General features: G+C 69.6%; 73 protein-coding genes and 1 other RNA gene. 25 read left to right on the forward strand and 49 right to left on the reverse strand.

Features of this window, described 5'->3' with window-relative positions; translation table 11 throughout:
* Positions 1 to 256 precede the first annotated feature (256 nt).
* The 9 genes from QSK35_RS39845 to QSK35_RS39885 all read right to left on the reverse strand — a co-directional run bounded on the left by QSK35_RS39845 (position 257) and on the right by QSK35_RS39885 (position 9613).
* A complete protein-coding gene (locus QSK35_RS39845; protein ID WP_502881780.1) occupies positions 257 to 1669 on the reverse strand; it encodes an RNB domain-containing ribonuclease in 1413 nt (470 codons plus the stop codon).
* 9 nt (positions 1670 to 1678) lie between these two features.
* The gene (locus tag QSK35_RS39850; RefSeq protein ID WP_285753207.1) at positions 1679 to 1870 is read right to left on the reverse strand and encodes a hypothetical protein; all 192 of its coding nucleotides are present in this window, start codon (positions 1868 to 1870) and stop codon (positions 1679 to 1681) included.
* 186 nt (positions 1871 to 2056) lie between these two features.
* Entirely contained in the window at positions 2057 to 2413 is a 357-nt protein-coding gene (locus tag QSK35_RS39855) for a hypothetical protein (RefSeq protein ID WP_285753208.1), read from the reverse strand.
* A 131-nt stretch (positions 2414 to 2544) separates the two neighbouring features.
* Complete coding sequence (locus QSK35_RS39860; protein WP_285753209.1) at positions 2545 to 3543, reverse strand: C40 family peptidase; 999 nt, start codon at positions 3541 to 3543, stop codon at positions 2545 to 2547.
* A gap of 3 nt (positions 3544 to 3546) precedes the next feature.
* On the reverse strand, positions 3547 to 4146 hold the full coding sequence (locus QSK35_RS39865; RefSeq protein WP_285753211.1) for a hypothetical protein: 600 nt from the start codon (positions 4144 to 4146) through the stop codon (positions 3547 to 3549).
* A gap of 13 nt (positions 4147 to 4159) precedes the next feature.
* Positions 4160 to 6025: a hypothetical protein gene (locus QSK35_RS39870; protein WP_285753212.1), complete on the reverse strand. Its 1866-nt coding sequence runs from the start codon at positions 6023 to 6025 to the stop codon at positions 4160 to 4162.
* Positions 6022 to 8877 (reverse strand): ATP-binding protein, encoded by a 2856-nt coding sequence (locus QSK35_RS39875; RefSeq protein WP_502881781.1) that lies wholly within the window; start codon positions 8875 to 8877, stop codon positions 6022 to 6024. The genes QSK35_RS39870 and QSK35_RS39875 overlap by 4 nt, the downstream gene beginning before the upstream one ends.
* Positions 8852 to 9331, reverse strand: coding sequence for a hypothetical protein (locus tag QSK35_RS39880; RefSeq protein WP_285753213.1), 480 nt, complete (start codon positions 9329 to 9331; stop codon positions 8852 to 8854). Before QSK35_RS39880 ends, QSK35_RS39875 begins: the two co-directional genes overlap by 26 nt.
* Positions 9332 to 9334: 3 nt before the next feature.
* Positions 9335 to 9613 (reverse strand): hypothetical protein, encoded by a 279-nt coding sequence (locus tag QSK35_RS39885; protein WP_285753215.1) that lies wholly within the window; start codon positions 9611 to 9613, stop codon positions 9335 to 9337.
* Positions 9614 to 10039: 426 nt separating this feature from the next.
* Here QSK35_RS39885 and QSK35_RS39890 point away from each other — a divergent pair, with 426 nt between their 5' ends.
* Entirely contained in the window at positions 10040 to 10315 is a 276-nt protein-coding gene (locus tag QSK35_RS39890; protein ID WP_285753216.1) for a ParB family protein, read from the forward strand.
* A 104-nt stretch (positions 10316 to 10419) separates the two neighbouring features.
* Here the strand turns inward: QSK35_RS39890 and QSK35_RS39895 are convergent, their stop codons facing one another.
* The 5 genes from QSK35_RS39895 to rnpB form a co-directional block, all read right to left on the reverse strand.
* Entirely contained in the window at positions 10420 to 11991 is a 1572-nt protein-coding gene (locus tag QSK35_RS39895) for a DUF6345 domain-containing protein (protein WP_285753218.1), read from the reverse strand.
* A gap of 153 nt (positions 11992 to 12144) precedes the next feature.
* Positions 12145 to 12612 carry a hypothetical protein gene (locus QSK35_RS39900; RefSeq protein WP_285753220.1) on the reverse strand — a complete coding sequence of 156 codons (468 nt, stop codon included), beginning with the start codon at positions 12610 to 12612 and terminating at the stop codon, positions 12145 to 12147.
* A gap of 9 nt (positions 12613 to 12621) precedes the next feature.
* Positions 12622 to 14790: a hypothetical protein gene (locus tag QSK35_RS39905; protein ID WP_285753222.1), complete on the reverse strand. Its 2169-nt coding sequence runs from the start codon at positions 14788 to 14790 to the stop codon at positions 12622 to 12624.
* A gap of 152 nt (positions 14791 to 14942) precedes the next feature.
* Positions 14943 to 16070, reverse strand: coding sequence for a threonine synthase (locus tag QSK35_RS39910; RefSeq protein ID WP_285753224.1), 1128 nt, complete (start codon positions 16068 to 16070; stop codon positions 14943 to 14945).
* Positions 16071 to 16086: 16 nt separating this feature from the next.
* Positions 16087 to 16465, reverse strand: an RNA gene (rnpB, locus tag QSK35_RS39915) — RNase P RNA component class A.
* A 74-nt stretch (positions 16466 to 16539) separates the two neighbouring features.
* Here rnpB and QSK35_RS39920 point away from each other — a divergent pair.
* Positions 16540 to 17076, forward strand: a complete 537-nt coding sequence (locus QSK35_RS39920; RefSeq protein WP_285753225.1) for an NAD(P)H-dependent oxidoreductase — start codon at positions 16540 to 16542, stop codon at positions 17074 to 17076.
* Here QSK35_RS39920 and QSK35_RS39925 read toward each other — a convergent pair.
* The 8 genes from QSK35_RS39925 to QSK35_RS39960 form a co-directional block, all read right to left on the reverse strand.
* Positions 16990 to 17565: a hypothetical protein gene (locus QSK35_RS39925; protein WP_285753226.1), complete on the reverse strand. Its 576-nt coding sequence runs from the start codon at positions 17563 to 17565 to the stop codon at positions 16990 to 16992. The two genes, QSK35_RS39920 and QSK35_RS39925, sit on opposite strands and share 87 nt — an antisense overlap.
* A complete protein-coding gene (locus tag QSK35_RS39930) occupies positions 17566 to 18489 on the reverse strand; it encodes an aldo/keto reductase (protein WP_285753228.1) in 924 nt (307 codons plus the stop codon).
* Positions 18482 to 19537: a bifunctional RNase H/acid phosphatase gene (locus tag QSK35_RS39935; RefSeq protein ID WP_285753230.1), complete on the reverse strand. Its 1056-nt coding sequence runs from the start codon at positions 19535 to 19537 to the stop codon at positions 18482 to 18484. Before QSK35_RS39935 ends, QSK35_RS39930 begins: the two co-directional genes overlap by 8 nt.
* Positions 19534 to 20271: a zinc ribbon domain-containing protein gene (locus QSK35_RS39940; RefSeq protein WP_285753232.1), complete on the reverse strand. Its 738-nt coding sequence runs from the start codon at positions 20269 to 20271 to the stop codon at positions 19534 to 19536. Before QSK35_RS39940 ends, QSK35_RS39935 begins: the two co-directional genes overlap by 4 nt.
* Entirely contained in the window at positions 20268 to 21401 is a 1134-nt protein-coding gene (locus QSK35_RS39945) for a Nif3-like dinuclear metal center hexameric protein (protein ID WP_502881783.1), read from the reverse strand. The genes QSK35_RS39940 and QSK35_RS39945 overlap by 4 nt, the downstream gene beginning before the upstream one ends.
* Positions 21402 to 21409: 8 nt before the next feature.
* Positions 21410 to 22405 carry an Rv2231c family histidinol phosphate aminotransferase CobC gene (gene cobC, locus QSK35_RS39950; protein WP_285753236.1) on the reverse strand — a complete coding sequence of 332 codons (996 nt, stop codon included), beginning with the start codon at positions 22403 to 22405 and terminating at the stop codon, positions 21410 to 21412.
* Positions 22406 to 22415: 10 nt separating this feature from the next.
* Positions 22416 to 23255 (reverse strand): polyprenyl synthetase family protein, encoded by an 840-nt coding sequence (locus QSK35_RS39955; protein WP_285753238.1) that lies wholly within the window; start codon positions 23253 to 23255, stop codon positions 22416 to 22418.
* 61 nt (positions 23256 to 23316) lie between these two features.
* Positions 23317 to 23553, reverse strand: a complete 237-nt coding sequence (locus tag QSK35_RS39960) for a hypothetical protein (RefSeq protein ID WP_285753240.1) — start codon at positions 23551 to 23553, stop codon at positions 23317 to 23319.
* A 33-nt stretch (positions 23554 to 23586) separates the two neighbouring features.
* Here QSK35_RS39960 and QSK35_RS39965 point away from each other — a divergent pair, with 33 nt between their 5' ends.
* Positions 23587 to 24039, forward strand: coding sequence for a low molecular weight protein-tyrosine-phosphatase (locus QSK35_RS39965; protein WP_285753242.1), 453 nt, complete (start codon positions 23587 to 23589; stop codon positions 24037 to 24039).
* A 4-nt stretch (positions 24040 to 24043) separates the two neighbouring features.
* Here the strand turns inward: QSK35_RS39965 and QSK35_RS39970 are convergent, their stop codons facing one another.
* Positions 24044 to 25309 (reverse strand): helix-turn-helix domain-containing protein, encoded by a 1266-nt coding sequence (locus QSK35_RS39970; protein ID WP_285753244.1) that lies wholly within the window; start codon positions 25307 to 25309, stop codon positions 24044 to 24046.
* Positions 25310 to 25419: 110 nt separating this feature from the next.
* Here QSK35_RS39970 and QSK35_RS39975 point away from each other — a divergent pair, with 110 nt between their 5' ends.
* From QSK35_RS39975 to QSK35_RS39990, 4 genes are read left to right on the forward strand one after another with little or no spacing between them, the layout of a single operon-like run.
* Positions 25420 to 25962, forward strand: coding sequence for a DUF1349 domain-containing protein (locus QSK35_RS39975; protein ID WP_285753246.1), 543 nt, complete (start codon positions 25420 to 25422; stop codon positions 25960 to 25962).
* A gap of 53 nt (positions 25963 to 26015) precedes the next feature.
* Positions 26016 to 26474 (forward strand): helix-turn-helix domain-containing protein, encoded by a 459-nt coding sequence (locus QSK35_RS39980; RefSeq protein ID WP_285753248.1) that lies wholly within the window; start codon positions 26016 to 26018, stop codon positions 26472 to 26474.
* A 1-nt stretch (position 26475) separates the two neighbouring features.
* Positions 26476 to 27030 carry a PIN domain-containing protein gene (locus tag QSK35_RS39985; protein WP_285753250.1) on the forward strand — a complete coding sequence of 185 codons (555 nt, stop codon included), beginning with the start codon at positions 26476 to 26478 and terminating at the stop codon, positions 27028 to 27030.
* Between the two features lie 45 nt (positions 27031 to 27075).
* Positions 27076 to 27897 carry an SURF1 family cytochrome oxidase biogenesis protein gene (locus tag QSK35_RS39990; RefSeq protein WP_285753252.1) on the forward strand — a complete coding sequence of 274 codons (822 nt, stop codon included), beginning with the start codon at positions 27076 to 27078 and terminating at the stop codon, positions 27895 to 27897.
* On the opposite strand, the gene QSK35_RS39995 is transcribed toward QSK35_RS39990, so the two are convergent.
* The gene (locus tag QSK35_RS39995) at positions 27805 to 28737 is read right to left on the reverse strand and encodes a cobalamin biosynthesis protein (RefSeq protein ID WP_285753254.1); all 933 of its coding nucleotides are present in this window, start codon (positions 28735 to 28737) and stop codon (positions 27805 to 27807) included. The genes QSK35_RS39990 and QSK35_RS39995 overlap by 93 nt on opposite strands.
* Positions 28738 to 28809: 72 nt before the next feature.
* On the opposite strand from QSK35_RS39995, the gene QSK35_RS40000 reads away from it, so the two are divergent.
* Genes QSK35_RS40000 through QSK35_RS40015 form a run of 4 tightly spaced genes read left to right on the forward strand, consistent with a single transcriptional unit; the run spans position 28810 to position 36561 of the window.
* The gene (locus QSK35_RS40000) at positions 28810 to 30282 is read left to right on the forward strand and encodes a DUF2397 domain-containing protein (RefSeq protein ID WP_285753256.1); all 1473 of its coding nucleotides are present in this window, start codon (positions 28810 to 28812) and stop codon (positions 30280 to 30282) included.
* Positions 30279 to 31469 carry a TIGR02678 family protein gene (locus QSK35_RS40005; RefSeq protein WP_285753258.1) on the forward strand — a complete coding sequence of 397 codons (1191 nt, stop codon included), beginning with the start codon at positions 30279 to 30281 and terminating at the stop codon, positions 31467 to 31469. Before QSK35_RS40000 ends, QSK35_RS40005 begins: the two co-directional genes overlap by 4 nt.
* Positions 31466 to 35497, forward strand: coding sequence for a TIGR02680 family protein (locus QSK35_RS40010; RefSeq protein WP_285753260.1), 4032 nt, complete (start codon positions 31466 to 31468; stop codon positions 35495 to 35497). Before QSK35_RS40005 ends, QSK35_RS40010 begins: the two co-directional genes overlap by 4 nt.
* A complete protein-coding gene (locus tag QSK35_RS40015) occupies positions 35494 to 36561 on the forward strand; it encodes a TIGR02679 domain-containing protein (protein ID WP_285753262.1) in 1068 nt (355 codons plus the stop codon). The genes QSK35_RS40010 and QSK35_RS40015 overlap by 4 nt, the downstream gene beginning before the upstream one ends.
* A gap of 3 nt (positions 36562 to 36564) precedes the next feature.
* Here the strand turns inward: QSK35_RS40015 and QSK35_RS40020 are convergent, their stop codons facing one another.
* Positions 36565 to 37029, reverse strand: a complete 465-nt coding sequence (locus QSK35_RS40020) for a MarR family winged helix-turn-helix transcriptional regulator (RefSeq protein ID WP_285753264.1) — start codon at positions 37027 to 37029, stop codon at positions 36565 to 36567.
* 58 nt (positions 37030 to 37087) lie between these two features.
* On the opposite strand from QSK35_RS40020, the gene QSK35_RS40025 reads away from it, so the two are divergent.
* Entirely contained in the window at positions 37088 to 37864 is a 777-nt protein-coding gene (locus tag QSK35_RS40025) for an NmrA family NAD(P)-binding protein (RefSeq protein WP_502881782.1), read from the forward strand.
* Here the strand turns inward: QSK35_RS40025 and QSK35_RS40030 are convergent.
* On the reverse strand, positions 37824 to 38411 hold the full coding sequence (locus QSK35_RS40030) for a TetR/AcrR family transcriptional regulator (RefSeq protein WP_285753268.1): 588 nt from the start codon (positions 38409 to 38411) through the stop codon (positions 37824 to 37826). The two genes, QSK35_RS40025 and QSK35_RS40030, sit on opposite strands and share 41 nt — an antisense overlap.
* A gap of 80 nt (positions 38412 to 38491) precedes the next feature.
* Between QSK35_RS40030 and QSK35_RS40035 the strand changes: the two genes are divergently transcribed.
* Positions 38492 to 39913 (forward strand): FAD-dependent monooxygenase, encoded by a 1422-nt coding sequence (locus QSK35_RS40035; RefSeq protein ID WP_285753270.1) that lies wholly within the window; start codon positions 38492 to 38494, stop codon positions 39911 to 39913.
* Here the strand turns inward: QSK35_RS40035 and QSK35_RS40040 are convergent.
* Complete coding sequence (locus tag QSK35_RS40040; RefSeq protein WP_285753273.1) at positions 39891 to 40619, reverse strand: helix-turn-helix transcriptional regulator; 729 nt, start codon at positions 40617 to 40619, stop codon at positions 39891 to 39893. The genes QSK35_RS40035 and QSK35_RS40040 overlap by 23 nt on opposite strands.
* Before the next feature lie 104 nt (positions 40620 to 40723).
* Here QSK35_RS40040 and QSK35_RS40045 point away from each other — a divergent pair, with 104 nt between their 5' ends.
* Positions 40724 to 41551 carry a phytanoyl-CoA dioxygenase family protein gene (locus QSK35_RS40045; RefSeq protein ID WP_285753275.1) on the forward strand — a complete coding sequence of 276 codons (828 nt, stop codon included), beginning with the start codon at positions 40724 to 40726 and terminating at the stop codon, positions 41549 to 41551.
* On the opposite strand, the gene nudC is transcribed toward QSK35_RS40045, so the two are convergent.
* From nudC to QSK35_RS40065, 4 genes are all read right to left on the reverse strand, one after another.
* Complete coding sequence (gene nudC / locus QSK35_RS40050) at positions 41548 to 42495, reverse strand: NAD(+) diphosphatase (RefSeq protein ID WP_285753277.1); 948 nt, start codon at positions 42493 to 42495, stop codon at positions 41548 to 41550. The two genes, QSK35_RS40045 and nudC, sit on opposite strands and share 4 nt — an antisense overlap.
* Positions 42492 to 43880: a M16 family metallopeptidase gene (locus QSK35_RS40055; RefSeq protein ID WP_285753279.1), complete on the reverse strand. Its 1389-nt coding sequence runs from the start codon at positions 43878 to 43880 to the stop codon at positions 42492 to 42494. Before QSK35_RS40055 ends, nudC begins: the two co-directional genes overlap by 4 nt.
* A 231-nt stretch (positions 43881 to 44111) precedes the next feature.
* Positions 44112 to 45398, reverse strand: a complete 1287-nt coding sequence (locus QSK35_RS40060; RefSeq protein WP_285753281.1) for a M16 family metallopeptidase — start codon at positions 45396 to 45398, stop codon at positions 44112 to 44114.
* 10 nt (positions 45399 to 45408) lie between these two features.
* The gene (locus QSK35_RS40065) at positions 45409 to 47031 is read right to left on the reverse strand and encodes a DUF2207 domain-containing protein (RefSeq protein WP_285753283.1); all 1623 of its coding nucleotides are present in this window, start codon (positions 47029 to 47031) and stop codon (positions 45409 to 45411) included.
* Between the two features lie 340 nt (positions 47032 to 47371).
* Between QSK35_RS40065 and QSK35_RS40070 the strand changes: the two genes are divergently transcribed.
* The gene (locus tag QSK35_RS40070; protein ID WP_285753285.1) at positions 47372 to 48433 is read left to right on the forward strand and encodes a neutral zinc metallopeptidase; all 1062 of its coding nucleotides are present in this window, start codon (positions 47372 to 47374) and stop codon (positions 48431 to 48433) included.
* 12 nt (positions 48434 to 48445) lie between these two features.
* Entirely contained in the window at positions 48446 to 49336 is an 891-nt protein-coding gene (locus QSK35_RS40075) for a neutral zinc metallopeptidase (protein ID WP_285753286.1), read from the forward strand.
* Between the two features lie 81 nt (positions 49337 to 49417).
* Here QSK35_RS40075 and QSK35_RS40080 read toward each other — a convergent pair whose 3' ends face one another.
* Together QSK35_RS40080 and QSK35_RS40085 are read right to left on the reverse strand one after the other, a co-directional pair.
* A complete protein-coding gene (locus tag QSK35_RS40080) occupies positions 49418 to 49828 on the reverse strand; it encodes a hypothetical protein (protein ID WP_285753288.1) in 411 nt (136 codons plus the stop codon).
* Positions 49829 to 49883: 55 nt separating this feature from the next.
* Positions 49884 to 50459 (reverse strand): single stranded DNA-binding domain-containing protein, encoded by a 576-nt coding sequence (locus QSK35_RS40085; RefSeq protein WP_285753290.1) that lies wholly within the window; start codon positions 50457 to 50459, stop codon positions 49884 to 49886.
* 94 nt (positions 50460 to 50553) lie between these two features.
* On the opposite strand from QSK35_RS40085, the gene QSK35_RS40090 reads away from it, so the two are divergent.
* Positions 50554 to 51234 (forward strand): response regulator transcription factor, encoded by a 681-nt coding sequence (locus QSK35_RS40090; RefSeq protein ID WP_285753292.1) that lies wholly within the window; start codon positions 50554 to 50556, stop codon positions 51232 to 51234.
* On the forward strand, positions 51231 to 52484 hold the full coding sequence (locus QSK35_RS40095; protein ID WP_285753294.1) for a sensor histidine kinase: 1254 nt from the start codon (positions 51231 to 51233) through the stop codon (positions 52482 to 52484). Before QSK35_RS40090 ends, QSK35_RS40095 begins: the two co-directional genes overlap by 4 nt.
* Here the strand turns inward: QSK35_RS40095 and QSK35_RS40100 are convergent.
* Positions 52471 to 53622: an amidohydrolase family protein gene (locus QSK35_RS40100; protein ID WP_285753296.1), complete on the reverse strand. Its 1152-nt coding sequence runs from the start codon at positions 53620 to 53622 to the stop codon at positions 52471 to 52473. The two genes, QSK35_RS40095 and QSK35_RS40100, sit on opposite strands and share 14 nt — an antisense overlap.
* A 59-nt stretch (positions 53623 to 53681) precedes the next feature.
* On the opposite strand from QSK35_RS40100, the gene QSK35_RS40105 reads away from it, so the two are divergent.
* Entirely contained in the window at positions 53682 to 54170 is a 489-nt protein-coding gene (locus QSK35_RS40105) for a MarR family winged helix-turn-helix transcriptional regulator (RefSeq protein WP_285753298.1), read from the forward strand.
* On the opposite strand, the gene QSK35_RS40110 is transcribed toward QSK35_RS40105, so the two are convergent.
* Genes QSK35_RS40110 through QSK35_RS40120 form a run of 3 tightly spaced genes read right to left on the reverse strand, consistent with a single transcriptional unit; the run spans position 54167 to position 57007 of the window.
* Entirely contained in the window at positions 54167 to 54541 is a 375-nt protein-coding gene (locus tag QSK35_RS40110; RefSeq protein WP_285753300.1) for a hypothetical protein, read from the reverse strand. The two genes, QSK35_RS40105 and QSK35_RS40110, sit on opposite strands and share 4 nt — an antisense overlap.
* Positions 54542 to 54556: 15 nt before the next feature.
* A complete protein-coding gene (locus QSK35_RS40115; protein ID WP_285753302.1) occupies positions 54557 to 55600 on the reverse strand; it encodes a potassium channel family protein in 1044 nt (347 codons plus the stop codon).
* Positions 55601 to 57007, reverse strand: a complete 1407-nt coding sequence (locus QSK35_RS40120) for a M20/M25/M40 family metallo-hydrolase (RefSeq protein WP_285753304.1) — start codon at positions 57005 to 57007, stop codon at positions 55601 to 55603.
* 62 nt (positions 57008 to 57069) lie between these two features.
* On the opposite strand from QSK35_RS40120, the gene QSK35_RS40125 reads away from it, so the two are divergent.
* Positions 57070 to 57447 (forward strand): DoxX family protein, encoded by a 378-nt coding sequence (locus QSK35_RS40125; RefSeq protein ID WP_285753306.1) that lies wholly within the window; start codon positions 57070 to 57072, stop codon positions 57445 to 57447.
* A 45-nt stretch (positions 57448 to 57492) separates the two neighbouring features.
* Positions 57493 to 58020, forward strand: coding sequence for a hypothetical protein (locus tag QSK35_RS40130; RefSeq protein WP_285753308.1), 528 nt, complete (start codon positions 57493 to 57495; stop codon positions 58018 to 58020).
* Here the strand turns inward: QSK35_RS40130 and QSK35_RS40135 are convergent.
* Together QSK35_RS40135 and QSK35_RS40140 are read right to left on the reverse strand one after the other, a co-directional pair.
* Positions 58010 to 61279: an ATP-dependent helicase gene (locus QSK35_RS40135; protein WP_285753310.1), complete on the reverse strand. Its 3270-nt coding sequence runs from the start codon at positions 61277 to 61279 to the stop codon at positions 58010 to 58012. The two genes, QSK35_RS40130 and QSK35_RS40135, sit on opposite strands and share 11 nt — an antisense overlap.
* Before the next feature lie 370 nt (positions 61280 to 61649).
* The gene (locus tag QSK35_RS40140) at positions 61650 to 64790 is read right to left on the reverse strand and encodes an ATP-dependent helicase (protein WP_285753311.1); all 3141 of its coding nucleotides are present in this window, start codon (positions 64788 to 64790) and stop codon (positions 61650 to 61652) included.
* A 318-nt stretch (positions 64791 to 65108) separates the two neighbouring features.
* Between QSK35_RS40140 and QSK35_RS40145 the strand changes: the two genes are divergently transcribed.
* Positions 65109 to 66065, forward strand: a complete 957-nt coding sequence (locus QSK35_RS40145; protein WP_285753313.1) for a chitinase — start codon at positions 65109 to 65111, stop codon at positions 66063 to 66065.
* Between the two features lie 42 nt (positions 66066 to 66107).
* Here QSK35_RS40145 and QSK35_RS40150 read toward each other — a convergent pair whose 3' ends face one another.
* Both QSK35_RS40150 and QSK35_RS40155 read right to left on the reverse strand, forming a co-directional pair.
* Positions 66108 to 68144, reverse strand: a complete 2037-nt coding sequence (locus QSK35_RS40150; protein WP_285753315.1) for a putative bifunctional diguanylate cyclase/phosphodiesterase — start codon at positions 68142 to 68144, stop codon at positions 66108 to 66110.
* 168 nt (positions 68145 to 68312) lie between these two features.
* Positions 68313 to 69128, reverse strand: a complete 816-nt coding sequence (locus QSK35_RS40155; RefSeq protein WP_285753318.1) for an SAM-dependent methyltransferase — start codon at positions 69126 to 69128, stop codon at positions 68313 to 68315.
* Positions 69129 to 69292: 164 nt separating this feature from the next.
* On the opposite strand from QSK35_RS40155, the gene QSK35_RS40160 reads away from it, so the two are divergent.
* Genes QSK35_RS40160 through QSK35_RS40170 form a run of 3 tightly spaced genes read left to right on the forward strand, consistent with a single transcriptional unit; the run spans position 69293 to position 71942 of the window.
* Positions 69293 to 70606 carry a cytochrome P450 gene (locus tag QSK35_RS40160; RefSeq protein WP_285753320.1) on the forward strand — a complete coding sequence of 438 codons (1314 nt, stop codon included), beginning with the start codon at positions 69293 to 69295 and terminating at the stop codon, positions 70604 to 70606.
* Positions 70607 to 70623: 17 nt separating this feature from the next.
* Positions 70624 to 71625 (forward strand): alpha/beta hydrolase, encoded by a 1002-nt coding sequence (locus QSK35_RS40165; RefSeq protein WP_285753322.1) that lies wholly within the window; start codon positions 70624 to 70626, stop codon positions 71623 to 71625.
* Complete coding sequence (locus QSK35_RS40170; RefSeq protein ID WP_285753323.1) at positions 71625 to 71942, forward strand: MGMT family protein; 318 nt, start codon at positions 71625 to 71627, stop codon at positions 71940 to 71942. The genes QSK35_RS40165 and QSK35_RS40170 overlap by 1 nt, the downstream gene beginning before the upstream one ends.
* A gap of 120 nt (positions 71943 to 72062) precedes the next feature.
* Here QSK35_RS40170 and QSK35_RS40175 read toward each other — a convergent pair whose 3' ends face one another.
* The 8 genes from QSK35_RS40175 to QSK35_RS40210 all read right to left on the reverse strand — a co-directional run bounded on the left by QSK35_RS40175 (position 72063) and on the right by QSK35_RS40210 (position 82410).
* Positions 72063 to 72713: a sirohydrochlorin chelatase gene (locus QSK35_RS40175; protein WP_285753325.1), complete on the reverse strand. Its 651-nt coding sequence runs from the start codon at positions 72711 to 72713 to the stop codon at positions 72063 to 72065.
* Positions 72710 to 73813 carry a uroporphyrinogen-III synthase gene (locus QSK35_RS40180; RefSeq protein ID WP_285753327.1) on the reverse strand — a complete coding sequence of 368 codons (1104 nt, stop codon included), beginning with the start codon at positions 73811 to 73813 and terminating at the stop codon, positions 72710 to 72712. The genes QSK35_RS40175 and QSK35_RS40180 overlap by 4 nt, the downstream gene beginning before the upstream one ends.
* On the reverse strand, positions 73810 to 74124 hold the full coding sequence (gene nirD / locus QSK35_RS40185) for a nitrite reductase small subunit NirD (RefSeq protein WP_285753329.1): 315 nt from the start codon (positions 74122 to 74124) through the stop codon (positions 73810 to 73812). The genes QSK35_RS40180 and nirD overlap by 4 nt, the downstream gene beginning before the upstream one ends.
* On the reverse strand, positions 74121 to 76595 hold the full coding sequence (nirB, locus tag QSK35_RS40190) for a nitrite reductase large subunit NirB (protein WP_285753331.1): 2475 nt from the start codon (positions 76593 to 76595) through the stop codon (positions 74121 to 74123). The genes nirD and nirB overlap by 4 nt, the downstream gene beginning before the upstream one ends.
* Before the next feature lie 112 nt (positions 76596 to 76707).
* On the reverse strand, positions 76708 to 78054 hold the full coding sequence (locus QSK35_RS40195; protein WP_285753333.1) for an MFS transporter: 1347 nt from the start codon (positions 78052 to 78054) through the stop codon (positions 76708 to 76710).
* A 97-nt stretch (positions 78055 to 78151) separates the two neighbouring features.
* Positions 78152 to 79582, reverse strand: a complete 1431-nt coding sequence (locus QSK35_RS40200) for an FAD-dependent oxidoreductase (RefSeq protein ID WP_285753335.1) — start codon at positions 79580 to 79582, stop codon at positions 78152 to 78154.
* Complete coding sequence (locus QSK35_RS40205) at positions 79579 to 81507, reverse strand: molybdopterin oxidoreductase family protein (protein WP_285753337.1); 1929 nt, start codon at positions 81505 to 81507, stop codon at positions 79579 to 79581. The genes QSK35_RS40200 and QSK35_RS40205 overlap by 4 nt, the downstream gene beginning before the upstream one ends.
* Positions 81508 to 81612: 105 nt before the next feature.
* Positions 81613 to 82410, reverse strand: coding sequence for a TIGR02569 family protein (locus tag QSK35_RS40210; protein WP_285753339.1), 798 nt, complete (start codon positions 82408 to 82410; stop codon positions 81613 to 81615).
* Between the last annotated feature and the right edge of the window lie 376 nt (positions 82411 to 82786).

An 82786-nucleotide genomic window follows, 5' to 3' on the forward strand; every position in this document is an offset into this window, starting at 1 on the left:
GGCTGCCTCAGGTGCGATGCGACGGGAGGGGCACACCACCCCAACGCAACCCACTACGAAACGACACCACGGCCGGGCCCCTCTTTGAGCTGAGCCGGGGTCCGGGGCGGAGCCCCGAGCAGGAAAACGCGACCATGCACGAAACCGACAGCCAAGGCGCAACCACGCACCCAACCGGCAGCCAAGGAAAGTCAGCGCGTCAACACAAACCCGACCACCCACGAAAGCCGCCGCGTCATCACAAACCGGCAGCCGCTCAACCAACCCGCTCGAACGCCACCCGCCGATTCTCCGGATCCGCCTCCACGAGCCGTGCCCGAATCCGCCCACCCTCAGGCAACCCAGCCCCAAGACACTTCCCCATCACAGGCGGCGAAGCCACGAAAACGTCAGCATCGTTCTCCCCAGCCCGCAACACGACAGCGTCAAACTCCTGCCCCACCCGATCAGCCAGCACCCAAGCCTCAACCTGATCCAGACAAGCCCGCTCCACCTTCGACGCCAACGTGTCCGAAGTCCCCATCAACGAGGGCAACTGCGGCAACGCCGCAGTCAACCAAGCAGGCACCGCCTCCCCAGCCGAAACCGCCAGGCACACCTCGGTGGCGAACCGATCAACCAACCGACGCAGCGGCGCGGTCACGTGCGCATAGGGCGCAGCCACGCCCGCGTGCGTGGTGACCTCAGGCAACGAGCCGGAGAACGCCGTATACCCGGCTCCCCGCAACAACCGAGTCGCATCCACAAACAGAGCCAACGACTCAGGCCGCGAGGGATCAAGACCAGCGAGCATCCGCCCAGGCGAGGCACCTTCAGGCCACGAAACCCCGAGCGACTGAGCAGACCGCCGCAACGCCGCCACGGCCTCACCGTCAGCGTCCGGCAGGGTGCGCAGGATGCCGACCTTCGCGTCGAGCATGATCTTGGCCGCGGCCATGCCTGTCATCAGGGAGATCTCGGCGTTCCACTGTTCAACAGCCACACGGGGCCGAATCAGCAGCTTCCACTGCCCGTCTCCGTTAGGAGCAATCTCCTGCTCAGGCAACTGCAGCTCAACAGCACCACGCTCGGCCGCCCGATCCCGACGCAACTGACCAAACACCGGCAAAGCGGCCAGAGACGGATGCGGCGTACCAGCATCGAACGAAGCCTGCACAGACTCGTAATCGAACTGAGCCTCAGACCGCACGAGGGCCCGTCGCACGTGGACAGACGTGGGTTCACTATCGGGACCGCACTCGAAAGTCCACAGCACAGCCGGCCGCACCACGCCCGGCAGCAGGGAAGCCGCGCCCTCCGACAGCACGGTCGGGTGCAGCGGCACGTTGCCATCCGGCAGATAGAGAGTCTGCCCGCGACGCCGAACCTCGGCATCCAGCGCACCACCCGGAACAACGAAGGTACCGAGGTCGGCGATCGCGTAGTGCACGCGGAAGCCGTCCCCGACCCGTTCGATGCACTGGGCCTGGTCGAGGTCCTTCGCGCCCGGCGGGTCGATCGTGACCAGCGCTATCGCGGTCGCGTCCTCGCGATCTCCGGCCGGAGCGGAGACCGCCTGCTCTGCCTCGGCCAGCGCGGCGGCGGGAAACTCCGAAGGCAGTGCGAACTCCGTGCGGATGCCCTGGAAGTCCAGCTCAGCGCGGCCCGTCCTGATCACCAAGGAGGCCACGCCGCCACCTTAGTCGTCGTCGTCGCCACGCCACTTGCGGTCGGCCTCGTCGGCGGCCTTCGTCTTCTCTCGGGCGAGCTCCAGAGCGCGCTCGGCCGACTCGCGGTCCGGGTACGGACCCAGGCGGTCGGCGCCCCGGCAGCGCCGGGTGTTCTCGACCGTGTTGTGCGTCAGGCAGTACCACCAGCCGTCTTCACCCATGCGTACAAGGCTATATCGATTGCCGCGCCTCCGGCGCGGCGGCGAGGTCGCCGGAGTCGGTGTCTTCCCTCGTGATTTCGCGCGGCGCGGCGCCTGGGGGCGCCGGGCCGCGCGAAATGACTCAGTCCAGACACCGACGCGACCTCGCGAAGGTTGATCAGACCTCAAGGCCGCTCACGGCACGACTCAAGCGTTCAGCGTCGGCTGCGGGAACCCTCGCGGCGGCGTCGACTGGTTGGCGTTCGCGTAGGACTGCGGGATCGGGTCCAGACAGGACACGAGCACGGTGCGGTCCTCGGCGTTCTCGATCAGCTTGCCGGTGCGCTCCCGGTAGACGAGCTCACCGTCCGAGTCGATCTCCATGATCACGCCGACCTCGGCCAGCTGGTCCTCGTCGAGATCCACCAGGCGTTCGTGCCGCGACGGCACCACGCGGTACGCGGGCCACGACAAGTGGCCGTAGGCGCGGTGGAACTCGGCCAGCAGGTGGGTCATCTGCTGTTGCCACGGCAGCGGCATTGTCTCGGCCAGTGATCGCGGCACCACGACATAGGACGGATCAACGCCTGGCCGCCCACCCGCGCAGTAATCGCGGATCGGTGTGCTGGACGCCGGCGGTCCGGAGGGCCTTGGGATGGGGTCGGGTGTGAACATGGAGCGCCTCCCACGCGGTTCTACACGCCCGGCCGGACGGCCTGTGGCATCAACTCTGCATAGTCCCAGTTGATCTTCGAAATCTTTACCACGTCACCCGTTTGCGGGGCGTGGATGTACTCGTTGTTGCCGAGGTACATGCCCACGTGGTGCACCGTCTCCGGGTTGCTCCGGTCGTACGCCCAGAACAGCAGGTCGCCGGGCTGGGCGTCGCGCACGGGCAGGAACGCCCCGCCGTGGCGGTACTGGTCGTTCGCGACGCGCGGCAGCTTCACGCCGGCCGCGGCGAACGCCTTCACGAGGATGCCCGAGCAGTCCCAGGCGTCCGGGCCGTTGCCGCCCCACAGGTAGGGCTCGCCGAGCTGCTGCCTGGTGAACTCGATCGCGGTGCCCGCGGCCGTGGAGGCCACCAGGAAGTTGCCCGCGCCCGAGCCACAGCCGGCCGGGTCCGCGACCTGGCCCAGTTCCGACAACAGGAACGCCGCCATGGCCTCCCAGTTGTGGTACCGGTCGGGGAACGCCGAGCGCTCCACGGCCTGCGCCGAGTCACCGGGCCGGCGGTTCTCCCAGTCCGGGACGGCCTGCAGCACGTCGTAGAACTTGTTGATCGCGTACGTCGGGTCCGTCACCTGCGCGGGCGAGCCCCAGCCCATCGACGGGCGCATCTGGAAGATGCCGAGCGAGTCGCGGTCGCCGTAGTTCAACGGGCGCAGGCCGGACTCGGTCATGCCCGCCTGGATCGCGACCTGCCACGCCAGCGGCGGCAGCTTGCGCTCCTGGCCGATCGAGATGATGCGGGCGACGATGTTGCGCTGTTCCTCGTTCAACCGCGACGCGTCGTGACGGCCCTTGTCCGCACCGCCGCTCTCCCACGGGCCGATCGCGGCGTTGCAGCTGACCCGCTGGATGGAGTTGTGGAGCGCCTCGTTGGTGCTGTTGTTGACCACCGTCGCGACACCCGATGTCACGACGACCGCGATGACGGCGACCAGCGCCCCGGCCAGCAGAAGAAGACGCATGGCTCAGTCCGCCTTCGTGTAGCTGTTGACCCGCCACTTCCCGTCGGGTTGGACCTTGATCAACGTGATGCGGACCTTGCCGATGTTCGTGCCGACCTCGAAGTCGATCGAGCTGGTCGTGGACTTCACCGGCTTGACCTTCTCGGTGATCTTGTTCGGAACGTTCCTGGGGTCGATCGTCGCCATCTGCGCGAGGAACTCGTCCGTGGTGTACGGCTTGAGCTGCTCGAGCCACTTGTTGACGTCGTTGTTCGCGGGCGGCTTGATCCACGTCTCGGCCCACAGCTCGGCGACGAGCTGCGCGTCGGTCTCCGGCGGCGCGGCCGACGCCGAGTTCGCCGGGCTGGGCAGCTTCGTCGGCAGGTTCGACTGGCCGCTCGACGGCAGCACGCCGACCTGGTTGGGCTGCGTGGAAGTCGTCGCGGCGACGCCGGTCTGCGCGGCCGGCCTCGGGTCCAGCACGCGCGGCACGATCACGCCGATCGTGACGACGAGCGCGAAGAACCCGACGATCGTGACCACCAGGTGCGTGGGCGAACGCATCGGCCAGCCCCACAGCGATCGGTACACCGCGGCGCGGCCGCGGTTGGTTCGGATCGGCATCTGCGTCCCCCTTTCAGTTGTCCCGGACTTCGAGTCCGCGCGACGGCCGGTAGACCACGTGAACCTGGCGCCCCGCAACGGTTTCCGTCTCCGCGCGGCGCGGTTCCGACGGCGGCAGCGCGTACCCGTTCGTCCGTGACGGGATCAGCACCGCGTCGTCGACGCGGTCCCAGCGCTGTTCCGCGACCGGCACCGTGTCGACCGCGCGCGACCGTCCCGATGTCAGCGCGGCGGGACCGTTCAGGCCGCGGCCGGGCAGCGCGTACACGCCCGAACCGTCCGGGCCGCCGTAGATCTGCGAGGGATCGCCGCGGTCGAGCCGTTCCGCGGTCGCCATGACCGGGGCGGCCGCCTCGGGCCGCAGCCTCCGCCTGCCGCGCTGTGGCACGTCGTCACCGTCCACATCGGAGTCGCGCACGGTTTCCCAGAACTCGTCCTGCGGCGTCGGGCCCTCGCCCTTGCGGCCGCGCAGCCGCGACCACAGGCCACCGCGCATCGGCAGCATGTTGCTCGCGGAGCCGACCGATACCTCGACCATCTGCCACATGCGGCGCAACGGTTTGCCGACCGCGAAGCACAACAGCGTCAGCATCAGCGCCAGCAAGGTCCTGGCCAGCAAGGACAATCCGGTCGCGTTGAAGATCGCCTGCAGCAGCAGGGCGTGCACACCGGCGAGCACGGCCAGGATCAGCACGTTGAAGACCGTCACGGCGACCGCACGGCCGACCTTGCGCAGCAGGTCGTGGTGGATCAGCGCGACGAGACCGATCAACGGACCCGCCAGCGTCAGCACCCGCAACAGCAGCTGCGCCAGCAACACGGCGGCCTTGGCGAACAGCTGGAACAACGAGAACGCGACAGCCTGCAACAGCGCGAGGAAGCCGGCACCGGTGCGGCTGCCGTCGGTGCCGACGAACGTGCCGCGCGTCGGGCCGAGCTTGCCGCCGTCGACGATGGCCTTCCACTCGTTCTTCTTCGCCTCCAGCGCGGCCTGGTCACCGTCCTTGTGGTCGATGATCTCGCCGGTCGTCCACGCCTGGGCCTTCAGGATCTGGGGGCCGAACTCCTGGGCCTGCGGGGCGTCCGGCGACCCGAAGGCGCCGCGCAACCAGCTCTGGTACACGACCGCGTCGTGCAGCTTGCTCGGCAGCACGTGCAACGTGCCCTGGTCCTGTGGCGCCTCGACGAACCCCGCCTGGATCTCCGATGTCTTGGACACCAGGGTGTTGTCGAGGAGGTTGTAGAACTGCGGCAACGCCAACGTCGATGTGGCCAGCCACATCGCGGCCAGCGCCCAGAGCCCGCGTTTGCTGATCGACGCGAGGTCGCCGCTCCAGATCTGCCGGAACATCAGCACGGCGAGCACCAACGCCACCAGGCCGAACCAGCGCAGGTAGACGTTGTCGTAGACCTTCTGCACGCCCTTCTTCACCGCGTCGTCCAGCGGGACGAGCAGGCCGCGGCCCATCACGGTGTAGTGCAGGGCGTTCGTGGCGCCGACGATGTTCTTGCCGACGTTGAACAGCTCGTTGCCCGCCCACGTGTCGATGACCGCGTTCGCGTCGGGCAGCTTCAGGCAGTTCGTCTGGTAGGTGTGCCAGACCATGCCCGCGTACCCGTAGTCGCGGTAGGGCGTGCCCGGCAGACCGTTGCCGATGGGCGGGTCGATCGCGCCGACCATGCCCGCGCCGGGACGCTCCGGGTTGGGGGCGTCCCCGCACTCGGCGGCATGCGCCATCGGAGCACCGATGACGACCTGGAGGCCCAGCACGGCGATGACCGCCAGCATCGCGCGCCTGCGCGGCGACGGCCGTCGTTTGAACCGCCGCCGCGCGTGCAGCGCGGCGGCGATCGCCAGAACCACCAGGAGGGTCGTCATGCGATCCCTTCCCGTCCGTGCCGTGGACCGCTCCCGTCGCCATGGCCGACCAGCTGTTCCTCTTCGGTCATCCCCAGCTCGAGGTCGGCCGCGAGCTCGTCGTCGATCTCGTCCGGCACGTACTTCTGCGCCGGGGGCAGCTGCGGTGCGGAGATCTCCTCGTCCGGCCCGTCGGCGCGGTCTCGCAGCGCGTCCGGGGTGGTGTCGAGGCCCGCGCGCAGGTGCTCCAGGTGGGGACCGCTGAAGTCGATGCGGATGCGTTCCACACCGCCCGCGCCGTCGCCGAAGATGAACTGGCGGGGCGCACGGTCGCGCTCGGTCTGCCGCTCACCGCCGGGCCGGCGGCCCAGCGACGCGACGACCTGCTCGTAGCCCGCGCCCACCGGAACCTTCAGCAGCCGCAGCGCGTCCGCCTGCGCCTGGTCGTCGTCCAGCCGCCCGACGAAGACCGAGTCGAGCAGGGCCACGAAGCCCTGGATCTTCAGGAAGTCGGCCGGGATCTGGGACGACAGCAGCACGCGGACGTTCCACTTGCGCGAGTCACGCGCGAAGCGGTTCATCAGCACGCGGCCGGTCGGCACCTCGGACAGGAAGAACGCCTCGTCGATCCAGACGCCCTTGCGCAGATCCTTCGGCCGGTCGTAGATCGAACGCTGGGTGAGCCACGCGGCGAGGTTGAGCATCTCGACGCCGAGCGCCTCCGCGTCGGTCCAGTGCTCGCGGCCAACGCCGTCCTTCGGCAGGTTCAGGCCCGCCATGGTCAGCACGGTCAGCCGGTCGTCGCGCTGCTCGTCGTACGGGTCCGCGTCGCGTTCCGGGATGAGCAGCGACATGCGTTCGCGCATCTCGTCGAGGAAGTCCGCGACGACGACGGCGTGCTCGTGGTGTTCCGACGCGTCCCGGCGCAGGGCCTCGAAGACCATGCCGGGGTGGGCGTCGAACCGGCCACCGACCGTGCGCACGGCGCGCAGCAGCACGATGCGCGTCTGCGGCAGGCGGGCGACCTCGAACGGCAGCAGACCGGACAGCACGTCCAGCACGAGGCGGCGGCGGGTCGCGGCGGCGAGCGCCTTCTCCCGGCGCCAGGCCCGCTCGGGGTCCTCCTCGTCGTAGAAGTGCTCGAGCAGCGGCTCGGCGACCACCCGGTACGGGTTGAGGATGCCGGGCTGGGCGTTGAGCAGGTTGATCGGCCGCGCGTACGGCCTCAGCTCGGGCAGGTCGCACAGGGCGGCCAGCGGGCCGGACGGGTCGAGCAGCGTCCAGTGCGCGCCGGAGCGCAGCGTCTTGTAGACGATGCCGCCGCCGAGGAACGACTTACCGGCACCCAGGCCCGCGACCATCGCGGTCAGACCGGACGCGTCGCGCAGCTCCTGCGCCATCCACGGGTCCCAGGCCACCGGGCGGCGGGTCGCGGTGCAGGTCTCGCCGAGCAGGATCCCGCGGCGGTCACCGACCTCGGCGGTCGCCGTCGGAACCGCCGAGGCGGCCCACAACACCGAGCCGCGGCGCAGGTACGCGGCCGACGACAGCGGCTCGCCCGGAATGAACTCACGGGCCAGCGCGTACTGCGCCTCGGGGTGCTCGATCGCGACCTTCGGCTTGTACAGGTCCAGCAGCGACTGGGCCAGGCGCAACGCGTCCCGCTCGGTCGGGCCGGACACGGCGAGGCGCCACCAGCTGCGCACCCGGGTGCCCAGCGCGGTGAAGCCCGACGTCATCTCGTCGTCGATCTCCAGCACGCGCCCGGCCTGGCGGGCCAGCGACTGCGGCGGTTCCAGCTCGTGCTCGTCGGTGTAGTGGCGGACCTGCGAGCGGACCTTGTTCATCTGCCGCTGCAGCTCGCCGGACACCTCCTCGGGCCGGCGCACGTAGATCCGGGCCGACCACTCGACGGCCGCGGGCAGCCGGTCCGCGCGCTGCACCCACGGGTCGTCGACCTCGGGGATCTGCAGGCCATGCATCAGGCCGACGGTCAGTACCGCAACGTGTCGCTTGATTCCCGCGTTCGAGCCGGTGCGACCGCGCACGGTGACCGTCGGCGAGTACGGCTCCTGGTGGAAGTCCGCGGCGTCGGTGAAGCTGGCGAGGTCCTCCGGCTCCCACGCGGCGCCCGGCACGGCGGGCAGGTTGCGCGGCGCGGGCAGGCCCAGCGAGCACGACCGGTGCATCAGCCAGGACATCTCCTCGGCCGTCGCCGGGCGTCCGTCCAGACCGGCGGAGCCGATGACCTGGTCGAGGTGCTCGACCTCGGAGTCCAGCGCGACGAGCTCAGCGTCCACTGCGTCCGGGAAGACCTTGCGCAGCACGGGTGCGGCGCGCTCGACGGCGCGGTCCATCATGTTGCGGGTCTGCACCTGGACGCCGAGGTAGACCTCCTTCTCCGCCATGGAGCGGCCCATCAGCTGCTGCTGCTCGCCGACCATGTAGTCGTCGAACGTGAGCGTGCCGGGCGTGTCCGGAAGGCGCTTCACCGCGTTGTGCACGTGCGCCTCGGCCCACATGCGGATCGGGTACGGGCGCGTGGTGACCCGCAGGTGCATCCAGCGGCCCTGCAGCTCGGCGTACTGGCCCGCGATCGCGGCGATCAGGTCCTGGCGCTGCGAGTCGCTGCGGAACGACCAGCGCTGCGGCGCGAGCTTGTACCAGGCGTAGACCTCCTGGCCGGTGCGCAGCAGGTGCCCGTCGATGCTCCGCGCGGAGATCGACGGGGTGTAGCTGGGCACCGCCGACTCGCCGGGGAGCCTGCGGCCGCGCTTGCTGTAGACCTGCTTGTTGCGGGGGTCCGCGGCAGCAGCGTGCTGAGCGATGTGCTGCGCGGATCGACGGTCACGGTCTCGCCGGCGTCCGAACACCGCGAACCTCCTTCTTACGGCTGGTAGTCCGGCGGTGCTGGGCCTGGACCCGGTTCTTGGCCTGTGTTCTCGCTCGTTTCGTGTTCTGAGGGCGAGGCCGCTGGGGGTTGACCCGGATGCGGGCGGCGCTGGCCGCTCCGCCGGTGCTTGCCGTCCGTTCCCGAGGTGCGGTGAGCTCGCGGACCCACATGGCGACCACGGCGGTGAGTGGCCGCTCGTGGCTGATCCGCGCGGTGATGAAGCGGGTGAGGACGATCGTGATCACGAACGCCCATGCGGTGGTGAAGAAGCCGAAACCGAAACCCATCCGGCGCTCGACGGTGAGTACGACGAGGAACACGACGATCCCGACGCCCCACGCCACGTAGCGCGCGCGCCAAGGGAAGGTCGCCTTGGGCGGGCCGAGCCAGACGGCGTCGACCCGATAGACCTCGTCGTCAGTGCGGACCCGCACGTGTCAGCCTCCGACGAACAGGCCGGCGAGCCACTTACCGATCGTCGCGCCCGCGTCCGTCGTGACCGCGAGCCCGATGATGGCCAGCGCGACGATGACGCCGCCGAGACGGCGCATGACGCCCGCGTTGTCGCCCTTGCCGCCGCCCAGCCAGAGGAGCAGGAGAGCGACCGTCAGCAGGAGCAGCGGGACGATGTTGCCCAGGATCCATTCACGGACGTTGCCTGTGCCCGGCGCCTGCGGCTGCTGCTGCGCGAGTGTTACCAGGTCCATGGCGGTCATTTCGTTCTCCAGGGTGCACGGTCCCGTCGGGGGGCTAGCGCTATCGAGTAGAACACGAGTTCGTCACGAGGTGTGAAGGCAGTTGAGCGGGCTGTAGATCATTAGGACGTTCCCTCGGCGCCGAATTACGTCTAATCTGGCTCGCACATCATGGATGAGGAGACGCCAGTGGGGAACATCCGGTTCAAGATTCTCTCCGTCGCTGGCATAGTTCACCCGACTGCGAACACCCTGGTCACCCACCGTGTGCGCAGGTCAGAAGGCCAGGATCGACCGACTCGCTGATTGCCCCGTTCGGCCGGTTCGCGGGCCCATCGGCGCTGCGGCCCGGAGTCACGACTCCGAGGAGATTCGAGGATGCTCGAACCAGACCCCGTGCCGGACGGAAGTGTGGACGGAATCACAGCCTCCCCTACTGCTCCAGGCGTGACCAAGGGTATCGAAGACGACCCTCCGGCCCGGCGGCGGGTGCAGCGGACGATCAACTTCGACAACACCGTCCTCGAGCGCGCACGTGCGGCCGCGACCTGGCTCGCGGAGGCCGAGCCGTCCGCCGGAATCAGGTCTTTGGTCGACATCGTCAACCCGGCCGTGGACGCCTACGTGACCGAGCTCGAACGCAAGTACAACGACGGCAAACCGTTCCCGACCGTGCTCCGGATGCCCTCCGGACGGCCTTCCCGACGCCCTGACATGCGCTGAGGCCGGCCACCCGTGTGGGTGACCGGCCTCAGCTTCTGGGGGTTCGCCAGTTGGTCTAGTTGACGGAGTCGGACGAGCTCGTCCTGATACGTGGATATTCGGCGTTATGAGACGCCGGAGATGCGCCAATACCAGCCGCCGGACAGCACGTCACCGCTGACCGGGCCGCGCCCGTGGAAGTAGTCGTCGAAGTTGGCCAGCGCGCCGTTGGACGACACCGGTCCCATCGACGCCCAGATCACGTCGGAGCCCTGCGTGTCGATGGACGCCTGCGCCCACGCCACCCGGACCTTCATCGGGTTGCTGCGCAGCAGGTAGTGCGCGTACTTCCCGCCGTGCGAGGCGCTGTTGGTCGAGACGGTCGTGAAGCTGTTGATCTGGTGCAGACCGCGGAACGCCTGCGCCCAGCGCTGTGCCCATGTCTTGCCGCCGTTGGTGTCCTCGAGGATCAGGCAGGTGAACAGCGACATCCACTCGGCGTCCAGGTTGCCCCAGCGGGCGTCGGTGTTCGCGAGCTTCGTGTCGTTGTGGTTGCTGCAGCCGCTGAAGTAGAAGCCGGTGCCGGAGCCATGGCCCTGCCAGTAGGTGAGGTCGACGTCGTCGGCGTAGTGGCTGTCGTCGCCGCCGGCGAACATCGGGTCCTTGAAGTCGCTCTCCCAGGCGTTGGCGTCCTTCCAGCTGAACTGGACCGGCACGCCGTGGTCGCCCGCCTCGCCGTTGAACGAGTCGATGTTGGCCGAGGTGTTGGGCAGACCCGCGCAGTTGCCGGTGCCCTCGCTGCCGACCTCGCCGGACTCGGTGAGCGCCTGGACGCCCCCGGACTGGCGCGGCGGCTGAGCCGGGCCGGGCACGGGCAGGGTCGACCCGACCGCGGCGGGCACGGTGATCGCCTGGGCCGGCGATCCGTCCTGGGTGAAGCCCTCGCAGCGGAAGCTCGGCAGCAGCTTCTCGACCCTGGCGTCGAGCGAGGGCGACTCGTAGACGTACGACACGCGGCCGGCGCGGACGCCCTCGCCGAACGCCTTCTGGCAGCGCGCACGGCCGGCCGTCAGGTCGTACACCGCCACGCTGCCGACCTTCGCGAGCTCGCGGGTGCTGTGCGTGAGGCCGGTGACCTGGCCGTCGCCGTCGAGCGCGACGCGCAGCTTGGCGCCCTCACCCACCAGCGGGATGCCGTCGAGGCTGAACGTGTAGCTGACGGCCGTGTCGAGCGGCGCGCTCACCACCGTCTTCCCCTCGCGGTCGGACACCTCGAACGTGCTGTGGCGGGCGGTCGCCGTCGCCTGGGACGGGAGCAGGCCCACGCCGCGCAACGCCTCCGCGACGCGCTTGGCCGCCTCCTCGGTCGGCACGGCGCGCAGGTTCCTGAGGCCGTCGAAGTCGATGGCCGTCTGCACGGTCGGGCTGCCGTCCTCCTCCGGCTTGCCCTCGCCCCGGTCGATGCTCGGGACGTGCAGGTAGCGGGCGTCGTCGATGAACGAGACCGCTCCGGCCTCGGATCTCTCGACGTCTTTGAGCCCGAAGGCGCGCTGCAGGGCGACGGCCTGGTCGGCGTCGAGACCGGCGCGCTTCACGCCGTAGACCGGCAGCTCGGTCTCCTCGGCGTGCGCGACGCCGGCAAATCCCCCGGCCACCAGCGCGGACAGCGTCAGCGCCGTGGTGATCTTCCTGGTCATGCTTTTCCCTCCTCGTAGCGACAACCGGTGCGGGCCGGTTGCCTTGCCAGGAGGAGCTACGCCGGATGCCGGTGATACCGGGCGTGAGGCCTTAGGCCGTTGTGATCACTCCATCAGCGCAATTTGTGTAACACGGATGCTCGACAGGACCACTTACAGGCGGACCACCAGGTCACCTGCGACGGTCAGTCGGGGGACCTCGGCGATCAGCGGGATGACCGACGGGTCCTGGCCGAACCGTCCGAGCCAGTCCTGCGGGCTTTCGCTCTCCGTCGAGACCTCGAGCGCGTACCGGTACACGCCCGGTCCGTCCGGTCGCCACGCGAAGGTCACCAGCGGAAGAAAGCCCTCCCCGGCCGGATCGAACGACTCACCAGGCGCGAGCAGGCGGAAGTCCTGCTCGCGCAACGGTCCGACGAGCGGATCCTCGGCGGGCTCCGGGGTGGCGACGAGAACGCCGCCACAGGTGATCGACGGCCGGTAGTGCGGATACCGCAGGCCGTGCTCCGAACCGTCGACCACCCCGACGAAGCGGACGGGCGAGTCACCCGTGTTGCGGATCTCGACCTCGACCGGCCGCGCTTCCCCTCCTGCGCGCAGGACAATCGCGATCGAGGTCATGGCCCGAACCTACTGCTGTTCGCCGAGCAGCGCCTCCTTCGTCGCCGCTGCCTCGTTTCTGATGGTCTCGAGCACCTTGTCGTTCGTCACGCCGCGCTCGGCGAAGGTCTGCGGCATGCGGTCGAGCACGTCGGCCGTCCGGCCGGTGTCGCCCGTCAGCGCACACGAGCCGGCCAGCTTCCGCGTCGCGGTGTTGAGGGTGATGTTGTCGACTCGTCCAGGGCTGGCGACAACGTCGGTGAGCAGCGGAATGCTCTCGTCCGGGCTCGGCGGTCGCACCACCATCTCCCGGTTGGGTTTGACGTCCTTGAACTCGTGCCCGGCGGCGACGCCCTTGGCCAGCTTCGCGTACACCGCGAGCGGGTGGTCGCCGTAGACGTTGATCAGCTCGTCCAGCGCGTCGATGCCGTTGCCCAGGTAGCCGGACCGCGAGCCGAGCAGCGCCAGCAGCTGACCCTGCTGCTCGCCGAGCAGCAGCTCGCCCGCCAGCTGGTCGCGTTCGGTCACCGGGTTGCGCACGATGAGCCTGCACACCGGCGAGACGACGCGGGAGCCGTCGCTCGCGATGTACTGGGCGCGCACCAGGTAGATGCCCGGCTGGTCGAAGTAGAAGCCGTCCCGCCCGAAGCCGATGTACGCGCTGTCGTAGATCGCGCGGTTGTCGTCCGTCAGGTCGACGAGCCGCTCGATCTCCGGGCAGCGCTGCAGGAACGGCCGGTAGGCGATCGTGCGCCCGGACGGCTGCCGGATCGCGACGGTGACGTAGCCGTCCTTGGGGTGCAGCCGGTCGTGCGTCCGCTTGCCGCGCAGATCGGTCGTGGACAGCTTCAGTTCGACGACCACGGGTTCGCCGTACAGGAATGCCTGGTTCCTCGTGCGCAGGTCCAGCGCCAGACCGGACTCGTCGAGCACCGGTTCGTCGAAGAGCTCCGGGTCCAGGTCGGACGCGCCCTTGCCGAACTGGTTCGCGCCCATGATGACGTTCTTGTAGAACGCGTGCCGCAGGTGGATGAGTTCGTTGTCCGTGAACTGGAACGCGAAGTCGTTCCAGTACGCGCCGGTGCCGGTCGGCCCGCCACCCACGGGGATGTAGTTCTGCGGGTAGTTCATCCAGGACCGATCTCCGAACCCACTGTTGGGCCCGAGCGGCGCGGGCGGGTCGGCGAGCTGCTTCTGCCACGAGTGCAGCAGGTTGAACGCGTGGCCGAGCTCGTGCACGTAGGTCCGCAACGCGGCACGCAGTGTGATCGCGTCCGTGCCGCCGATAGCGTCGTGGAACACGGCGCAGCCCTGCCGCTGGAACGTGTCCTTGTAGTCGAACATGATCCCACGCACCCCGCCGCCTTCGTACGACGTCGCGACGAGCGTCCACACCTTCCATTGCGGCGCGTTCTTGTGCAGGCTGAAGTGGCTCACCATGGCGTTGTGCAGCTCGTCGTCGTTCCACCCGTTACCGCCCGCTCCCGCGACCGGGACGATGTTGGAAATGCCCGCCGGCTTCAGCTGGATACCGCATTCTTCGTACGCTTTGGGGATCGTCAGCTCACGAGCCGGACTACCCGCGGGCTGCGGCAGGGAACCGGTGTTGTAGGACCCGAACGCGATCGTCCCCTGAACACAGTCGAGCTCCCAGTCGACAGTGCGGAAGTACGGCGACGAGAAGGGACACACATAACTCGCGCCCGGCGTGCTGGGCGGTGACACGAATTGCACGGTCGCGGCGGCAGCGGGCACGAACGGCGGCACCCGCGGAATCGTCACCCGGACGAACGGTGCCCCGGCCGTCCACGTGAAGGTGCCCATCCCCTCGACCTTGACCTGGTGTGCCGTCGTCGTGACCGTCGGGGCGGACACGACGAACGAGCCGAAGTAGCTCGTGGTGCCACCGCTGGTCTGGAAGAAGTCGCCGGACACCCGGTTCATGGGGCGGTTGCCCCCGACGTCGACGCGCAGCTCGAGCTGGAAGCCCGTGCCCGCGCTGCGATAGCGTCCGCGCACCTGACGTTTGATCAACGGCAGGGGTGGCGCGAAACTCGGCTCAACACCATGTTCCTCGACGCCTTCGGACGCGAGTTCACGCTCGTGCAGCGCGAGAGTGCTCGCCTCGTCACTTTCGGTTTTATTACCTGCGAGTTCCGCTATGGATTCGACGGTGGTGGGATCCGGGATTGCTGTCATGACAGATCTCCGTACACGGAAAACCGCACGGGGCTCGGGGGCGGCGTCCCCTGACACACCCCGCCCAAACACTCTTCACCGTCGAAACGAATTACGGCAGAACCGTCCGTGTGAGGGCAAAGGACCCTGTCGTCCGCGCCGAAAGCCTCGCATCAAGAATGCTTATGAGTGGGATATTTGATGCCCATTCCCGTGTTCAGCACGACGACCTGTTCGCCCGGCCTGATCCACCCGTCCGCGCGCAACCGGCGCACGGCGCTGATGGTCGCGGCCCCCTCGGGACACAGGTGGACGCCCTCCCGCCGGGCCACGTCGGCCTGGTCGGCCAGGATCCGCTCGTCGTCGACGGCGACGGCCGTGCCGCCCGTGTCGTACAGCGCCTCGAGAATCAGGAAGTCGCCGAGCGGCTTCGGCACGTTGATGCCGAACGCGGCGGTCCAGGCGTTGTCCCAGAACTCCGCTGCCTTGGCCTGACGTGAGAAGGCCTTGACGATCGGCGCGCAGCCGGTGGACTGCACGGCGACCAGCCGCGGGAGCTTCCCGGAGATCCACCCCAGCTCGCGCATCTCCAGCAGCGCCTTGTGGATCCCGATCAGCCCCACGCCGCCGCCGGTCGGGTAGACGATCACGTCCGGGCACTTCCAGCCGAGCTGTTCGACGATCTCGTAGCCCATCGTCTTCTTGCCCTCGATGCGGTACGGCTCCTTCAACGTCGCTACGTCGAACAGGCCCTCGTGGAGGCGATCGGCGATCACCTTCCCGGCGTCGCTGATCACGCCGTCGACCAGGATCAGCTCGGCGCCGCTGATCTCCACCTCGTCACGTGTGATCAACGGCGCGTCCCGCGGCATCGCGATCACCGCGCGCATGCCCGCGCGGGCGGCGTACAGCGCCCACGCCGCGCCCGCGTTTCCGTTGGTGGGCATGGCGATCGCCTTGACGCCCAACTCCTTCGCCTTCGACACACCGACGGCCGCGCCGCGCGCCTTGAAGCTGCCGGTCGGGATCAGCCCCTCGTCCTTCATCAGCACGTCTTCGTGGTCCAGCCGGATGAGGGGCGTCATGCCCTCGCCGAGCGAGACGATGTTGCTCGGGTCCTTGACCGGCAGCACCTGGTGGTAGCGCCACAGCGTCGGTTCGTCGCCGGGCTTCGTCACCTTCGCCAGGTCGTAGCGGGCGAGCAGGGGTGAGCCGCACGAGCAGAGGTTCTGCTGCTCGCCGGCGTCGAACGTGCTGCCGCACTTCGGGCATTCCACATGGGACAGCTGACTGAAGGGCATGTGTCCTGCATACAGGCGGATGAGCCGGCATGTAAGCCGGATCCTGTACGTGAGAACACGTGGCGACCATCCATCTGGGCCTACCGTCGCCGGCAGGCTCTAGCGGCCTACCCGCAGGCTCGGACGGGCCGTCCTCGAACGCCTGCGCAGGAATTCCTCGCGGAATGCCCTCTTGGCCTTGCTCCGGGTGGGGTTTACCTAGCCACCCCTGTCACCAGGGGTGCTGGTGGTCTCTTACACCACCGTTTCACCCTTACCTGGATCTCTCCAGGCGGTCTGTTCTCTGTGGCACTGTCCCGAGGGTCGCCCCTGGTTGCCGTTAACAACCACCCTGCCCTTTGGAGTCCGGACTTTCCTCGACGAACCAGGTCCGCCGCGGCCGCCCTGCCGACTCATCCGCAACCAACAGGATATCCCAGCACGTGGTCGCACTTGTCGGTGACCAAGACGCGTTGGTTCACTCGGTGCCGTGGCCGAAGTCCTGATCATCTCGGGTGCGCCGTCGTCCAACGCGGCGACCGGGGTGCTGGTGAGCTTCACGCGGGGCCTGCTGGAGGAGGCGGGACACGACGTGCGGACGTTGCACGTGCGTGATCTGCCGACGATCTCGCTGCTCACCGAGGACCTGCGCGACCCGGAGATCGGGGACGCGGTGGCCTGCGTTTTGCGCGCCGACGGGATCGTCGTCGCCAGTCCCGTGTACCGCGCCGCCTACAGCGGGCTGGTGAAGTCCCTGCTCGACATGCTGCCGAAGAAGGCGCTGCGCGGGCGGGCCGTGCTGCCGCTGGCGACCGGCGGCAACCAGGGGTTCCTCGTGGCGATGGACTACGCCCTGCACCCGCTGCTCGCCTCGAAGGGGGCCGACCAGGTCGTGCGGGGTGAGTTCGTGCTCGACCAGCACGTGGCCGGCGGCGTCCTGTCAGTCCAGGCCGCGCAGGCCGTGCGAGCGGCGGCCGAGCGGTTCACCGGAACGCTCACCACCACCCGGCTCCGCCGGGCCGGTTAGTCCGGGGTCGTGCCGGGCGAGGAACGCCATGGTCTCGTCCAGCCACGACGCCAGGTGCGCCGGCTGCTCCCGCCGCGGCAGCTCCGAGAAGTACTTGGTGCTCCACACCCGCACGTAGCGGTCGAACACCTGGACCTCGACGCCGCCCGCGCCCAACGCCTGGCGCCACGCCTTGAGCCGACTGGAGCGGACCTCCTCGTAGTACGCCTCGTCCAGCGCGATTCCCGCCCCGATCGCGGGGACGCCACGCCGTTGCGAGGTCCAGTCGTCGCGGTCGGCGATGCAGAGTTCCACCCACCCGTCGAGCGGCTCGGCCCAGGTGCCCGCGTTGCTGAACAGCACCCAGTAGATGCCGTGGTCCTCGGGGTTCCAGCGCACGTCGGTCTCCGGCCGGAACGACGACCGGCGCGCCGCGTCCGCCAGCAGTGAGACCACCGCGCGGTGCGTTTCGCGCGCCGACGCCAGCGTGCCGACGTGGCTGGTGTCCATCTAAAGCTCCCAGTCCCACATGAGCTTCTCGTGGATCTCCTCCGTGACCGACCGGCCGATCTCACCCACCACGGCCAGTGTCGCCGGGTCCAGGTCGATCCGGCCGGCCGCGGCGTTCTCCGTCGCCTGGGCAGCGGTCCGGGCACCGACGACCGCGCACACGCGCGGGTGGTGGACCAGCCAGGCGAGCGCGAGCTGGGCGACGGTGATCCGGTGCTCGGCGGCGATCTCCCGCAGTTGCTTCAAAGCGGCCTCGGCGCGGGCCAGGTGCATCCCGGCGAAGAGCCGGTTGCCCGACCGGTTGTCGCCCGGCTCGAACGGCCCGGTCCGGCCCGCGAGCAGGCCCTGCGCCAGCGGCGAGTACGCCATCAGGCACACCTCTTCGGGCTCATAGGTGCGCCAGAACAGGGAGAACGGGTTCTGCAGCGAGTCGATCGGCGCCACGGACAACGCCCGCGCCAGCTGGTCGGCCGAGAAGTTGGACACCCCGATCGCCCGGATCTTGCCCTGCTCCTTCAACCGCACGAGCGCGCCGAGCGTCTCCTCCAGTGGCACGACCGGGCTGCCGAACGTTCCCGCGGGCCAATGGATCTGGTACAGGTCGATGCGGTCCGTGCCGAGGTTGCGCAAGGACTGTTCACACGCCTCGACCACCTTTCCGGCCGCCAGGTTCCGCCACGACACCTTGGTGGCGAACAGAACCTGGTCCCGCACGTCGCGCAACGACTGCCCCAGCACCCGTTCGCCGTGCCCGGCGCCGTACTCCTCGGCCGTGTCGAACATCGTGACGCCCGCGTCGAAGTAGGCGCGGAACGCGGCGGCGGACTCGGCGTCGTCGATGCCGGCCCAGTCCTCGCGGCCGGCCTGCCACCCACCGGCGACGATCGCGCCGGTGGTCAGCGAGCCGATCCGCACCTCACGCATTGAGATACGAGGTGTCGTTGACGAGCCGGACGGACGCGTGCCCGTCCGGGTAGAACTCGGCGACCGAGAGCGACGCCAGGTCCAGGTGCAGGCGGAAGAGCAACGAGGGGCCGACGTCCAGCGCCATGCGCAGCAACGTCTTGATCGGCGTCACGTGGCTCACGACGACGATCGTGCCGCCGCCGAACCGGGCGATGATCTCGTCGCGGGCCTTGCGCACGCGGCGGTGCACGACGTCGAAGCTCTCGCCATCGGGCGGGGCAACCGACGTGTCGTACAGCCACCGCCGGTGGATCTCCGGGTCGCGTTCGCTCGCCTCGGCGAACGTGAGTCCCTCCCAGGCACCGAAATCGGTCTCGATCAGCCCCTGGTGCGTGACCAGCTCGGCACCGGTCGCGTTCGCGACGGCCTGGGCGGTCTGCGTGGCGCGGGCCAGCGGTGACGTCACGACCGCCGCGATGTCGTCCACTTTGGACAACCGGGCGGCGGCCTGTTCGGCCATCTGCTGCCCGGCCTCGGTGAGCGGGTGGTCGCCGCGGCCGGAGTAGCGGCGTTCGACGCTGAGCTGTGTCTGGCCGTGCCGCAGCAGGTAGAACCGGGTGGGGTCACCGGTCGCGCCGGTCCAGCCGGGGCTCTCCCCGGGTTCCGCCTCGCCGTCCATGGCCTCGTTGGCGAGCCGGTCCGCGTGCTTGTTCTGCTCGCGCGCGACCCAGTTGTAGAGCACGGAGCCGATCTGGCCCGCGATGCCCCGCGCCTCCTGGGCGAGCGGCTGCATCGACGGGTGCTTGATCTTCCAGCGGCCCGACATCTGCTCGACGACCAGCTTGGAGTCCATCCGGACCTCGGCCTCGTCGGCGCCGAGCTCCACGGCGGCCCGCAGGCCCGCGATGAGGCCCTGGTACTCGGCGACGTTGTTGGTCGCCACGCCGATGAAGCCCTTGCGTTCGGCGAGCACCTCACCGGTGCGCGCGTCGCGGACGACGGCGCCGTACCCGGCGGGTCCCGGATTGCCCCGGGACCCGCCGTCGGCCTCGACGAGAACCTTCACAGACCTGATTCTCCGGTGCGAACCATGATCGCGCCGCACTCCTCACACCGGACGACCTCGTCCGCGGCCGCTGCCTGCACCTTTGCCACGGCGGCGCGGTCCATCTCGATCCGGCAGGCGCCGCAGCGGCGGGCGCGCAGCAGTGCGGCGCCGATGCCGCGCTGGATGCGCTGCCGGTCGTAGGCCGTCAGCAGGTCCTCGGGGAACTGCTTCGTCATCCGCTCGCGGTCCGCGGTGCGCTTGGCCTCGGTCGAGTCGAGGTCGAGCAGCGCCTCGTCGCGGCGCTTGGCCGCGTCGGTCAGCGACTGCTGCGCCTTGTCCAGCTCCACGCGGTGGTGCTGCACGTCCGCCTCGACGGCCTCACGGCGTTCCATCAGCTCCAGGAGGTCGTCCTCCAGCACGCTCTGCCTGCGCTGCAGCGTGGCGAGCTCGTGCTCGAGGTCGGTGAGCTGCTTGGCGCCGACGCTGCCGGACTCCATCAGCTTGCGGTCGCGGTCCTCACGGGCCCGGACCTGCTCGATCTCGGTCTCCTGCCGCTTGTAGTCGCGGTCGAGGTCGCCGAGCGTGGTCTCGACCGCCACGAGCGCGTCCTGCTTCGCCCGCACGAGCTGCTCCGCCTCGGCGATCTCCGCGATCTCGGGCAGCGTCTTCCGGCGGTGGGTGACACGCGCCAGTTCGGCGTCGACCTCGGCCAGGTCGAGCAGCCTGCGCTGGAGTGCGGGATCGGCTTTCACTCAGGTCCTCCTGTTCGGCTCGTCGCACCGACGGTCCACGGATCGGTCCGGCGGGTGGAGACGAGGACCTCGACCGTACCGCCGAAGGCCCTGCGCACCACCTCCGCCGCCTGTTCGCACCACGGCCACTCGCTGGCCCAGTGCGCGACGTCCACCAGCGCGGGCCCGCCGGCGGCGAGGTGCTCGCTCGCCGGGTGGTGCCGCAGGTCGGCCGTCACGTACGCGTCGACGCCGGCCCTGGTCGCGGTCTTCAGGTAGCTGTCGCCCGCGCCGCCGCACACCGCGACCCGTTTGATCAGCCGGTTCGGGTCGCCCGCGGCGCGCACACCCCACTTCGTGGGCGGCAACGCGTCCGCCACGCGTTGGGTGAACATCCACAGCGGTTCCCCGGCGGGCAGCTCGCCGACGCGGCCGATGCCCTGGTCCGACGGCAGCTCGGCGATCTCGTGCAGCCCGAACGCGACCTCTTCGTACGGATGGGTCGCGCGCAGCGCGTCGATCACCCGCTTGCGGTGGCGCCGCGGGACCGTCAGCTCGATGCGGGTCTCCTGGATCTCGGTCAGCTCACCGACCGTGCCGATCGCCGGGCGGGCGTTCGCTGTCGGCCTGAACCGGCCGTCGCCGGTCGCGGTCCACGCGACCTCGCGGTAGTCGCCGATCTCTCCGGCACCCGCGGCGTGCAGTGCTTGGAGCAGTCGTTCCGCGTCGGCGACCGGAACGAACGTGGTGAGCACGTCCCTCGGCTCCTCCGGTGCCGCGGTGAGCGGGCCCGTGACGGTGAGGCCGATCTTGTCCGCCAATGCGTCCGAGACACCCGGCAGCGCGCTGTCCGCGTTCGTGTGCGCGCAGAACAGGGCCGCGTTGTTGCGGATCAGCTTGTGGACCAGCGCGCCCTTCGGGTCGTTCGCCGGGACGCCGTTGACGCCCCTGAGCAGCAGTGGGTGGTGCGCGACGAGCAGCTGGGCTCCTGCCTCGATTGCTTCGTCCACTGTGGACTCGACCGGGTCGACGCAGATCAGGATCTTCCCGACCCGCTCGTCGGGGTCGCCGCAGACGAGCCCGACCGCGTCCCACGACTCGGCCGTGTGCGGCGGGTAGGCCTGCTCCAGTGCCGCGATGACGTCGGCCAGCTTCGGGCTCACCGCAGTTCCTCCATCACTACCCGCAGCGCGTCGGCGAACACCGCGAACTCCTCCGGCGCCCGGACCGCGACGCGCAGGTGCTCGTCGTCGAGTCCGGGGAACGTGTCGCACCGCCGTGCCGCGATGCCCTTGTGCCGCAACGCCTCGCGCGTCCCCCTCGGCACCTTGATCAGCACGAACGGCGCCCGCGGCGGGACCACGACGAGGTCGCCGAGCAGCTCGGCGGCGTGTCTCGCGTGCTCCTGGGCCTCGCGGGCGAGCCGCTCGGTCTCCTCGACGGCCCGTTCCTCACAACAGGCCTTGATCGCCTCCAGCGCAAGGCTGTTGACCGGCCACTGTGGACGGTTGTGGGCGAGTTTCGCCAGGGTGTCCGGGTCGCCCAGCGCGTATCCTGCACGGATGCCCGCCAGGCCCCAGGTCTTGGTGAGGCTGCGGAACACGAGCACGTTCTCGTCGCCGGCCAGCGACTCGGGCTCGCCGGGGACCGCGTCCATGAACGCCTCGTCGACGACGAGGTTCTTGATCTGCCGAAGCTTCTCGCGGGGGTGCAGCACCGACGTCGGGTTGGTCGGGTTGCCGATGACCACCAGGTCGGCTTCGGGGATCTCGCCGAGAGTGTACGGCGGTTCCAGGAGCACGCGCTCGACCGGAACGCCCGCGTCGCGCAGCGCGGCCTCGGGCTCGGTGAACGACGGGTGCACGACGACGGCCCGGCGGGGCCGGAGGTTGGGCAACAGTGCGAAGCCCTCGGCGGCGCCGTTGAGGAGGAGCACCTCGTCCGGGCGCCGGCCGTGGCGGCGGGCGACCTCTTCGCGGCCCGCCTGGTCCGCGCTGCGCGCCGGATAGCGGCCGAGGTCGTCGAGGGCGATCTTCAGCCGGTCGCGCAGCCACTTCGGAGGGCGCGGCACCCGCACGTTCACCGCGAAGTCGGCGAGGCCGGGTGCGGCGTCGACGTCCCCGTGGTGGCGGAGGTCCTCCTTTGGGCTGGTCACCAGCCGGATCTTAGGCGACCGAGGCGATGGCCCAATCCAGGTAGGCACCCGGCAGATCGCGCAGCAGGGCGACGGCCTCGTTGTCGTGGTCCGGCACGGCGTCGGCGGCCTGGCGGGCCAGGTCGTGACACAGCTCCAGCGTGCGGTCCGTGCCCTCGATGAACGGGTAGCTGTACACGCCTTCCCGCTGGTCCTCTTCGAGGTCGAGCACGTCGTCGACGAGCTGGAACAGCAACCCGAACGCGGTGCCGTACTCGGCCATCCGGCGCTCCTCGCCGGTTCCGGCGCAGTGGTTGGCGAGCACGCAGCCGAGCCGGAACAGCGTGGCCGTCTTCAGCTCGATGCTCTTCAGCGCCCGGTCCGCCGTGCGACCGCGGTCGTGCAGGTCGAGGACCTCCATGAACTGCCCCTCGACCAGGTCGGCGACGGCGGCGGCGATGTGCCCGGCGGCCTCGGCCGAGATGTCGCGCAGCGCGGCCTGACCGGCCTTGGCGAGCATGAGGTCACCCACCAGCAGCGCCGGCCCGACGCCCCAGTCGGCGTTGATGGTGGGCACGCCGCGCCGTTCGGTGGCGTTGTCCATGAGGTCGTCGTGGACGAGCGACCCCGCGTGCAGCACCTCGACGCACGCCGCGCTGGTGATGGCCCGCTTGTCGAGCGCACCGCCCAGCGCGAGCGTGCCGGTGAGGATCACGATGGACCGCAGCCGCTTGCCGGAGGCGGTGACCCGGCGCGACGCGTCATTGACCCGCGACAGGGTCGACGAGGTGACGAGCTCCCTGATGTTGCTTTCGACGTGCGGCAACGCCTCGGCGATCATCGGGAGGGTGGGAACCACGGTGGTGAGCACGCCACGATCATGGCCCCCGCGGACTGAGATCCCGCTGAGCTTCGCAGCTTCCTGCAGGCGGTCAGTGCATGAACCGCCGGAGCTCCGTCAGGTGGTTGATCAGGTCGTCCAGCTGGAACGAGTCGAGCTGGGCCGACTCACCGGGCGGCGTGCGGAAGCACACCCGGCCGCGGTCGTTGAGGTAGACCTCGAACGCGCGACGACGACCGAGGGCGTCGGTGCACCCGATGATCTCCCGCTGCGCGGGGGCGTCGGTACCGGTCTGCATGGCGGCCTCCAGTTCGGTTTGTCCGTACATCTGGGCTCACGGGCTTCGCGTTACCGTTGGCAGGTGCACGTAACTTTCATCTGCACCGGCAACATATGCCGATCTCCCATGGGTGCCATCGTTTTCGGCGAACATTTGCGACGTTCCGGGCTCGATCTTCAGGTTCGCGTTACCAGCGCGGGCACGGGCGGCTGGCATTCGGGTGATCCGGCGGACCCGCGCACCCTCAAAGTGTTGGCGGACCACGGGTACCCGACGTCGCACGTCGCGGCGCAGATCGGGGACGATCACCTGGACGCGGACCTGTTCGTGGCGCTGGATTCCGGGCACGCCAGGGCGTTGCGGCGGATGGTCCCGCCGGATCGGGTGCGGCTGCTGCGGTCGTTCGACCCGGATGCTTCGGGGGTTGACGTACCAGACCCGTATTACGGTGACGAGCAAGGGTTTGCCGAGGTGCTGGAGATGGTCGAGGCGGCGATGCCGGGGCTGCTGGCGTGGGTGCGCCGGCAACTCTGACCATTCAGGCTCGAAGCTCTCGTACCCGATCGACGATTTCCTGTCCACCGCAGCGCTCGGCGGCGCGCTGAAGCGGCACAAGCCGGTCGCGTGCTCGTTTGCTGTTGAGCTGTGCGACCAGTTCGAGCGCCTGCCGAGCCACTTTCATGCCCTCATTGTGGTCTCCGCCGCGGAGATGGCAGGCGGCCAGTTCGGAGAGATCGAAGGCGCGGTTCAACACCTGGTCGGCGGGCCGGCTGCGCAGGCTCCTCCGCAACGCGGCCACCGCCTTGTCGTGTTCGCCCAGGCCGGCCCAGGTGAGTCCGATCGCGGCGTACAGCTCCGACTCGTCGAAGAACCGCAGCCAAGCCGGTACTTCCGACTCGGCGTGGAAGTGCTCGATCGCCATGGCGACGGACCGCTGAGCCTCCTGCCGCATGCTCATTGCCGCGTAGCACCGCGCTTCGCGGACCTCGAGCAGCGCCCGCAACCTCGGCTGGTCTGACGACAGCGGATACCCGAGCTGGAACAGCCTCAACGCGACGTCCGGTGGTCCGTGGTACTGCTCCACCCTTCCGGCGGTGTACAGCAGACCGGCCTGCAACGCCGGGGCTCCGGACTCGTGCGCCAGCTGCAATGCGGCCAGCGCGTGGGTCCGCGCCCGCTCGAGATCACGCATGTCGAAGGCCGCGGACGCCGCCCTGCGGTGCAACAGAGCCACCGCCTCGAACAGCGTCCCTCTGACGGCGTCTCTGACCGTCGCGCCGAGCAACCCCCTCGCCCAGCGGAGCTGACCCTCGACCGCGGGAAGCACCAGCCCTCCGCCGAACTGGTTCTCGAGATCGGTCAGATCGTCCAACAGCCGGTTCAAGATCTTGACGTCGGCCGCGCCGACACGAAGCGGGATCGGCGTCGGCTCTGAACCCCGGTCCCGTTCGCCTACCTTTCCGAACACGGGTTCGCCGAGAACGGTCTCCGCGGCGTGCGCGAGGAACTGCGCACGCTTGGCCGTTTCGCCTTCGTCACGGGTCCGTGGATCTCTGCCCTCCGCATAGGCGAGCCCGAGGTAACCGTGTGGGATGCCGAGCCCGTCCGCGATGCGCTCGAGCAGGTCGTAAGCCATGACCTGGCGGCCACCGATGATGTCGGAGATCTCGGACTGGTTCTGCCTGGTCGCGGCGGCGATCTCCTGTTGTGTCACACCGCGTTCCGTCAACAACCTGAAGACCACGCCCATGTCCCTGCGCGCGAGCGCGTCCCGCATCGCGGGTTCTTCCCACCGTTCGGACACGAAAGGACGGTACTGCGGCTGCATCTCCGATGCCGAGTTCATCGGTGTAGGTGATCGGCCGGACCGATAATCGGCTGTCGGCAAGCGGTCTCACTGACAGCATGACCCGCATGGAGTGGTTCAACGAACCCCGCAACTGGTCCACCACCGACGGCACCCTGACGATGGCGGTCGAACCGGGCACCGACTTCTGGCGCGTTACCGGCAACGGCGTCATCACCGACAACGGCCACATCTACGGCCAGGTCGTCCAGGGCGACTGCACGATCACCGCCACCTTCAGCGCCTCGCTGACCGGCCGCTTCGACCAGGCCGGGGTCGCGTTGCGGATCGACGCCGACAACTGGATCAAGACGGGCGTCGAGCTGATCGAGGCCGGACCGCAGGCCAGTGCGGTCGTGACCCGCGGGTTCTCCGACTGGTCGATCACGCCCATCGGGTCGTTCTCGCGCATGTCGATCAAGGCTGAGCGACGCGGGGACGTCGTGCTCGTGCACTACGGGGTCGATGGGACACCGGAGGTGTTCCTGCGCAAGGCCTACTTTCCGCCCGGCGTGCCCGCGCTGGTGGGGTTCACCGGGGCGGCGCCCGAGGGGCCGGGGTTCACGGCGACCTTTCACGAGATGGCGCTGACGGAGCCCGGCGACGGATAGCTGTTGCGTTTGCTTCGATTACTGCGGATAATGCGTTTATTGGAGGGATACCGATGAGCGCCGCCGCAGTTCAACCCGTCCAACCGGGCCACGACGACGTGGTCACGGCCGACGCCGCGCTGCACCAGGTGAAGGCCTACCTCAACGACCATCCCGATCACAGCGACGCCGTGCGTGTGCGGGTCGAGGAGAACGACGACGAACTGGTGCTGCCCCGCGCGGCGGTCGAGTTGTTCGCGCAGATCCTCGCCTACATGGCGGCAGGTCACGGCGTCTCCGTTGTTCCGGCACATGCCGAGCTGACGACCCAGCAGGCAGCGGATCTGCTGAACGTGTCGAGGCCCTATCTGATCGGGCTGCTGGACGCGGGCGAGATCGAGTACCGGCGGGTGGGCAAGCACCGCCGGATCCAGGCCGCATCGTTGATCGAGTACATGCGCAACGACGATCAGCGGCGACGTCAGGCCGCCGACGAGCTGTCGGCGCTCACCCAAGAGATGGGCTTGGCCTGAGTTGAGCTTTGTCGTCGTCTACGACGCGAACGTTCTGTACCCGAGCACGCTGCGCGACCTGCTGTTGCGGATCGGCGCGTCCGGTCTGGTGCAGGCGAAGTGGACCAACCAGATCCTCGACGAGGTCTTCGACAACCTGCGGACGAATCGCCCCGATCTCCCGCGGGAAGCCCTGAGCCGCACCCGATCGCTCATGATGACTGCCGTCAGGGACTGTCTGGTGACAGGCTACGAACCGTTGATTCCTGTCCTGGAGCTACCGGATCCCGATGACCGCCACGTGCTCGCCGCCGCGATCAAGGCACGGGCACAGGTGATCGTGACCAACAACCGCAAGGACTTCCCCACCGACGCACTCCGGCAGTGGGACATCGACCCGAAGGACGCCGACGAGTTCGTCCTCGACCAGATCGGACTCGACGCGAAGGTCGTGTGGAGTTGCGTCCAGCAGATCGCCAACTCCTGGCGCACCCCTCCCGGCACCATCGGTGACGTGCTGGCGTCCTTGGAACGCTCGGGCCTGGTTCAGTCCGTCGCCGAGCTCCGAGCCAGGTGACTACCTGGTTACGACAGCCGACCGCATGCCGCATACGGTGGTGGGGTGCGGTTCCGGTTCCTCCTGCAACCCGGCTGGATCGCGTTGACCCTCGCCGTCTGGGTCTTCGCGACGGCCTGCTTCACCCTGCTCGCCCCCTGGCAGTTCCGCCGCGACGCCGAACGCGAGACCCAGAACAGCGCGATCACGAAGTCGATCAAAAGCGAGCCCGTACCACTGCAACAAAGCCACGACGAGTGGCAGAAGGTCGTCCTCAAGGGCACCTACCGCCCCGAGCACGAGGCACTGGCCCGCCTCCGCACGGTCCAGGGCGAGGCGGCGTTCGAGGTGCTCACGCCGTTCGAGACCACGGACGGAACGACGGTCCTCATCGACCGCGGATACGTGCGCCCGGTCAACGGCATGAAGCCGCCGACGTACCCGGAACCGCCGAAAGACCAGGTCACCGTCGTAGCGCTGCAGCGGCCGAACGAGTCCGACGCACGGCCGGCCTTCGAGCAGGACGGCAAGTGGCAGGTGTACTCGATCAACACCGAGGCCGTCGCACCGAACATGCGACCGGGCTACTTCCAGATCACCGAGGACCAGCCCGGCACGATCAACGCCCTGCCGTTGCCGCAGCTCGACGCGGGCCCCTTCTTCTCCTACGCACTGCAGTGGATCGCGTTCGGCGTGATGGCGATCGGCGGCTGGGCGTACTTCAGCTGGCGCGAGATCCAGCCCGGAGGCGCCCTCACGCAGCAGAAACAGAAGAGGAAGTCGATCGCCGAACTGCTAGCGGCGGAAGAGGGCGACGAAAGCGGACAGGAAAGCCGCACCGAAGCCGACGACCCGGGACAGCTCCACGGCTCGCGTCACGTGACCTGAGTCGGGCTGACGGCCGTGGCCGAGCACCGGTCGTTCCTCGGCTCCATGCCCATACACCGTCCGGCCGCCCAGCCGAATCTCCAGCGCACCGGCGAACGCCGCCTCCACCTGGCCCGCGTTGGGCGACGGGTGCGCGGAGCCGTCCCGCCGCCACGTCTCCAGGGCCTGGGATGCGGATCCACCGACGACCGGGGCGCCGAAGACGGTCAGCACGGCGGCGACACGAGCGGGCAGCAGGTTCGCCAGGTCGTCCAAACGCGCGGAGGCCCAGCCGAACCGCCGATAACGCGGCGACCGGTGCCCGACCATCGCGTCCAACGTGTTGGCGGCGCGGTAGCCGACCAAGCCCGGCACGCCGAACACCGAACCCCACAGCAGGGGCGCCACGACCGCGTCCGAGGTGTTCTCGGCCACGGACTCGACGGTCGCCCGCGCCAGTCCGAGCGAGTCCAGCCGGGAGGGCTCGCGGCCGCACAGGTGGGGCAGCCGGGCCCGCGCCGCGTCGACGTCACCGGAGTCGAGCTCGCGGCCCATCGCGGTGCCCTCGGCCGCCAGCGACCGGCCGCCGAGTACGGCCCAGGTGACCAGGCCGGTCGTCAGAGCCTGCAGCCACCAGCGGCGGCGCGAAGCACGTTCGACAACGACACCGGCAAGAACCGTGCCGCCGACGAGAGCCGCCGAATAGGCCGCTCCGGCGACGTGATGATCACGGTAGACGCGCTGTTCCAGGCCGGCGGCCGCTCGGCCGAATGCCGCTACCGGGTGAAATCGCTTCGGATCACCGAACACGGCGTCCGCCGCCACGCCCAGCAACAACCCGACCGCGCGCCCCGCACCCACCCTTGCCTCCCCAGAGTCCGATGAGCACGGTAGCGCCGCGACCGGCGGTGCCCCGCATTAGGGTGGCCGGTCGTGGAGCACAAGCGGCTGAAGCTGTACGCCTATCTGGACGCGCGCGATCACCAGCGCACGTACCTGGCGATCATGCGCTTGTTCACGTCGACGCTGCTGGCCGACCTGTCCGCGGGAGAGGTCGCCGGGGCGCTGGCCGGAGCAGAACGCGAGGGCCGGGTCGAACCCGGCGAGTCGCGCATCGAGAACGTGATCACGCGGCTCAAGCAGCTCGTCGAGTGGGGCAACCTCGTGCAGGGGCGCCGCGAGGTCGTCGCGGCGAGCATCGCCGAGTTCCAGCACGGCAGCGTCCGCTACCAGGTCAGCAAGCTCGCCGTCCGCGTCCAACGGGATGTGGACGAGCTCCTTCGCGCCCCCGAAGGCGCCCGCGAGGTGGCCCGCGAGTTGCTCCCGGCCATCGAGCGAGGATTGAGTGAACTGGGCGGCTCTCTGAGTGTCGCCCTGCTCAACGAAGGCGAACGCACCAAGGAGCTGCTGGCCGAACGCGTCACGACGCTGTTCCTGCAGCACGCCGAGCTGGCCGCCACGGTGCGCGACTTCTACGCCTACCTGGGCCAGGTCGTGACGCGGAACCACCTGGCGCCGGACGAGATCGCGGGCTTCCGCAACCTGCTCGTCGAGTACATCCAGCGGGTCGTCGAGGACGTGCTCAAGTACACCCCGGCGATCGCCGAGACCCTCGCGTCACTCGCCAGGGCCCGGCCCGAGCTGCTGCGACTGCTCGGCACCGAGCTGGGCGACGACGTCGAACGCGCCCGCGGCCGCAGTGAGCACGACTGGCAGGACCTCACCGACTGGTTCGCCGACCGGCCCGGCCGCCCGTCCCAGGTCACCGCGCTGAGAGAAGCCACGGCCCGCGCCATCGGCTCGTTGCTGGCCAGCGTGAAACGGGCGACCAGCGGCGGAGGTCTGCTGCCTGGAAGGAAAGCGGAGCTGTTGAAGCTCGCGCGCTGGTTCGACCAGAGCACCAGGGAGGAGGCGCACGAGCTGTACGCGGCGGCGTTCGGTCTCTACTCCGCCCGGCACCTCTCCCCCGCGCCGGAGCACGACAGCGACAACGAGCGCACGCCGTGGCGCGACGGGCCGGTGCGGGACGTCACGGTCAGCGTCCGCAGCCGCGGCGACCGGGGTGCGCGCGGCCGCACCTCGCGCATCCTCGACGACCCGATGACCGAGCAGTCGCTGCTGGCCGAGGCCCGTGAGGCGGACGAACGCCGGGCGGCACACGTCGCCGAGCTCACCAGGGCCGCCAAGGATCTGAACGGCACCACGCTCAGCCACGGCGCGCTCGAAGTACTCTGCGAGCTGCTCACGCTCGCGATGGCCCAGCGCGACACCCCGCAGGACACGGGCGAGGCGAGCGACCCCGTCCGCGGACTCAAGGTCACCGTCAGCCACGGCACGACCACCAAGATCACCTCCGCGGCCGGAACCCTGACCCTGCACGACGCGACATTGGCGCTCACCGAATGAACTTCGACGACCTCTCGGACATCGACGCGCAGAACGTGGTCCGCTGCGCGCGCACGCTGCTCCGCCGGCCGTTGCTGCGCACGGACGGCCCGGACGGCGAGCTGATGACGCTCGTCTACCGTCACCGCGCGATGCTCCAGGACCTGTTCGCCGGACTGCTGGGCTACCGGCTCGTCGTCGAACGCCGGTTCGCCCGCCTGTACAAGTCGGGGCCGGGCCGCGACGACACCCGCGGTGTGCTCGGACTGTCGCCGCGCGCCTACGTCTACCTGGCGCTGACGCTGGCCGTGCTGACCGGCACCGGCAGGCAGACCCTGCTGTCCCGTCTGGTGGCCGACATCCGTGCCGCCGCAACGGAAGCGGGCATCTACGCCCCGGACGACATCGTCGAACGGCGTGCTTTGACGGCCGCCCTGCGCCACCTCGTGTCGCTGGGTGTGATGCACGAGACCGAGGGCACGGTCGCGCAGGACACCGTGCCGCAGGAAGCGCTGATCACCATCGACACCGACCTGCTCGGCCAGCTCGTCATCGGCCCGGTCGGCGAGGCCGAGAGCCCCGAGCACCTGGTCCAGCTCGCCGCCCGGCCCGGTCCACGCGGCGTCGAACACGCCGTGCGCCGCAAGCTCGTCGAGACACCGCTCGTGCTGTACGCGGACCTGCCGGACGACCAGGCCGAGTGGCTGCGCCGCAACCAGCGCAAGGAAACCGCGCTGCTCGAACAGTTCTTCGGCCTCTACACCGAGTGCCGCGTCGAGGGCGTGCTCGCGTCGGACCCCGAGGACTTCCTCACCGACCTCTACTTCCCCGGCACGTCAACGGTCGCGCGCATCGCAATGCTCGCGCTGCCGGATCTGATCGAGCACGAAGACGAAGATCCACCGGCGCGGCATGTCGTTGCACGGCAACGGATCCGCGAGGTGTGCGAGCAGCTGGTCGAGGACTACCCGAACGCGTGGTCCAAGCAGTTCACCGACGACCTCGACCGGTTGACCGACGAGGTGACGGAACTGTTGCGCCGCATGGGTTTGGCCGTGCCGCACGAAGACGGCTGGTCGATCAGCGCGGCGGCACACCGGTGGATCCCCATGCCGGACGGCGATCCGGAACGCGAGCTGCCCCCGGCGCCCGAACCCGTGGTCGAGATCCCCGGCTGGTCCCTGTTCGATGAGGAGAACGCGTCATGAGCAGGTGGCGGCTGCACCGCGGCGGCATCGTCAACATCTGGCAGTACACCGAGCAGACGTTCGACTTCTCCGGCGGCCGCGCGATCTTCCAGGGCACCAACGGGTCCGGAAAGTCGCGCACGCTGGAGTTGTTGCTGCCCCTGTGTTTGGACGGCGACCTGCGCCAGCTCGGCTCGAAGGGCTTCGACACGGTCAGCATCCGGCGGCTCATGCTGGACGACTACGACGGCGGCCCGAACCGCATCGGGTACGCCTGGGTCGAGCTTCGACGTGGTGACGACGAATACCTGACGTGCGGCCTGGGCGTCAAGGCGTCCAAGACCTCGCAGGCGATCACGGACTCATGGCGGTTCGTCACGTCCATGCGCGTCGGTCACGACCTGCAGCTCGCCGGCCCGGACCGGGTGCCGCTCGGCCCCGCGCAGCTGCGCGACCTCGTGGGCGCGGACTGCGTGTTCGAGGACGCGGCGTTCCGCGCGAAGATCGCCGAGACGGTGTACGGCGTGCCCGCCGCGCGCTACGGCGACCTGCTGCACCTGCAGCGCACGCTGCGCAACCCGGACGTCGGCCTGAAGGTGCTGGAAGGCCAGCTGGAGCAGATCCTCTCGGACGCGCTGCCGCCGCTGGACCAGGCGATGATCGAACAGCTGGCGACGTCGTTCGACGACCTGGAGTCGATCCGCGAGAACATCACGCGACTGTCCTCCGCGGACAGTGCGCTGAGCACGTTCCTCAAGACGTACTCGGACTACGCGTTCGGCGGCCTGCGGTCGTCCGCCGAGAAGCTCGACGGCGCCGAGAAGGCCGTGACGCGGTTGCAACGCGAACAGGCGAAGCTCACCGCGCAGCTGGAGCAAACCCGCGCCGAGCGGATGGCATCCGAAGAGGCGCTGACGAACCTGGAGACCGGCGAGCAGCAGGCCGAGGAAACGATCGCGGCGCTGAAGGAACTGCCCGCGTTCCGGGACCTGCAGGACCTCAAGACGCGCGAGAACCTGGTGGCGGAGAAGCGGTCCTCCGCGATCGCCGCGCTGGAGATGGCGGCGAAGCAACGCGCGCAGGAGGACGCCGCGGTCGAGGGCGTGCTGCGGCTGTTGCGCCGCCTCGCCGAGGACCTCGGGTCCGCGGCCGAGCTGAGTGACCCACTGCGCCAGCACCTGCGCGCCGCGGGCATGGACGACTCGCTGGCGCCTTCGGTTCCGCAGGTGCCGGACGCTTCGGCCACGGTCGTCACCGCGTCGGTGCGGGCGAAGCCGGACCCCGAGGCCGAGCCGCTGCCGATCGAACGCCGCGTGCCGCCGGCCGCCGCCACTGAGGACGTGGTGAACGCGCTGGGCAAGGCGTCCGACGCGACGACTTCCATTGCTTCCCTTGCGCGCCAACGGGGTGCGCTCGCGCTGACGTTGCACCAGCAGGCGCTGGAGCTGGACGCGCAGCAGCTGAGTGTGGAGGCGTTGCGGCAGAAGGCGCGCGACTCGCAGCTGGCGGCGACCGAGGCGACCGCGTTGCGCAACCAGGAGGTCCAGGAGCTCACCGACCTGACCGCGACCTGGCTGTCCCGCGTCGAGACGTGGTGCTCCGCCGGTCCGCTGGCCGACGAACGCCCGGCACAGGACTTCGAGCTGCCGTCGGTGATCGACCCGGCGGGTGCGCGCACGTTGACCGGCATGGCCCGCGAGTGGACCGGGCCGCTGGTGCAGGCCGCACGCGACGCCGCGCACGAGTTCTCGACGCGGCGCGGTGAGCTGCGGACCCGCATCGACGAGCTGGACGCCGAGCTGGCAGGCCTCCGCTCCGGCGCCGAGCAGGCCTCCGGCGCGCAGTTCTACCGACTGGTCGACTTCCAGTCGTCCCTGACCGACGCCGAGCGCGCGGGCCTGGAGGCGTCGCTGCAGGCGAGCGGCCTGCTCAACGCCTCGATCGTCGTGGATGAGGGGAGCCTTCATCCACTTGAGGTGGATGAAGGCTCCCCTCATCCACGTAGCAGCGGTGTTTGGGCGACGGTGCGAGAAGCCGTTGAGGGGCGGTCGCTCGCGGACGTGCTGGTGCCTGCGGTCGAGGGGTCCTCGGTGCCCGAGGAGCTGGTCGCGCAGCTGCTGCGCGCGGTCGCGTTGGACGACGACAACGCCCTCGTGCAATCGGTCGACGGCACGTGGCGCGCCGGTGTGCTCACCGGTGCGGGCACCAAGCCCGCAGCCGAGTTCATCGGCGCCGGCGCACGTGAGGCTGCCCGCCAGCGCCGGATCGCCGAACTCGAAGAGGAACTGGCCCGGCTACGCGATGAACTCGGTGCGGCGGAAGAGGAACTGGCCCAGGCGCACGAGCGGGTCGGCGCGTGGGAGGCGCACCTGGCCGAGTTCCCCGGCGACGGCGAGCTGATCGCGAAGCACAGCCGCGTCCAGGCCGCCGAGGAGTCGGCCGAACGCGCGCAGCTGCGCACGCAGGAGCTGCGCACGGAGCTCGACTCGGCGTCCGCCCGGCTCGAGGCGGCGCAGAGCGAGCTGACGCGGCAGGCGGGCGACGCGGGCCTGCCCGCCGAGTCCGAGGGACTCCGCCACGCCCAGCAGGCCGCCGCCGAGGCGCAGCGCACCGCCGACCGGCTCGGTGACGCGATGCAAAGGCGTTGCCAGGGCACGATCTCCGACCTGACCGACGCCGCCCACCGCTACCACGAGGCCGTGCAGGACCGTGAGACCGCAGAGGCTGACGCGGACGCGCGGTGCGTCGACTACGCGGCGCAGGCGGGCACGCTCGCCGAGCTGACCGACGCGATCGGTGGTGAGGCCAGGGAGATCGCGGGCCAGCTGACGTCTTTGGAATCGCAGCGCAAGCAGATGCGCACCGACCTCAAGACCGTTCGCGAACAGGTCTCCGCCGCACGCGAGCAGGCCGCGAAGCTGGAAGCGTTGCTGGAGACCAACTCCGAGCAGGTCGCCGAGGCAGGCGAGGCCCAGACCCGCGCGGCCGAGCTCTTCGAGGCGACCGTCCGGGCACCGGGTGTGCTGGTCGCCGCCCTGCCGGATGTCGACGGTGACCTTTCCACTGTGCGCCAGGCGATCGCGGACGCGGGCGACCGGCGCGGCGCCGGCGAGGCCACGGTCATCAGCAAGCTGCAGGCGTTGCAGACGTCGCTCGCGGGCAGTCACGACATCGCGGCCGAGCAGCACGCGGGCCTGCTGACCGTCACGGTCACCGGCGAGGAGGGCGCTCGTCCCGTCGCGGTCGCCGCGCGTCAGGTCACGTCGAAACTGGCGGAACAGCGCGGGTTCCTGGACGAGCAGTACCAGAGCATCTTCGCCGACTACCTGATCCGCGACCTGGCCGAGTGGCTGCGCAACCAGATCACCGTCGCCGAGGACCTGACCAAACGGATGAACGAGGTGCTGTCCCAGGCGCGATCGAGCCAGGGCGTGCACGTCAAGCTGTCGTGGAAGTCCTCTTCGGCTCTGGACGACGAGACGCGACAAGCGCTTGCGCTGGTGCGCCTGCCGTTCGGCGAACGCACGCCGGAGCAGGACGCGACGCTGCGCCGCGTGTTCACCGAACGCATCGAGGCCGAGCGCGACACTTTTTCGGGCGGTTATGCGGAAATCCTGTCGCGCGCACTGGACTACCGCACGTGGCACCAGTTCACGGTGACCGTCGCGGACACCGGCCCGGACGGCAACCCGCGCGAACGCCGCCTGCGCCAGCTGTCCTCCGGCGAGACGCGCCTGATCTCCTACGTCACGCTGTTCGCGGCCGCGGCGTCGTTCTACGACGCGGTGTCGCACGAGTTCGACCCGCTGCGCCTGGTGCTGCTGGACGAGGCGTTCGAGCGGCTCGACGACCCGACCATCGCGCGCATGCTGGGTCTGCTGGTCGACCTGGACATGGACTGGGTGATCACCTGGCCGTCGGGCTGGGGCGTGTCGGACAAGATCCCGCGCATGCACATCTACGACGTGCTGCGCCCCAAGAACGGCCGCGGCGTAGCGTGCACGCAGACGACGTGGGACGGCGCCGCTCTGGACCGGATCGACCCGTGACCCCCGACCGCCCCGAGCTGGCCGAGCTGTGGCGCCTGGCCAGGGAGACGATCGAGGCGGGCGGCCGTTCGGCGTTCAGCATCCGCGTTCCCGACGCCGCCACGGCCGACGCCCTGGCCGAGGTGCTGCGCAAGCCGATCGACCATCCGGCCCGCCGCCAGATCTCGTTGGCCCGCCTGGACGAACACCTCCGCGCCGCCGGCACGACCCTGGTCGAGGTGCTGGAACGCGTGCACGGCCGCCCGATCGGGATGCAGGCCGCTGCGGAAGCGCCGACGGCCGACGCCGTGCTGCGGTACGCGCTGCGCGAGCACGGTCTCGCCTCCGCGCCTTGGGCCGCCACGTGGATCGAGCAGGTCCGCCGCTACGGCAAGATCCCCCAGCCCGTACTGCCCTTGCTGGCCGCGCAGGCCGCGTCCGTGTTGAGCCGCATGACGTTGAGCGGCATACCTCGCCGTTGGGTGTCGCGGCATGCGTTGGCCGGCAACGACTTGGACGACGGCCGCCCGCTGGCGCGCATCGTCCTGCGCGCCGCCGCGCTCGCGCACGGCGTGGACGTGCCGCGCGATCCTCGTGGTTTGTGGGAACGCTGCGGCGTGGTGCTCGATTCTTGGTCCGACCCGGTGCTCACGTCGGCGGGCTACCTGAAACTGACTGACGCTGTCGAGTTCTCAGAGATCACGGTGTGCCGGAGCGCGCGGTTGCTGGAGTCCGGTTTTCCCGGGCCGCTGCTGGTGCTCGACCGCGGCGTCACCGCTCCCGCCCGGCACCACCTCGCGCGGCTGGCCGACGCGGGCACCCGCATCCGTTGTCACGGCGACTTCACGCCCGACGGCGTGCGGCTGGTCAACGACGTGCTGGCGTGGACGGGCGGTTCGGCTTGGCGCATGACGGCGTCCGACTACCGCGACGCTGTCGCCATGTTGATCACGCAGGGCGTGGACCTGCCGACTCTCACCACGCAGCCGCCCGCAGCCTCATGGGATCCCGATCTGGCCGAGACGATGGCCACCACGGGGTTGCAGGTGACCGAGGAACACCTGCTGCCCCAACTGGTTTCGTAGCTGTCAGTCCTGCGCGAACCGCCGCGCCTCCCACCGGCCGTGCCCCTCGAGCAGCTTGCGGCCGATCCGCTTGAGGTCCGCGATGTCCCGCTCGCTCAGCAGAGCGGTGAACTCCTCCGCCAATGACTCGCGGTACACCCGCCCGGTCGTCTCCGCGACCATCGACTCACCGAGGTCGGTGAGCACGGCATAGACGAGCCGCCGGTTGTCCGGCGGCTGCTCGCGCACCACCCAGCCGCGCTTGACCAGCCGTTCCACCAGCCGCGTCACGCCGGACGGGGAGATCGCGAGCAGCTCGGCCAGCTCGAGCATGCGCAGCCGGCCCTCGTGCATCCGCAACCGGTACAACGCCGAGTGCTCCAGCAGCGAACAGCCCGCGACGGACTCCATGCGCTGGTCGAGCGCCTCGCTGACCGCCTCCACGCCCTGCTGCGCGTACAGCCACGCGTAGATCGCCTCCGAGTTCACGGACGGCAGCCTATCAACAGACTTGACACCGGTATATTTTCATCGTCAAATGTTGCTCGTGAAAATCACCGTAACCGGCGCCACCGGCGCCCAGGGCGGCGCCGTCGCCCGCGTCGCCGCCCAACACGGCCACGAAGTGAGCCGCATGACCCGCAACCCGAAGGGACCGCAGGACGTCTACGGCGACTTCGACCGACCCGAGACACTCGGGCCCGCATTCGCCCAAGCCGACGCGGTCTTCCTCGTCACGACGCCGTTCGGCGCGAACTGCGAGATCGAGACACAGCGCGGCATCGCCGCCGTCGACGCCGCGAAACACGCGCACGTCGTGTTCACCTCGGCCACCAACGCCGACCGCGGCACCGGCATCCCGCACTTCGACAGCAAGCAGAAGATCGAACGCCACCTTCAACAAACCCATCCACAGTGGACGGTTCTCGGGCCGGCCGCGTTCATGGACGACAAGCCGAGCCTGCGGCTGCCGATCCCGCCGGACCTCAAGCTGCACCTCATCGCGGTCGACGACATCGCCGCGATGGCCGTGCTGGCCATGGAGAACCCCGAGCGGTTCCACAACAAGCGCATCGACATCGCGGGCGACCTGCTCACCGGCCCCGAGATGGCCGAGATCCTCGGCACCGAGTTCCAGGAAGCCTCACTCGAAGAAGCCGAGCGCTACTCCCACGACCTCGCCGCGATGTTCCGCTACTTCACCGAGGTCGGCCTGGAGGTGGACATCGAAGCACTGAAAACCGACTATCCCGAGATCGCCTGGCACACCTACGCGGACTGGGTCAGCCGATCCCGGACTCCAGCAGGTCGCACACCTCGTTGATGTTCCGCACCTGCACCGGACAGAGCTCGTCGACGCTCATACCGCCGGCCAGCGCCCGCATCGCCGACGCGTACAGCTGGCGGATCGCCGTCGACACCGCACCGGCTACGACCGCGGCGCGAATCGGACCGTAGTCGGCGACCAGTTCGGCGGCCATGACGTCCTGCGCTTCCTCGTTCATCTCGCGGGCTCGCGCCAGCAGCGCGGGGCTGTCCCACACGACCTGCCAGAAGTGGTGCAGGCCCTCCCGCACACCGCTGTACGGGTGGCGCTCCTCGACCAGCTCCAGCAGCGTCGATCGCAACGCGGGCACGAGCGGGCGCCGCCGCGCCAGCTCGACCAGCAGCTCCTGCAGCGCCGCCTGGCGGTCGAAGAACAGGTCCTCCTTGCGGGGGAAGTAGTTGAAGACCGTCATCTTCGAGACGTTGGCCGCCGAAGCGATCTCGGCGACGGTGACGTTGTCGAAGCCGCGCTCGATGAACATCGCGGTCGCCACCCCCGAGATCAGCTCGCGCGTCGCCCGCTTCTTGTCCTCCCGCAGACCCATGCCGGGATCTTATACCGAGATGAAAGATAGACCGAGCTAAAAGATTGACTCAGTACAAGATTGTCCGGCATGGTGGAGCCATGGACTACGAAGTGGTGATCGCGGGGGCGGGTCCGGTCGGCCTTCTGCTGGCGTGTGAGCTGCGGCTGCACGGCGTGCGGGTGGTCGTCCTCGAGCGGCTCACCGCACCGAGCAACATCATCAAGGCGGGCGCGATCAGCGGCCGCACCGCCGCGTCGCTGGACCGGCGCGGGCTGACCGAGGAGATCTCCAAGGTGGCGGCCGCCGCGGCGGGCACCCTGCATGCCAACGTGAAGGCGTTGTTCAGCAACGGAAAGGTGCTCGGAGGTCACTTCGCCGGGATCTTCAAACTGACCGGCATGGGCGGGCCGGCCATGATGATCGGGCAGCCGGACCTCGAACGGATCCTTGCCGCGCGGGCCGCCGAGCTCGGCGTCGAAGTCCGGCGCGGCCACGAGGTGACCGTGCTCGAGCAGGACGACGACGGCGTCACGGTCGACGGGATCCGCGCGCGGTACCTGGTCGGCTGCGACGGTGGCCGGAGCAGCGTGCGCAAGCTCGCGGGCTTCGACTTCCCCGGCACGGGACCGACGATCACCGGCCACCAGGCGATGGTCGAACTGGCCGACCCGGAGAAGCTGAACCTCGGCTGGCACCGCACTCCGGTCGGGATGTACGCCTTCGGCCCGACACCCGGCCGGATCCTCACCGTCGAGTTCGACGGCCCGCCGGAGAACCGCGAGGTGACGCTGGAGGAGCTGCAGGCGAGCTTGCGGCACGTCAGCGGCACCGACGTGACGATCACGAAGGTGCACACCGCCACCCGCTGGACGGACAACGCGCGGCAGGTCACGACCTACCGAATCGGCCGCGTACTGCTCGCGGGCGACGCGGCGCACATCCACTCGCCGTTCGGCGGACAGGGCCTCAACACCGGCCTGCAGGACGCGATGAACCTGGGGTGGAAGCTCGCCGCCGCACTGCGCGGCCGCGACGACCTGCTCGACACCTACACCGCCGAACGGCACCCGGTCGGCGAGGTCGTCGTCGACAACACGAGGGCTCAGGTCGCACTGTTGCGGCCGGACGAGCAGACCACCGCGTTGCGTGAGCTGTTCAGCGAGTTGCTCGACATTCCGGAGGTCAACGAGCGGATCTCCGCGATGATGCAGGCCACCGACATCCGGTACGACGTCGGCTGCGACCACCCGCTCGCCGGGCGGTTCGTGCCCGACCTGAAGCTCGGCGAGCAGCGGCTGGCGGAGCTGCTGCGCGACGGCACGCCGGTGTTCCTCGACGTCACCGACGACGAGGAACTGCGCAAGGCGGCAGGGCACATCAGGGTCGTCACCGCCGAATGTCCTGAGTGGACCGAGCCGGTGCTGGTGCGGCCGGACGGTTACGCGGCCTGGGTGGGTGCCGCGGCGGAAGGCCTGCGGGACAGCGTCGAGCGCTGGTTCACGCCCACAGCAGCCGCGTGAGCCGGCGCACGCCCGCGTGATCCAGTACGGACGGGCTGCCGCCGTAGGCACTCGGCGGCAGCCCGTACAACGCGGTGAACCGGTGTGAGAAGTGGCTGACGTCGGCGAACCCGCACTGCCTCGCCACCGCCTCGACGGTGAGGTCGGTGCGGGTCAGCAACGTCTCGGCCCGCGAGCAGCGGACCCGTTCCAGTGCGGCGGCGACGCTGACCCCGAACTCCGCCTGGAAGAGCCGGTTCAGGTAGCCACGGGTGACCGAGGCCGCCGACGCCAGATCGTGCACGCTGATCCGCGGTAACGGCAGGTCCGCCCACACTGCCCGCAGGAACAAGACCACCGCGCGCAGCGTGCCCGTCACCGGTTCCTCGACGGGGTCGGCGAGCACGACGGAGACGAGGTAGCGCAGGGTCTCGTCGACGGCGAACCCGGCCAGCAGGTACGCGCACAGCCCGCCCACCGGGTTGTCGCCGGTCATCCGCATGAACCGCGGGCCGTCGACCGGGCTGCCGACGAACGATGGTCCGAAGTGGACGTACCCGTGCCGGGACGGGTGTACCGGATCCCAGTCGAAGCCGTGCTCGAACCCCGGTGGGATCAGCAGCAGCTCCCCCGGTGTCAGGAAGAACGTCTCGGCGCGCGTCACCAGCGAAGCCCGGCCACGCAGCATCCAGACGAACTCGTAGTCGTCGATGACGCGCAACGGCATGCGCGCACCCGCCGGGTAGTCCGCGACCGCTGGTGTACATCCAGACAAAGATTAGCCTCTCCAACACATGGTGCCAGCCAAGTCGAACACCTGAGTATGCACATGTGAGCAACTACGCGCAGGACGGCTTCATGGTCGTCGACAACGTGCTGTCCCCCGGCCTGCTTGCCGAGGTGCGGGCCGAGGCGACCTCGATCTGCCGTGGTGACCGCGGCGCGATCGAAGGTGTCGAGCTCGCTGGCCCGGTCCAATCCGACACAGCCGTGCTCCGCAAGTACTTGTGCGTCCACTTCCCGCACAAGATCTCGAAGCTGCTGTACGACGTCGCGGTCCTGCCGAAGATCGCGGGCGTGCTGACCGGCGTGATCGGGCCGAACGTCAAGATGATGCAGTCGATGTTGTTCATCAAGGCCGAGGGCAAGCCCGGCCAGGCGTGGCACCAGGACGAGACGCACATCCCGACGCGCGACCAGTCCCTGACCGCCGTGTGGATCGCGCTCGACGACGCGACGGTCGAGAACGGCTGCCTCTGGGTGCTGCCCGGCTCACACCGGCGGAAGTTCCTCTACCCGGACCGCGAACAGCACGATGCCCGGTTCGACTGCACCAAGGAAGCCCACGGGTTCACCGACGAGGACGCGATTCCCGTTGAGCTCGAAGCGGGATCGGCGCTCGTGTTCGACGGGCACCTGCTGCACCGGTCGTTGCCCAACACCGGCAAGCACGGCATGCGCCGCGCCTACGTCACGCACTACATGAGCGCGGACTCACTGCTGCCCTGGTTCCCGCCCGGTCCCGGCGACAGCATGGGCACCGTCGACCACCGCGACATCGTCATGGTCGCCGGCGAGGATCCGTACGCCTTCAAGGGAATCACCGACGTCATGCGCCCGCACGTCCGCCCGGCCGGTGAAGGTGGTTGCGTGCGTTAGTCGAGAGCCGCCCAGGACTGCAGCATCCGGAAGGCGATGGACGCACCGCCCGCGAGGTGCAGGCCGGGCACGCTGCCCGGTTGGTTGATCGCCTGCCGGACGAGGTCGCGCGACACCCACCGGGCCTCGGCGATCTCGCCCTCGGCGGGACGCAGCTCGGCACCGTGGTCCGCGACCGCCTCGAAGCCGATCATCAGCGACCGCGGGAACGGCCACGGCTGGCTGCCGAGGTAACGGATCGACCGGACCTCGACGCCGACCTCCTCGAGGATCTCCCGCGCGACGCAGGCCTCCAGCGACTCACCGGACTCGACGAACCCGGCGAGCACGGAGAACCGGCCCTCCGGCCATTCCACGCCACGCGCGAGCAGGACCTGGTCCGCGCCGTCGTGCACGAGGCAGATCACGGCGGCGTCCGTGCGCGGGTACTCCTCGCGTTCGCAACCGGAGCAGAACCGCACCCAGCCGGACTTCTCGACCGTCGTCGGGGCTCCGCACTTGGCGCAGAACCGCGCGATCCGATGCCACTGGAACAACGCGGCCGCCGTCGTGAACAACCCGGCGGAGGTGTCGTCCAAAGTGGCCCCGGACTGACGCAGGTCGAGCCACTGCGGTTCGTCCGTGAGCTCCGGGTACGTCCAGGCCCGGCTCTGCATCGGCTCTTCGGTCTCCTCCGCCGGAAGCGGAACAGCCCAGTACGCGACGCCGTCCTGTTCGCCGAGCAGCACCGCGTTGTGCGGCGGCTGGTCGCCGAACTCCGTGGCGGCCCGATCGACCACCCGCGTGCCGCGGTCGGACACCAGGGTCCGGCCGCGCACGTCGACCACGATCACGCGCGACTTCGGCCACAGCTGCTTCAGCTTCTCGTCGTCGCCGCGCAGCGGCTCCTGCCGGTCGATCGTGTACCGCGACAGCGCGGGGAGGCCGATCAGGTCAAAGCTCAAGGAAGGATGATCCCACCCAAGGCCTTCAGCTTCGGAGCGAGTTTCGTCGCATCTCCAACCACGACACCGGTGAAGTTGCCGGGGGCGAAGAACTCCAGCGCGACGTTCGCGACCTCCTCTGCGGTCACCTTCTGCAGCCGCTCGGGGTGCCCGACGAACCATTCGACACCGAGCCCGAGCCCGGCGAGGTTCACCAGGAACGAGGCCAGTCCCGCCTGCGAGGACGTGGTGGTGAGCAGCGAGCCGATCGCGTACCGGCGCGCGGTGTCCACTTCGGACTCCGTCGGCGGCACGAGGCCCAGCTTCGCCAGCTCGTAGCGGGTCTCCAGCAGCGCCGCCGCGGTGACGTCGCTCGCGGTGTCCGCGTCCACGCCGAGCGTCGCGCCGTGCGCCGTGAACTCCGGGTGCGACCGCGCGCTGTAGGTGTAGCCCTTGTCCTCGCGGATGTTCTCCACGAGCCGGCTGGAGAAGAAGCCGCCGAACACCAGGTTCGCCACCTGCAGCGCCGGGTAGCGCGGGTCGGTGCGCGTGATCGCCTGCGCCGACAACCGGATCTGCGACTGCACCGCGCCCGGCCGGTTCACCAGCACGAGGTCGCCACCCTGAACGGGCGGCAACGGCGCCAGCTCCTGGGCCGTACCCTCGCCCTGCCAGTCCTTGAGCGCATCCTGAATCGCGCTGACCGCCTGCTCCGGCTCGACGTCGCCGACGATCGCCAGCACCGAGCCGCGCGGCAGCAACGCCTTGGCGTGCAACGCCCGCACGTCCTCGCGGGAGACCTTGGCGACCTCGTCGGCCTCGGGCATCTCCTTGGCGTACGGGTGGTCGCCGTAGAGGTGCTTCTGCAGCGCCTCGCGCGCGATGACGTTCGGCTGCGACCGGGCGAGCATGATCCGCTCGACCAGGCGGGTGCGCTCGCGCTCGACCTCGTCGGCCGGGTAGACCGCGCCGGTCAGCACGTCGCGCAGCACGTCGAGGAGCGTGTCCAGACCGCTGGCGAGCGCGCTGCCGGAGATGCTCAGCCGCTCCGGGTCGACCACGGAGTCCAGCTCGCCGCCGACCAGCGCGAGCTCGGTGTCGATCTGCACGCGATCACGGGTGGCGGTGCCGGTCAGGACCGTGTTCGCCAGGATCTCCGCCTGGGCGGAGTGCAGGCTGTCCTTCGTGCTCTGCGCGGGGTCCGCGAACGGCACCCGGAGCCGGACCTCGACCATCGGCACGGTCGCGCGGCGCACCGCGATGACGCGCAGGCCGTTGGGCAGCACGGTGTCCACATGGGACAGATCCGCGGGCGGCTGCTGCGTGCCCAGATCGGGGAGGGGGCGCGGGCCCAGCTCCGTGCGGCCGATCTCCTCGGCGGAGCGGTGGGTTGCCGGGGCGCTCACTCGGTTCCTCCGTTGGTCGCGTGCTGGTTGTCCACAGCCGGGCAGTTGTCCACAGGCCGGCCGCTGCAGCCCTCGAACTGTCGGTGCTGCGTGGAAGAATCAAAACTGGGGGTCCCCCGGCGGCGGGGACGCCCGCGAAGCCATGCGGTGGTCACTCGACGCCCCCGGAACTGTCGGTACTGCCGGGGAGAATCAAGACCGGGGGTCCCAAGCGGCGGGGAAGCGATGCGGTCACTCGGCGCCCCCGGCGGCGGGCTCGACGATCAGGATGGCGCGGGAATCAGGGCGGAGGGCCTTCGCGGCCGCGGCGACCTCGTCCACGGTCACGGCGGCGATGCGCTCGGGCAGCTCGTAGATCAGTTCGGCCCGCCCGAACAGCAGCTCCGCCGAGCCGAGGCCCAGCGTGCGGTTCGTCAGCCGGTCGTGCTCCTTGTGCATGGTGGACGCCCACCGCGCGGTGACCTTCGCCAGCTCCTCGGCCGACGGCGGCTCCTCCGAGAGGCGCGCGAGCTCCTCGTCGATCGCGGCGATCACGCGGTCCGCGGTCACCTCGGCCGGGTGGATGGCGCTGATGGTGAACGTGTCCGGGTCGCGCGCTTCCAGCGGACCGAACAGGCCGCAGCCCGCCGAAAGATCGGTCACCAGCTGCTCGCGGTGCACCAGGCGCTGCTGCAGGCGGGAGCCGTCGCCGTCGGTCAGCACGCCGGCGAGCACCAGGTAGGCGAGGTAGCCGTCGACGTCCGTCACCGGGTCCGGCACGCGGTAGCCGATGGCCAGCGCGGGCATCGGGGCGTGCGCGTCGACGTGCGTCGTGCGCAGCTCACCGGACGGCGCGGGCTCGGCGAACGACGGGCGCACCGGCGCGGGGCGGGCGGGCACGTCGCCGAAGTGCTTCTCCACCAAGGCACGAGCCTCGGAGACATCGAACAAGCCGGCGACCGTCAGCACCGCGTTGGCCGGCGAGTAGTAGGTGTCGAAGAAGGCCGCGCAGTCCTCGACGGTCGCGTTCTCCAGGTCGACGAAGTCGCCGTAGCCGTTGTGGGCGTTGGGGAAGGTCTGGAAGAGCACCGGCGGGAGCAGGATCCACGGGAACCCGCCGTACGGCCGGTTCAGCACGTTGAGCCTGATCTCCTCCTTCACCACGTCGATCTGGTTGCGCAGGTTCTCCGCGGTGATCTTCGGGGCACGCATGCGGTCGGCCTCGAGGAACAGCGCGCGCTCCAGCGCCGCGGACGGCAGGACCTGGTAGTAGTCCGTGTAGTCCGGGTGCGTCGACCCGTTGAACGTCCCACCCGAGGACTGGACGATCCGGAAGTGCGCGAGCTTCTCCAGGCTCTCGCTCCCCTGGAACATCAGGTGCTCGAAGAGGTGCGCGAAACCGGTGCGCCCCTCCGGCTCGGAGCGGAAGCCGACGTCGTAGTGCACGCTCACCCCGACGACCGGTGCGCTGGGGTCCGGAGCGAACACCACCCGCAGGCCGTTGGGCAGCGTGAACCTGTGCAGTTCGGGTGAGGCCATACGCGCCAGCCTACGGGTTCGCGGCTCGCAGTGAACGCAGGTGGCCCGCCTGGGCCAGCACGCCGTCGAGAGCTCCGAGGAACGCGGGGAAACTGCGCGCGAACTCACCGGTCTCGCCGTACCAGTAGAGCGACGAGTGCGGCGCGAACGTCGACAGCCAGCGCTCTGTCTCGCCCAGCACCACCGCGTACGGCAGCGAACGGGAGAACACCAGCTCGCGGTCGTCCTCGGGGATGTCGTTCGGCGCGACCCCGTGCAGATAGCCGCGCAGGCCGCGGACGTGCTCCAGCAACGCGCTGCCGCGCTTGGTGCGGGCGGGCATCGAGCGCGCGCCGAAGGCCAGCGCCGCACCACCGACCGCGACGGCCAGGCCGAACAGGGCGTTGCCGATCGTCAGCGCCAGCACGACCGTGCCGGCCAGGCCCAGCACCGCGATCACGATGCCCACCCACCAGAACAGCGAGCGCTCGCTGTCCGGGCGGCGCACGAACCAGCGCTTCTCCACCACGTCGGCGTACAGCTCGTCGCGCACCTCGGCCAGGTCGACGCGGCGGGCCCGCAGCTCGGACAGCGTCACCGCGTCCACGCCGTCGGGCAGCAGCGCGCGGTAGACCGCCCGCTCGTAGCCGGACAGTGCGTCGTCGGCCGGGTTGCGGCGCACGATGCGCCAGTCGTGACCATCTACTTCGGAGATCCACAGGTAGTTGCGCACCGCGAGGTCGATGACGGTCGCCGTCACGTCCACGACGTCCACGTGCTCGTCGACGACCGTACCGACCTGGCCGGGCAGCACGCCGTCGGGCGAGGCGAACGCGACGCGGCCGCTCTGGTCGCGGACCAGGACGTTGATCGGGCCGACCTCACTGGCGAGCGCGGCGGCGTCGCGGCCGCGCAGGTACCAGAGCAGCACCACGCCGCCGAGCAGCAGGAGCAGCAGGCCGCCGAGCACGGCGGCGGAGATCGGGGTGAGCGCGAACGCGGCGGCCAGCGACGAGTTCTCGATCACCACGGCGTTCGCCGGCACGACGCCCGCGGACATGCCGATCGCGATGTCGACCCGTTCACCGGGCGAGAGCTTGATCTCCTGGGCGCGCACGCCGCGGCCGTCCGCGAGGTCGGCGCTGGTGCACGGCTGCGACGAGCCGACCGGGCCGGCGAGGCAGTTGACCGACGTCGGCGAGTCGGGGGTGGACACGGTGATCGCCACCTTGTCCAGCTCGGTGTCCCAGCCACCCGCGGCCTGCCAGCGCAGCTCCAGGGCGTCGCCGACCTTGGCGACCGCGCCCTCGACGACGTAGCTGACCGTGGACTTGCCCGCGTCGAGCGAGACCTCGAAGCGGTCGTCGGTGACGGTGGCGGAGCCCTTGCCGTCGACCTTCGCGTCGCTGATCTTGAACAACCGGTCGAGGTCGTTGCCGACCGCGAGTCGCAAGGGGACGGACCGCTTGACGGTCTTGCCGTCCGGAACGGTCACGGTCTCGGTGACGGAGAGCCGGGAGTCGCGCTCCAGCTTCATCCGCACCTCGGTGCTGACGGTTCCGGGCAACGGCTGCGCCGCTGCGACACCGCCAGTGGCACCGGCGAGCATCACCATCAGGACGGGCGCGATCGCCGCTCCCCAGTTTCTCAACACGGCCGCGGAGAATAGCGGAGTTCCCCTAGGCTCTGGTCCGCTTTCCGGTAGACGCCATCTGGGGGAATCTCAACAATGACCGGTCACCAGACCCGGATGACCAATGCGGCGGACGTGGCATGACGTTCGCACCTATGCTTCGAAATGATCCTGGGCTGATGGGGAGGGACCTCAGGCGATGACGCAACCACCGCCACCGGGAGGCTGGCCTCCGCCACGCCCGGTAGGACCACCACCCATGCCCGCACCCATGGGGCAGCCGCAGTACCGGCAGGGTCCGCCACCACCTCCGCCTCCTCCTGCGCCGCAACAGCCCTGGCCGCCCCAGCACGCCGGTCCGATGCCACCGCCGCGCCCGGTCATGCCGCCGCCGCAGCCGTCGTGGGGACCGCCGCCCGGCCAGCCACCGATGGGGTACCGGCCGTACCCGGTCATGCCGCCGAGGAAGAACAACGGCCCGATCGTGGCGTTCGTGGTCTTCGGCGTGTTGCTGCTCGCCATCGGCGGCGTCGGCCTGCTCGCGTCGAAGAACTCCAGCCGCGCCACGGACGCCGGTTACAACGGCTACGCGTCGTCCAGCCCGACGTACACCTACAGCGAGACGACGACCACGACCACCACCGAGACGACGACCACGACGCGGACCACCTCGTCCAGGCCGTCGTCGACGCCGACGACGCAGGCGGGCCCGAAGGCCGTCGTCGCGCTGGCCGACCACCCGATCCACCGCACCAACATCGGCGCGATGGACATCAACGGCTGCGGCCTGCCCGGCATGAGCTACGACCCGGCCGGCCAGGAGCGGTTCCTGCGTGCGGCGCTGGGTTGCATCGAGACGATGTGGAAGCCGGCGATGGCCCGCGCGAACCTGCCGTACCAGCCCGCCGAGCTGCAGATCGTCACGCAGGACATGCAGTACCCGTGCGGCACGGTGAAGGCCGACCAGACCGCCCGCTACTGCCAGGGCACCATCTACTGGACCGCGAACAACTACGCCAACGACTCCTCGCCCAACCATCCGGGCAAGTACATCGGCCAATTGGCGCATGAGTACGGTCATCACATTCAATGGTTGTCCGGTCTCCTCAAAGCTTCAGGTAACGCTCAGTACGACGCGGGAGGCTGGGACACGCCGAAGGGGCTCGACCTGAACCGCCGGATGGAACTGCAGGCCACGTGCTTCGGAGGCATGTCGCTCGCGCCGTTGTCGCACGGCGCGATCCCGATGGACGTGATCAACCACGCCCTTCAGGACGCGGGACAGCGCGGTGACTATCCGCAGTACCCGTACCGCGACCACGGGACGCCCGAGCGCAACTCCGCCTGGGTGAACCACGGTTACAAGAACAACAACGCGGCCGCCTGCAACACCTGGGCCGCGGGTGACGCCGACGTCGCCTGAGAGGGGAAACGCGTGACCTCACGACCCGCGAAGAACAACCCGTTCGTGTTGGCCGGGGTGTTCGCGCTGGTCGTGTTGTCGGTGCTGGGGCTCGCGGAGTCCTCCAAACCCAAGCTCGTGGAAGGCCGGGCGCTGGCGGGCGAGACGAAACCCGCCACGTCCGAACCGAGCGCCCCGCCACGACCGCGCGCGATCTACCGCCTGGCCGACCACCCGATGCTGGTCACGGGCGCCACGCTGCCGCAGGTCACCTGCCAGCTTCCCCGTTTCGGCGTCCGCGACGAGCAGCTGGCCGCGTACTACACGGCCGGCGTCGAGTGCCTCAACCAGGCGTGGGGCCCGATGCTGGAGAAGGCGAACATGCCGTTCGAGGCGCCGAAACTGGACGCCTCGCCGGACCTGAAGGACGGCCCGTGCGGCCAGGCGCCGACGTCCGAGCAGGCCGTGGCGTACTACTGCGGCCGGAACCGGACGATCTACATGCCCACGTCGCGCCTGCGCAACAACGGCGGCGGCGACGCCCCGGCCACGCACCTGGCGACGCTGGCGCACGAGTACGGCCACCACGTGCAGGCGCTGTCCGGCATCCTGCGGGCGGCCGACGTGAAGATCACCGACGCGGGTGAGAAGACGCCCGCGGGCCTGGAGATGTCGCGCCGGCTGGAGCTGCAGGCCAACTGCTTCGCGGGGATGTTCCTGATCAGCGCGTCGGGCCGCGGGTCCGTGACGCCGCAGCTGGCGCAGGAGGCCGAGCAGGACTTCCAGTACGCGCTGGAGGAAGCGCCCGAGGCCAACGCCCACGGCACGGCGGCCAACCAGGCGGAGTGGGCCTCGCTGGGGTTCAAGAACAACTCGACGACGTCGTGCAACACGTTCGCCGCCCCCGCGGGCGCGGTCGCCTAGGGCTTCGGGTCCGCAGCGGACTTGACGCTATGAGGGGACCCTTTATGGCGGTCAGCGCTTGCAAAGCTCCCCTCATGGCACTCATGAAGGCTTGGGATCCGCCAGGAGTTTGGGGAGTTTGATGGGGCCGTACCGGAACAGGTACGCGTAGACGCCCCCGGCGGAAGCGCTCAACCACAGCAGCAGCGACGCCAGCCGGTTGGCCAGCGGCTTGCCCGTGGGAGCCGAAGAAGCGGTCTGCACGAGGTCCGGTGAGCCGGCCTTCCAGATGACCTCGACCTGTTCGCCCTCGCGGTGACCGCACGCGTCGAGCTTGGCCTTGTTCGAACCGTCGACCTCGACGACGTCCATGCCCGTCGGGCAGGCACCGGTCTGCACGACCTTCGCCATGGCCCGGCGGGGCGGTTCCGACGTGCCCATCACGGACAGCGGAAACCAGATCGCGACCGCGACGCCCATGCCCACCAGTCCAGCGACCAGCAGGATGAGCACCCATCTATGGGGGATTCGCGGAACCGCCACACGCCGATGGTGGCAGACGCATGCCCTACTTCGGCAACTGCCTGACCTTCTCCACCTTGATGGTCTTGCCGTCGGACACCGTGCCCGTGACAACGACCAGGTCACCGTTCTTCGGCTTCTCCGACACCCCGGATAGGTCGAGGGCGACCTGCAGGCCGCTGCGTTCGATCAGCGTGGCCTTGTCACCGTCCACACCCGTCACGGTGCCGGACGCGTGCGCGGAAGCGACGGCGACACCGAGCGCCTTGCCGTCCTTGACCCGCACGGTCACCCGCTGGCCCTGCTTCAGGCCCGAGAGCTCACCGCCGCGGAACTTCGTCGACGAGTCCGTGGTCAGCGAGGCCTCGCCGCCGCCGTCCTTGGTGACGACCAGCTTGCCGTTCTCGACCGACTTCACGACGCCGACCACCAGGGTCACGCCCTCGGCCAACTTGCCCGGCCCCTTGGGACCCCTCGGCCCAGGGTGACCCTTCTCGAAAGCGACCCCCGGCGCACCGGTGGCCGACGCACTGTTGGCTGTCTGGGTGGCGAGGGCGACCCCGCCCGCACCCAGTCCGACGGCCGCCACGAGGACACCCGCCAGCAACGTTCCTTTGGACATGTCACCAGGCTGCGACTTTCACCTGAGCGTGGGCTGAATTGCTACCTGAGCCTTTGCTGAAGGTCAGTCGCTGTATGAGAAGGTCGTGTTCAGAATGAGGGTCGTGTCGAACGCCAGGGTGTTGGTGATCGAGGACGCCGAGGCGATCGGGGCCGCGGTGTGCTCGGCGCTGCGTGCCGTCGGGTACGAGGTGCAGCACCGGCTCGACGGGCGGCAGCTGGAGACCGACCTCAGCAAGTTCCGGCCCGACCTCGTGGTGCTCGACGTGATGCTCCCCGGCCGCGACGGGTTCCGGCTGCTCGACGTGATCCGCAAGTCCAGCGGCGCGGGCATCGTGATGCTGACCGCGCGCGACGGCGTCACCGATCGGCTGCGCGGGCTGGAGAGCGGCGCCGATGACTACGTGGGCAAGCCGTTCGTGCTGGCCGAGCTCGTGGCGCGGGTGACCGCGGTGCTGCGCAGGCTGGGCCGCACGCCGTCGACCGTGCAGATCGACGACCTCGTGGTGGACGCGGAGTCCGGGGTGGTGCTGCGCGGGCAGAGCACGATCGAGCTGACCGCGACCGAGCTGCGGCTGCTGTGCTACCTCGCCGCCCAGCGCGGCCGCGTGGTGAGCAAGACGCAGATCCTCACCGCGGTGTGGGGTTACGAGGACTACGACCCGAACCTGGTCGAGGTCCACGTCAGCGCGTTGCGCCGCAAGCTGGAGGAGCACGGGCCGCGGCTGCTGCACACCGTGCGCGGACTCGGGTACGTCCTGCGAGCCGAGGAATGAGCCTCAAGACCGTGTCGCTGCGGCGCCGGGTGGCCGTGGCGGTCCTGCTGGTGCTGGTCGTCGTCCTGATCCTGCTCGTGTTCCTCGTCGACTTCCTGTTCGCCAGCCAGTCGCGCCGCGACGCGGACGTGATGCTGCGGGAACGCGCGCAGATGGCGCAGCAGGTCATGCGGCGCAACCAGAACCCGGCCGTGATCGCCCGGCAGCTCGAACGCGGTGGCGTCCGGGTGACGCTGGTGACGCCCAGCGGTGAGTCGTTCGGCAGCGGCCCCGAGGAGTCCACGGACCGCGAGCTCAGCCGTACCTACGCGGACGGCACGAAGATCACGTTCTACGCGGGCACCACGATCACGTCCGCGGCCCAGGTCCGGTTGCGCCGCCTGCTGCTCCTGGTCGGTCTGGGCGCGATCGCGATCACCGGGTTCGTGCTGATCTTCGTGGTGCGCCGGGCTCTGGCGCCGCTGGACGCCATGACCTCGCTCGCTCAGGCGATCGCGGGCGGCCACCGCGGCGGCCGGCTCATGCCGTCGTCGCCCAAGACCGAGCTCGGCCGCGTGGCGGTCGCGTTCGACGGCATGCTCGACTCCCTGGAGGGCTCCGAGCTGCGCACCCGCCGGTTCGTCGCCGACGCGGCGCACGAGCTGCGCACCCCGATCACCGGCGTGCAGGCCGTCGCCGAGGCGCTGGTGCAGTCCTCGCCCGACTCGCCGGACCGCGACCAGATGAGCCTGCTGCTGGTCCGCGAGGCCCGCCGCGCGGGCCGGCTGGTGGACGACCTGCTCGCGCTGGCCCAGCTCGACGCGGGCCTCGAGCTGCAACGCGAACAGGTCGACATACTGGCGCTCGCCCAGTCCGAGGTCACCAGAACCCGCTTGCTGGCACCGGACTTCGACATCGAGGCGTCCGGCGAGGAGCTGACGATCACCGGCGACGGCCAGCGCCTGGCGCAGGTGATGGCGAACCTCGTCGACAACGCCCGCCAGGCCGCCGGACCGTCCGGCCGGGTGCGGATCGTCGTCGACTCCCGCGGGTTCACCGTGCTGGACAACGGTCCCGGCGTGCCCGAGTCCGAACGGGAACGGATCTTCGACCGGCTCGTGCGGCTCGACGAGGCGCGCGACCGCCGGTCCGGCGGGTCCGGCCTGGGACTCGCCATCGCCCGCGGCATCGTCCGCGCCCACGGCGGCAACCTCACCTGCGAACCGTCCTACGAGGGCGCAGTCTTCCGGGCCCAGTTCAGCTGGCCCTGACCACGTTTCCGGCGACGATCACCGTCTCGACGTTGCCCGGATGCGCCGCCGTCACCACCGCACTGATCACATCACGCGTCCCCGCGAGGTTGACGTCGTTGGCACGCAACAGAACCAGGTCAGCGAACTTCCCTGCCTCGATGGACCCGATCCGGTCCGCCATCCCCAGCGCGGCCGCACCGTCCACAGTGGCCATCCGCAGCACGTCACCGGGCGTCACATGCGTGTCCCCGAACGTCGCCGACATCAGGGTCGCCCGCATCAACGAGAACATGTCACCCGCGACGGCCGAGACCACATCCACCCCCAGCCCGGTGGTCACGCCCAACCGCTTGAGCCGCCCCACGACCGGCCCGCCGTGCCCCATCCGGGCCTCGACCGCGGGCGCGATCGACACGCCGGCACCCACGGAGCCGATCAGCGCCAGCTCGTCGTCGGACAACGAGTTGCCGTGCACGAACGTGATGTCCGGCCCGAGCAATCCGTTGTCCCGCAACAGGGAGATGGGTTCGCCAACGGTCGGACCGTTGCCCACGTGCACCGCGATCCGCATGTCGTGCGACCGGGCCAGCTGCCAGGCACGAGAAACCTCGTCCAAAGATGAGAACGACGGCCCGAGCGGCGCGAGCATCACCGACACCAGGTCGTTGCCCAGCTCCGCCGCCTTCGCCACGTCACCGGCGTCGGGAAGGTCCCCGCCCAACGGCTGCCCGTATCCGAACAACGCCCGGATTCCCGACGACTTCAAGGCGTCCAGCGACGCCGAGGCATGGTCGAACGACGGTGTGCCCGCATAGTCCTGCACGGTCGTGATCCCGGACGCGAGGCATTCCACGGCTCCGGCGAGCGTGCCCGCGTAGGTGTCCTCCGGCCGCAACCGCGGTGCCTCGTCTCGCAAAACGAGTTCGATGTACTGCCCCAGCGACACGTCGGCGGCCAGTGACCGCACGAGGGTCTGCCACATGTGCCGATGCGTGTCCACGAACCCCGGCAACACGATCAGGCCCGAAGCGTCGATCACCGGCGAACCGGACAGCCCCGGCCCGACCGCCGCGATCCTCCCGTCCTCGATCAGCACGTCCCGCACGGACGCGGTCAACCCGGCGACATCGACCACCAGGCCGTTCTTGATCAACACATTTACCTCCCCTGAAAGCTTTCTCAAAAGCTATCACGGTGTGCAATACCCTCTGACCTGTGACGGACCGAGTCGATCAGCTGCTCAACTCGTGGAAGACCGAGATGCCCGAAGCGCTCGGGCCGACGTCGGAACTGGGCAAGCGGGTGATGGTGCTGGCGGGCATGCTCGCGGAGGCCACGCGGAAGACACTGGCCGAGCAGGACCTCACCGGCGCGGAGTTCGACGTGCTCGCGGCACTGCGGCGCTCCGGCGAGCCCTACCGGCTCAAGGCCAACGAGCTGAGCAACTCACTGCTGCTGTCGACGGGTGGCACGAGCAACGTGGTGAACCGGCTCGTCACCAGGAACCTCGTGGTGCGTGAACCCGACGCGACGGACGGGCGCAGCACCCTGGTCCGCCTCACCGACACGGGCAAGGCCCACGCCGAGAAAGCGGTACTGGCCAACACGAAGGCGCACGCGGATGTGCTCGACAAGATCCCCGCAGACGCCCTCGACGCGGCGACGAAGGCGCTCCGGGACGTGTTTCCCCACCTACCGGACTAGAGGTCGGGCAACGGGTCCGGCGGCAGGAAGTCCTCCTCGGCGATCTCCGCGTCCGCCGCCCTGATCACCGAGACGTACTCGTCCCAGGTCTGGTAGTCGATCCCGGCGATGCGGAAGACCGGGTCGAACGCGGTGTCGACCGGGCCGAGCCGGATGGCCCGCCGGTACCTCGTGTGCACCGCCTTGGGCCGGTCGTGGCTGAGCCAGCTGCACTCCAGCAGGATCACGTGCTTGTCGGTGATCGCGATGATGAACGGCTTCTGCACCAACGCCCCGACGAGCGAGACGCTGGCCGGGAACAGGTAGCGGATCTCGGTTCCCGCGGGCAGCAACGCCCGGCACCGTTCCCTGACCACAGCACTCAGCGGCATACCGCCACGCTAGCCCTAGCCCTCGTCGGGAGGCGTGACTTTCTTTACATACAAAAGCCGGTCGCCGGGCTCGATGGCGTCGGCCTCGGCCGCGTCGACCCGGTAGAGCTTCCCGTCGCGCACCACGCCGAGCACGATGTCCGGGAGGTGGCGCGGCGACCCGCCGATCTCGCCCTGCTCGACGTCGCGTTCGGTGATCGCGAGGCCCTTGTCCGGCGTGAGCAGGTCCTCGACCATCTCCACGACGGACGGCGTGGCCGTCGCCATGCCGAGCAGCCGGCCGGCCGTTTCCGACGACACCACAACGGAATCCGCACCGGACTGCCGCAGCAGGTGCTCGTTCTCCCGTTCGCGCACGGACGCCACGATCTGCGCCTTGGGCGCCAGCTCGCGCGCGGTGAGCGCGACCAGCACGGCCGTGTCGTCGCGGTTCGGCGCCACGACGATCGCCCGCGCCCGAGCGGCACCCGCGACGCGCAGCACGTCGCTGCGCGTACCGGAACCATGCACGGTCACGAGTCCGATCGCGGACGCGGCGTCCAGTGCCTCCTGCACGGTGTCGACCACGACGATCGAACCGGGGTCGGCCCCGTCGCCGAGCAACGCGTGCACCGCCGAGCGGCCCTTGGTCCCGTACCCCACGACGACGACGTGGTCCCGCACGACTCTCCTCCACTTCTGAATGCGCATCGCCTGCCGGGAGCGCTCGGTGAGCACCTCGAGTGTCGTGCCGACCAGCACGATCAGGAACAGGATTCGCAGCGGTGTGATCACCAGAACGTTCACCAGCCGCGCGGACGAGCTGGCCGGGGTGATGTCGCCGTAGCCGGTCGTCGAGAGCGACACCGTGGCGTAGTAGAAGGAGTCGAGCAGCGAGACGCCGTCCCCGTTGACGTCCCGGTACCCCTCGCGGTCGAAGTAGACGATCAGCACCGCCGCCAGCAGCGCCAGCAACGCGCCGATGACCCGCTTCACGATCGCGCGGACCGGGCTCGAGACCTTGTCCGGCATCTTGATCACGCCGACGAGCGAGTGCGTCGGCTGATCGGTCAGGCTCATCTAGGACAACCTCTCGGGCAGGATCCGCCACAACACCGCCGCCGCTTCCGCGCCCTTGAGGAGCAGTGGCACCACCACGCGCTCGTTGGGCGCGTGAATCCGATCATCCGGCAACGTCGCGCCGAGGTAGACGACCGGCACGCCGAGCCACGCGTGCAGCAGCGCCGCCGGGCCCGAACCGCCGGTGCGGCTGAACCGCACCGGCTGCTCGAACGCAACCTCGTACGCTTCGTGCAGCGCCAGGTTGGCCGGATGTGTCACATCGGCCGCGTACGGCGGCGCGCCGTCGCCACGCACGTGCACCTCAGCATGCACGCCCGGTGGCGTGTGCTTGCCGACGAACTCCCGCAGCTGCTCCAGCACCACCTCGGGCCGCTGGTCGGGCACGAGCCGGAACGAGATCTTGGCCGTCGCGCTCGCGGGCACGATCGTCTTCAGGCCGGGGCCGGTGTAGCCGCTGTGCAGCCCGTTGATCTCGGCGGTCGGCCGCACCCACACGCGTTCCAGCGTCGACCAGCCGGCCTCGCCGGCCGTGGCCTGCGCGCCGCCCGCGTTGTGCGCGAGCCAGGCGGCCTCGTCGAACGGCAGCGCCGCCCAGTCCTGGCGTTCGAGGTCGGACGGCGGCACCACGTCGTCGTAGAAACCGGGCAGCTGGACGCGCCCCTCGTCGTCGTGCAACGCGGCGACCAGCCGGGCGAGCGCCGTGGCCGGGTTGGGCACGCCGCCGCCCGCGCGGCCGGAGTGCACGTCGGAGCTGCCGCCGGTGAAGACGATCTCGCCGCCGATCACGCCGCGCTGACCGGTGCAGATCGTCGGAGCGTCGCGTTCGTAGAGCGGAGTGTCGGTGAAGACGACCAGATCGCACGCGAGGTCGTCCCTGTGCGTGTCGAGCAGCTCGCGGATGTGCGGCGAGCCGGACTCCTCCTCGCCCTCGACGAAGAGCTTGATCGTGACGTTCGGGGTGGTCCGCCCGGTCGCCGCGAGGTGCGCCTTCACCGCGAGCAGGTGCATCGCGACCTGCCCCTTGTCGTCGCTCGCACCCCGTCCGAACAGCTCCTCACCCTGCACGTACGGGTCGAACGGCGGGTGGTGCCAGCGCTCGACCGGGTCGACGGGCTGCACGTCGTGGTGGCCGTAGACCAGGACGGTCGGCGCTTCCGGGTCGTCCGAGGGCCAGCAGGCGAAAACGGCGGGCAGAGCCGGGCCGGCGTCCCACACCTCGACCCGCGGCCAGCCGTCGCGCCGCAGCGTCGCGGCCAGCCAGGTGGCGGATCTGTGCACGTCAGCGTGGTGCGCGGGGTCCGCGCCGATGCTCGGGATGGCCAGCCACTCACGCAGTTCGGTCACGAAGTCATCGGCCAGCGCGGAGACGGCCTCGCGCTCGGGATGACGAGAATCACCTGCCACGGCCGAGCACAATAGGCCAGCCCTCTCTCGCCTACGCGGCGTAGGTATGACAGGGTCACGGCATGGAACCGAACCGTTCCCGTCCGCGATCAGCGCTCGCGCTGGCCGCACTGCTCGGTCTCGCCGGAGTCACCCACTTCACGCGGCCGAAGTTCTACGACCGGATCGTCCCGGCCTCGCTGCCGGGAAGTGCGCGGACGTACACCTACGTCTCCGGGGTGGCCGAACTGGCTCTCGCCGCGGCCGTCGCCGTCCCGAAGACCCGCCGCCTGGGTGGTCTGCTCTCGGCCGCTTTCTTCGTCGCGGTTTTCCCGGCCAACGTGAAGATGGCTCTGGATTTCCGGACGAAGTCACCGAAAGCGAAGGCCATCGCATACGGACGGCTACCACTGCAGATACCGCTGGTCATGTGGGCTCTGAAAGTGCGTCGCTCGGCTTGACCGAACACTTCTACTGGTCCTGTTTCGAAACATAGGATGCCCCCTGTGCAACCGCTCCTTCAGCGCGCCGCGGCGGCGCTCGACTGGCAAGGCATCGTCGTTCCCGACGTGGCCGTGCTCGGTCAGCAGGTGTCCGCGGTTGTGCGTTTGCGGTCCGATGTGCACGAATGGCGCGCCGCGAACGGCTGGCCACCACGGGCCGATCCCTCGTGGTTCCGTTCCTGGTTCGAGCCCGCGGCACACGACCGCCTGCCGGTAGCGGCCGTCGAGCTCGTGGGTGTGCTCGTCGGCGAGTCCACGGTGGACCGCGCGCTGCAGTCGTGCGGCACGCTGATGACCCTGGCCCCGTGCGCGGTGGTGCTGCCGCGCACCGAGGACGCCCAGTCGTGGTCGTTCATCGAGCTCGACTACTACGGCATCGGCGTCGTCACGGTCGACGACACGCATGCCGAGATGATGGTCCCGCCGGAGGACCGGTCCTCGGAGTTCGGGCCCTCGCTCTTCGGGCGGTGGCTGCTCGAGGTCCTGTACGACCGCGTCCTGAAGGAGTGCCGGGCGCCGGTCAAGAGCTGACGCTCCGGATCAGTTCCTTGATCCCGTTCTCGTCCAGCAGGTCGGACGGGCGCAACGTGTGGTCGTGCCGCACGTAGTGGAACGCCGCGCGAACCTTGTCCAGCGGGGTGTCCACGAGCGCCGCCCACGCGAGCCGGTATGCCGCAAGCTGGACTGACAGCGCCGGGAGTTTTTCCGGTTCCGGCACCGCACCCGTCTTCCAGTCGACGACGGTCCACCCGCCGTCGTCATCGCGGAAGACGGCGTCCATCCGCCCGCGCACCGAGATGCCGTCGAACTCGGCCTCGAACGGCACCTCGACGTCGTGCGGCGCGCGGTCCGCCCAGGCACTGCCGAGGAACGCCTCCTTGAGCTGCTCCAGGTCCGAGTCGGGGGCGGCGTCCTCGTCGCCCGCGCCGGGCAGGTCGTCGATGTCGAGCAGCCTCGTGGCGCCGAACCGGTTCTCCAGCCACGTGTGGAACGCCGTACCGCGCCTGGCCAGCGGGTTCGGCGGGAACGGCAGCGGGCGGCGGAGCCTGCGGGCCAGCAGGTCCGGGTCCTTGGCGAGCTCGACGAGCTGGCTGACGGACAGGTTCTCCGGCAGCACGACCTCTTCGCGCCGGTTCGCCGCCGCGGCCCGTTCGGCGAGCAGCACCTCGACGTCCTGTGCCCAGCCCTCCGGATCCTCTTCCTCGTCTTCTGGTGGCGGTGCCTCCTCCTCGTCGAACAGGTTGAGCTGCGCGGGGATCTGGGCCTCGGCCTGCAGGGTCTCGAGTGCCGCCAGGACCATCGCCGCGCCGTCGGCCACGGCGTGCCTGCGCCGGCCGAGCGGGTCGTTCGGCCACTGAGCCTGCTTGACCTCGGCGGCGAGCGGGTTCTCCTCGTTGTCGTCGGGCTCCTCGGCCCACACGGCGACGTCGCCGGGCGAGTCCTCACCGGTCATGACCGCGTGCAGCTCGGTCAGGAACGTCGAGGGACCCTTGGGTTTCTCGCCCGCCTCGGCCCACCAGTGACCCGACAGCAGCAGGCTGTGCTCGGCCCGCGTCACGCCGACGTACAGCAGCCGCCGTTCCTCGACGAGCCTGCGGTCCTCGAACTCCTCGGCGTGCCGGTCCAGTGCCTCGTCGATCTCCTTGCGGTTCATGCCCGCGCTCGCCTTGAGGACCGGCAGGTCCGCTCGGTCACCCCGCAGGCTCGCGGGCAGCTCCGTGACGTTCTTCAGCCAGCACGACGACTTCTTGCGGCCGGGGAAGACGTCCTTGACCAGGTGCGGCAACGCGACGATGTGCCACTCAAGGCCCTTGGCACTGTGCACGGTCAGCACCTGCACGCGGTCCTCGGCGACCTCGACCTCGCCGGGTTCCAGGCCGTCCTCGGCGTGTTCGGCGGTGTACAGGTAGTCGAGCAGCGACGACAGCGTCGCACTCGGGCTGGCCTGCGCGTAGTCCGCCACGACGTCCGCGAACGCGTCGAGGTGCGCCCGGCCGACGCTGCCCGGCCGCGCCATCGCCTCGATGTCCAGCAGCAACGTGCGTTCGACGTCCGCGACCAGCTCCGGCAGCGGCTGGTCGAGCCGTCTCCGGAGTGCGGCCAGCTCGCCGCCGAGCCTGCGGATCCGGCGGTACCCGTCCGGCGAGTAGTCCTGCGGGTCGCCGGGGTCGTCCAGCGCGTCGGCGAGCCCCGCCTGTTCGGCGTGCTCACCGGGCAGGGCGTCCGCGATCACCATCAGCGGATCGTCCACAACGGACTGCCTGCTCGGCGCACCCGCCAGCTCGCGCGCCCGTTTCCACAGCGCGGCCAGGTCTTTCGCCGCGACGCGCCACCGGCTCCCGGTGAGCAGCCGCGCGGCCGCGGTACCCGCCAGCGGGTCGATGAGGACGCGGAGCGCACTGGTCAGGTCCCGCACCTCGGGTTCGTCGAGCAGGCCGCCGAGCCCGACGACCTCGACCGGCAGGCCCCGGTCCCGCAGGGCCGCCGCGATCGCCGCCATGTCCGACCTTCTCCTGACGAGCACGGCCGCGGTCGGCGGCTTGTTGTGCTCGTCGAGGTGTGCTTCCCATTGCGCGGCAACGATGTCCGCCATCCAGTTCAGCTCGGCCCGGATATCGGGGTGCAACGCCAGGCGCACGTCACCCGGTGTCGCCCCCGGCTTGGCCTTCAGTTCATCGACGTCGAGGCCGGCATCCCGGAGCGGCTGCGACACGGCGTTCGCGAGCGTCAGCACCTCGGGCGGGTTGCGGAAGCTGGTGAGCAGCCCGAACTTGTTGGTGGGCGGGAAGTCGTCGGTGAACCGCGGCAGGTTCGCCGCACTCGCGCCGCGCCAGCCGTAGATCGCCTGGGCGGGGTCGCCGACGGCCGTGACGGGCATCGGTTTCCCCTGTCCGAACAGGGATCGCAGCAGCACCCGTTGGGCATGGCCGGTGTCCTGGTACTCGTCGAGCAGGACCGTGCCGTACCGGTCGCGTTCGCCCTGCGCGACCTCCGGGTGCCCGCTGGCGAGCTTGGCGGCGAGGCTCATCTGGTCGGCGAAGTCCATCGCCGCTTCCCGGCGTTTGCGCTGCTGGTACGCCTCCAACAACGGCAGGAGCGCGACGCGGAGCCGTTGCGCGGCAACGACTTCCTTCAGCTTGACGGGCAGGCCGTCGCGCTGACCTTTGGCCTTGGGTGCGTTCTCGATCAGCTGGGCCAGCTTGGTCGCGTGGTCTTTGAGTTGCTCGGGTTCGACCAGGTGCTCGCCCAGTTCGCCGGCGAGCGCCAGCAGGTACCCGGTGATGGTCGCGGGCACCTTGTCCGTGTCGATGTCGTGCGCCCACGTGGCGACGACGCGATGCGCCAGCTGCCACGACGCCGTCTCGGTGAGCAGCCGCACGCCCGGTTCGACCGGCAGCCTGAGCCCGTGCTCGCCGACCAGCCGCCCCGCGTAGGCGTGATAGGTCAGGATCGTCGGCTCGCCGGTCAGCACGGCCATCCGCCGCTCGCCGCTGGGATCCAGCTCGTCCAGCAACCCCGCCCCGGCCAGCCTGCGCAGCCGGGCCCGTACCCGGTCCGCGAGCTGCCGCGCGGCCTTGCGGGTGAAGGTGAGGCCGAGGACCCGGTCCGGCGTGACGAACCCGTTGGCCACCAGCCACACCACTCGCGCGGCCATGGTCTCGGTCTTGCCGGCACCGGCGCCGGCGACGACGAGCGAGGGCATCGCGGGTGCCGCGATCACCGCCGCCTGCTCGGGCGTCGGTTTGTTCAGCCCCAGCGCGTCCGCGACCTCGAACGGGGAAACGGTCACGGCGCGGCCTCGGGGTCGACGGGGAAGGAACACCCCATCCTGCCCGCCGCCCGCGCCGCGCGCTCACAGGCCCCTGGGCGCTTGGTGGTGCGCCTGCGAGTACCACCAAGCCGCTGGCAGGAGCGAACCACTCCCGCACTGTGCGCCACGTGCTCACGCACCCCAAGGCGCTCGGTGGTGCGTGTGCAAGTACCACCAACTGTGGTGTCGGTGGTACTTGCACACGCGCCGCCACCCCACGGATGCGAGCGAACGACTCCCCCGCTGCCCGCCGGTCGCGCCCGGTGCGCACCGGGCCCAGAGCGACCGTCATGGCCACTTTGACGGACCTGAGGTCCGTGAAGGTGGCCATGACGGCACTCACCGGCGGTCACTCGCTCACCTGCCTCCCCGAGGGGTGGATCGGGCAGCTCGTGCGAGCCGGGCACCGGTCGCAGTCCGTGTTCTCCCGCGCCGTGTACTCGGGCCCGACGCACGACTCCGCCGCGTCCTGCACGACCTCCAGCCACTTCCGCACACCCTGCTCGTCGAGCGGCGCCTGAGCCCGCTCAACCGCCCCACCCCGCCCCTCGCGCGCGACGTACAACAACCGCGCACCCCCAGGCTCAGTACCCAGCCCGATATGCGTGAACCCACCAAGAGCAGTCGCGAGCTGATAGACGGCGAGCTGCGGGTGCTCCTCGCCCTGCTCCTTGGTCACGGGGTTCTTGCCGGTCTTGATGTCCACGACGACCGGCCGCCCGTCAAGATCGGTCTCCAGCCGGTCGACCCGGCCGCGGACCTGTAGCCAGGGGCCGTTCTCCCGCTGCGGCACCTGGACCGACATCTCCTCCTCGATCGCGACCTGGGTGAGCTGGCCGCGGCTGGACGTGAGCCAGTTCAGGAACGTGTCGAGCATCTTCTCGACACGGATCCGTTCGCGCCGCGAGAACCAGGGCGCCCCGGCGTCGACCGCCGCCCACGCCTCGTCCAGCTTCTCCTTCAACGAAGCGGCGTCGGCGCCGGAGGCGGCCGCCTGCGCCAGGGCGTGCACGAGGGTGCCGGTGACGGACGGCAGCTCGGCCGGGTCCTGCCCGCCGTGCCGTTCGACGACCCAGCGCACCGGGCACTTGGTGATCACCTCGATGGTCGACGGCGACACGCTGACCTTCTGCTCCTCGGTCCACAGCGGGTCTTCCGTCGTCACCTCGGCCAGCCCGTACCACGCGTCCGGATGTGCGCCGGGAACGCCGGCATCCGCCAACCGCGCCAGCTGCACGGCCGCGCGCTGCCGTCGCGAGGGCTCCTCGTCGTCGTCACACACCACGCGCCGCAGTTCGCCGACGAGCTCGGCCAGCACCAGGCCACGCGAGGGCCGGTGCAGTGGTCGTTCGTCCTCGTCGGTGGACAACCCGTCCAGCTCGTCCAGGAACCGCGAGGGCTGCTCGTCCTCGCCGCGCACCGCGCTGACCAGCAACCGAGTCCGCGCCCGCGACGCCGCGACCAGCAGCAGGCGGCGCTCCTCGGCCAGCAGCGGCGCGGACGACGACACCTGCGACGACGGGTCCAGCCCGGACAGCACGTCGACCATCCGCTCGACGCCCAGCAACGTGCCGCGCAACCGCAGGTCCGGCCAACTCCCCTCCTGCACGCCCGGCACCGCGACGACCGTCCACTCGCGACCGGCGGCGGCGTGCGCCGTCAGCACCGCGACGGCCTCGCCCACGGGCGCCGACGCGGCCAGCGAGTCGCCCACGATCTGTTGTGCGGCAAGGTAGTCCGTGAAGCCGGCGGTATCCGAACCTGGCAGGCGGTCGACGTACTTCGCGGCCGCCTCGAACAACCCGACGATCGCGTCCAGGTCGCGGTCCGCCTGCATGCCGGAGGTCCCGCGCCGCCCGGACTGCTGCACCCACCGGTCCTGCAGCCCGCTCGCCGTCCACAGTGCCCACAGGACCTGCTCGACCGACTTGTTCTTCGCGATCTCCTCGCGCGCGGCCTTCAGCAACCCCGCGATCCGCCTGGCGGGCACCGCCTCGGAGTCCTCCAGCGCGGCCAGCCGGTCGTCGTTCTCGATCACCTCGACCAGCAGCTGACCGCTCGGCCGGTCACCGCCGGCGGCCATCTCCAGCCTGCGCAGCCCGCGCCGGAGTTTGCGCAGCGCCAACGGATCCGCGCCGCCGAGCGCCGAGGAGAGCAGCATTGCCGCGGTGTCCTCGTCGAGGCTGCCCGGCACGGCGGCGCACCGAAGTAGCGACAGGAACGGCCGCACCGCGGGCTGCTGCGCCAGCGGTAGTTCGTCCGACGGCACCGCCACCGGCACGCCCGCGGCGAGCAAAGCCCGTTGCAACACAGGCAGTTCCCGCGTGGTGGACCGCACCAGCACGGCCATCTGCGACCACGGCACCTCGTCCACCAGGTGCGCGCGCCGAAGCTGGTCCGCGACCCAACTGGCCTCCTGCGCCGCCGACGCGAGCAGCCGCACCTGCACGTTCCCGGTGCCGTCAGCGGGAACCACGTTCCTGGTGGGCGACGAAGCGGGCAGCCTCGACGCGAGCCTCGCCACGGCGTCCCGAACCTCGGGCGTCATCCGGTAGCCCTGCGTCAGGACGACCGTCTCGCCGTCGATCTCCTGCAGGATCCTCGGGTCGGCCCCCCGGAAAGTGAAGATCGCCTGGTCCGGATCGCCGGCGATCAGGAACCGCTCCGCCGCCTTCCCGAGCGTCCGAATCAGCCGATACTGCTGCGGATCCAGGTGCTGCGCGTCGTCGACGAACAGGTACCGCACGCGCATCCGCTCGTTCGCGAGCAGCTCGGAGTCCGTCTCGAACGCCAGCAACGCCCCACTGACCAGCTCCGCAGCGTCCAGCGAGGGCGCCAGGTCGTAGCGCCCGGCGAGCAACGTGACCTCTTCGTAGGTCCGCCCGAACAGACCCGCGGCGACCCACTGGTCACGCCCGTGCTCACGCCCGAGGGCGATGAGGTCCTCGGGCCCGAGCCCCCGCTCGGAGGCGCGGAGCAACAGGTCCCTGAGCTCGTGCGCGAACCCCGGCAGCTCCAGCGCGGGCCGCAGCCGCTCCGGCCAGTCCTCGGCGCCGTCCTCGATGTCGCCTTTGAGGAGCTCCCGCACCATCGCGTCCTGCTCGGGCCCGGACAGCAGCCGCGGTGGCTTCTCCCCTCGGAGCACGGCCTGGTTGCGCAGCACCGCGAACGCGTACGAGTGCACCGTGCGCACCAGCGGTTCGCGGATCGTGCGCATCTTGCCGGTCAGCAGACGGGTGATGTGTGCCCTGAGCTGCACGCTCGCGCGCCGGCTCGCGGTCAGGACGAGGACCTGCTCCGGGTCGACTCCGTGCTCCAGCACCTGGTGGGCGGCGAGCTCGGCGAGCAGCGTCGTCTTGCCGGTGCCGGGACCGCCCAGAACCCGGAGAAAGCCGCCCTGATGGTCGAAGACCTGCCGCGCCCGCGCGTCCCAGGCCGGCCGGGGCCGCGGGGGTGGCGTCCGGCGAACCAGCAGGGGGGACTGGCGCATGCCCCGATTTCACCACGTTGCACCGACAAGCCGAGGAACCACGCCCGAACGGTGTACCAAACGCTTGCGTCAACCGCGCGAGTCCTCAACTCACCAATTGCCCTGAAGGGCACCCTCAGGGCGTCTGGTGCCCTGAGGGTGCCCTTCATGGCACCCCAGGTCCTCAGTTGACGCTCCGCCCACCAGCCGCTTCATGCGTCTTTCGACTACCTTCTTGACAGTGGGTAGTGGTCTAGTCCATTTTTACACCCAGAAGTGTGTGAGCCCTCTCACTGCCAGCGCCGCCGCCCTGGTGATTCGAGCAGTCATGGAGGACTGATGAAGCCCCTGCGGCGATTCCTCGTCGGCGCAATCGCCGCGGCCTGCGCGGCCGTGCTCGTGCCCTCTTCCGCGCAAGCCGCGGTCAACCCCGTGCTGGCCGCGCCCTACCTGTACCAGTGGGGTTCGGTGCCCAGCGCGACCAGCGTGATGAACCAGACCGGGATCAAGTCGTTCACGCTGGCGTTCATCCTCAGCGACGGCACCTGCAACCCGAAGTGGGACGGCAGCCGGAGCCTGACCGGCAGCGACGCCACGCTGATCAAGAACATCCGCGCCGCGGGCGGCGACATCGTGCCGTCGTTCGGCGGCTGGTCGGGCAAGAAGCTCGGGCAGTACTGCTCGAGCGCCAGCGCGCTGGCCGGTGCGTACCAGAAGGTGATCAGCGCCTACGGACTCAAGGCCATCGACATCGACATCGAGGCCCAGGAGTTCGAGAACAACGCGACACAGGACCGCGTCCTCGGCGCGCTGAAGATCGTCAAGCAGAACAACCCCGGCCTCCGGACGGTCATCACCATGCCGACCGAGCGGACCGGCCCGAACAGCTGGGGCAAGCGCCTCATCACGCGGTCCAAGGAGCTCGGCGCGAACGTCGACGTGTGGTCGGTCATGCCGTTCGACTTCGGCAGCGGCGGCGACATGGCGGCGTACACCAAGAGCGCGGTCGACGGGTTGAAGAACCAGGTCAAAGCGACGTTCGGGCTGTCGGACGACGCCGCCTACCGGCGCAGCGGCCTCTCGTCGATGAACGGCAAGACCGACACCGGTGAGACGGTGACGCTCGCGAACTTCAAGAGCATCGTGTCGTATGCCAACTCGAAGCACCTCGCCCGCGTGTCGTTCTGGGCCGTGAACCGCGACAGGGGCAACTGCGGCGGGTCGTCCGACTCGTGCAGCGGCATCAGCCAGGGCACCTACGACTTCACGAAGGCCCTGACGGCCTTCACGGGCTGACGAACTCCTCCGGTGGCCGGGCGTGACCCCGACCCCGTCCGGTCACCGGAGTTCCAAGAAATCCCCTGGCACAGCGGGTGATCCGAAGTGCGGGCCGGTGGCGAAGTCCGCACCCACGGTCCGCCACCACGAAGCCTGTTCCTCCGTGAGGATCCCCTCGACGGCGATCGTCACGCCGGTCTCCCGCACCAGCGGCAGCAACGCGGCCACGTAGGCCTGCTCGCCCAGCTGCCGCGAGACCCGCACCGACCGCACGGGCAGATCGTCCAGCACCGCCAGGTCGGCCGGCCCCAGCCCGAAGTCGTCCAGCACGGTGTGCACGCCCATGTCGGCCATTACCGACAGGTTGTCCATCGCCTCCGGCGCGGCGAGCACGCGCTCGGGCATGCCGATCATCAACGCCGACGCGTCGAGCCCGGTCTCCTCCAGCACCCGCACGACACGCGACACCAGGTCCGCGTCGGTCGCCTGGTGCGCCGTCAGGCTCACGGCCAGCGGCCGGTCGAACTCACCGCGCTGGCGCCACCACGAAGCCTGACCGCTCGCGATCTTCAGCAGCCACTCGCCGAGCGGCAGGATCAGGCCGGTCTCCTCGGCCAAAGCCACACACCGGCTGTGCGACAACGGTTCCAGACCCGGACGATCCCAGCGCAGCACGGCCTCGACCGCGGTCACCGCACCGCTGGGCAGGTGCACGACGGGCCGGTACCGCACGCCGATCTCGCCGTGCTCCCACGCGCCGGGCATCACGACGGCCAGCGCGTGCTCACGCCGGTCCGCGGCGTCCCGCTCCGCGTCGAACAGCTCCCACTGACCGCGCCGCCCCGCCTTGGCGCGCCGCAACGTCAGGTCGGCGGCCCGCAGCAACTCGGCGACGTCGGTGTCCGGCGCGGGCCGGTGCACGACGCCGATGCTCACCGACACGGCCAGTCCGTGACCGTCCACATAGGTCGGTTCGGCCAGCTCGGCGTTGATGTTCGCCACGATCGTCGCGACGTCCGGCGTCGACGCCGTGTTCTCCAGCAGGATCCCGAACTCGTCGCCGTCGAACCGGGCGATCATCGCGCGCTCGTGCGCCAGCACGGCCTTCAGCCGCTGCGCGACGTGCTGCAGCAGGCGCTCACCGACACGGCCGCCGAGGCTGTTGCACACCATGCCGAACGCGTCGAGGTCGATGTGGAACACCGTGACGCCGTAAGCGGGGTCGACGCGGCGCAGCGCGGACTCCAGGTGGGTACCGAAGAACTGGCGGTTCGGCAGACCGGTCAGCACGTCGTGCAGCGCCTGCCGGTGCAGTTCTCCCTGCAGCAGCGCCAGTTCCGTGCCGTCCTCCACCACCACGACGAAGTGGCTGGGCCTGCCGTCCTCGCCGCGCAGCAACGACGCGGTGAGCGACAACCGCGCCACGTCGCCGTCCTTGCGCAGCATGCGCAGTGCCTGCCTGATCCGGTCCTTCTCGCCGGCCAGCAGGTCGTCCATCGCCTCGCGCAGGAACACCGCGGAGTCCGGCGCGGCCAGGTCCGGTAACGAGGTCCCGGTCAGCTCTTCGGGCGTGATACCGAGGATCTCGCCGATCGCGACGTTGGCCCGCAGCAGCTTCCCGTCCAGGCTGACGATCATGATGCCGCTCGTCGAGGAGGTCGCGACCTCCTCGAACCGGGCCTCGCTCTCCTTGAGGTTCCAGTTGGCGTCCCGCACGGCCTTGAGCAACGAGCGCTGCATGCTCTCCTGCTGCTCGAGGATGAACCGCGCGTTCGCCTCGGCGAAGCCGACGGACAACGCGCCGATGGCGAGCGCGACCCGTTCGGCGTACCGCCCGACCGGCTGGAACTCCGGCAGCGCGGTCAGTCCCTTGCCGAGCACGTCGACCGTGCACTTGAGCCCGGTCGGACCGAGGTAACCCAGGTCGACCAGCTGCTCACCCAGCCGCGACAGCGCCTTCGTGTCGAGCACCTCGTCGTGCAGGTGCGCGCAGAGCACGTCGAGGCGCGCGCTCAGCTCCCGGCTCAGCGTGTCCGGGTCGAGCGGCACAACGACATCGGAAACGAGCAGGTAGGCCCATTTTCGTGCCAGCTTCACCCGCGCACGGCCGTGGTCGGGCCCCTCGGGTGTCGTGTCCGGTCTGCGGCTGGGGTTCGGCATTTCCGTGCCCGGTGGGTGGTATAGAGATTGTTCGGCAGTTTACCTACACACCGTCCGTGGCCGCTCGACCGACCGTGTGAACTACCGTAGTCCGATCAAAATTGACTATGGCTTCCGTCCGACGCCCGCGTAAGCGAACGTGTTCGTCTCGGGATCGTCGGAGATGTCGCCCGGCCCGGAAGGACGCCATTCACCGAACCTGACGAGCCCCGGTTCGGCCAGTTCGAAATCACCGAACATTTCGGCGACCTGCGCCTTTGGCCGGTTCTGCAACTTGTCGCCGCCGCTCTTGTTCACGGCCTCGGCCGCCAGCCGCACGTAGTCCGGGACGTCGTCCAGGGTGAAGTGACTGATCGCCAGGTAGCTGCCGCTCGGCACCGCGTCGCGGTAGTGCCGCACCAGCTTCCACGGGTCGTCCTCGTCGGGCACCCAGTGCAGCAGCAGCAGCATGAGCAGCCCGACCGGCTGCTCGAAGTCGATCAGCCGCCGCACCTCCGCGCTGCGCAGGATGCTGTCCGGGTCGCGCAGGTCGGCGTGCACGATGCCGGCGCGGTCGTTGCCGTACAGGATGAGCTCACTGTGCGCCACCGCCACCGGGTCGCGGTCGACGTACACCACCTTGCACTCGGGGTGTTCCGCCTGCGCGACGTCGTGCACGTTCGACACGGTCGGGATGCCCGAACCGATGTCGATGAACTGCCGGATCCCCTGGTCCATCATGAACCGCACGGCACGCCCGAGGAACTTGCGGTTGACCCTGGCCGCGCTGCGCGCGTGTGGCATGACGGTCTCGATCTTGTCGCCCAGCTCGCGATCCACCGCGAAGTTGTGCGCGCCGCCCAAGAGGTAGTCGTACATCCGAGCAGCGCTCGGCACCGAGACGTCCACACTCTGCGGAACCCAGTCGTGCTCTACGGCCACGGCGACCACCTCTTCAGGTCTGGGACGAATGAGCCTAGTCGTCTCAGAAAGCAACAAACACTGGGCCGACCGTGTGACCCCTGAGCCACCCGATCGGGCACTGTCGTGTTCGACCGAATGCCTCCTATTGTGATCCGTCCCTTTCAGGCGCGCGAGGAGCGATGATGTCCGTCCCGGTGGCACCCGGCCGGCTGCCATTACTGGGGCACACCGTGCCAATGGTGCGGAAAAGATTCGCCTTCACCGCGAATTTGCGGGAATACGGCGAGGTCGTCCAGGTCGATCTCGGCCCAATGCGAACGTTTTTCGTGACCAGCGCGCGGCTGACTCATCAGATCCTCGTATCGGACGCGCAGAGTTTCCACAAAGGAATGATGTTCGACAAGTTCCGCCCGTTCGTCGGTGACGGGCTGGCGATGTCGGACGGCGCCTTCCACATGCGGCAACGCCGGATGATGCAACCCGCGTTCCACCGCGAGCGGATCGGCGCGTACGCGGAGACGATGGCCCGCGCGGCACGCGATCTGGCCGGGTCGTGGCGGCCGGACGAGGTCCGTGCCATCGAGGTCGACATGCAGGGCCTCGCCGTCACGATCGTCGGCGAGACGTTGTTCTCCACCGAGATCGGCAAGCGCGCGATCGACGAGGCCCGCCGGTCCATCTTCATCGTCATCAAGAACGCGATGTACCGCGTGCTCTCCCCTGGTTTCGTCGAGAAGCTGCCGATCCCGGTCAACCGGCAGTTCGACGAGGCCATCGCGCGGCTGCACGCGATCGTGCACGAGGTCATCACCAGCTGGCGCGCCGAGGGCGTCGACCACGGCGACCTGTTGTCGATGCTGTTGCTCGCCAGGGACGACGAGACCGGCGAGCCGATGAACGACAAGCAGGTCTACGACGAGGTCATGACCCTGCTGACGGCGGGGATCGAGACCACGGCGCTGGCGCTCGCGTGGATCTTTCACGAGATCGCGGCCGACCCGGAGGTGGAACGCCGGGTGCTGGCCGAGGTCGACGAGGTCCTGGGCGGGCGCCCGGTCACGTTCGACGACGTGCCGAAGCTGACCTACATCCAGCAGGTCGCCAACGAGGTGCTGCGGATGTACCCGCTCTGGATCCTGATGCGCCGCACCATCGCCGACGTGAACCTCGGCGGCGTGCACCTCCCGCCGGGCACCGAAGTGATCATCAGCCCGCACGCCATGCACTTCAACCCCGAGTACTACCACCATCCCGAGCGCTTCGACCCCGACCGCTGGACGCCCGAGTTCGCCAGGGAACTGCCCAAGGGCGCGTTCATCCCGTTCGGCGCGGGCAACCGCATGTGCATCGGGAACCACTTCGCGTTGACCGAGATCGTCATCGCGGTCGCGACCGTCGCGGCCCGGTGGCGGCTGGCGCCCGTACGCCCGGTCCGCACCAAGTTCACTTCCGCCGCTTACCCCGTCGACCTGTTGATGAAGGTCGTTCCCCGCTAGTTGGAGGTTGTTCTCCGATGCGTTTCCGTCGGCTTATCGCCGCCGTAATGCTCGCCGTGTTCGTCCCGGTTCCCGCTCCGGCGAACGCCACCCAGACCCCTTGCACCGACGTGAACACCCCCGTGGGCCTCGGGCTCACCACGGCCACGATGTACGGCAGGCTGTGTGTCCCCGAGACCGCCTCGACGGTCATGGTCCTCGTCCCCGGCGGTACGTACACCCACGACTACTGGGACATCCCGATCGACCCGGACGTCCGCTCGGTCCGCCTCGCGTTGAACAAGGCGCACATCGCCACCATGACGGTCGACCGGATCGGCACGGGCCGCAGCAGCAAGCCGCTCAGCCTGCTGGTCGACAACGTCAGCCAGGCCCAGGCCGTGCACCGGGTGATCCAGAGCCTGCGCCCGCGGTTCGACAAGGTGGTGATCGGCGGGCACTCGATCGGCTCGGTGATCACGATGGTCGAGGCCGGCACCTACCGCGACGTCGACGGCGTGATGGTCACCGGCATGACCCATCAGTGGGACTACCTCCGCGCGGTGCCCGCGCTGGCCAACTCGATCCCCGCGGCGCTCGACCCCGTGCTGAGCGTTCGCGGCCTGGACCCCGGCTACCTGACCACGATGCCGGGCGCGCGCTACGGCATGTTCCACGCTCCCGGCCCGAACGTGTCCTCGGTGGTCGACTACGACGAGTCCACAAAGGACGTTTTCACCGCCGGCGAGGCGGTCACCACCATCGTGATGTCGAACCTGGTGCTCCCCGCCAGTGCCACCATCAACGCCCCGGTGCTGACCGTGCAGACCACCGCGGACTACTTCTGCGGTACCCCGCCGCTCGGTGCCGACTGCTCGTCCGCCGAGGCGCTGGCCGCGTCCGAGCGACCGTTCTTCACCCATGCGCCCCGAGTCGACGGATACGTCCTCAGCGGATACGGCCACTGCTTCAACTTCTCCGCCGACGCGGCTTCCGGATATCACGACGCGGTCATCGAATGGGCACGTAGTCTGGCCTGATGGACGAAGAGATCCACGAGCGGGTTCGCGACACGATCAAGTCGATCCCGCGTGGACGGGTCGCCACGTACGGCGACGTCGCCGACATCTCGAAGGCACCGTCGCCACGGCTGGTCGGCCGGATCCTCCAGGAGGACGGGCACGACCTGCCGTGGCAGCGGGTTCTGAAAGCCGACGGCACCTGCGCCCCGCACCTGCGCGACGAGCAGCTGCAGCTGTTGCGTGAGGAGGGCGTGATGTCGTTGGACGGCAAGGTCAACCTGCGCGAGTACCGCTGGGAAGAGGCCCGCAAGGAGGAGCCGCCCGGCCTGTTCTAAACCCCGCGAGTCCCACCTTCGCGCACCCCGTGTCCCACCTTCCCGCAGTGCCTTTGCGGCACGAGGGTGGGACACGGGGTGCAGGACGGTGGGACTCGCGGGTCTAGGGAACCACCCGGATCAGGCCGCGCGACGATGTTCCAGGGCCTCGTGGTACCTGCGCAGCAGTACATCGACCACCAGAGGATGCGCACCGATCGGCTCGGACACCACGTCCGCGCCGCACTCGGCGAGCGACCCGTGGAATGCACCGGGTGCCAGCAACCACGACGCCACCGCGACACGGCGGCCCCGCAGCCCGTCAACGACGCCGGGCACGCGGGGACTCGCCGTGGCCACGTAGCCGACCGCGGAAGCGCCCAGCAGGCGGGCGGCCACCCGCACGTCGGCCAGCGCCCGCGCGTCGGACGAGCCGGCGGCGGCCAGCACCAGCGCGTCACCGGGCCGATGTCCCGCGGCGCGCAGGCGATCCCGCACCGCCTCGACCACCAGCGGATCCGGCCCCAACGGCCGCGTCAGCACCACATCCGACCGGCCCGACGAGGCGATCTGCGCAGGGATGTCCACCCGCACGTGGTACCCAGAGGCCAGAAAAGCCGGGACCACCACCGCGGGCCCGTCCAGCACCGAGGTCACATCGGGCTGCACGACGTCCGCGTAGGCGACGACCACTGGGACGTCCACATAGGACTGCAACATCGCCGCGGTCTCCGCGGTGACGAGACCACCGCGGGGATCACGGGTTCCGTGAGCGACGAGTACAAGCTTCACGCGGGCTCCATGGCAAGTCGGTAACCACGTTTCACGACCGTGCACACCATGCGCGGCTCCCCCAAAGCCGTGCGCAGCCGGCCGATCGCCGTCTCCACGGCGTGCTCCTCACCGCCGGACGGCAAGGCGGCCAACAGATCCTGCCGCGACACGACGCGACCGCGCGCGGCCACCAGGGTCCGCAACACCGCCATCGGGGCGGGCGCGACGGGCCGCAGTTCGCCGTCGACCAGCACGGCCTGGCCACGCATCTCCATGTCCCGCGAGAAGATCCGCAGGCGGGTAGCGCGAGCGGGCAGCTCCAGAGCGAGTTCCCGGGCCATGGAACCGATCCGCGCCCGCGCCGGCTGCACGACCGGGACGCCCGCGGCCACCAGCGGCCCGGCGGTGATCGCGCCGACGCCGACCACGAGCACCTTGCGGCGCAACGCCTCGACGAGCTCGTCGTAACGACCGAGGGCCGTGGCCGTCCGCAGCACCGAGGCGGCCGCCGGCGCGCTGGTGAACGTCAGCGCATCCACCTGACCGGCCATCACGGCCTCCAGCAACCGTTCCAGCGGAGCGGTGTCGGCGGGCGGCATCCACCGGTACACGGGGATCTCGACGACCTCGGCACCGGCGGCTCGCAGCGTGTTCACGAAGTCCGGCAACGGTTCCCCGTGCAGCTGCACGGCGACCCGCTTGCCGGCGACCCCGTCGCGCAGCAGGTACTGCAGCAGCTCGGCGTTGCTCTCCGACGACGGCGACCACGCCTCCTGCAGCCCGGCCGCGCGCACCGCGCCCTTCGCCTTCGGGCCGCGCGGCAGCACGATCGCGGAACCCAGCACCTTGAGCAGCCGGGACGCCAGGCCCCAGCCGTCCGCGGCCTCGATCCAGCCGCGGAAGCCGATGCCGGTGGTCGCGACCACGACGTCCACCGGCGAGTCCAGCAGACCCCGTGTCGCCGCCAACAGCTCGGCGTCGTCCGGCAGCGGCACTATCCGCAGCGCCGCGCCGTGGATCACGGTGGCGCCCTTGCGTTCCAGCAACGCGCCCAGTTCGTCGGCGCGCCGGGCCGCGGTGACTCCGACGGTGAATCCCGCGAGCTCCAGCGCCGTCATGTGAGCTCCACGACGCCGTCGCGCACCCGGACGGGGTGCACGGCGACCGAGTGGTCCGGAGAGTCGAGACACGCGCCGGTGGTGAGGTCGAACGCCTGCTTGTACACCGGCGACACGACGACCGGCCGGCCCCCGCGGTCGCCGACGATGCCGCGCGCGAGCACCGCGGCGCCGCTGAACGGGTCGATGTTGTCCAGCGCGTGGACCGAACCGTCGAAGGTCAGGAACACCGCCACCTGGGAGCCATCGGGCAACAGGGCCGCGACGCCCTGCTCTGGCCGCAACGCGCTCAACTCGCACACTGGGGTCATTGGGCCACCTCCGGGATTCCGAGCAGGACGGGAACGCGCTGGCCGCGTTCCTCGCGGAACGAGATCGTCGGGTCGGGCGTGCCGGGAGCGTTGACGAACGACTGGAACCGGGCGAGCTTCTCCGGGTCCTCGAGCACACCGCGCCACTCGTCGGCGTAGTCCTCGACGTGCGCGGCCATCGCGGCCTCCAGGTCGGCGCAGATGCCGAGGCTGTCGTCGACGATCACCTCGCGCAGGTGCTCGAGCCCGCCGTCGAGGCCCTCCAGCCACGCCGACGTGCGCTGCAACCGGTCCGCCGTGCGGATGTAGAACATCAGGAACCGGTCGATGTACTTGATCAGGGACTCGGTGTCCACGTCGGACACCAGCAGGTCGGCGTGCCGCGGCGTGAAGCCGCCGTTGCCGCCGACGTAGAGGTTCCAGCCGTTCTCGGTGGCGATGATGCCGAAGTCCTTGCCCCGCGCCTCCGCGCACTCGCGCGCGCAGCCGGACACCGCGGACTTGAGCTTGTGCGGCGACCGCAGACCGCGGTAGCGCAGCTCCAGCTCGATCGCCAGGCCGACGGAGTCCTGGACGCCGTATCGGCACCAGGTCGTGCCGACACACGACTTCACCGTGCGCAACGCCTTGCCGTACGCGTGCCCGGACTCGAAGCCGGCGTCCACCAGGCGCCGCCAGATCTCCGGCAGCTGGTCGACGGTCGCGCCGAACAGGTCGATCCGCTGCCCGCCGGTGATCTTCGTGTACAGGCCGAAGTCCCGCGCCACCTCACCGATCACGATCAGCTTCTGCGGCGTGATCTCACCGCCGGGGATGCGGGGCACGACCGAGTACGTGCCGTTGCGCTGCATGTTGGCGAGGAACCGGTCGTTGGTGTCCTGCAACGTGGCCTGCTCGCCGCCGAGCACGTGCCCGTTGCCCAGCGACGCGAGGATCGACGCGACGGCGGGCTTGCAGATGTCGCAGCCGCGCCCGCGGCCGTGCTTGCCCACCAGTTCGGTGAACGACGTGATGCGCGTGGCCCGGACGATCTCGAACAGCTCGGCCCGCGAGTGGTCGAAGTGCTCGCACAACGCCTTGGACTGCTCGACACCGCACTCGGTGAGCAGCTGCTTGAGCATCGGAACACAGGAACCGCAACCGGTTCCGGCCTTCGTGCACGCCTTGATCGTCGGCACGTCCGTGCACACGCCGGCGCAGATCGCGTCGGTGATCGTCTGCTTGGTCACCGCGTGGCACGAGCAGACCTGCGCGTCCGGCGGCAGCGAGAGTTCCGCGCTGCCACCGGGTTCGAGCAGGCCGGCCGGAACGTCCTTGCCCACCAACGGGCGCAGCATCGCGTACTGCGACGCGTCGCCGACGAGGATGCCGCCGAGCAACGTCTTCGCGTCGTCGGACACCACGAGCTTGCTGTAGGTGCCCGCGACGGCGTTGTTGACGACGACCTCCAGCGCGCCCTCGGTCGTCGCGTGCGCGTCGCCGAACGACGCCACGTCGACCCCGAGGAGCTTGAGCTTGGTCGAGGTGTCCGCGCCGGGGAACACCGACGCGGCACCACAGAGCTGGTCGGCCACGACCTCGGCCATCGAGTAGCCGGGCGCGACGAGACCGTAGACCGTGCCTTCGATGCTGGCGCACTCACCGATCGCGTACACGTTCGGGTCGGAGGTGCGGCACGCGTCGTCGACCAGATAACCACCCCGCGGGCCGAGCGGAAGCCCGAGGTCGAGGTCGGTGCGCGGCCGGATGCCCGCGGAGAACACGACGACGTCCAGGTCCAGCTCGAGACCGTTGGTCAGCTTGGCGATCAGGCGGTCACCGTCGAGTTCGATCGACGACGCGGACGTGCCGGTGTGCACGGTCAGATCGAGCTTCTCGACCAGCCGCTTCAACAGCCCGGCGCCGCCTTCGTCGACCTGGATCGGCATCAGCCGCGGCGCCAGCTCCACGACGTGCGGCGAAACTCCCATGCCACGCAAGGCGTTCGCCGCCTCGAGACCGAGCAGACCGCCGCCCAGCACCATGCCCGAGTGGCGGCCGATGCGCCTCGTGGACCGATCGACCGTCGCCTTGATCGCGTCCAGGTCCTCGATCGTGCGATAGACGTGACAGCCGGGCAGATCGCGGCCCGGTACCGGGGGGACGAACGGCACCGAGCCGGTCGCGAGCACCAGCGCGTCGTACGAGACCTCGGCACCGCTGGCCGAGGTGACGACCCGGCGATCGCGGTCGACACTCACGACCGCGTCGCCGAGCCGCAGGTCCGCGCCCTCGAGCGGCCCCAGCTCGAGGTCCTCCGCGCGCCACGTGTCCACATAGGACGACAGGGCGACACGGTCGTACGCGGGCCTGGCTTCCTCACCGAAAACCACGATCCGCCACTGGTCGTCGACGTCCTTGGCACGGAGGGCTTCCACGAGCCGGTGGCCGACCATGCCGTGGCCGACGACAACAAGAGTCCGGGTACTCATCGAGGCATCCTCCTTCCGCCCGCTATGCTCAGCGGGCGGCGTGTCATCCCAAGGTCGGCGATATTTCGGCCGTGTTAAAGGAAACTCTCTTCGCTGGTCAGCGAGGTGTGCGTCACACGCCCGCGTAGGCGAGGCTCGGCACCCGCTGGAACACCCGCACCCGCAGGTAGAACCACCACGTGGTCGCCACGCAGGCCGCATAGAAGAAGAGAATCGCCGTCAACGCCGGGGTGAGCGTCTTGCTGCCCTCGAGCGAGAACTTGAAGACGAGGTTCACCAGCACACCGCCGAAGGCGCCGATCGCGCCCGCGATGCCGACCACGGCCGCCGCCTGCCGCTTGGCCGACTTCACGTCGTCGGTCTGCGCGGCGTAGATCGCGGGGATCATCCGGTAGGTCGAGCCGTTGCCGATGCCCGCCAGCACGAACAGCAGGATGAACGAGCTGAAGAACAACGCGAAGCTCTTCTGGTCGACGCTGTACATCACGCCGATGGTCCCGACGGCCAGACCGACGAACGTGGCGAGCGTCACCTTCGCACCACCGATGCGATCCGACAGCCAGCCGCCGAGCGGACGGGCGACCGAACCGATGAGCGCACCGAGGAACGCGAGCGACACCCAGCTCTTGTAGTCCACGAAGCTGATCTTGATGAGCGACGGGAACGCGAACGAGTAGCCGATGAACGAGCCGAACGTGCCGATGTACAGGAACGACATCACCCACGTGTGCTTGTTCGACAGCGCGAGCTTGTAGGACTGCCCGTCCGGCTTGGCCTGGGTGAGGCTGTCCATGAAGAACCACGCGCACGCCGTGGCCAGGACGATGAACGGGATCCAGATCGCGGCCGCGTACGCGAGGTGGATGCCGGTGCCGATGGTGATCACGATCGGCACGATCAGCTGGGTGATCGCGACACCGAGGTTGCCGCCCGCGGCGTTGAGGCCGAGCGCGAGGCCCTTCTTGCCCTCCGGGTAGAAGAACGAGATGTTCGCCATCGACGACGAGAAGTTGCCGCCGCCGAGGCCCATCGCGCCCGCGGTCAGCAGGAAGAACCAGTACGGCGTTCCCGGCGTCGTCACCGCGTAGATCAGCAGCGCGCACGGGATGAGCAGCAGCCCAGCGCTGATTGTCGTCCACACGCGGCCGCCGAACCTCGGCACCGCGAACGTGTACGGGATGCGGAGCGTCGCGCCGACCAGGTTCGGCACGATCAGCAGCCAGAACTGCTGGCCGATCGAGAACTTGAACCCGACGTTGCCCAGGCTCACCACCACGATGCTCATCAGCACCCAGACGCTGAAGCCCAGGTTCTCCGCGAGGATCGAGAAGATGAGGTTCTTGCGGGCGACCTTCTTGCCGGTCTGCTCCCAGAACTCGGGGTTCTCGGGCTCCCAGTGGTCGATCCAGCGACCACCGCGGGTCTTGGGCTCTGTGGGCTTCTCCAGGGTTGTGCTCATCTGCCGACCTCCGGGGATCGTGGGTTGCGAAGACCGTAAGAACGGCTGATTACCTGCGAGTGCGCATGAGTGACGGCAACGGCAACTCCATCGCACTTCACGCGGACTGGGGTTGTGAGGCCGCGAGCCAGTCCACCAGACCGCACACGGCGTCCTTGCAACCGCCGCATCCGGTGGTGGCGCGCGTCACTTCCGCAATCGCGCCAACGCTTTCCGCGCCCGCCCGCCACGCGCTGACGATCTGTCCCTTGGAGACGGTGTTGCACCGGCACACCACCGCGCTCGCGGGCAGGTCGGCCGGGCTCGCCGCCTCACTCGGCAGAGCCCGGCCGAGCAGCAAGGCCAACCGGTCTGTGGGCGCCGGCTGGCCGCGGTCGTACAGCTGCGTGATCGTGGCGGCCGCGTCCGGTGCGCCGATCAGGATCGCGCCCGCGACCTTGTCCTCGCGCAGCACGAGCTTCGCGTACCGGCCGCGCGCGGGGTCCTGGAAACAAAGGACTTCCGACTCGGGGCAGTCCACGTCGACGTGCACGTCGCCCAGTGCGGCGAGGTCGACGTCGCGGGCCTTGAGCCGGGTGATCACCGAGGTGCCCTTGTACCGCGAACCCGGTGCGGCGCCGGTCAACCGGTCCGCGAGCACGGCCGCCTGGTCCCAGGCGGGTTGTACGAGGCCGGACACGGTGCCGGGATGCTGCGCGCAGTCGCCGATCGCGTGGATGCGCGGATCGCTGGTGCGCAACGCGTCGTCGACGACGACACCGCGGTCGACGGTCAGTCCGGCGGCGTCCGCCAACGACGTCTCGGCCCGCACACCGGCGCTGACCACGACCAGCTCGGCCGGGACGTGCGTGCCGTCGCTGAGCGCGAGCCCGTCGCCCGCCAGGTACTTCGACGCGAAGACGTTCAGGCGGAACTCGATTCCCAGGTCGGTGAGCGTCCGGGCGAGCACCCGCCCGGCACCGGGGTCGAGCTGGCGTTCCATCAGGTGCCCCACGGGGTGCACAACGGTGACGAGACACCCGCGTCCGGCGAGCCCGCGCGCCGCCTCGATGCCGAGCAGGCCACCTCCCAGCACGGCGACCGGCATGCCGGGCTGCGCGCGATCGACGATCCGCTCGCAGTCGTCGAGGCTGCGGAACGCCACGACACCGGGCGCCATCACGCCGTCCGGGTCGAGCAGCCCCTCGGTCGGCGGCACCCACGGCCGGCTTCCGGTGGCCAGAACCAGTGCGTCGTAAGGGATGTCCTCCGCGCCCAGGCTGACCGTGCGCTTCTCCCGGTCGATCCTGGTGACCGGCTCGCCGAGCCTGAGCTCGATCCCGTGGTCGTGCGCCCACTCCTCGTCGTGCAGCAGCACGGAGTCCGGCGTCATCGTGCCGGCGACCACGGTGGACAGCAGCACGCGGTTGTACGCCGCGTGCTTCTCGTCCCCGATGACCGTGATGGAGATTTCCTTGTCACGCCTGCGGATCTCGTCCGCGAGCCGGGCTCCGGCCATGCCGTACCCGATGATCACCACACGCCTCATGCCTGCTCCAATCGGACCGCGCAGACCTTGAACTCGGGCATCCGGCTCGTGGGATCGAGCGCGGGGTTGGTGAGCAGGTTCGCCCTGCCGTCACCGGGAAAATGGAACGGGAGGAACACCGCGTCCGGCCGCATCGACGCAACGCACCGGACCCTAGCCGTCATGGTTCCCCTGCGGGACACGACGTTCGTGAGCTCGCCGTGTGCGAGCCCGTTGCGGGCCGCCGTGTCCGGATGGACCTCGACGAACACCTCGGGCACCGCCTTGTTGAGCTCTGGTACCCGTCGCGTCTGCGCGCCGGACTGGTAGTGCTGCAGCACGCGTCCCGTGGTCGCTTGCAAGGGAAACTCGTCGTCCGGCGGTTCCGCCGGCCCCTTGTGGTCGACCGGCACGAACCGCGCCAGGCCGTCCTCGTGCGCGAACCCGTCTTCGAACATCCTCGGCGTGCCGGGGTGATCCTCGCTCGGGACGGGCCAGTACAGCTTTTCGGTCTTGAGGCGTTCATAGGTGACGCCCGAGTAGTCCGCCGCGCCTCCCTCTGACGCTCTGCGCAGCTCGGCGAACACCTCCTCGGGCGTCGTCGGGAACCGTTCAGCCGGTTGCCCGAGCTTCGTGGCGAGGCCGTTGAGCAGCTCGAGGTCGCTACGCACGCCCTCGGGTGCGTCGAGTGCCTTGCGGCGCAACAGGATCCGGCCTTCGAGGTTGGTCATCGTGCCGTTCTCCTCGGCCCACTGCGTGACCGGGAGGACGACGTCCGCGAGCGCCGCGGTCTCGGACAGCACGAAGTCCGCGACCACCAGCAGGTCGAGGGACTTGATCTTCTCGGTGATGTGCGCGGCCCTCGGCGCGCTCACGACCGGGTTGCTGCCGAACACCAGCAGCACCTTGATGTCGTCGCCGAGCGCGTCGAGCAGTTCGTACGCGCTGCGCCCCGGCCCCGGCAGGTCGTCGACGCCCCAGACCCTCTTGATGTGCTCACGGGCCTTCGGGTCGTCGATCTTGCGGTAGCCGGGCAGCTGGTCGGCCTTCTGCCCGTGCTCGCGCCCGCCCTGGCCGTTGCCCTGACCGGTGAGGCAGCCATAGCCGCTGCCCTTCCTGCCGGGCAGGCCCAGGGCGAGTGCCAGGTTGATCCACGCGGACACCGTGTCGGTGCCGCTGGCGTGCTGCTCGGTACCGCGCCCGGACAGGATGTAGGCGTTGCCTTTCAGCAGCTCAACGGCCGCCCGCTGGTCCGCGACGCTGACGCCGGTGACGCGCTCGACGCGTTCCGGCCACCACGCCGCCGCCACGCGCCAGGCGGCGTCGAACCCTTTGGTGCGCTCGGCGATGTACGACTTGTCGATCCGGTTGTCGATGAACGCCGTGTGCAGCAACCCGAGCGCCAGCGCGAGGTCCGTGCCGGGCGCGGGCTGCAGGTGCAACGTCGCCATCTCGGCCGTGGCGGTGCGCCGCGGGTCGACGACGATCAGGTTCGCGTTCTTGACGTGCTGCAGGAACGGCGGCATGGTCTCGGCCGGGTTGGAGCCCGCGAGCAGCACGGTGTCGGCGTTCTGCAGGTCTTCGAGTGGAAACGGCATCCCGCGGTCGAGCCCGAACGCCCTGTTTCCGGCCGCAGCCGCGCTCGACATGCAGAACCGGCCGTTGTAGTCGATCTGACTGGTCTTGAGCGCAACCCTGGCGAACTTGCCGAGCAGGTACGCCTTCTCGTTGGTCAGCCCGCCGCCGCCGAACACGGCGACCTGGTCGGGCTCATATCCCTTGATCTTGTCGGCGATGTGCTGAAGGGCCTCGTCCCAGGTCGCTGTTTCCTGGTTGATCAACGGTGTGGTGAGGCGTCCGGGGGTGCGGAGCAGCTCGGCCGACGTCCAGCCCTTCTGGCACAGCCCACCCGGACCGGGCACCACCTGGTGGCCGGTCAGTGACATGGAGCACTGCAGTGCGCAGTAGGGGCAATGGGTCACCTGACGAACGCTAAGAAGCGCTCGTTAACCCGAACGCACGGAATGTTTCGTCCACGCGAACTTGGCCGCTCAGAGCATGTTCGTGACCTGGTGAGCCGCCCGCTCCAGCCCAGCCAGTGACTGTCCGTCCGACAAAGGGTGCAACGCGTGCACGGCCAATCGGAAGAGCAGCGCGCGCAGCAACATCTGCGGCCACTCCGCGAGGTGCCCCCACCGCTGCAGAATGCCGTCGTCCGCGCCACCCCACGCCAACGCGTCGATCACCACGACGGCCGCCGCCCACTCAGCCGGCCGCCAGTACGCGGTGAAGTCGATGACGGCGGGCGCCGCGTCCCCGGCGAACAACACGTTGCCGAACAGGTCGCCGTGCACCACCTGCTGTTTCAGCGTGACCGGCTTACGTGACTCACTCAGCAACTCGAACAGCCGGCCGCCGAGCCCGGTGTCGAGCGGCACCTCGTCCTCACCCCAGGAACACCGGTCCGCGACGGCGAAGATGTCCGTACGCGAGTCCAGAAACCGCGGTTTCGGCAGCTCACTCGTCGCCTGGTGCAACTTGATCGCCACGCTGACCGCCTCGTCGTGCCGCGGCTCGGCCCGGCCCGCCAGGTACTTCGTAGCGGACCACCCGCCGACCACGTAGCGACCGTCGGTGGACCGCAACGGTCTGCCGATCCTGATGCCCGGCACGTCCAGCGCGTCCAGCGTCTTCGCCACCCAGGTGGCCTCGGCGGGCTTGCCCGCCGGTCTGATGGTGGCGTCACCGCACCGCCACGCTGGGCCACCGTCGATGAGCTCGGGGTCGGCGTCACGTGCCCCGAACGCCGCACGCACGTGCGCTGGGGGCGGTTCGGGAAGTCGGGTCACGGCCAGGCACGCTACCTGCCTACGCCTTCCGGGTGGTGTACCACGCCGTGCCGTAATTTCGCTCACCACCCAAACGGCCCATCGCTCTGGTCGGCTTGTGTTCGTGGTTGCCGGTGCCGTGCGTGGTGAGCCTTGCGGGTTCGGTGCGTGGTGGGCCTTGGCTGCCGGTTCCATACATGGTGGTTGGCTGCCGGTCCCGTGCGTGGTTGCTCGCTTGGCTGCCGGTTGCGTGGGTGGTCGCCTTTTGTTGGCTGCCGGTGTCGTGGGGCGCTGCGTCTTCCGGGGGCGCCTTCGGCGCCGCGATTGGGGCTTGACTTGGGGCCCCTCGCGGCGTGGTGGGCCGGCTCCGCCGGCAGATGCAAGATCTGCCGGCCCA

The sequence above is a fragment of the Lentzea sp. NBRC 105346 genome (assembly GCF_030269605.1).
In the GTDB taxonomy this organism is placed as follows: Bacteria; Actinomycetota; Actinomycetes; order Mycobacteriales; family Pseudonocardiaceae; genus Lentzea.

Bases quoted from the DNA above. Each gene is read 5' to 3' on its own strand.
- QSK35_RS39850 (WP_285753207.1), bottom strand. From the start codon at position 1,870: ATGGGTGAAGACGGCTGGTGGTACTGCCTGACGCACAACACGGTCGAG.
- QSK35_RS39860 (WP_285753209.1), bottom strand. From the start codon at position 3,543: ATGCGTCTTCTTCTGCTGGCCGGGGCGCTGGTCGCCGTCATCGCGGTC.
- QSK35_RS39865 (WP_285753211.1), bottom strand. From the start codon at position 4,146: ATGCCGATCCGAACCAACCGCGGCCGCGCCGCGGTGTACCGATCGCTG.
- QSK35_RS39870 (WP_285753212.1), bottom strand. From the start codon at position 6,025: ATGACGACCCTCCTGGTGGTTCTGGCGATCGCCGCCGCGCTGCACGCG.
- QSK35_RS39885 (WP_285753215.1), bottom strand. From the start codon at position 9,613: ATGACCGCCATGGACCTGGTAACACTCGCGCAGCAGCAGCCGCAGGCG.
- QSK35_RS39895 (WP_285753218.1), bottom strand. From the start codon at position 11,991: ATGACCAGGAAGATCACCACGGCGCTGACGCTGTCCGCGCTGGTGGCC.
- QSK35_RS39900 (WP_285753220.1), bottom strand. From the start codon at position 12,612: ATGACCTCGATCGCGATTGTCCTGCGCGCAGGAGGGGAAGCGCGGCCG.
- QSK35_RS39905 (WP_285753222.1), bottom strand. From the start codon at position 14,790: ATGACAGCAATCCCGGATCCCACCACCGTCGAATCCATAGCGGAACTC.
- QSK35_RS39910 (WP_285753224.1), bottom strand. From the start codon at position 16,070: ATGCCCTTCAGTCAGCTGTCCCATGTGGAATGCCCGAAGTGCGGCAGC.
- QSK35_RS39925 (WP_285753226.1), bottom strand. From the start codon at position 17,565: ATGGACACCAGCCACGTCGGCACGCTGGCGTCGGCGCGCGAAACGCAC.
- QSK35_RS39930 (WP_285753228.1), bottom strand. From the start codon at position 18,489: ATGCGTGAGGTGCGGATCGGCTCGCTGACCACCGGCGCGATCGTCGCC.
- QSK35_RS39960 (WP_285753240.1), bottom strand. From the start codon at position 23,553: ATGTACGGACAAACCGAACTGGAGGCCGCCATGCAGACCGGTACCGAC.
- QSK35_RS39975 (WP_285753246.1), top strand. From the start codon at position 25,420: ATGGAGTGGTTCAACGAACCCCGCAACTGGTCCACCACCGACGGCACC.
- QSK35_RS39980 (WP_285753248.1), top strand. From the start codon at position 26,016: ATGAGCGCCGCCGCAGTTCAACCCGTCCAACCGGGCCACGACGACGTG.
- QSK35_RS40005 (WP_285753258.1), top strand. From the start codon at position 30,279: ATGAACTTCGACGACCTCTCGGACATCGACGCGCAGAACGTGGTCCGC.
- QSK35_RS40010 (WP_285753260.1), top strand. From the start codon at position 31,466: ATGAGCAGGTGGCGGCTGCACCGCGGCGGCATCGTCAACATCTGGCAG.
- QSK35_RS40030 (WP_285753268.1), bottom strand. From the start codon at position 38,411: ATGGGTCTGCGGGAGGACAAGAAGCGGGCGACGCGCGAGCTGATCTCG.
- QSK35_RS40035 (WP_285753270.1), top strand. From the start codon at position 38,492: ATGGACTACGAAGTGGTGATCGCGGGGGCGGGTCCGGTCGGCCTTCTG.
- QSK35_RS40040 (WP_285753273.1), bottom strand. From the start codon at position 40,619: ATGCCGTTGCGCGTCATCGACGACTACGAGTTCGTCTGGATGCTGCGT.
- QSK35_RS40060 (WP_285753281.1), bottom strand. From the start codon at position 45,398: ATGGCCTCACCCGAACTGCACAGGTTCACGCTGCCCAACGGCCTGCGG.
- QSK35_RS40070 (WP_285753285.1), top strand. From the start codon at position 47,372: ATGCCACCGCCGCGCCCGGTCATGCCGCCGCCGCAGCCGTCGTGGGGA.
- QSK35_RS40085 (WP_285753290.1), bottom strand. From the start codon at position 50,459: ATGTCCAAAGGAACGTTGCTGGCGGGTGTCCTCGTGGCGGCCGTCGGA.
- QSK35_RS40090 (WP_285753292.1), top strand. From the start codon at position 50,554: ATGAGGGTCGTGTCGAACGCCAGGGTGTTGGTGATCGAGGACGCCGAG.
- QSK35_RS40095 (WP_285753294.1), top strand. From the start codon at position 51,231: ATGAGCCTCAAGACCGTGTCGCTGCGGCGCCGGGTGGCCGTGGCGGTC.
- QSK35_RS40110 (WP_285753300.1), bottom strand. From the start codon at position 54,541: ATGCCGCTGAGTGCTGTGGTCAGGGAACGGTGCCGGGCGTTGCTGCCC.
- QSK35_RS40115 (WP_285753302.1), bottom strand. From the start codon at position 55,600: ATGAGCCTGACCGATCAGCCGACGCACTCGCTCGTCGGCGTGATCAAG.
- QSK35_RS40125 (WP_285753306.1), top strand. From the start codon at position 57,070: ATGGAACCGAACCGTTCCCGTCCGCGATCAGCGCTCGCGCTGGCCGCA.
- QSK35_RS40140 (WP_285753311.1), bottom strand. From the start codon at position 64,790: ATGCGCCAGTCCCCCCTGCTGGTTCGCCGGACGCCACCCCCGCGGCCC.
- QSK35_RS40145 (WP_285753313.1), top strand. From the start codon at position 65,109: ATGAAGCCCCTGCGGCGATTCCTCGTCGGCGCAATCGCCGCGGCCTGC.
- QSK35_RS40160 (WP_285753320.1), top strand. From the start codon at position 69,293: ATGTCCGTCCCGGTGGCACCCGGCCGGCTGCCATTACTGGGGCACACC.
- QSK35_RS40165 (WP_285753322.1), top strand. From the start codon at position 70,624: ATGCGTTTCCGTCGGCTTATCGCCGCCGTAATGCTCGCCGTGTTCGTC.
- QSK35_RS40170 (WP_285753323.1), top strand. From the start codon at position 71,625: ATGGACGAAGAGATCCACGAGCGGGTTCGCGACACGATCAAGTCGATC.
- QSK35_RS40180 (WP_285753327.1), bottom strand. From the start codon at position 73,813: ATGACGGCGCTGGAGCTCGCGGGATTCACCGTCGGAGTCACCGCGGCC.
- nirD (WP_285753329.1), bottom strand. From the start codon at position 74,124: ATGACCCCAGTGTGCGAGTTGAGCGCGTTGCGGCCAGAGCAGGGCGTC.
- nirB (WP_285753331.1), bottom strand. From the start codon at position 76,595: ATGAGTACCCGGACTCTTGTTGTCGTCGGCCACGGCATGGTCGGCCAC.
- QSK35_RS40195 (WP_285753333.1), bottom strand. From the start codon at position 78,054: ATGAGCACAACCCTGGAGAAGCCCACAGAGCCCAAGACCCGCGGTGGT.
- QSK35_RS40200 (WP_285753335.1), bottom strand. From the start codon at position 79,582: ATGAGGCGTGTGGTGATCATCGGGTACGGCATGGCCGGAGCCCGGCTC.
- QSK35_RS40205 (WP_285753337.1), bottom strand. From the start codon at position 81,507: ATGTCACTGACCGGCCACCAGGTGGTGCCCGGTCCGGGTGGGCTGTGC.